Genomic DNA, 114,837 nt, shown 5'->3' with positions numbered 1-114,837 from the left:
ACAGATCGAAGAAATCGTCGCAAAGGTGCGCTCATGATCCCGCGCATCTACATTCCCGGCGACTCCGGCGCGCTGGCGCTCGGTGCCGAAAGGGTCGCCAAGGCAGTTCGCGCTGAACTCGCCGAGCGCGGCGTTGAGGCCAAGATCGTCCGCAACGGGTCGCGCGGCGCCTATTTCCTAGAGCCTATGGTCGAGGTCGCCACAGCAAACGGCCGCGTCGCCTACGGGCCGGTGAAGCCGTCCGACGTCAAGAGCCTGTTCGACAATGGCTTTCTCACAGGCGGCCACCACAAGCGCTGGCTGGGCGCGCCGGACAAGATCCCGTTCCTGGCCAAGCAGACCCGTCTGACCTTCGCGCGCTGCGGCATCAACGACCCGCTGTCACTCGACGCCTATAAGTCGCTTGGCGGACTGAAGGGCCTGCAGAACGCGGTGGCCATGGCCCCGGCCGACATCGTCAAGCAGGTCACTGACTCGGGGCTGCGCGGCCGCGGCGGCGCCGGCTTCCCGACCGGCATCAAATGGAAGACGGTGCTCGATACGACATCCGAGCGCAAATACATCGTCTGCAACGCCGACGAGGGCGACAGCGCCACCTTCGCCGACCGCATGATCATCGAGGGCGATCCCTTCGTGCTGATCGAAGGCATGGCGATCGCCGGCATCGCCACCGGCGCGACCAAGGGCTTCGTCTACATCCGCTCGGAATATCCGCATGCGGTGGCGGTCATGAACAAGGCCGTCGAGGTCGCCCGCAAGGCCGGGGTGCTCGGCGTCAACGTGCTCGGTTCGCCCAACGCCTTCGACATGGAGATCCGCGTCGGCGCCGGCGCCTATGTCTGCGGCGAGGAGACCTCGCTTCTGAACAGTCTGGAAGGCAAACGCGGCGTGGTGCGCGCCAAGCCGCCGCTGCCGGCAATCCAGGGCCTTTTTGGCAAGCCGACGGTGATCAACAACGTCATCTCGCTGGCTTCGGTGCCTGTCATCATGGACAAGGGCGCCGCCTACTACAAGAATTTCGGCATGGGCCGCTCGCGCGGCACGATCCCGATCCAGATCGCCGGCAACGTCAAGCGCGGTGGCCTGTTCGAGGCGGCTTTCGGCATGACGCTGGGCGAAATCATCGACGATATCGGCGGCGGCACGGCCACCGGCCGGCCAGTGAAGGCGGTGCAGGTCGGCGGCCCACTCGGCGCCTATTTTCCGCGCGCGCTGTTCGACACACCGTTCGACTATGAGGAATTCGCCAAGCGCGATGGACTGATCGGCCATGCCGGCATCACCGTATTCGACGACACCGCCGACATGCTGAAGCAGGCGCGCTTCGCCATGGAGTTCTGCGCCATCGAAAGCTGCGGCAAGTGCACGCCCTGCCGCATCGGCTCGACGCGCGGGGTGGAGACCATCGACAGGCTCGCCGCCGGCATCGAGCCGGAGAAGAACCTCGCCCTGGTTACCGATCTCTGCAACACGATGAAGTTCGGATCGCTCTGCGCGCTGGGCGGCTTCACGCCCTACCCGGTGATGAGCTCGATCACGCATTTCCCCGAGGATTTCAAGCCCGCGCCGGCGCGCATGGCTGCTGAATAGGAGCTGGCAGATGAACATCAAAGCCGACTTCCCGACGCTTATCGAAGAGATCGATTACGGAACTCCGCAATCGAAGGCTGAGAAGCGGATCACGCTGACCGTCGACGGCCGCAGCATCAGCGTGCCGGAAGGCACGTCGATCATGCGCGCCGCGATGGAAAGCGGGGTCGAGATCCCGAAGCTATGCGCCACGGACATGCTGGACTCGTTCGGTTCCTGCCGCGTTTGCCTGGTCGAGATCGAAGGGCGCGGCGGCACGCCGGCGTCCTGCACGACGCCTGTCGGCGAAGGCATGGTGGTGCGCACGCGGTCGGAACGGCTCGACGCCATTCGCCGCGGCGTCATGGAGCTCTATGTCTCCGACCATCCGGTGGGCTGGAACGAGAAGGCCGGCACCGGCGCCAGTGAGTTCGACGCGGTGGCGAAGTCGGTTGGCCTGACCGAGAACCGCTACGGCGTCGAAGGCCGCAATCACGTCAAGGAGGATGGCGTCGCGCCCGGCCACGGCTCGCTGGCCGTCGACTACGTCGCGCGTGACGAATCCAATCCGTATTTCACCTATGATCCGGCGCAATGCATCGTCTGTTCGCGTTGCGTGCGGGCCTGCGAAGAGGTGCAGGGCACCTTCGCGCTGACGATCGAGGGCCGCGGCTTCGAATCGCGCATGGTCGCCGGCATGCACGAGGATTTCATCGCTTCCGAATGCGTGTCCTGCGGCGCCTGCGTGCAGGCCTGCCCGACCGATGCGCTGCGCGAGAAGACAGTGCTCGCCAAGGGCCTGCCGGAACGCTCGGCCGTCACCACCTGCGCCTATTGCGGCGTCGGCTGCTCGTTCAAGGCCGAAGTGAAGGACGACGAGGTCATCCGCATGATGCCCTACAAGGAGGGCAAGGCCAATCACGGCCATTCCTGCGTGAAGGGCCGCTTCGCCTATGGCTATGCCACTCACAAGGACCGCATCCTGTCGCCGATGATCCGCGAGAAGGTCAGCGATCCCTGGCGCGAAGTGAGTTGGGAGGAGGCGATCGCCCACACGGCCAAGGAGTTCCGCCGCATCCAGTACCAGTACGGACGTACGGCGATCGGCGGCATCACCTCGTCGCGTTGCACCAATGAGGAGACCTATCTGGTCCAGAAGCTGGTGCGCCAGGGCTTCCGCAACAACAATGTCGATACCTGCGCGCGCGTCTGCCATTCGCCGACCGGCTACGGGCTCGGCCAGACCTACGGCACCTCGGCCGGCACGCAGGATTTCGATTCCGTCGAATTCACCGACGTCGCCGTCATCATCGGCGCCAATCCGGCTTCCGCACACCCGGTGTTCGCCTCGCGGCTGAAGAAGCGGCTGCGCCAGGGCGCCAAGCTGATCGTGCTCGACCCGCGCCGCACCGAGATGGTCAAGTCGGCGCATATCGAAGCCGACTACCACCTGCCGCTGAAGCCCGGCACCAATGTCGCCGTGCTGACGGCGCTCGCACATGTCATCGTCACCGAAGGCCTGTTCGACGAGGCCTTCGTCCGCGAGCGCTGCGACTGGACGGAATTCCAGGACTGGGCGTCCTTCGTCGCCCTGCCGGAGAACAGCCCCGAAACCGTCGGCAAGCTGTCCGGCGTCGATCCCGAACTGATCCGCGGTGCGGCACGTCTCTACGCCAAGGGCGGCAACGGGGCGATCTACTACGGCCTCGGCGTCACCGAGCACAGCCAGGGCTCGACCACGGTGATGGCGATTGCCAATCTCGCTATGGCCACCGGCAATATCGGTCGCCCGGGCGTCGGCGTGAACCCGCTGCGCGGCCAGAACAACGTGCAGGGCTCGTGCGACATGGGCTCCTTCCCGCACGAACTGCCAGGCTATCGCCATGTCTCGGGCGACGCGGTGCGCGACATCTATGAAAGCCTGTGGGGCGTGAAGCTGGACGACGAACCCGGCCTGCGTATCCCCAACATGCTGGATGCCGCCGTCGACGGCTCCTTCAAGGGCATCTACATCCAGGGCGAGGACATCCTGCAGTCCGATCCCGACACCAAGCATGTCGCCGCCGGACTGGCCGCGATGGAATGCGTGGTCGTGCACGACCTTTTCCTCAACGAGACGGCGAACTACGCGCATGTGTTCCTGCCGGGCTCGACCTTCCTTGAGAAGGACGGCACCTTCACCAATGCCGAGCGCCGCATCAACATGGTGCGCAAGGTGCTGGAACCGAAGGCGCGTTACGCCGATTGGGAAGCGACGCAGGAGCTTGCCCGTTCCGTCGGGCTGGACTGGAACTATGCGCATCCGTCCGAGATCATGGACGAAATCGCCAAGACGACGCCGAGCTTCGCCGGCGTCTCGTTCGAGTTGCTCGACCGCGTCGGGTCGGTGCAGTGGCCCTGCAATGAGAAGGCGCCACTCGGCACCCCCATCATGCATGTCGACGGCTTCGTGCGCGGCAAGGGCAAGTTCATCCGCACCGAATATGTGGCGACGGACGAGCGAACCGGGCCGCGCTTCCCGCTGCTTTTGACCACCGGCCGGATCCTGTCGCAGTACAATGTCGGCGCGCAAACGCGGCGCACCGACAATATCATGTGGCACTCCGAGGACCGGCTGGAGATCCATCCGCACGACGCCGAGAACCGTGGCCTGCGCGACGGCGACTGGGTGCGGCTGACCAGCCGCTCCGGCGAGACGACGCTGCGCGCGCAGATCACCGACAGGGTGTCACCGGGCGTGGTCTATACGACCTTCCACCATCCCGACACGCAGGCCAACGTCATCACCACGGACTTTTCGGACTGGGCGACCAACTGTCCGGAATATAAGGTGACGGCGGTGCAGGTCGGTGCCTCCAACGGACCATCGGAATGGCAACGCGACTATGACGAGCAAGCGCGCAACAGCCGCCGCATCGCCCCGCTGGAAGCGGCGGAGTAGACTTGGACGAGACATTCGACAATAAGAGCTTCAATCTTGATGGTTGATCGACCACCATTGCGTCGAGCTTCACTCGATACCCCTTCCCCGATCGACCGGGATGAGGAAAGGCTTGAGGGGTGCGTCTCGTGACCCGCAAACGCCCCGCCATCACCGAAATGTCCCGTCTCGCTCGCCGCGCCAGCGGCACGGCAGCGGCCCGCCGCATGGTGCCGGAAGAAACGCCGGTGGCGTTCTCCTTTGCCGGCACGGCGCACGCGGTGATGATGGCGAGCCCGGCCGATTTGAAGGATTTCGCGCTCGGTTTCTCGCTGACCGAAGGCATCATCGCTTCACCCGAAGAGATCGAGGCGATCGAGGTCGAGGATCTCGGCGCCGGCATCGACATCCAGATTCGACTGAAGGACCAGGCCAACACGCGGTTCGAGACGCGGCGGCGCAGGCTCGCCGGACCGGTTGGCTGCGGGCTCTGCGGCATCGAATCCATCGAGGAAGCGATGCGCTCGGTCGATGCGGTTGGTGCGTCTAAACTTACGCTTGATGCCGGCGACATCGTCCGTTCCGTCAAGCTTCTCTCCAGGATGCAGCCGCTGCACAGCGAGACGGGCGCGGTGCACGCCGCCGGCTTCTATATCCCCGGCAAGGGCACCGTCATTGCGCGCGAGGATGTCGGCCGTCACAACGCACTGGACAAGCTGGCCGGTGCATTGGCCAAGGCCGGCATCGACGGCGCGACCGGCGCGGTAGTGGTGACGTCGCGCGTCTCCGTCGAGATGGTGCAGAAGACGGCGACGATCGGCTCGCCCTTCATCATTGCCGTCTCTGCGCCGACCGCGCTCGCCGTCCGCACCGCCGAACAGGCCGGCATGACGCTGGTGGCCTTGGTTCGCGGCGACGATTTCGATATTTTCACCCATCCGGACCGGGTGGTTCGCGGAGTTGCCAAACATGTCGCATGACGAAGACCACATCATGAGCACCAGCGAGAAGCTGGTGCGGATGGCCAACCAGATCGCGGCCTTTTTCCACTCCAGGCCGCGCGAAGAAGGCGTGGCCGGGGTGGCCGAGCATATCAACAAATTCTGGGAGCCGAGGATGCGGCGTCAGTTCTTCGAGATGCTGGACAGCGGCGGCGACGGCTTCGATGAACTCGTCGTGGCTGCCTCGACCAGGATCAAGCGGCCGGTCTCGCCCGCCGAGGCCGATCTGAAGCTCGGGCTCAAGCTTCCCCCAGGCGACGTAGCCGTCTCGCAAAAATAGCCATTGGTTCGCGTCCGCTTATATTTCCTTCCGCTAAAGTTTAAGCTGCCGCACGCGACGCAGCTCTGCTATGGTCAGCGATCCGAAATCGCCAGGCCGGGCGGAACAACTCGTGAGGCCGATCGAGACCCGATACGCCCGTAGCGGCGATGTGCGGATCGCCTATCAGGTGGTCGGCCAAGGCGCGTTCGATCTCGTCTTCGTGCCGGGCTTCATCTCCAATCTCGACCTGCATTGGGAGGATGAAGGCTATAGCAGGCTGCTGAAACGGCTTTCCGCCTTCTCAAGGCTGATCCTGTTCGACAAGCGCGGCACCGGCCTGTCCGACCGCGTCGATGCCAACCATCTCCCCAGCCTCGAAACGCGCATGGACGACGTGCGTGCGGTGATGGACGCGGCCGGCAGCGGCCGCGCGGCCCTGCTCGGCGCCTCGGAAGGCGCTCCGATGGCCATGCTGTTCGCCGCCACGTATCCGGAGCGGACGCGCGCCCTGGCGCTCTATGGCGGCTATGCCCATTTCCACCGATGGGTGATGCCGCCGGAACGGCTGGAGGCATTCATCGCGACGACGGAAACCGCCTGGGGCACAGGCGCCACCTTGCCGCATTTTGCGCCCGGCCGCGTCGAAGACAGTCACTTTGCCGCCTGGTGGTCGCGGTTCGAGCGGCTGTCGGCAAGTCCAACGGCGGCGGCGGCGCTGGCGCGCATGAATGCCGGCATAGACGTGCGCGGCATACTCTCGGCGATCAGCGCGCCGACGCTGCTGATCCACCGCCGCAACGACGCGCGCGTCGATCCCGATGCCAGCCGCTTTCTCGCCCGGAAGATCCCGAACGCCCGGCTTGTCGAAATCCCCGGGCGCGACCACCCGGTGTGGACCGGTGATGTCGACCGGGTCGCCGACCTGATCGAGGAATTCCTGACCGGCGAGCCGGCCGTGGCCGACAGCGAGCGCGTGCTCGCCGCATTGCTGGTGACGCGTATCTACGATACGGCGCGCCTCGGCGACCGCATGTGGAGCGAGCGCAGCCAGCGATTCCAGGAGACCTGGCGATTGCTGGTGGGGCGCCATGGCGGACGTGTCGCAGGCACGCATGGCGAGCTGATGATCTCGCGCTTCGATGGTCCGGCGCGCGCCATACGCTGCGCGGCGGCATTGCGCGAAGCGGCGCAGGAGATCGGTGTGGCCAGTGCACAGGGCGTACATGTCGGCGAGATCGAGATGCGCGGACCGCCGGTCGGCTTGACTGCACGCGTGACCATACAACTTGCGGCCCATGCCAGCCGCGGCGAGATCCTGGCGTCGCGGCTGGTTTCCGACCTGGCGACCGGCTCCGGCCTACACTTCATCGAAGGCGGACGCATTGCGCTCGACGAGTTGGACGAGCCGTTGGCGTTTGTTCTTGCGACGTCCGAGCAGCATCTGGAACCCGCCTGCCGATCCAAGCCCAGGCCTGCCGAACCGGCCGCGCTGACGGCGCGCGAAAGCGAGGTGGTGAGCCTGATCGCCGACGGCAAAAGCAATGCCGCGATCGCCGCCGAGCTCAACCTCAGCGAGCATACGGTCAAGCGTCACGTCGCCAACATATTGCTCAAGCTCGACCTGCCGTCGCGGGCGGCGGCGGCCGCGTTTTCGGCACGGAACCCTGGCCCGCACGGGCCATAAAGGCCATGGCGCTTTCGGGCGAAGCGGCCGATGGCGTCGGGGATTATCAATTCTTCCCATGCAGGCCAGGCGATATCGCCGTGACGGTACTGCGAAGGGAGGATGAAATGGTGAAATCAAGTCGCAAGACCAGATTGCTCGTCATCGCGGCCGGCGTCGGCGCCTTGCTGGCCCTGGCTCCGGCGCGGGCCGAGGATGCCTCGGCGACGGCAGCATACAAGGACATAGAGGCCACGCTCGGCTCCGTACCGGACATGTTCAGGACTTTGCCTGACGTGGCGGTCGCCGGCGCCTGGGCCGAGATAAAGTCGATGCAGCTCAACCCCAAGACCGCACTCGACGGCAAGACCAAGGAACTCATGGGGCTTGCCGTCGCCTCGCAGATCCCTTGCCAGTACTGCGTCTACTTCCACACCGAGGCCGCCAAGCTCAACGGCGCGACCGACGAGGAGATCAAGGAAGCGGTGGCAATGGCGGCGATCGTTCGCCACTGGTCGACGATGCTCAACGGCAGCCAGGTCGACCTCACAGCCTTCAAGAAGCAGACCGACGACGTGTTCGCGGCCGTGAAGGCCAAGTCGCAGTGACACTATCGCTGCACGGCGATGACCGCCGGGCAGCACTTTGCTCATCAACCGCCCGATCGGGAAGACGGGCCCATGGAGGATGAAATGCTGACCAAGACACAGACCGTTGACGGCGCGGCAATCAAGAAAGCCATCGAAGGGCGCGACGGACAGATGCTGTCGAGCTTTTACGCCGACGATGCGGTGTTGCGGGTCGTCGACCGCAATAATCCGCCGAGCAAGCCGCGCGAGATCCGCGGCCGAGCGGCGATCAGCACATTCTGGGACGACATCTGCAGCCGGGCAATGACCCACAAGGTCGATACCACCATTGCCGATGGCGACAATCTCGCCTTCACCCAAGCCTGCGCCTACCCGGACGGGACCAAGGTGTTCTGTGCGGCGATGCTGGAACTCAAGGGCGGGCGGATTGCACGGCAGACCGTCGTGCAGGCCTGGGACGAGTAAGCGGCATCAGCCGCATCTTCGGAGGAGGAAAACATGTTCAGCGCCAGATGGCAGATCGACGCCAGGTTCGGACACAAGCAGACCGTGCTCGACCTCTTGCGGAAATGGGAATCCGAGATCGGTTCGCAGGTCGGCGTCGCCGACCTGAAGTTCCAGATCATGACGGGTTCGATCGGCGCGCGGGAGGCGACGGTCGAATCTCACCACCAGGTCGAAAGCCTGGCCCAGTTGGAAGAGTTCTTCGCCAGGATCGGCAAGATCGACGCGCATGCCAAATGGGGCAAGGAGATCGAGCCTTACGTCGTGTCGGGCACCAGCCTCTGGCAGATTTTCCGCATCGTCGAATAATGCATGTCGCCCAAAGGTGCCCATAGAACAACGATCTGAAGCGCGCCGCATCGGTCCCTTTCGACGCGACGCGCTTTCGCTACCATGACGGCTTCCGCCTGCCCGCTATGGCTCTCCCGGGCCATTTCCCCACTGGCCCTTTCGGGCGAAGCAGCGAGGAGCCGGATCGGTGCAATGTGCTCTCCTGCACCATCCTGCGCACCCGACGGATGGACGGCACAAGCAAAGCAACAAGATAAATCGTCGCGTCGAAACCATATGGCGCGGGCGCGATCAGGGAGGAAACCGATGACCGACGAAACCTATGCAAAACTGCGTGAAGGCTTGCGCGGAGAGCTGATCCTGCGCGGCGAAGCCGGCTATGAGGAGGCCCGCAAGGTCTACAACGGCATGATCGACAAGAGTCCGGCGCTGATTGCACGCTGCGTCGATGTCGCCGACGTGATCGCCGCTGTAAGGTTCGCGCGCATAAACGACCTCCTCATCGCCGTGCGCAGCGGCGGCCACAACGGCGCGGGATTGGGGATTTGCGACAACGGTCTCGTCATCGACCTGTCGATGATGAAAGGCGTCCATGTCGACCCGAAAACCCGCACCGTGAGGGTCGCGCCCGGCTGCACTTCGGGCGACGTGGACCACGCCACCCATCCTTTCGCGCTCGCTGTTCCGTTCGGCATCGTTTCGACCACGGGCGTCGCCGGCCTTACCCTCGGTGGAGGAACCGGCTATCTCACGCGCAAATACGGCCTCACCATCGATAATCTGATCGAGGCCGATCTGGTGCTGGCCGATGGCAGCATGGCGAAGGCCAGCAAAAGCGAGAATCCCGACCTGTTCTGGGCGCTCCGGGGCGGCGGCGGCAATTTTGGCGTGGTAACCAGCTTCCTGTTCCAGGCTCATCCGGTGAACATGATCTTCGGCGGTCCGGTGTTCTGGGACGCCAGGCACGCGTCGGCGGTCATGCGTACCTATCGCGACTACCTGCCGGAAGCGCCGGAAGACCTCGGCGCTTTCGTCGGCCTCAAATCCGTCCCTTCGAGCGATCCTTTCCCGCGCGAGCATTGGGGCAACCGCGCCTGTGCCATCATCTCGTGCTACAACGGCACGGAGGAGGACGGGCGCAAGGCCATGGCGCCGCTGCTGGACACCTTGCCGCCGCCAATGTTCAACTGGATGGGCGTAATGCCGTTCCCGGCGATGCAGTCGCTATTCGACCCGCTCCTTCCGAAAGGCCTGCAATGGTACTGGAAGGGCGATTTCGTCAAGTCGCTTCCCGACGAAGCGATCGCGACCCATATCGCACAGGCCGCCCAGGCGCCCAGCGAATTGTCGCTCATGCATCTATACCCGATTGACGGCGCCGTCCGCCGCGTCGGCAAGGACGAGACCGCCTGGAACGCGCGTGACGCAAGCTGGTCGATGGTCATCGCCGCCATCGACCCCGATCCGGGCAAAGCCGCCGACCTGACCGCGTGGGCACGGAATTACTGGGCGAGCGTCCATCCCCATAATGGCGAGGGCGGCTACGTGAACTTCATGATGGACGATGAAGGAGACGCGCGCTTGCAGGCGAGCTATGGCGGAAATTACGAGCGGCTGAGCCAGGTTAAGCGAACCTACGACCCATCCAATGTCTTCCGGGTCAACCTGAACATCAAGCCTGCGACATCGGCGATGCCGGGCCGGACGGCCGCGTAGTGCCGGGGTCTCGCCGCTGATGCCGTTCGGCGGCCGTGCCTGTCAAATGCAGCGCAATCGCGAAGTGGAATGGCGCTGACGACCCTCTCAAGCGGGGTCGCCGGCGCCGGCCACAGCCATATAAGATCTGCCTTTGCCGGAAGGAGACAGATTACCCGTGCGCCACCATCACATGGCGCACGGCGGTATAATCCTCCAGCGCGTAGAGCGACATGTCCTTGCCGTAACCGGACTGCTTCAGCCCGCCATGCGGCATCTCGTTGGTCAGCATGAAGTGGGTGTTGATCCAGGTGCAGCCATATTGCAGGCGAGCGGCCGTCGCCATGGCGCGCGAGACGTCCCTGGTCCACACCGATGACGCCAAGCCATAATCGCTGTCGTTGGCCCAGTTCACCGCCTCGTCGACTTCCGTGAAACGGGTGACCGAGACCACCGGGCCGAAGACTTCGCGGCGCACGATCTCGTCCTCCTGCAAGGCGCCGGCGACGACGGTCGGCTGGTAGTAGAAGCCGGTGCCCTCGCCCGGCTTGCCGCCGGTGGTGATCTCGATGTGCTTCAATTCCGAGGCGCGCTCGACGAAGCTCGAGACACGATCGCGTTGGCGGCGCGAGATCAGCGGGCCGATCTCGTTCTCGGCATCGTCCGGCAGATTGTACTTGATGGTCGACACGGCCGAGGAGAGATCGGCGACTAGCTTGTCGTAGACCTTCTTGCCGGCATAGATGCGGCAGGCGGCGGTGCAGTCCTGGCCGGCATTGTAGTAGCCGAAGGCGCGCAGGCCGTTGACCACGGCGCCGAGGTCGGCATCATCGAAGACGATGACCGGGGCCTTGCCGCCGAGTTCCAGATGCGTGCGCTTGACCGACTTGGCGGCCGCCTGCAGCACCTTCTTGCCGGTGGCGACATCGCCGGTGATCGAGATCATGTTGACCTTGGGATGGTTGATCAGCGTATTGCCGACGCTGTCGCCGCGTCCGAGCACGACATTGACGACCCCTTCGGGCAGGATTTCGGCCAGGATCTTCGCCAGTTTCAGCGCCGTCAGCGGCGTCTGTTCCGACGGTTTGAAGACGACCGTATTGCCGCCGCCGATCGCCGGCGCCAGCTTCCAGGCCATCATCATCAACGGGTAATTCCACGGCGCGATGGAAGCGACGATGCCGATCGGATCGCGCCGGACCATCGAGGTGTGGCCCGGCAGGTATTCGCCGGCTACCTGGCCTGGCATGGAGCGGACGGCGCCGGCGAAGAAACGGTAGCAGTCGACGATCGCCGGGATTTCATCATTGAGCACGGCATTGATCGGCTTGCCGCAGTTCAGCGCCTCGAGCACCGCGAATTCCCTGGCTTCGGCCTCTATGCGGTCGGCGATCTTAAGGAGATAGCCCGAGCGCTGCGCGGGCGTGGTACGCGACCAAGCCGTGAACGCCTTCCCGGCAGCCGTCACCGCCGCCTCGATCTGCGCCGGGCTCGCCTCGGGGAGATTGAGAATGGTCGCCCCGGTCTTCGGATTGAGGACCGGCTCCTCGGTCTCGGTGCCTTTCTCGAACTTCGAGCCGATCAGCATCTGGGTGTCCATTGGGTTCTCCTTGAAGAGGAGCGAGTGGCGAATAGTGAGTAGCGAATAGGGTTTGGCTAACGATTTCCCTCTTCGCTACTCGCTATTTCCTATTCGCTGTTTTCATTTCCCGCTGCCGGCGATCTGGTCGCCGTCGCGGGTCAGGTAATAGGCGGCGAGGATCGGCAGCAGCGTCACCAGCACCACCACCATCGCCACGACATTGGTGACCGGGCGCTGGCGCGGGCGGATCAGTTCTTCAAGCATCCAGATCGGCAGCGTCTGCTGCTGGCCGGCGGTGAAGGTGGTGACGATGACCTCGTCGAACGACAGCGCGAAGGCCAGCATGCCGCCGGCAAGCAGCGCCGTGGCGATGTTGGGCAACACGATATGCCGGAAGGTCTGGAAACCATCCGCGCCGAGATCCATCGAGGCCTCGATCATCGAGCCCGAGGTGCGGCGGAAGCGGGCAACGGCATTGTTGTAGACGACAACCACGCAGAAGGTGGCGTGGCCGAGCACGATCGTCCAGAACGAGAACGGAATGTCGGCCAGCGCGAAAGCCGAACGCAGCGCAATGCCGGTGATGATGCCGGGCAGCGCGATCGGCAGGATGACCAGCAGCGAAATGGTTTCACGGCCGAAGAATTTCGTCCGTGACACCGCGGCGGCGCACAGCGTGCCGAGAACCAGCGCGATGGCCGTCGAGATGGCGGCGACGCGCACCGAGAGCGACAGCGCTTGCCACACGTCCGGCCGGTTCCAGGTGACGGCGAACCACTGCGTGGTGAGCCCCGGCGGCGGCCAGACGAAGCTCTTCTCTTCGGTCGTGAAGGCATAGACGAAGATCAGCAGGATCGGCAGATGCAGGAACAGCAACCCGCAAGCGGCGGCGATTTTGAGGCCAAGCGGAGCCGATTGGGCACGGTCAGAGCGCATCGAAGGCCCCCATGCGCTTGGCGCCCCAGAGATAGAAGCCCATGATGACGATCGGCACCACCGTGAAGGCGGCGGCGAGCGGGATGTTGCCGGCCGTGCCTTGCTGCGAATAGACGGCCTGGCCGATGAACAGGCGCGACGTGCCGATGATCTGCGGGATGATGTAGTCGCCCAATGTCAGCGAAAAGGTGAAGATCGAGCCGGCGACGATGCCGGGCAGCGCCAGCGGGAACAGCACATTGCGAAAAGTCTGGCCGGGCGACGCGCCAAGGTCGGAAGAGGCTTCGACCAGATTGCCGGGCACGCGCTCGAGGGCTGCCTGCACCGGCAGGATCATGAAGGGCAGCCAGACATAGACGAAAACGATGAAGGTGCCGGTGAACGACACCGACAGCGAGTTGCCGCCGACGACCGGCAGCGACAGCCAGGCGTCAAGCAGCCACAACAGGTTCAGCTTGGCGAGCAGCCAAGTGAGAATGCCTTCCTTGGCCAGGATCAGTTTCCAGGCGTAGATCTTGACCAGGTAGCTCGACCACAGCGGCAGCATGACGCCGAGATAGAACAGCGCCTTCCAGCGGCCGCGCGCATAGCGCGCCGCGTAGTAGGCGATGGGGAAAGCGACGGCGGCCGAGGCCAGGGTCACCAGGGCTGCCATCGTCACCGTGCGCAGGATGATGTCGAGATTGGCGGCCTGCAACAGGTCGCCATAGGTCTTCAACGTGAACTCACGATTGATGAGGCCGGAGAACTCGTCGATCGAGAAAAAGCTCTGCGCCAAAAGAGCGAACAACGAGCCGATGTAGACGATGCCGAGCCACAGGACCGGCGGCAGCAGCATAAGCAGAAGGAGCAGTTGCGGCCTGCGCCAGAAGAGGTCGGAGAGCGCGCCGCGTATGCCGCCGCTGCCGGGCAGGATGGCAGGGGCTGGGCTGGGGGTGAGCGCGGCAATGGTCATAGGGCCGCCGTGTGCTGAAGAGAATTATGTGAGAGGCCGCGTTCTGCGTCGCCCCCCTCTGTCCTGCCGGACATCTCCCCCTCACGGGGGGAGATTGGCAATTTCTCGGCCTCGCCAATTCTGCGACGTTGGAAATTGGCGAAACCCGAAAGGGCAGCCAATCTCCCCCTTGCGGGGGAGATGTCCGGCAGGACAGAGGGGGTGCTTCGCGCAAGCCTTCATCACACCGCCTCGTCCATCAAATGCAGGCTCTCCCGGTTGAAGGTGAGCACCACCGCCTCGCCTTCCCCAGGCAAGGCCGTGCCGGCAGGCACGATGGCGTGCAGCTTCAGACCGTCGGCATCGAGCGCCAGCCTGGTGGTGGCGCCGAGATAGTTGGTCGCGACCAGGCGCGCGGCCACGCCGTCGCCTTTCGCGGCGCGGCCGACGCGGATCGATTCAGGTCGCAGGCTGCCCCAGCGGCGCTGGCCGCAATAGCGCTGGACGAAATCCGGCGGCAGCACGTTGGAGGAACCGACGAAATCGGCGACGAAGCGGGTGCTCGGCCGCTGGTAGATATCTTCCGGCGTGCCGATCTGCATGATCCTGCCGTCGTTGAAGACGGCGACGCGATCGGCCATCGACAGCGCCTCGCCCTGATCGTGGGTGACGAAGACGAAGGTTATGCCGAGCGCCTTTTGCAGCGACTTCAGCTCTTCCTGCATGTTCTCGCGCAATTTGAGGTCGAGCGCGCCGAGCGGCTCGTCGAGCAGCAGCACCTTGGGCTGGTTGACCAGTGCGCGGGCCAGCGCGACGCGCTGGCGCTGACCGCCGGAAAGCTGGCCAGGGCGGCGGGCGCCGTAGCCGGGCAGCCTGACCAGCGACAGCGCCTCTTCCGCTGCCTTGTGCCGCCCGGCCTTGCCGACGCCCTTGACCATCAATCCGTAGGCGACGTTGTCGAGCACATTGAGATGCGGGAACAGCGCATAGTCCTGGAAGACAGTGTTGACGTTGCGGCGATAAGGCGGAACGCCCTCGGCGCGCTCGCCGAAGATCGAGATCGAACCCGCCGTCGGCTGCTCGAAACCGGCAATGAGGCGCAGGCAGGTCGTCTTGCCGGAACCGGACGGCCCGAGCATGGCGAAGAACTCGCCAGGCACGATTTCGAGGTCGACCGTGTCGACGGCGCGCACGCTGCCGAAATGGCGCGAGACTTTCTGGAAGGAAACGGCTGAGGTCATGGGGTGTCAGTCTCTTGCCGATTGGGTTCTCTTCGGTCGCCCGCAATCATGGCTGGACGGCGAACGCGCGCGCCACTTACCTCCCCTCGATGGGGGAGGTCGCGGCGAAGTCGCGGGTGGGGTGCTCTGGCACGGACCTCCGCGCCGCCCCACCCCGACGCTGCGCGTCGACCCTCCCCACAGGGGGAGGGTGAAGAAAATCACCGCCCGCCGATGACGCCGATATAATCCGACACCCAGCGGTAATAGGGCACGCACTGGTCGTTCTGGGTGGCGCATTTGGTCACCGGCGTCTTCCAGAATTTGATCTTGTCGAAATTTTCGTAGCCGTTGGTCTTGCAGCCTTCGTCGGTCAGCAGCTCGTTGCCCTTGCAGGCGGCGGGGACGACCGGCAGCGAGCCGAACCAGGCCGAGACATCGCCCTGCACCTTGGCCGAGAGCGAGTGTTCGAGCCACATATAGGCGCAGTTCGGGTGTGCGGCGTCGGCTTCCATCATGGTGGTGTCGGCCCAGCCGGTGACGCCTTCCTCCGGCACGGTCGAGGCTATGGGCTTCTTGGCCGCGACCAGCGTGTTGACCTGGTAGGGCCACGAGCCGGAGGCAACCACGCCTTCGTTCTGGAAATCGTCGACCTGGATGGCGGCGTCGTGCCAGTAGCGGCCGACCAGCGTGCGCTGGACGCGCAGCAACTCAAGCGCGGCCTTGTACTGGTCCTCGTTCAACTCATAGGGGTCCTTGATGCCGAGCTCCGGCTTGTGGAACATCAGGTAGTTGGCGGCATCGGCAATGTGGATCGGGCCGTCATAGGCCTGGACGCGGCCCTTGTTGGACTTGCCGTCCGGCAGCTTCATCTCCTCGAAGACGATGTTCCAGCTCTTGGGCGCTTCCTTGAAGACATCGGTATTGTACATCAGGACGTTCGGCCCCCACTGGTAGGGGACCCCATAATGAACCTTGTCGACGGTGAACCAGGGGGCGTCCTTGATGCGGTCGTCGACCGTCTTCCAACTCGGGATGAGATCGGTATTGATCGGCTGCACGCGCTTGCCGGCAACGAGGCGCAGCGATGCATCGCCCGAAGCGGTGACGAGGTCGAAGCCGCCCTCGTTCATCAGCGAGACCATCTCGTCCGACGTGTTGGCGGTCTTGACGTTGACCTTGCAGCCGCTTTCCTTCTCGAAGGCGGTGACCCAGTCATAGCCCTTGTCGGTTTCGCCACGCTCGATATAGCCCGGCCAGGCGACGATATTGACCTCGCCTTCACCCTTGCCGAGTTCCGTGACCTGAGCGATGGCCTGGCCGGAGACGGTCAGCGCGACCGTCAATGCAGTGCATGACTTCAGGAATGAATTCATCGTCGATCTCCCATTGATAGGGCCCGCGTTTCGGCGGCGGCTTTGTTCCCTGAAGCGAAGGTGCTGTGAAAATCCCGGTTTCGCAAATTCATTTATCAGAAGGAGGATATCGGTTTTTCCGATAGATCAGCGGCCGTTCTTGTCGGGGCGCTGGCGAACCATGCGCTGCGACTGCGCCAGACCGATGAAATCGCGCGCAGCCTGCGGCAGGCCGGAGCCACGGCGCCAGACCATCCCGACCTGGACGACGGGCAGGGCACCGGAGACGTCGCGCGACTCGATGCGGTCGCCTTCCAGCGACCACGGCCGGTAGACGAGGTCGGGCAGCAGCGCCACGCCCGCGCCGGTGGCGACCAGGCTACGCACCGCTTCGACCGAACGGGTGCGGAAGGCGACATGCGGCTTGGCGCCGATTGCCGTCAGCAACTTGCCGGTGTTCTCCTCGATCTCGTCGACGGTCAGCATGATCAGCGGCTCCGAAGCGATGTCGCCGATGCCGATGATGTCGGCGCCGGCGAGCGGATGCCCGAGCGGCAGCCACAGGCGGTAAGCCGAGACTTCAAGGATTTCCGATTGCAGCGCGGTTCGGTCGCGCAGATTGGACGTGACCATCACGGCGATGTCCAGCTTGCCGCCGATCAGCAGATGCTCGAGATAGTCGCCATTGTCCTCGATGGCGGAGACCTCGACGCCGGGATAGGCACGGCGGTAGCGGGAAAGTAGGTCCGACAGCACATAGCCGGCGACCAGCGAGGTGACGCCGAGCTGCAGCCGGCCGCCCGCTGTCGCCTGCTCGCCGAGGAAGGCGCGGCGCGCATCGGACACATCGGCCAGGATCTTGGTGGCGTGACGCAGGAACTGGTGGCCCTTGTGGGTGATGTTGAGGCCGCGCGGATGGCGGTCGAACAATTCGACGCCGAGATCGCCTTCGAGTTCCTTGATCGCTTCGGTGACCGAGGATTGCGAAATGGAGAGGTTCTGCGCGGCACCCGACACCGTGCCCTGCTCGGCGACGGCGATGAAGAACTGCAACTGGCGGATGGTGAAAGCCATGGCCGGACTAAACACGGCGGAGACGACACTGGGAAGTGGAAACGGATCGGCAACTTGACGGCCCTCAGTATCGTAACTACTTAAGTTACATGAAACGCAACAGCCGGCTGTCTTCCACCTTGCACATTCTGGTCCACATGGCCGAGAAGCCCGAGCGGGCGCTGACCTCGGAGCAGCTTGCCACCTTCATCCATACCAATCCGGTCGTGGTGCGCCGCACCATCGCCGGATTGCGGGATGCCGGCATCGTCACCTCGTCACGCGGACATGGCGGCGGCTGGCTGCTCGGGCGCCCGCCCGACGAGATCTCGCTGGCCGAAATCAGCGCCGCGCTTGGCGAGACGCTGCTGCCGTTCGGCACCGAGCCGGAGAGCCCCGGCTGCCTTGTCGAGCAGGCCGTGATCGCCGTCCTCGACGATTTTCGCATCGCGGCGGAGAAGCTGCTGGCGGAAAAGCTCAGCCGCATCACGCTGGCCGACCTGACCGCCGACTTCCGCCGCCGTTACGACCTCATCGGAGTCTCCAGCCATGCAGTATGATCTTGCCGTCGTCGGCGGCAGCTTTGCCGGCCTGTCCGCTGCCATCCAGGCGGCCCGGGCCCGGCGCAACGTCCTGGTGATCGACGCCGGCCAGCCCCGAAATCGGTTCGCCGCGCATTCGCACGGCTTCCTCGGCCAGGACGGGCGCACGCCAGGCGCCATCCTGGAGGAGGCAAGACGGCAGTTGCTAGCCTATCCGACGGCTCGCCTTGTCAAGGGACGTGCGGACAAGGCGGTCGCCAATAGCAGCAGCGACTTCGAAATCAGCACAGAGGGCGGCGAGACCTTTGGCGCCGCGCGGCTGGTTCTGGCCACCGGCGTGCGCGACATCCTGCCGGAAGTTCCCGGGCTTGCCGAGCAGTGGGGCAAGACCGTGCTGCACTGCCCCTATTGCCACGGCTACGAGGTTTCCGGCGGGCCGCTTGGCGTGCTGGCGACCGGGCCCATGTCCCTGCATCAGGCGCAGTTGATCGCCGACTGGGGCGACGTCACGCTGTTCGGCAATCGCCTGATCGAGCCCGATGCCGAACAGATGTCTGTCCTGGAAGGCAAGAATGTGAGGTTCGAACCCGCTGCGGTCGCCGAACTGCGGGAGCATGGCGCGGGCGGCTTGACGGTGATCCTCGACGGCGGCCGAAAGGCGGGGGTTCGCGCGATATTCACCGCGCCGCGCAATACAATGGCGAGCCCGGTGGCCGAACAGCTCGGTTGCGGCTTCACGGACGGTCCCCTTGGCCCGGTGATATCAATCGATGACAGGCAGCAGACGACGGTTCCCGGCGTCTACGCCGCCGGGGACGCGTCACGCGCGATGCACAACATCGCCTTCGCCGTATCGGGCGGCGCCTTCGCCGGCATATGCGCCCACCAGTCGCTGGTATTCGGTTAGCTCAGGCTGCGTCGCCCGCGACGCTGAGCCGCGCGCCGGCCTGCGCCAGGCCAGCAGCGATGTCGCGCGGCGGCGGCCGGTCGGTGGCGAGCTCGGAAAAGCCATCGAAGCCGCAGACCTGGACCAGGCCCTGGCGCCCGAACTTGGAATGATCGGTGACGACGAGCGAACGCTGGCCGCGCGACAGCACCATGCGGGCGAACTCGGCCTCGTCGAGATCGTAATCCATGACACCCGTCACCGCATCGACGGCACCCGTCGAGATCACCGCATGGCTGACCGAGAAGCGGCTGACGAAGTCGATGGCCGAGGCGCCGAACGCGGCGCCGGAATCGCTGCGCAGCTCACCGCCGGCCATGTAGACCTTGTTGCCGTTGACGGTGGCCAGCGTGCGGGCGATGTCGGATGAGTTGGTGACGACCGTCAGCCGCCGATGGCCGAGCAGTTCACGCGCCAGGAACGAGGTGGTCGTTCCCGTGTCGAGCATGATCGATTCGCCGTCGCGGATGGTGGCGGCGACCATGCGGGCGATGAGGCGCTTGGCCTCGGCGTTCTCTCGCATGCGCCGTTCGAACGGCGCTTCGCCGATCGTCGACGGCAGGCCGACGGCGCCATGCATCTTCAGGAGCGAGCCGTCGCTGGTGAGGGGCTTGACGTCGCGGCGCACGGTCTCCAGCGAAACGCCCAGCCGGTCGGCCAGGCTGGCGATGGTGACGGTGCCTTCCTCCTGCAGAAACCGCAGGATTTCGCCGTGCCGCTTGGAATGGCTCATCGGGTCATTTCCAGTCGCGCCATGATGCAGTGACCGCTTCTATGGCAAATCTGCCGCATATTACAAGGAATCTCGAAAGAATACGGGCAGGAAAGCAGAAAAAGCCACAGAATCTCGTTGACAACGTGGCTTACCCGGCGTGACACTGATGCCGTGTCAGGCTCGCACTGCCACGGAAAAGCGATAGCGGAGCCTGATCCGAATTTGTGTGCCCCAAGGTCTGGAAACTGCCTGACGCGAGGGCGACTGGAAGAATTTTCTCATCCGCGGGGGCGGATGCCGGCCTCGAAGAGCCCGGCACGTGGGGCTCGTCGGTGCGGCGCGGGATACCGATCCCGAATGCCGCGCCGGCGAGGTCTTTGCCAGAACGAGCGTCCGGACAAACGGCGGGTCGCCACGGCGGCGCCGCCCCGTCGGCGCCTTGCCGTACGAAGGGCGAATTCATGACGGCCGAGGACCGCATCCGCGCCCTGCCTTGCTGGACAGGCAGCGTCGAGATCGAGCCGCTGCCCGGCGGGCTGAGCAATGCCAATTATCGGGTCAAGGACGCGGCCGGGAGGCATGTCGTGCGTTTCGGCAGGGACTATCCCTTCCACCACGTCTTTCGCGAGCGTGAGGTGATGACCGCACGCGCCGCGCATGCCGCCGGTTTCGCGCCGGCGGTCCGCCATGCCGAACCCGGCATTCTCGTGACGGAGTATCTCGGCGCCAAGACCTGTCTGGCTGAGGACGTGCGCGCCAATCTCGGCCGTGTCGCCGCCCTGATGCGCGGCTTCCACCGCGAGATGCCCAACCACGTCTCCGGTGCCGGCTTCATGTTCTGGGTGTTCCACGTCATCCGCGACTATGCGCGCACGCTGGAGGACGCCGGCAGCCGCAAGGCGAGCGACCTGCCGCGTCTGCTGATGCTGGCCGACGAGCTCGAACGCGCCCAGAAACTGCTGCCGATCGTGTTCGGCCACAATGATCTTTTTGCCGGCGAATATTCTCGACGACGGCAGCAGGCTATGGCTGATCGACTTCGAATATGCCGGCTTCAATACCGCGATGTTCGACCTTGCCGGCGTCGCCTCGAACGCCGGCATGAGCGACGAGGAATCCTTCGCCTTCCTGACCGCTTATTTCATGAAGGAGCCGGACGAGGCGATCCGCCGCTCGCATGCAGCCATGCAATGCGCCTCGCTGCTGCGCGAGGCGATGTGGAGCATGGTTTCGGAACTCTACCTCGACGTGCCCGGCATCGACTACGTCGCCTACACGGAAGAGAACCTGACGCGGCTCGATGCCGCGCTGGAAAACTACCGGACAAAATACGGGACCTGAATTCATGACCTTGCCAACCCAGGCAGCGATCGTCGTCATCGGCGGCGGCATTATCGGCTGCTCGACGGCCTACCATCTGGCCCGCGACCACAAGGCAGATGTGGTGCTGCTCGAACAGGGCAAGCTGACTTCGGGCTCGACCTGGCACGCCGCCGGCCTGGTCGGGCAGCTGCGCTCGTCGGCCTCGATCACCCGCGTGCTCAAATATTCGGTCAACCTCTACAAGGGGCTGGAGGCCGAGACCGGCCTTGCCACCGGCTGGAAGATGAGCGGGTGCCTGCGCCTTGCCACCAATGCCGACCGCTGGACCGAGTACGAGAGGCTGGCGACGACAGCGAAGAGCTTTGGCATGGACATGCAGTTGCTGTCGCCGGCGGAGGTCAAGAAAATGTGGCCGCTGATGGAAACCGGCGATCTCGTCGGCGCTTCCTGGCTGCCGACCGACGGTCAGGCGAGCCCATCCGACGTCACCCAGTCGCTGGCCAAGGGCGCGCGCATGCATGGCGCAAGGCTTTACGAGGAAGTGCGCGTCACCGGCTTCGAGATCAAAGGCGGCCGCATCATTGCGGTGAAGACCAACATGGGCGACATCGCCTGCGACAAGGTGGTGAACTGCGCAGGACAATGGGCACGGCAGGTTGGCGCCATGGCCGGCATCAACGTGCCGCTGCAGCCGGTGAAGCACCAGTTTATCGTCACCGAGAAGATCGACGGGCTAGCGACCGATGTCCCGACCATCCGCGACCCGGACCGGCGCACCTATTTCAAGGAAGAGGTCGGCGGGCTGGTGATGGGCGGCTATGAGCCAAACCCGCAGGCCTGGACGACAGATCTCCCCGGAGGCGACGTGCCCAATGACTGGGAGTTCCGGCTGTTCGACGACGACTATGATCATTTCGAACAGCATATGAGCCAGGCGATCGCGCGCGTGCCGGCGCTGGAAACCGTCGGCGTCAAGCAGATGATCAACGGGGCCGAGAGTTTCACGCCGGACGGCAATTTCATCCTCGGCGTGGCGCCCGAATGCGCCAACATGTTCGTCGGCGCCGGCTTCAACGCCTTCGGCATCGCTTCGGGCGGCGGCGCCGGCTGGGTGCTGGCGCAATGGGTGGTCGATGGCGAGGCGCCGTTCGATCTGTGGGTCGTCGACATCAGGCGCTTTTCCAGCCTGCACCGCGACCGGCACTGGGTCCGCGAGCGCACGCTGGAAGCCTATGGCAAGCACTACACGATCGGCTTTCCGCATGAGGAGTATCTTTCCGGCAGGCCGCGCATCGTTTCGCCGCTGTACAACAGGCTGAAACAGCATCGCGCCGTGTTCGGTTCGAAGCTCGGCTGGGAGCGGCCGAACTGGTTCGCCCCCGAAGGCGTCGACCCGCGTGACGTCTATTCCATGGGCCGGCAGAATTGGTTTTCAGCCGTCGGCGACGAACATCGCCATGTGCGCGAGAAGGTCGGCATCTTCGACCAGTCGTCCTTCGCCAAATACGAGCTGACCGGGCCCGACGCGCCGAAGGCGCTGGACTGGATCTGCGCCAACGACGTCAACAAGCCGGCCGACCGGCTGACCTATACGCAGCTTCTCAACACGCGCGGCGGCATAGAGGCCGATCTCACCGTGTCGCGGTTCGGCGAGGACAGGTTCTATATCGTCACCGGCACGGGCTTCCGCACCCATGACCTGTCCTGGATCAGCGACCATGTCGAAAAGGAGCTCGACATCACGCTCACCGACGTCACCGAGGATTTCGGCACGCTGTCGCTGATGGGACCGCGCGCCCGCGAAGTGCTGGCCGGCGTGACCGATGCCGACGTTTCCAACAGCGGTTTCCCATTCGGCCATGCCCGCGAGATTGTCGTTGCCGGCCACACCGTGCGGGCGTTGCGCGTCACCTATGTCGGGGAACTCGGCTGGGAGCTGCACGTGCCGATCTCCGCAACCGGCGAGATCTTCGACGCGTTGATGGCGGCAGGCAAGCAACATGATATCCGCCCGGTCGGCTACCGGGCCCTGGAATCCCTGCGACTGGAAAAGGGCTATCGCGCCTGGGGCTCCGACATCACCCCCAACGACACGCCGCTGGAAGCCGGCCTCGGCTGGGCGGTGAAGCTTCGCAAGAATACGGATTTCGTCGGGCGGCGCGCCTTGGAGAAAATCACCGGCGGTGCACTGAAGAAGCGTTTCGCCGGCTTCACGGTCGACGATCCTGAAATCGTGCTCGTCGGGCGCGAGACGATCCTGCGCAATGCCGAGCCGGTCGGCTATCTCAGCAGCGGCGGCTATGGCTACACCGTGGGGAAGAACATCGGCTACGGATATGTGCGCAATGCCGACGGCGTGAGCGACGATTTTCTCGCCTCGGGCCGCTATGAGCTGGTCGTGGCGATGCAGCGCACGCCGGCAAAGATCCATCTCGAGCCGATGTATGATCCGGCCGGGAACAGGATCAAAGCCTGATCAGTTCACACGCAAGGCGAGGCAGCGGCTGGGCACCGTGTCGGCCTCGCCCGGCATCGAGACGTACGGGCGCGTTTCCTCGATGCGGGTGACCAGCCCCTGAGCCTCCAGCTCCGCGACTCGCGCGTTAAAGCCCAGATCCCAGATCGTGTTCTTGACCGTCAGCACGATCACGCCGCCCGGCCGGCAGATGCGGATCAGTTCGTCCAGCCCTTCGGCACCGACATGGCCCGAGGTAAAGACGCCGGCCGAGATCACCCCGGCATAGGTATTGTCGGCAAAGGGCAGCGGCCCGCCAAGCGCTAGGCAATGCAGGGCCGAATAGACGCCCTTGCGCTCTGCCTGATCCAGCATGCCTTGCGAGATGTCGAGCGCCTCGACGTCGGGATAGCCGGCAATGTCGAGCCATTCGCCGATGAGCCCGGTGCCGGCCCCGGCATCGAGCAGCGGGGCCGAGCCACGCGGCAGATGCCTTGCCAGCAAGGCCAGGCAGATGGTGGGATGGCGATAGCCGGCGGCCGACATGTCGCTGTCGTAGGTCTGCGACCAACGGTCATAGAGCGCCGCCACGTCTTCCGGGCGCTTGGCCGCGTAGGCAGCGCCAAGCGCACCCTTATGCTTGCTGTCGGTCACTTTTGTCCTGTCCGCCATGCCTAAATTGGTCTCGCACGGATGATAGCCAAAGCACGAATTTTGTGGAACCGTCGCTGCGACAAATAACAGCGGGGGAGCGGGCATGGCAATGGACGAGGCACGGACAGAACTTGCCGCTATTCCCATGCTGGCCGGCTATAGCGGGCCGCTGGAGCGGCTTGGCGGCCTCACCAACCTGGTTTTCAAGGCCGGGGACTTCTGCCTGCGCATTCCAGGCAAAGGGACCGAGGAATACATCAACCGCGCGAATGAGGCGGTGGCTGCGCGCGAGGCGGCTAAGGCAGGCGTCAGCCCCGAGGTGCTGCATGTCGATCCGGGTACCGGGGTGATGGTGACGCGCTTCATCGCCGGCGCCGTAACCATGTCGCCGGAAAGATTCAAGGTTCGGCCGGGCAGCCCGGCGCGTGCGGGAGAGGCCTTCCGCAAGCTGCATTCGTCCGGTGCGGCGTTTCCGTTCCGTTTCGAACTGTTCGCGATGATCGATGACTATCTCAAGGTGCTGTCGACCAAGGAGGTCGCCCTGCCCGCCGGCTATCACGACGTGGTGCGCGAGGCCGGGGGCGTGCGCGCGGCGCTGTCGGCCCACCCGCTGCCCGTCGTCCCCTGTCATTGCGACCCGCTGTGCGAGAATTTTCTCGATGCGGGTGACAGGATGTGGATCGTCGACTGGGAATATTCAGGTATGAACGATCCGCTCTGGGATCTTGGCGACCTCTCCGTCGAAGGCAAGTTCGATGCCGCACAGGACGAGGAGATGATGCGCGCCTATTTTGGCGGCGAGGCGAAACCGGCGGAGCGCGGGCGCATCGTCATCTACAAGGGGATGTGCGACCTGTTGTGGACGCTGTGGGGACTGATCCAGCTCGCCAACCACAATCCCGTCGACGATTTTCGGGCCTATGCCGACGGCCGCTTCGCGCGCTGCAAGGCGCTGATGGAGACGCCGGAATTTTCACGGCACCTGGCGGCGATCCGCGAGGGCTAATTCACGCCCTTCGGCACGTTTTCAGGCGGCACCGTCGTGTCGACCACCTTCTGGCGATGGAAGATGAACAAGCCGGCCAGCACGACGATGACCGAGCCGATGAGGATGCGCGGGCCGGGAACGTCGCCGAAGAACGCCAGCCCGAAGACCACCGCCCATAGAAGCAGCGTGTAGTGCAGCGGCGCCAGCGTCGAGGCCGGGGCCAGCTTGAGCGCCCGCGTGATCATCAGATGGGCACCGCAGGAGACGATGCCGAGCAGCAGCATGGCGCCGAAATCGAGCGCCGACGGCGTGTGCCAGGCGCCGATGGTCAGGGCGCCGCCGACCAGCAGCGTGCCGATGGTCTGCCATGTCACCAGATTGGTGTCGCTGGTGCCGCGCAAGCGCCGGTTGAGGATGATGGCGAAAGCGAAGGCAATGCTGCCCGCCAGCGCGAAGCCCGACGACAGCGAGAAAGCCGCCGAGGAGGGCTTGAGCATGATCAGCACGCCGCAGAAGCCGAGCAGGATCGCCATCCAGCGGCGCCAGCCGACCTTCTCGCCAAGCAGGAGATGCGAGAGTGCCGCGACATAGATCGGCCCGGCCATATAGAAGCTCATCACATCCGCAAGCGGCAGATAGACGACGGCGGCATAGAAGAGCCCGGTATCGAGCGTGGTCATGATGACGCGCAGGACCTGCAATTCGGGCCTTTCCATGCGGAACAGCTTGGCGGCGCCCTGGTGGGCGATCATCGGACCGAGCACGAAAAACGCGCCGATCGACCTGATCAGAACCACCTGGCCGACGGAAAAGCTGGCGACCAGCCATTTGCCCATGGCGTCGTTGAGCGCAAACAGGAAGTCGCCGGCCAGCATCAGCAGAATGCCGGCCAGAAGCACGTTCCTGATTGTGGTATTCTGCGCCACGGGTTGCGTCATGCCGATCCCTTGCCTGTCCAAGCCGCGTCGTAGACGGAAGCGGCCGCTTTGACGAGGAGAAATCCGGGAATCGGCAAGGCCAGCGCCGGAAATCGGCTGGGTCTAGGACGATACGTGCCGCCGGTTCACCAATGCCGGCCTGCCAGGAATGGCAAGCCTGGTGTCCTGCCTGGTTCGTTCCGCCACAACCTTGCCCCTGGCGATGACGCAAATGCGTTCGGGGCGCAGGCGAATAGCCTCGACCGGATTGCCGGCGTCGACGACGACCAGGCTTGCGCGCTTGCCGACGGCGAGGCCCAGATGATCGAGCCCCATGATGGCGGCATTGACGTTGGTGACCATGTCGAAACAGCGCGCCATGTCGGCCGGGCTTGACATCTGGGCGACGTGAAGCCCCATGAAGGCGACGTCGAGCATGTCGGCGGTGCCCAGCGAATACCAGGGATCGAGCACGCAATCCTGGCCCCAGCCGACGCGGATGCCCAGCGCCAGCATCTCCTTGACCCGGGTCATGCCGCGGCGCTTGGGAAACGTGTCGTGGCGCCCCTGCAGCATGATGTTGATCAGAGGATTGGGGATGGCGGAGACGCCCGCCTCGGCGATCAGCGGCAGGAGTTTCGAGACGTAGTAATTGTCCATCGAATGCATCGAGGTGAGATGCGAGCCGGCCACCTTGCCCTGAAGGCCGAGACGCTGCGTCTCATAGGCCAGTTGCTCGATGTGGCGCGACAGCGGGTCGTCGGTCTCGTCGCAATGCAGGTCGACCATCAGACCGCGTTTTGCCGCGATCTCGCAAAGCTCGGTCACCGAGCGGGTGCCGTCGGCCATGGTGCGCTCGAAATGCGGAATGCCGCCGACGGCATCGACGCCCAGATCCAGCGCGCGGATGGTGTTTTCCCGTGCGCCGGGCGAGCGGTAGAGCCCATCCTGCGGAAAGGCGACCAATTGCAGGTCGATATAGGGCGCCACCGTCTTCTTGACGTCGAGCAGGGCTTCGACCGCCAGCAGCCTGTCGTCACAGACATCGACATGGGTGCGGATGGCGAGCAATCCCATCGACACCGCCCAGTCGCAATAGGCGAGCGCGCGATCGCGCACCGCCTCATGCGTCAGGAGCGGCTTCAGTTCGCCCCACAGAGCAATGCCTTCGAGCAGCGTGCCCGAGGCGTTTATCCGCGGAATGCCGTAGGAGAGCGTCGCATCCATATGGAAGTGCGGGTCGACGAACGGTGCAGAGACCAGATTGCCCCGCGCGTCGATCGTCGTGCCGGCGTTGCCATCGAGCTTCGGCTCGATCGTCGCGATCGTCTCGCCGACGATGCCGATGTCGGCAACCCTGCCGTCAGGCAATGTGCCGCCGCGCACAATGAGGTCGAAGTCCATCTGTGTCATCCCCTTGAAGGAAGCATCCGGCGCCGGCTCGCCTTTCTCCCCTTGTGGGAGAAGGTGGCCGAGCGAAGCTCGGTCGGATGAGGGTAGTTCCAGCTCGGCAAGACGGCACCAGCACCCCTCAACCGTCTTGGCGCTACGCGCCAATCCACCTTCTCCCAAAGGGGAGAAGGAAAGGCGGCCCCCTACTCCGGAACGTGCCTCACCGCACCCTTGTCGGCGCTGGTGGCGAAGGCGGCGTAGGCGCGCAACGCGGTCGTCACCTTGCGCTTGCGTTTTTCTTCGGGCTTCCAGGCCAGGGCGCCCTTGGCCGCCATCGCCGCCCGGCGGCTGGCGAGCTCCTCATCGCTCACGGCGAGGCGGATCGAGCGGTTGGGGATGTCGATCTCAATCGTGTCGCCTTCCCGCACCAGCCCGATCGTGCCGCCTTCGGCGGCTTCCGGCGAGACATGGCCGATCGAGAGCCCCGATGTGCCGCCGGAGAAGCGCCCGTCGGTGATCAGCGCGCAAGCCTTGCCCAAGCCCTTCGATTTCAAATAGCTGGTCGGATAGAGCATTTCCTGCATGCCGGGGCCACCGCGCGGTCCTTCATAGCGAATGACGACGACATCGCCCGCCTTGATCTCGTTCGACAGGATCGCCTTGACCGAGGCGTCCTGGCTTTCGAACACCCGCGCCGGGCCGGTGAACTTCAGGATCGACTCGTCGACGCCGGCCGTCTTCACGATGCAGCCGTCGAGCGCCAGGTTGCCCTTGAGCACGGCAAGGCCGCCGTCTTTGGAAAAAGGCGTCTTCGCCGAGCGGATAACGCCCGTCTCGCGGTCCAGATCGAGCTCGTCCCAGCGACGATCCTGGCTGAAGGCGACCTGCGTCGGCACGCCGCCGGGCGCGGCGAGGAAGAAATCTCGCACGTTCTGGCTTGAGGTGCGCGAAATATCCCAATGATCGAGCGCCTCGCCGAGGCTTGATGTGTGCACGGTCGGCAGGTCGCGGTTGATCAGTCCGGCTTGGTCGAGTTGGCCGAGGATCGCCATGATGCCGCCGGCGCGGTGGACGTCCTCCATGTGCACGTCGGACTTGGCCGGCGCCACCTTGCACAGCACGGGCACCCGCCGCGACAGCCGGTCGATATCCTCCATGGTGAAGTCGACCTCACCCTCATGCGCCGCGGCCAGGATGTGCAGCACGGTGTTGGTCGAGCCACCCATCGCGATGTCGAGCGTCATGGCGTTCTCGAACGCGCCCTTTGAAGCGATGCTGCGCGGCAGCGCCGTCTCGTCGTCCTGCTCGTAATAGCGTTGGGCGAGATCGACGATCAAGTGTCCGGCCTCGACGAACAGCCGCTTGCGGTCGGCGTGCGTCGCCAGTGTCGAGCCGTTGCCGGGCAGCGACAGGCCAAGCGCCTCGGTCAGGCAGTTCATCGAATTGGCGGTGAACATGCCCGAGCAGGAACCGCAGGTCGGGCAGGCGGAGCGCTCGATGACCTTGACGTCCTCGTCGGAGATCTTGTCGTCGGCGGCGGCGACCATGGCGTCGACCAGGTCGAGCGCCTGCGCCTTTCCGGCGAGCACCACCTTGCCCGCTTCCATCGGCCCGCCGGAGACGAAGACGGTCGGGATGTTGAGGCGCAGCGAGGCCATCAGCATGCCGGGCGTGATCTTGTCGCAATTGGAGATACAGACCATGGCGTCGGCGCAGTGGGCGTTGACCATGTACTCGACGGAATCGGCGATCAGCTCGCGCGACGGCAGCGAATAGAGCATGCCGTCATGGCCCATCGCGATGCCGTCATCGACGGCGATGGTGTTGAATTCCTTGGCGACGCCGCCGGCCTTCTCGATCTCGCGCGCGACCAGCTGGCCGAGATCCTTCAGGTGGACGTGGCCCGGCACGAACTGGGTAAAGGAGTTGACCACGGCGATGATCGGCTTGCCGAAATCGCTGTCCTTCATGCCGGTGGCGCGCCAGAGGCCGCGGGCGCCGGCCATGTTGCGGCCATGGGTGGTGGTGCGGGAGCGATAGGCAGGCATGAACTTTCCTTAGCTGGCTGGCTGCGCCCGATGCGGAGCGTCGCGGCCCTGAATATGGATCGCAGGCGTTATAGACCGGCAATTATTGTCTGGCCACATTTTTGCAATGCGCCAGATTCTCCAGAAAAAATTCAGAGTTTGCGAAAAAAGGATGGCCTCCCGTGTCGGATCGCCTACCGGGCGCCCGTCCTTGGATCAACGGCAAGGGAGTGGGACCATTTTCTCAGACAGCCGTTCCATTGTAGCAGCAAGAAGCAACCGAGGAGCACGACATGCAAAAGATCACCACCTGCCTGTGGTTCGATGGACAGGCCGAAGAGGCGATGAACCACTATGTCTCCATCTTCAAGAATTCGAAGGTGCTGAGCGTCATGCGTTGGCCCAAGGGCCACGCCGATGAAGGCAAAGTGCTGCTGACCACGTTCGAGCTCGACGGCGTGCCGTTCCAGGCACTCAACGGCGGACCGCAATTCAAGTTCAATGAGGCGATGTCGCAGTCGATCGACTGCAAGACGCAGGAAGAAGTCGACTATTTCTGGGAGAGGCTCACCGAGGGCGGCGAGCCCGGCCCGTGCAGCTGGCTAAAGGACAAGTTCGGCGTCTCCTGGCAAGTCGTGCCGGAACAGCTGCCGCGCCTGCTCCAGGATCCGGACCGGGAAAAGGCCGGCCGGGTGATGAGTGCGATGATGAAGATGGGCAAGATCGACATCGCCAAGATCGAAGAGGCGGCGAAGGGGTGAGAAGTGGTCCGCGTAAGCGGACGGAAAGCCAATTGATTGGCTTTTCCGAGCTTCGAACGCCCTGAGCCTGCGAAGGGCAGGGCTGTCCATTGATTTTTGAGGCCGGCGCTGCCCCTCATCCGCCCTTCGGGCACCTTCTCCCGTGAACGGGGAGAAGGGAAGACCGCCCCTCAAGCCGCCTTGTCGCGGACCTGATAGTCCTTGATCGTGGCGAAGCGGATCGCTTTCCAGCGCTCGGCTTCGTAGTTCAGCGAGAAGGCGTGCTGGGCGAGGAACACCGGGTCGTTGTCGAGGTCGCGAGCGATGTCGCCGCGATGGGCTTCGATGAAGCGCTGCACTTCCGTCTTGTCGTCGGCCGATATCCAGCGGCAGACCGAAAAACGCGACATCTCGAATTCGACCGGCAGTGTGTATTCGAAGTTCAGCCGCTCCTTCAGCACGTCGAGCTGCAGCGCACCGACGACGCCGACGATGGCCGGCGAGCCGTCTTCCGGCGAAAACAGCTGCACGACGCCCTCCTCCGCCATCTGGTGCAGCGCCTCCTTCAGCTTCTTGGCCTTCATCGCATCACCGAGCCGCACACGACGCAGGATTTCCGGGGCGAAGTTCGGCACGCCGCGGAAGAGGATTTCCTCACCCTCGGTCAGCGTGTCGCCGATGCGCAACGTGCCGTGGTTGGGGATGCCGACAACGTCGCCGGCAAAGGCCTCGTCGGCGGTGACGCGGGTACGGGCGAAGAAGAATTGCGGTGCCGACAGGCTCATCGGCTTGCCGGTGCGCACCAGCTTGGCCTTCATGCCGCGCTCCAGCTTGCCCGAGCAGACGCGCACGAAGGCGATGCGGTCGCGGTGGTTGGGATCCATGTTGGCCTGGATCTTGAAAACGAAGGAGGTCATCTTGTCCTCGGTCGCCTCCACCATCCGGGTGTCGGCATCCTGCGCGCGCGGCGGCGGCCCGAAAGCGCCGAGCGCCTCGATCAGGTCGCGCACGCCGTAATTGCGCAGCGCCGAGCCGAAATAGACCGGCGTTAGATGGCCCTCACGGAAAGCGTCGATATCAAGGGGCCTGCAGGCTTCTCGCGCGAGTTCCAGCTCTTCGATGAAGGCCTCACGCTCGTTTTCCGGCAACAGGCCGGCGACGCGATTGGAATCGGGGCCGTTGACCGGCGTGCGTTCCTTCTCGTCGTCGCCCTTGCGCACGGCGTTCAGCGCCAGGTGGTAAGTGCCCGAAAACGTCCTGCCGCGGCCGATCGGCCAGGTGATGGGCGCGGTATCGAGCGCCAGCTTCTGCTCGATTTCGTCCAGTATCTCGAAGGGATCGCGGCTCTCGCGGTCCATCTTGTTGACGAAGGTGATGATCGGGATGTCGCGCAGCCGGCAGACCTCGAACAGCTTCAGCGTGCGCGGCTCGATGCCCTTGGCGGCGTCGATGACCATGACCGCTGAGTCGACCGCCGACAGCGTGCGGTAGGTGTCGTCGGCGAAATCCTCGTGGCCGGGCGTGTCGAGCAGATTGAAGACATTGTCCTCATACTCGAACGTCATCACCGAGGTGACGACCGAAATGCCGCGTTCGCGCTCGATCTTCATCCAGTCCGATCGGGTCTGGATGCGGTCCTTCTTGGCCTTGACCTCGCCGGCAAGCTGGATGGCGCCACCGAACAGCAGCAGCTTTTCGGTGAGCGTCGTCTTGCCGGCGTCCGGGTGGGCGATGATCGCGAAAGTACGGCGGCGCGATACCGCCTGTTCGATGTCTTCAGCCAATTATGGAATCCTGTCTGTGGCGCGGGCTTCTAGCAGCGCTTTCCCCGCCTGTCGACGTTTTTGGACCGACGGCGACTGGCGTCCCTGTCGCCGAACCAGGTGATCGACTGGATTTCGGAGCGGTTGATGCCGATGTCGCGCAGCAGGTAATCCGGCAATTCGCAAAGCCGTGCACGGTCGCGCCGAATTCGGATGACGCGGGCGATGGCGCGCAGAACGGAAAGACACAATCCGGTGGCGGCTGTGACGAGCCGCGGGCTGACGGAACGATTGACGATGAGATTCGGTTCTGTATGTCCGATTGTCATGGCTGTATTTCCTCTTGTTCAGTGATGGGAGAGCGCACGCCGCGTTGGCGCGGCGACGGGTCGCTGTAGGCATGAGCTGTTTGCAAGGACCGCGAGCGGTGGTCGCATGGCGTTTGTTGGCGAATGGCCGCTGCTCAGGCCGACTTGCGCCAGGGGATGAGCATCGAGACACGCTCGCGGTAACGCCGATACTCGTCGCCAAACATTTCGATCAGGTCGCGCTCTTCGAGAAAGATGCCGACCAAGATGTAGGTCGTGGTCACGGCGGCAAAGAAGAGGTGGCCGAAAGTCATGATCGGCGCCATCCAGAACGCGATGATAAAACCCAGATAGATCGGATGGCGGACAAATTTGTAGAGCACCGGCGTCCTGAAACGCACCGAGGGCATGTCGCGACCGACGAGGTTGTTAGCGACCTGATGGAGGCCGAACAGCTCGAAATGGTTGATCAGGAAGGTGCTGGTGAAGAGCAGCACCCAACCGACGAATGACATGCCGAGGATCACCGTGGCGACGGTCGGGTCGGTGACCTGCCACGCCACGGCCGGTATCGGGCGCCACTGCCAGAACAACAGGTCGAGCGCGAGGCTCGCGAACAGTACGTAGGTGCTGCGCTCGACCGGCTTCGGAACCCAGCGCCCCCACCAGTTCTTGAACGGCTTGCGGGCCATGACGCTGTGCTGGACGGCGAAGAGAACCATCAACAGGAGGTTGACGGTGAGAGCCTCGGCAAGCGGAGCAACCGCTCCGGTGTCGATGGCTTTGGGAACGACCAGGCCGCTTACGAAGCCGATGGCGTAGACAATCGTACCGAAGAAGACGAGATATGCGGCCAAGCCGTAGATGAATGCGAAAATGCGACCCATGGTCGATCTCCCTCCAAGTTGATGGTTGTTGGCCGGGTCGGCGGACGACGAGGCCCTCGACGAGAGCAACGAACCCTCCGGCGACCATCCAGATCGCCGCGAGATACCTGGGAGGGCCACGCAATGCCCTCCCAGGCGCTGCCTGATGTCCCTCAAGACATGTCGTGTTTGCAGCTCACATAGGGGTTCCAGTCGGCGAACATGCCGGCCGGATTGTGCCGCCAATGCCAGACGTGAAGCTCGTAGTAGGGGTCCACCGGGTGAACACCCACCGTGGTCTTGCGCTGGAGGGTACGGCCGAGGAACTCGGGAACGCCCTTCCCCTTCCAGTCCTTCTCGAAAACGATGTATTCCATGCCGACAAGCTGCATGGATCCATCCTGTTCCGGCTCGTAGGTCAGCACGTCCGGCTCGCCCAGCACCAGCTTGCCGTCTCCGGCCCGCGCGGGGTTGATGAAATGAACGCCCATCGTGCCGTGCTCGTCATGCGTGGTGCATTCGAACAGTTGCTGGTAACCGTCGGCCTTGGCGACCTCGATATTGACGTACCTGGATGCCATTTCGCGGGACCGGTTAAGCGCCGGATCTGACGTATCGTGGGCATCCGCGGTGCCGCAGGCGAGCGCGGACGCCCATACGCCTGCGGACAAGGCCGTGCCGAGGATCAGATGTGCGAGGAGTTTCACGACGGCGCCCTCCCCGTCAGGCGCCGGCATGTGCCGTCGTCGGATCGAACAGGCGCTTGACCTGCGTGATCTTCGTGGCCGGGAAGCCGCTCATCTTGGCGTGGCGCTGGATGATCTCTTCATCCTTGGCGAGATAGACGCAGAACGTCTTGTCCTCGGCGACGAAGGATTCGACCCACTGAATTTCCGGGCCGAGTTCTGCGAGAACGGTGTTCGAGGCCCTGGATGCTTCGCGAAGCTGCTCGCGCTCGAAAGTACCGACCTTGGGAATTTCGCGTTCGATGATATACTTTTGCATGTTCGTAGTTCTCCTTGTCTGGGGTTCAAATGCCGCCGGACGGGCGATCGTGTCGCTACCGGTGACATTCCTGGGATCACTGCGCTAAAGTGCAGCTTGGCTCGCCAGGCACACGGAGAATTACGGGAGGGGCGGCCAACAGTCCTTATGGCGCCCTTACCTTGTTCTGATCCTTTGCCTATTGTCGCAGGAGGAAATGCTGTCGATGGGGGTCTATAGTTTCGGCGATTTCGAGCTGAACGAGGAATCGCGCGCCCTTCGTCTCACAGGCAGAGAGATCGAGGTGCAGCCGCTGGTGTTCGATTTCCTGGCTGTTCTGCTGCGGTATCAGGACCGTGCTTTGAGCAAGGACGAATTGCTCGAAACGCTGTGGCCGGGAGTCACGGTAACCGAAGCCTCGTTGCAGCGCGTTGCCAGCCTCGCTCGCACCATCCTGCGCCAAGGCGGCATGGAAACGGCGATGCGCAACCTGCCACGGTTCGGCTACCGGATTTGCCTCGACAGACCGGCCTCTTCCAATCCAAACTCGAGCCCGATGGACCCAGGTGCCGCGATCGCCGGATCGCAGATCTTGCGTGCACGCGCGGCAGCCACGGCCAGGAAATGGCAAGAGGCCGTGGCCTGTTTCGTCGAAGCGGATGCCCAACAGCAGGTTCTCACCGCCGATCTTGAGGAATGGGCGCTGGCCCTGGAGTGCATGGGGCGGCCATCCGAAGCCATTCCGCAGTTGACGCGTGCGGTGGCGGCCCATAGGGCCGCCGGAGACCGATTGCGGGCGGCTTCCCCGGCGATCACGCTTGCGCGGATACACCTTGAAAGAGGCGAACTCCCAGTGGCGAAGGGCTGGCACAAGCGCGCTGCACAGTTGATCGATGCGGCCACCGACAGCCGGGAGCATGGCCTGTGGTGCTGGATGGGCGCGCGCATCATGGGCGCGGAAGCCCAGCCTGAACAGGCGCTGGCATTGGCCGAACAGGCGTTCGAAGTCGGCAAGCATCTCGAAGATCCGGTCGTGGAATCGCTCGGGCTGATCTATCGCGGCTTCTTCAAGCTCTGCCTTGGGGAAACCAAGGCCGGAGAGGAAGACCAGGACTTCGCGGCTGCTCTTGGTCTGTCGAGCGACATTGATCCCATCGTCGGCGGCATTCTCTATTGCAACATACTGTGGGCCTGCCGGAGTTTCGGCGACTGGACGAGAGCAAATCAATGGACGCTCGGCTACGAAAGCTGGTGCAAGGGACACGGGCTCGACGACCTGTCGGGCTCGTGCCGGCTGCACCGCGCAGAAGTGCTCGGAGTGCACGGAACGCTGAAGGAGGCCGAGGCGCTGGTGCGCGCGGCTATCGACCAGCTTGCGCTTGACGCGCCTTGGGCAACGGGCGATGCATTGCGTGTTCTCGGCGATATTCATCTGGCTGCCGGTGATCTCACCGAGGCGGAGGTAGCCTATCGTGCGTCCCATGCCGCAGGCTGGGATCCGCAGCCGGGCCTTGCCCTGTTGCAACTGGAACTGGGACAGGCCGAGGCCGCTTTCGCCGCTCTCGAGCGTTCCCTTGTCGGCAGCAGCTGGCCGACCCTGCAGCGCAAGGGGCTGGTTCTCGCCACGCTTGCCAAGGTGGCGGCAAGGACAGACCGGCCGGAGCGCGCGAAGGAAGTCATCGCCGAACTGGAGAGTCAGCCACAGCGCTGGCCCATGGCATCGATCCGGGCGCTGACGGCGGAAGCAAAGGCCGAGCTGTTTTCACGCGAAAACCGTTTGGCCGATGCAGCCCGCGAACTGCAGATCGCTTGCTCGCGCTGGAGCGAGATCGGTTCGCCGATCGGTGCCGCCGATGCCCGTCTGTCGCTGGCGGCGCTGCTTATCCAGCTTGGCGATCGCACCGGCGCCGAGCTGGAACTCGGCACCGCGCTGGCCGCTGCAAGGAAAGTCGACTCCTCACGGCTCGTGCGGCGTCATGACGAGCTGAAGCGACAGCTCGCCGACGTGCAGAAAGAACCGCTGGACAGCGCGTAGCTCTCGCAAAGCGGATCGTCATACCCGCAACCGGTGCCGGTCCTGAACTTACCCTTGAGATCGAACCGATGCGATGGCATGACGGGAGAACTCCCATCAAGAGCCAGAGCATGAGCAGCGCGAAGGAAGTCACAGTCATTGGCGCCGGTATCATCGGCGCTTCCATCGCCCGGCACCTGGCCAAGGCCGGGGCACGGGTCACCGTCGTTTCCGAGAGCGGCGCCGGCGGGATCGCCACGCCGAATTCCTTCGCCTGGATCAATGCTAGCTGGGGCAATCCGGAAGTCTATTTCCGGCTGCGCACCCGCGCCATGGCGGAGTGGAAACGGCTGGCAAACGAGCTGCCCGGACTTCCGGTCGCCTGGTGCGGCGGGCTGTGCTGGGACTTGCCGGCGGACAAATTGGAGGCCTATGCGGCGGAGCATTCCTCCTGGGGTTATGGCATCAGGCGCGTCGACCGCGCCGGCGCGGCTGGCATCGAGCCCAATCTCGCCGAGCTTCCCGACTTTGCCTTGCATGTCGCCGAGGAGGGTGTCGCCGAGCCGGTCGCGGCAACGAAAGCGCTGCTGGCCGACGCTGAACAGCGCGGTGCGCGTATCGTCTCCAGCACGGTTACAGCGCTTGTTCAGACCGGGGGCAGGACGACGGGCGTGGACACCGCCCATGGCCTGCTCGCCGCCGACGAGGTGGTGATCGCGGCGGGCGTCGGCTCGCCGGAGATTGCCGCCACGGCCGGCATAAGGCTACCGATCGAAATGCCGCCCGGCCTGATCGTTCATTCGCGGCCTTACAAAAAATTACTCAACGGGCTGGTGCTGGCCGAGCGGCTGCACATGCGCCAGACGGCGCAAGGCCGCATCATCGCCGGATCGGATTTCGGCGGTGCCGATCCGGGGATGGATGCGGCGGCGACGGCGCGCGAGCTGTTTGCGGCGGTGCAAGCCATGCTGCGCGGCGGCGATGGCCTGGAACTCGATTTCCATACGGTCGGTTACCGACCGACGCCGATCGACGGCTTCCCGATCATCGGCCGCGCCGAGGGCATGGACGGCCTCTATATCGCGGTCACGCATTCCGGCATCACGCTGGCGCCGGCGGTCGGCTTGTTCGCCGCGCGCGAAATCCTCGACGGCGAGCGTGATCCATTGCTGGCGCCCTATGGGTTGAATCGATTCGCTCAATAGCTTGGTGGACGGCTGAAGCCGCCGGTCGACGGCGCCATAGCCCTGGCAATGGCGAGCAGCCGTGATTCCGACCAGCGTTTGCCGACCAGTTGCAGACCGATCGGCAGGCGGTCTCCGTCCTGTCCGCACGGCATCGAAAGTGCCGGATGGCCACTGTAATTGAACACTGCGCCATAGGCCGGCAGCATCCAGTAGTTTTGGTCCTTGCCATCGACCTTGATCGGTGCGCCGGGCTCGCAATGAGGAAACGCGGTGGTCATGGCCGCCGGGCAGAGCAACGCGTCACAACTGTCGAAGAAGGTGTCCCAGGCGAGAATGGATTTGTCGCGACGGGCGAGCGCTTCGAACCAGCGCGAGACGGGTGTCGGCTGCTCCTGCGACCCGGGTTGCGCAGCCTCCATCATCATGCCGATCAGAGCTCCGCCGTGCCTTAGATCATCATGGAGATCAAGCTTGGGCAGCTTCGCTTCCTCGACAATGGCACCAGCCGATTGCAACTGCCTTGCAAGATTGTCGACCGCTGCACTGATGTCGCCGGCCACGGGGAAGCCGGGAAACGACGACGCGAAGGCGATGCGTAGTGTCTTGAGGTCGAGCTTCGGCATATCTTCGACCGGCACCGGGGCGACATCGGTGTCGCGCCCGTCCGGTCCGGCGATGATTTGATAGATCAAGGACAAATCGTCCACGCTGCGCGCCAGCGGCCCGAGACAGGACATCAGCCGGACGCTGCGCAGGGCATCGCCCGGGTCCGGAAAAGCGCCGGCCAGCGAGACGCGATGCTCCGTTGGTTTCAAGCCATAAACACCGCAAAAGGCCGCAGGGAGACGGATCGAATCCTGCATATCGGTGCCGACATCGAACGGTGTCATCCCGGTGCAAACCGCGGCCGCAGCGCCGCCGCTGGAACCGCCTGCGGTGCGCTCAAGATTCCAGGGATTGTTGGTACGGCCGAACAGCGGATTTTTTGATTGCCAGTCGGACAGCATGCTGGCGACATTGGTCTTGGCCATCAGCACGCCGCCGGCCGCCTTCACCCTGGCGACGACCGAACTGTCTTCTTTCGCCGCATAATCGGCGAAAGGCGGGAAGCCGACCGTGGTCTTCATGCCTGACGTCTGGTGCATGTCCTTAAGGGTGAACGGGATACCGTGCAGCGGTCCGAGCGCGGCGCCGCGTGCGAGCGTCGCATCGGCTTGAGTGGCGCGTTCGTGCGCACCTTCCCTGTCGAGCGAGACGACAGCGTTGACCGCCCCGTTGTGACTGTCGATCTGCGCCAGATGGGCGTCGAGTGCTTCAACGGCGGAGATTTCGCGCGCGGCGATGGCGGTGGCGAGGTCGACGGTTGAGGAGAAGACCAGTTCCATGGTGAATGCTCCGGCTTGGCCGCGCTTGTCCATCAAGATGGCGGACAGCGGCACGGTTTCAAGCGGAGTTGAGCGTTCGAGGATCGGCTGTGCCTGATCGGAATTTTGCAGGCTGCAACTGTCGAGGTCAGCGCTCTACATCGTCCCCCTTGTCAGGCGACGTTGCAGTTTGACGAAGGCTACCCGGCCAACGCCAGTTTCGCGGGGGCCAGCGCAAACGGCTGAATATTCATGCCATCCCTGGTCATGGTGACGAAGCTCGATGGCGGGATCGCCTGCCAGTCGCCGCCTTCACGGTCGAAGGGTTCGGAGACGATGCAGCGGCCGCCGCCCTTGGCGGCGGTATAGAGGGTGGGCGCGTGGTCGTCCGTGGCGTAGCGGACCGCGTGGAGCGCCTGCCCGTCGGAAAGGGCGGCCGTCAGCTTCAGCGCCGGCTCGATGCCGGCACGCCGCGAAGCCTCCAGCACGCGGCTGGTGGCACGGGCGACGGCGCCTTGCGGATCGGCGGCCAACCCTTCGTCGATCATCAGGAGAAAAAACAGCTCGGAATCGGTAGTACCCTCGCGCTGGTCGAAGACGGCGTCGGACAGCGAATTTTCCAGCGCGCGGCGGATCTTCTCGAAGCCGCCGATCTGGCCGTTGTGCATGAACGACCAAGGGCTCGAGATGAAGGGATGGCAGTTCATGCGGCTGGTAGCGCCGCCGGTCGAGGCGCGCACATGGGCGAGGAACAATCCGGACTTGATCTGCCGGCACAGGCTCTTCAGGTTGGGATCGGACCAGGCCGGCAGGATGTCGCGGTAGAGGCCGGGCTCAGACCGGTCGCCATACCAGGCAAGACCGAAACCATCGCCATTGGTCGGCGACTTGGCTTCCTCGGCGCAATGGCTCTGGGCGATCAGCGAGTGGCAGGGCGCCGTGAGGATGTCTTCGAGGAAGACCGCTTCACCGAGATAGGCCGCCCACCGGCACATCGCTTCTTCCGTTCCTAGGCGTGGTCCGGAAGGGCCTTGGGCTCCTTGACCGCGTGCGAACCTCTGTTGTGCGTCCGCTCGTAAAGTTCGCGGACGATTCGGCTGGCGGTAGTCTCGAACAGAAATGGCAAGAAAGCGTGAACGAGGGCGGCCCCGGCGGCCGTCAGCAGGCGCGAGGAAAACCAGGCGGCAAAGGCCATGTGACCGAAATAGGTTTCGCCGACCTTGGCCGGATGGGAGGTGAAAATCCTTGCGACCGACATGCTGCTTCCCCTTCAGCGCTTAAAATTCCTGATATGGGGTATCCTGACACGGTTCGTCGGTTCATCGGTCTCAAAATGTCCTTGTATTTTGCTTGTTTGTGGGACAATCATCCCACATGACCATCGAAATCGACGAAATCGACCGGAAATTGCTCGCCGAATTGCAACGCGACGGCACGTTGTCGGTCGACCAGCTGTCGGAACGGGTGGCGTTGTCGCGCAACGCCTGCTGGCGGCGCGTCAAGCGGCTGGAGGAGGATGGCGTTATCACCGGCCGGGTGGCGTTGGTCGATGCCGAGAAGCTCGGGCTCGGCCTCTCCGTGTTCATCCTGGTCCGGACCTCAAATCATGATCCCGAGTGGTTGCAGAAATTCCGGGCGGCGGTGACCGGATTTTCCGAGATCACCGGAGTCTACCGCATGTCCGGCGACCTCGACTATGTCTTGCGGGCCCGCGTCGCCGACGTGAAGGCCTATGACCGGCTCTACCAGCGGCTGATCGCCAAGGTGGCGCTGTCGGACGTTTCGGCGTCCTTCGTGATGGAGGAGATCAAGGAGACCACGGTGGTGCCGATGGAAATGCGCTAAGGATTGGCTCCGGCCATAGTGATGCCCGAAAGAAAGCCGTTGATAGGATTGCGGGCGAATTGACCGAATCGGCAATCGCGCCGATAGGATCGATTTTATGCGCGCAGCCATCCAAAATTCCTCCGTCATCGGTCCGACCGTCGGCTTCGTAAGGTTACCGCATGCGGAAGGACTCCCCCTCCCTGCCTATGAAAGCCCCGGCGCCGCCGGCATGGACCTGCGCGCGGCGGTGCCCGACGATCGGCCGCTGCTGATCCTGCCGGGAAAACGTGCGCTGGTGCCGACCGGACTGATTCTGGAAATTCCTGAAGGCATGGAAGGCCAGGTGCGGCCGCGCTCCGGCCTTGCCTTCAAACACGGGCTGACCGTCCTCAACACGCCGGGCACGATCGACAGCGACTATCGCGGCGAGGTGAAGGTGCTGCTGGTCAATCTCGGCGACGAGGATTTTGCGGTGACGCGCGGCATGCGCATCGCCCAGATGGTGTTCGCCGCGGTGACGCAGGCGGGCGTCGAAGAGCGCGCCCTGGCCGGCGGCACGGCGCGCGGTTCGGGCGGGTTCGGCTCGACCGGCACGGCCTGATGAACATACCGAAACTTGTCATCTTCGACTGCGACGGGATTCTGGTCGATACCGAGAACCTGGCCAACCGGCGTCTCGCCGAATGGCTGAGCGAAGCCGGGTATCCCACCAGCTTTGAATATTGCCGCAAGAACTTCTCCGGCCGCAGCATGGTCTCAGTGCAGAAGCAGATCGAAGAAGAGACCAGCGTCAGGCTCGGCGCAGACTTCGTCGAGCGCTGGAATGCAGGGCTGCCGGACCTGTTCGCCCATGGGGTCGAGGCGATTCCCTATGTCCGGGAGTTCGTCGAGGCTGTGCGCGCGGCCGGCATCGCCTATTGCGTCGCCACCTCGGCCAGGGTGTCGAAAATGCACATCACGCTTGGCCAGACCGGCCTGCTGCCGCTGTTCGAACATGCGATGTTTTCCTCGACCATGGTCGCGCGCGGCAAGCCGTTTCCGGACCTGTTCCTGCATGCGGCCAAGACGATGGGCTTTGCGCCTGCCGACTGCATTGTAATCGAGGACAGCGTCGCCGGCACGCAGGCCGGCATCGCCGCCGGCATGCGGGTATTTTCCTATCATGGCGATCCCTACAGCGACCGTGACGGCTTGATGCGAGCCGGCGGCATCCTGTTCGACGACATGCGCACACTGGCCGGACTGGTGCCGATCCACTGATCGGCGCCGTTCTGACGGGGTTGCATGGACGCGCCGGACGAATTGTCAGCAGAGAACGCGAAACGCTTCTGAGCCAACCGCATTCGTTTGCCCGGGCAAGGCGGGCAAGCTAAAATCCGCGCCATCGCACTCAACACGATGGGGGAACTTCCATGGACAAGGGCAAGATCTTTCGCGACCTGCATGCCTCGACCTTCGTCATGCCCAACCCTTGGGACGTCGGCACGACGAAGCTGCTTGGATCCTTCGGTTTCAAGGCGCTGGCGACGACCAGCGCCGGTTTCGCCTTCTCGCGCGGCCTGCCGGACGGCGCGGTGACCTTCGACCAGATGATCCATCATTGCCGCGAGGTGACGGCGGCAACCGAGCTGCCGGTTTCGGCCGACCTGGAACGCGGCAAGGGCGACAGCGCCGAGCAGGCCGCCGAAACCATCTTCGCGGCTGAAGCCGCCGGCCTTGCCGGCTGCTCGATCGAGGACCACACCGGCGACCCGAACAAGCCGATCTATGATTTTTCGCACGCGGTGGAGCGCGTCGCGGCGGCGGCGGAAGCGGCTCGCGCGCTGAAGCGTGATTTCGTCTTCACCGCGCGGGCGGAGAACTTCCTCTGGGGCAAGTCCGACCTCGACGACACGATCAAGCGGCTCCAGGCATTTGAGAAGGCGGGCGCCGACGTGCTCTACGCGCCGGGCATCGGCGACGTCGAGATGGTGCGCACGGTCTGCTCGGCCGTGAGCAAGCCGGTCAACGTCATGGCAAGGCCCGACTTCACCATTGCCGATCTGACCGCAGCCGGGGCAAAGCGCGTTTCGCTTGGGCCGTGGCTCACCAACTTCGCCTATGGCATGCTGGAAACGGCGGCGCGCGAGATCCAGCAGGACGGCACGTTCGGCTTCGCCCGCGCCGCCATGCCCTTCGGCAAGTTGCAGGCGCTGTTTGGCAAATCGGGATAAGCGGGCCGAACACATGACGCTGACCGTCGTCGACATGCACACCGGCGGCGAGCCGCTGAGGATCGTCACCGGGGGTTACCCCGATATCCCGAAGGGCACGATCCTGGAAAAGCGCGCCCATGTGCGCGACCATCTCGATCATCTCCGGAAAATCCTGATGTTCGAGCCGCGCGGCCATTACGACATGTACGGCGCGCTGCTGGTCGAGCCCGATTTGCCGGGCGCCGACCTTGCCGTGCTGTTCATGCACAATGAGGGCTATTCCACCATGTGCGGCCACGCCATCGTCGCGCTCGGCCGCTATGCCGTCGACGAAGGGCTGGTGGCCAAGCAGGAACCGGTGACGATGGTCAACATCGAGGCGCCCTGCGGCATGGTCGTCGCCTCGGTCGAGGTGCGCGACGGCAAGGCGGGTGCTGTGTCGTTCGACAGCGTGCCGGCTTTCTTGTTCGCACGCGACCGCAGGATCGAGCTGCCCGGCTACGGCGCGATCGGCTTCGACATCGCCTATGGCGGCGCCTTCTACGCGCTGGCCGACTGCCACCAATTCGGATTGGAATTCGGCCGCGATCGGGTGCGCGATTTCGTCGATGCGGCGACGGCGCTGACCGAAAGGCTGAAGCAGGAATTCCCCCTGTCACACCCCGACCATGCCGACCTCGCCTTTCTCTACGGCACCATTTTGACGGACGGGCGGGACACGTTTTCGGGTGAGCCGACGAAAAACGTCTGCGTCTTCGCCGAAGCACAGGTCGACCGCTCGCCGACCGGTTCCGGCGTGACCGCCCGGCTGGCGGCGATGCATGCCAAAGGTGAGATCGCAACAGGCCAGACACGCACTTTCGAGAGCATCGCCGGCTCGCGCTTTTCCGGCGCGGTGGCGCGGACGGCGAAAGCCGGACCGCATGAAGCGATCATCGCCCGCGTCGGCGGTCGCGCCTACTATTGCGGCCGCGCGGAATTCATCGTCGAGCCCGACGACGAACTGGGGCGCGGCTTTCTGCTGCGGTAGGGACTGGCGCATCAACGGGACGGCTTGCTCCGCCGATCGGGCTGGGCCGAGATCGCCTTGTGCAAATGCACCATCATGGCTGCGGCAAAGAGCGGCGTCACCAGGTTGAGCAGCGGCACGGCAAGAAAGGCCGCGATGACCAGGCCGGCGAGAAAGACCGTCCCGGCATGGTGCCGGCGCAAGGCCCTGGCCTCTTCTTCCGGGCGGAAACGCATGGCGGCGAATTCGAAGAATTCGCGCCCGAGCAGGTAGCCGTTGACGATGAAAAAGGCGGCGATGTTGATGCCCGGCGCCAGCAGTAGCAGCAGGGCGACGATGTTGCCCAGAACGACGACGCCGAAGAACTTTATCGCCAGCACCAGCGAGCGCAGCGCCGGCATGGCGCGGCCGGGCGGATCGCCGGGATAGTCGGTACGCTCCACCACTTCGGCGACATCGTCGAGGAACAGACCGGCGACGACGGCCGTGGCCGGCGCGACGACCAGCGCCGTGCCGAAAGCAAGCGCGATGGCCGCGACGATGCCGCCCAGCCAACCGGCCCAGGACGGCAGGCCGGGAAACAGCGTGTGCAGCCACGGCAGCGCCAGCCACTCGACGAGGCTGGTCAGCCCGAACCACAAGGCGACCAGCGCAAGCACAGTCAGGCCTAGCGTCTTGAGGAAGACGGCGCGGAATTCGGGCGAGAACAACTGGCCGGCGGCGGCGCGGGCGGCGCTGGAGATCACGGTGCTTCCAACCTCACTTCGAACGCCGTGAGGATAGGCAGCAGGTCCACCCGTCACAAGCGTCTGTTGCCATGGCAATCGCTTGAGGCTCGAATTCTCCGCATCCACCCTCTTGCGAGCGTCGGCGCCCCCAACTTCGGCAATTGAAGGCGATTGCCCCGTTTGACTATTGTGCGAGCGCCGGCTTGCGGGCGGGAATGGTCATGGCCGCGACACCGGCGACGACGAAGGCCATGCCGAGCCAGGCCGTCGAACCCAGGCTTTCGCCGAGGAAGACGGCGCCGATGCCGACGCCGATCGGCACGCGTAGATAGGCTTGCGACGTCGTGCCGACCGAGCCCAGCGTGTGGATCAGGCGGAAATAGATGACGAAGGCCAGCGCGGTCGAAAACACCGACAGGCCGAGCAAGGCCAGGATCGACGCCGTCGACGGCGCGAGCGTCCAGGGCTGGTCGACCGCAAGGCTGAGCGGCACCAGGATAACGGCGCCGCAAAGCATTGAGCCGGCGGCGGGCAGCATCGGATCGAGGCCCTTGAAGCCTCGGCCGAAGATCGCCGCCCCCGCATAGCAGACTGTTGCAAGGACGATGGCAAGCTGCGCCCAGAGTTCATGGCCGAGGCCGCCCAGCGCCTGTGTGCCCACGATGAGGCAGATGCCGGCAATGCCGGCGCCGACGCCGATCAGTTTGCGCAGCGTCACCGGTTCGTGGCGGGTGATGAGCGCCGTCAGAAGGAAGGTGAAGATAGGCGACGTCGCGTTGAGGATGGTGGCGAGGCCGGCATCCACCGAGCGCTCGGCGGCGGCGATCAGGGTGAACGGGATGACGCTGTTGAGGCACGCCTGGAAAGCAAAGCGGCGCCAGCTCGCCGCATCGGCCGGCATGTCGAGCCCGCGCCAGCGGATGATGGCGAACAGGATCGCGCCCGCGATCAAGGTGCGGGCGGCGATGAACGTCACCGGCGGGATCGTCTCGACGCCGATCTTGATGAAGGTGTAGGAGGCGCCCCAAAGCACCGCCAGGAGGGCGAGCAGCGCCAGATCGGTGTTCATGTCGTTTCTTTCAGGCATGGGCTTGCCGCCTTCGGGCCGGGATCGAACGGCCCTTCTTAGGCAAAGCCGCGGTGAAATGCTTCGGCCACGACCGAATTGTCGTAGCTCCTGGGCGTCACGCGATATGAACATGGCCTAGGCAAACCGGTTGCAAATCGCTAGACCCGCGCCCGGCCGGCATGGCAAGAAGCCGGCGCGGATTTTGGCGGAGACATTGATGCCGGACTATGACGTGCTTTGCATCGGCAATGCGATTGTCGACATCATCGCCCAGTGCGAAGAGGAATTCCTGGAGACCAATGGCATCATCAAGGGCGCGATGAACCTCATCGACACGCACCGCGCCGAGCTACTCTACAGCCGCATGGGCCCGGCGATCGAGGCGTCCGGTGGCAGCGCGGGCAACACGGCGGCCGGCGTTGCCTCCTTCGGCGGCCGCGCCGCCTTCTTCGGCAAGGTTTCCAACGATGCTTTGGGCGAAATCTATGCCCACGACATCCACGCCCAGGGCGTCGCCTTCGACACCAAGCCGCTTCAGGGCGAGCCGCCGACGGCGCGCTCGATGATCTTCGTCACCCCCGACGGCGAGCGCTCGATGAACACCTATCTCGGCGCCTGCGTCGAGCTCGGGCCGGAGGACGTCGAGGCCGACAAGGCGTCGGGCGCCAAGGTCACCTATTTCGAGGGTTATCTGTGGGATCCGCCCCGCGCCAAGGAGGCGATCCGGCAGACGGCCAAGCTGGCGCACGCGGCGGGCCGCGAAGTGTCGATGACCTTGTCGGATTCGTTCTGCGTCGACCGCTACCGCGACGAGTTCCTCGAGCTGATGCGCTCGGGCACGGTCGACATCGTCTTCGCCAACAGCCACGAGATCAAGTCGCTCTACCAGACCTCGTCCTTCGACGAGGCGCTGGCCCGGATCCGCAAGGACTGCAAGGTCGCCGCCGTGACGCGCTCGGAAAAAGGATCGGTCATCGCGCGCGGCGACGAGACCGTCGTCATCCAGGCGACCGCCATCAAGGAGCTGGTCGACACGACGGGCGCCGGCGATCTCTACGCTGCCGGTTTCCTGCATGGCTACACGCAAGGCCGCGACCTCAAGACCTGCGGCGATCTCGGCTCACTGGCGGCCGGCCTGGTGATCCAGCAGATCGGGCCGAGGCCAAGGCAGAATCTGCGTCGCGAGGCCGAACTGGCGGGGCTGCTGTAGGGGGGCGGTGAAGCTGCCGATCTCCCCCTCGTGGGGGAGATCGCCGGCAGGCCAGAGGGGGCGCTGTCCCGCTGGCATCGCCTCACGAATTGATGGCTTCACGGCGCGACTACGAAAGAGCGCGGGTCGAGGCGCAAGCATTGCTGCGTCGTGATCCTTCGCGCCCCCTCTGCCCTGCCGGGCATCTCCCCAACAGGGAGGAGATTGGCAGCTCCACCGTCACGTAGCTGTCACACATCGCACCTACACGCGTTCTGGGCGCCCGCGACTGACCTTTCGGTGCGCCTTCAGTCAGTTGGGGTGTCCAAAATGCAAGACAGCAAGCCGTCGGGCGGCCGCGTCCGTTGCCGCCGCGATTTCCGTTTTCCGCACTAGAAATTCAACAACCGGGTCGCGGCTTAGGGAGGAGCGCACGCGGCCAGAAGACAGATGCATGAACAGATTTCAGACAGCCAGTCTCGGGCAGGACGACTTCGCGGAGATGGTCGCGGAGGACGTCGAACGCGCGCTTGCCCACTATGACGAGGCTATCAACCAAACCACCGTGGTCTCGGTGGGCAAGATCGCCGGCAGTGTCGCTGCCGCCGTAACCTTGCTGTCGCCCAAGCACCAGCGGGCCATCGATGCGATCCATGCCGACCTGCCCGGCCTTGCCTCGAAATTCGTGCGCGCGCTGGCGGCGGAAGCCGCGCGCCGCAGCGAAGCCGGCGCCACAAATCCGCCGATGGCTTTGCTGGCCGATCAGACACCCTCCTCCCAGTCCGACGACCTCGAATCGATGCTGATCGAGAATTGGGCCGGCCGCGTCGCCGGTTCGACCTATCTCGAAGAAAACCTGCGCATCGCCCGCTCGACGCTGCATCGCTGGCAAAGGCGCGGCGACGTCATCGCCCTGCGCAAGGGCGGCCGCCGGCATGTCTTCCCCCTGGCGCAGTTCGTCGACGGCAGGCCGGTGGCGGGCATAAGCGACGTGCTCTCGCTGATCGGCAATCCAAGACTGGCGTGGCTCTGGCTGACGCGGCCTGCCGCGCAGCTCGACGGCCGCATTCCGATCGACCTCCTGCGGGCAGATCAGGTCGCGGAGGTCACCGAGGCGGCGCGTGTGTTCGCGCCGGGGTGAGTTTTCGCTGAAAAGCGCTCGCGGACTGACTGGTGCTTTTCGGCCTGCTGCGTGGATCGCCCTTCAAGTCCCCGCGGTATAGGCCGCGATCGCCGCCATGTTGACGATATCGCTGTCCTTGGCGTTCAGCGAGACGATCTGCACCGGCTTGTTCAGCCCGACCAGCAGCGGGCCGATGACCGTCGAGCCGCCGAGCTCCTGCAGCATCTTGGTGGAGATCGAGGCGGAGTGGAAGGCCGGCATGATCAGCACATTGGCCGGGCCGGTCAGCCTCATGAACGGGTATTGCGCCATGGCACGGGCGTTGAGCGCGACGTCGGCGGCCATCTCGCCGTCATACTCGAAATCGACGCGGCGCTTGTCGAGGATGCGCACGGCTTCCTGGATGCGCTCGGAGCGCTCGCCGTGGGGATGGCCGAAGCTGGAATAGGCGAGCATGGCGAGCCTCGGCTCATAGCCCATGCGGCGGGCAAAGCCTGCCGCTTCCTCCGCGATATCGGCGATCTGCTCGGCGTTCGGCATGTCGTGCACGGCGGTGTCGGCGACGATCACGGTGCGGCCACGTGCCAAAACGATCGACACGCCGATGACGCGGTGGCCCGGCTTGGCGTCGATGACGCGCCTGACATCGTCGAGCGCGGTGGAATAGTTGCGGGTGACGCCGGTGACGATGCCGTCGGCATCCCCCAGCGCCACCATGCAGGCGGCGAAATGGTTGCGGTCGTTGTTGATCAGGCGCTGGCAGTCGCGGAACAGGAAGCCTTTGCGCTGCATGCGCTCGTAGAGATAATCGGTATAGACCGAATTGCGGCGCGACAGGCGAGCATTGATGATCTCCAGCCCCTGCTTGTCGAGGTCGATGCCGGCGTGCCTGGCGTTCTCCTTGATGACGTCGTCGCGGCCGAGCAGGATGGCGGTGCCGAGCCGCTGGTTCACATAGGAGACGGCGGCGCGCATCACTTGCTCCTCCTCGCCCTCGGCGAAGACGATGCGCTTGGGCTGGCGGCGCACACGGTCGTAAATGCGCTGCAAGGTCGAGGCGATCGGATCACGGCGGGCCGACAGCTCCTGCGCGTAGCGGTCGAGATCGAGGATCGGCTTGCGGGCGACGCCAGAATCCATCGCCGCCCTGGCGACGGCCAGCGGAATGGCCGAGATCAGGCGCGGATCGAACGGCACCGGGATGATGTAGTTGGGGCCGAATTTCGGCCGGTTGCCCTGGTAGGCTGCGGCGACGTCGTCGGGCACGTCCTTGCGTGCCAGGTCGGCAAGCGCACGCGCGGCGGCGATCTTCATGTCGTCATTGATGGTGGTGGCCCGCACATCCAGCGCGCCGCGGAAAATATAGGGGAAGCCGAGCACGTTGTTGACCTGATTGGGATAATCCGAACGCCCGGTCGCCATGATGGCGTCGGTGCGGATCTCCGCCACTTCCTCGGGCGTGATCTCGGGATCGGGGTTGGCCATGGCGAAGATGATCGGGTTCTTGGCCATGGAACACACCATGGCGGTGGTCAGCGCGCCCTTGGCGGAAAGGCCGAGGAAGACGTCGGCGCCGTCCAGCGCCTCGGCCAGCGACCGCGCGTCGGTCTTGACCGCATGCGCCGACTTCCACTGGTTCATGCCTTCGGTGCGGCCCTGGAAGACCACGCCCTTGGTGTCGCACAGGATGATGTTTTCGGGCGCAAAGCCCATCGCCTTCATCAGCTCGATACAGGCGATGCCGGCCGCACCGGCGCCGTTGCAGACCATCCTGGTGGTCTTCATGTCGCGGCCGGTGATCTCCAGCGCGTTGATCAGGCCGGCGGCCGAGATGATGGCGGTGCCGTGCTGGTCGTCGTGGAAGACCGGGATGTCCATCAGCTCGCGCAACCGCTGCTCGATGATGAAGCATTCCGGCGCCTTGATGTCCTCCAGGTTGATGCCGCCGAAGGAGGGCCCAAGGAAGCGCACGCAGTTGATGAACTCGTCGGCGTCCTCGGTGTCGACCTCGAGGTCGATGGAATCGACGTCGGCGAAGCGCTTGAACAGCACCGCCTTTCCCTCCATGACCGGCTTGGAGGCCAGCGCGCCGAGATTGCCCAAGCCCAGGATCGCGGTGCCGTTGGAGATGACGGCGACCATGTTGCCGCGCGACGTGTAGTCGAAGGCGCGGCTGGGATCCTCCGCGATGGCCAGCACCGGCACGGCGACGCCAGGCGAATAGGCGAGGCTCAAATCGCGCTGCGTGGCCATCGGCTTGGTGGCGACGATCTCGAGCTTGCCGGGCCGCCCCATGGCGTGGAATTCGAGCGCTTCCTGCGCGCTGACGGACGGACCGCTGTTTTCGGTTTTCCTTGCCATAATGCTTTTGATTTCCTCGCCATGCGGCACCTCCTTGAGGCGGGTGCCTTGTGTGATTCCGAATTAAGACTACGCGCCGCCGCGTGTAAACCGCCAAGCGTTACCGAACTGGCGTCGGAAGGACGCATGGCGTTCAATGGTGGTTGATCTCCGTTCTTCCCCTGCTTTTCCAATGGCCGGCATTAAACCCCGCCGCCACATCTGCTAGCGTGAGCGCATGAACATGCACATTCAAAACGAACCGGACGCTCCCGAGGCGATCACGCCGGCAGCCGCTGGCGGCGTCACGCCGATGATGGAGCAGTTCATCGAGATCAAGGCGGCGAACCCGGATTCGCTGCTGTTCTACCGGATGGGCGATTTCTACGAGCTGTTCTTCGAGGATGCGGAGAAGGCGAGCCGGGCGCTCGGCATCGTGCTGACCAAGCGCGGCAAGCATCAGGGACACGACATCCCGATGTGCGGCGTGCCAGTGCATGCGGCGGACGACTATCTGCAGAAACTGATCGCGCAGGGTTTCCGCGTCGCCGTCTGCGAGCAGATCGAGGATCCGGCCGAAGCCAAGAAGCGCGGCTCCAAATCGGTGGTGCGCCGCGATGTGGTGCGGCTGGTGACGCCTGGCACCATCACCGAGGACAAATTGCTGGCGCCGTCGGAATCGAGCTTCCTGATGGCGCTGGGACGGGTGAAGGGCAGCAGCGATGCAAGAGGCGGGGAGCGCGGCGGCGCGACCGGGAACCAGGGGAGCTTTGCCCTGGCCTGGATCGACATTTCGACCGGCGTTTTCCGGGTCACAGACACCACCGCAGACCGGCTGCTCGCCGACATCTTCCGCGTCGATCCGCGCGAGCTGATCGTCGCCGATCCGGTGTTCCACGATCCCGAATTGCGACCGGTATTCGACATGCTCGGCCGCGTCGCCAACCCGCAGCCGCCGAGCCTGTTCGATTCGGCCTCGGCGGCCGCGCGCATCGCCCGCTTCTTCGAGGTGGCGACACCGGACAGCTTTGGTGCGTTTTCCCGTGCCGAGCTGTCGGCGATCTCGGGCGCCATCGCCTATGTCGAAAAAGACGCAGAAGGCCGAGCGGCCGCCGCTGTCGCGGCCCGAGCGCGAGGAGGCCGGCTCGACTTTGTTCATCGACCCGGCGACGCGCGGCAATCTGGAGCTCCTGCGCACGCTGTCGGGCACCCGAGAAGGTTCATTGTTCAAGGCGATCGACCGCACGGTGACCGGTGGCGGCGCCAGGCTGCTCGCCGATCGGCTGATGGCGCCGCTGACCGATCCGGCGGCAATTGCCGCGCGGCTGGATTCGGTGTCGTTCTTCCGTTCCGAGACGCGGCTTTGCCAGGCGGTGCGAGCGAGCCTGAAGAGCGTCGCCGACATGCCGCGCGCGCTGTCGCGGCTGGCGCTCAACCGCGGCGGCCCGCGCGACCTCGGCGCGCTGCGCGCCGGCTTCGAGACGGCCGGCGCGATCGCGGAGGTCTTTGCCGCGACCGCCCTGCCCCAGGAATTGGCGGCGGCGCTCGCCGCCATCCGGGCGCTGCCGCACGCGCTTGCCGGGCATCTGACGCAGGCACTTGGCGAGGAACTGCCGCTGCTGAAGCGCGACGGCGGCTTCATCCGAGGCGGCTACAACGCCGAGCTCGACGAGATGCGGGCGCTGCGCGACGAGTCGCGAAAAGTGATCGCCGGGCTGGAGCGTTCGCTGATCGAGGAGACCGGCATTCGGTCTCTGAAGATCCGGCACAACAATGTGCTCGGCTACTACATCGAGGTGACCGCCAACCATCACGCGGTGATGACCGGCAGCGATGGCGCCAAGGCGCGCTTCATCCACCGCCAGACCATGGCCAACGCCATGCGCTTCACCACGACGGAGCTGGCGGAGCTGGAAACAAAGATCGCCAATGCCGCCGACCGGGCGCTGAGCATCGAGCTTGCGGCCTTCGACGCGCTGACGGCGGAAGCGGTCGGCGAAGCGGAGAAGATCCGCGCCGCGGCCGATGCGCTCGCGGTGCTGGACGTGTCGGCGGCGCTCGCGCTTTTGTCGGAAAGCGAGGCCTGGTGCCGGCCGCTGGTCGATGCCAGCCTTGCCTTCGAGATTTCGGGTGGGCGCCATCCCGTGGTCGAACAGGCGCTGCGGCGCTCGGGCGAAGGGCCGTTCGTGGCCAATGACTGCGACCTGTCGCCGGAGGGCAGCGCCAAGAACGGCGCGATCTGGCTGCTGACCGGTCCCAATATGGGCGGTAAATCAACATTCCTGCGGCAGAACGCGCTGATCGCCATCCTGGCCCAGACCGGCTCTTTCGTCCCGGCGACATCGGCCCATATCGGCGTCGTCGACCGCCTCTTTTCCCGCGTCGGCGCCTCGGACGATCTGGCGCGCGGCCGATCGACCTTCATGGTCGAGATGGTCGAGACGGCGGCGATCCTCAACCAGGCCGGCGAACGGGCGCTGGTAATCCTCGACGAGATCGGCCGCGGCACCGCCACGTTCGACGGCCTGTCGATCGCCTGGGCCGCGGTGGAATATCTGCACGAGAAGAACCGCTGCCGGGCGATCTTCGCCACGCATTTCCACGAAATGACCTCGCTTGCCGGCAAGCTGGCGCGGCTCCACAACGTCACCATGCGGGTCAAGGAATGGGAGAACGACGTCGTCTTCCTGCACGAGGTCGGCAAGGGCGCAGCCGACCGCTCCTACGGCGTCCAGGTGGCGCGGCTGGCCGGCCTGCCGGAGGCGGTGGTGGACCGCGCCAAGGAAGTGCTGCACCAGCTCGAGGAAGGCGAGGTTTCGGGCAAGACCAACCGGCTGGTCGACGACCTGCCGCTGTTTTCCGTGGCGGTGAAGCGGGAAGCGCAGAAGCCGGTCAAGAGCGATGCGCTGGGCGTCGCACTCAGTGACATCAATCCCGATGAGATGACGCCGAGGGAAGCGCTGGAAGCGCTTTATCGGTTGAAGGGGTTGGCGGGAATGTAAATTGAACCTGCTGGCATGGCGGTATCGCCGAAACCGCCAATCTCCCCCTTGAGGGGGAGATGTCCGGCAGGACAGAGGGGGGCCTCGTAGAGTGCCGGCCTTGATTAACTTGCCCTCTGGCTATGCTCGCCGGAGTATGCCAGCGCGGAAGCCGTCGTTGTAAAAATTGATGTGTTGGCGGGACAGCGCCCCCTCTGCCCTGCCGGGCATCTCCCCCTCGAGGGGGGAGATTGGCAGCTTCACCGACAACGCTCAGATCATCTCCAGCCCGCGTTTGCGGCTCGGCGGCGGGAAGGCGCGGTCGAGGTCGGCGAGGTCTTCGCGCGTAAGCTCGATGTCGAGTGTCGCGACATTCTGGCGGACATGGTCCTGGCTGCTGGCCTTGGGAATGGCGATGACGCCATCCTGGTGCATCACCCAGGCCAGTGCGATTTGCGCCGGTGTCACGCCATGGCGGGCTGCGACCGCGTCTAAACTGGCGTTGCGCGCCAAGGCGCCCTGCTCGACCGGCGAATAGGCCATCAGAGGAATTCCGCGTTTCCGGCTCCAGGGCGCCAGATCGAACTCAAGGCCGCGCCGGACCAGATTGTAGAGCACCTGGTTGGTCTGGACGTTGCCGCCGTCGGGCAGGCCGACCAGCTCTTCCATCTCCCCGGTGTCGAAATTGCTGACGCCCCAGTGGCGGATCTTGCCGGCTTTCTTCAGCGCCTCGAAGGCTTCGACCGTTTCCGCCAGTGGCACGCTGCCCGGCCAATGCAGCAGATAAAGATCGATGCGGTCGGTGGCGAGGCGCTTCAGGCTGTTCTCGCAGGCGCGCTGCGCACCGGCGCGCGAGGCGTTGGACGGCAGCACCTTCGAGACCAGGAAGACCTCGGCACGCTGCCCGGCAATGGCTTCGGCCACCACCTCCTCGGCGCCGCCGCTGGCGTACATTTCGGCGGTGTCGATCAGCTTGACGCCGAGATCGAGACCAAGCTTGAGGGCATTCACCTCCTCCGCGCGGCGGCGCGAATCCTCGCCCATTTTCCAGGTGCCCTGGCCGAGAACGGGGATGGCTTCGCCGCAGGGCAGCGTGGTGGTTCTGATGCTCGATGGCATGGCAGGCTCCAGTTGAGACGGGATCGCATCACAGGCCGGACGAGAAATTCAGAGGTGTTCTCGCCGAGCCGCGAAAGCTTACTTCACCGGATGGGCGGCGAGCCAGTCCTGCATCTGCTTGATCTCGGCTTCCTGCGCCGCGATGACCGCCTCGGCCAGCTTGCGGATCTCGGGGTCCTTGCCGTTGGCGAGTTCGACCCTGGCCATGTCGATGGCGCCCTGGTGGTGAGGGATCATGCCGCGGACGAAATCGACGTCGGCATCGCCGGTGTATTTGGAGGCCATCATGTCGGCGTGCATCTTGTCCATCGCCGCCTTGTAGCCTGCGGTCGACGGGCCTTCCGCCCCCGTCGCCATGCCGGCCATGTCGTGCTTCATCTCCTCGCTTTGTGCGGGAACGCTTTCGAGAAAGACGGCAACCAGCATTCCAGCCGCCATCAGCAGCAGCACGACTTTCTTGGCCAAGGTCATTGATGGTCTCCTGTTGATCGGGTTTCGTATTTGGGGGATCGGCTCAAAGTTTCAATGTCCTCAGCCGCAACGCATTGGCGATGACCGAGACCGACGACAAGCTCATCGCCGCCGCCGCCAGCATCGGCGACAACAGCGTGCCGGTCAGCGGATAGAGCACGCCGGCCGCGACCGGCACGCCAAGTACATTGTAGAGGAAGGCGAAGAACAGGTTCTGCCTGATATTGCGGATGGTCGCCTGCGCCAGTGTGCGGGCACGCACGATGCCGTTGAGGTCGCCCTTAACCAAAGTGATGCCGGCGCTTTCGACGGCGACATCGGCGCCGGTGCCCATGGCGATACCGACATCGGCGGCGGCCAAGGCCGGTGCGTCGTTGACGCCGTCGCCGGCCATGGCGACGCCGGCGCCCTTGCCGCGCAATTCCTCGACCAGCGCGCCCTTCTGTTCCGGCAACAGGCCGGCGCGGACTTCGTCGATGCCGAGACTCCTGGCGATCACGTTTGCCGTGCGCTCATTGTCGCCGGTCGCCATGATGATCCTCAAGCCGCTGTCGTGCAGGGCCTTGATCGCCTCGGCGGTGGTCGCCTTGACCGGATCGGCGACGGCGACGATGCCGGCCAATTTCCTGTCCACGACGACGAACATCGCCGTCTTGCCATCGCCTTGCAGCGCTTCGGCCGCGGCCGAAACGGTGGACACGTCGACACCGAGATCACGCATCATCGCGGCGTTGCCGAGCGCTACATTCCTGCCCGAAACGGCACCGGAAACACCCTTGCCGGTGACCGCCTCGAAGCCATTGGCTTCGGCGACCCTACACCGCGGGTCGCGGCGCCTTCGACAATAGCCTCGGCCAGGGGATGCTCCGAGCCCTTCTCCAGGCTCGCGGCGAGGCCCAGCAATTCCTCCTCCGAAAACCCATCGGCCGCCACGACATCCGTCAGTTTCGGCCGGCCTTCGGTCAGTGTCCCCGTCTTGTCGACGATCAGCGTATCGACGGAAGCGAAGCGTTCGAGCGCGGCGGCCTCCTTGATCAGCACGCCGGCGTGGGCGCCACGTCCGGTGGCGGTCATGATCGACATCGGCGTGGCGAGGCCCAGAGCACAGGGACAGGCGATGATCAACACCGAGACCGCCGAGACGATGGCGAAGATCAGGCTGGGCTCGGGGCCGAAGACCGCCCAGGCGACGAACGCGGCGATGGCGACCAGAACGACAGCCGGGACGAAGTAGAAGGAAACGCGGTCGGCCAACCCTTGTATCGGGGCGCGCGAACGCTGCGCCTTGGCGACCAGCTCGACGATGCGCGAGAGCGTGGTCTCGGCGCCGATCCGGTCGGCGCGCATGATCAGCGAGCCGTTCTTGTTGAGCGTGCCGCCAGTGAGGACATCACCTTCGGCCTTCTCGACCGGCAACGGTTCGCCGGTGATCATCGATTCGTCGATGGAAGAGCGGCCTTCAAGTACGGTACCGTCGACCGGCACGGCATCGCCGGGCCGGATGCGCAGGCGCTCGCCGGCCTTGACGCTGTCCAGCGGCACATCGCTCTCGGAACCGTCCTCTCCTATGCGGCGGGCGGTCTTGGGCGCGAGATCAAGCAAGGCGCGGATCGCCGAGCCGGTCTTTTCGCGGGCGCGCAGTTCCAGCACCTGGCCGAGAAAGACCAGCGCGACGATGACGGCTGCGGCCTCGAAATAGACCGGCACCGCCCCGCCATGGCCGCGGAACTGATGCGGAAAAATGTCCGGGAACAGCGTCGCGACGACGCTGTAGAGATAGGCCGCACCGACGCCGAGCGAAATCAGCGTCCACATGTTCGGGCTGCGGTTGCGGATCGAGTCCCAGCCGCGATGAAAGAACGGAAATGCGGCCCAAAGCACGACCGGGCTCGCGAGCGCCAGCTCGATCCAGACCTTTGTCCGGTCATCTATCAGGTTCTCGAGCGACAGACCGATCATCGGCGCCATGGCGACGATGAGAAGGGGCACCGAGAGCACCGCACTGACCCAGAACCGCCTGGTGAAATCGACCAGTTCGGGATTTGGCCCCTCATCGCCTGTCGGCACGCCCATCGGCTCGAGAGCCATGCCGCAGATCGGGCAGGAGCCGGGCTTGTCGCGGATGATCTCGGGATGCATCGGGCAAGTGTATTGCGTGCCCTTCGGCATCGCTTCCGGCGCCGGTCTGTCGCCGAGATAGGTTTGCGGCGCCGCCTCGAATTTCGACTTGCAGCCGGCGGAGCAGAAATAGAAGCCCTGGCCGTCATGGCGCAGAAAATGCTTTGCCGTGGCGCGGTCCACGCTCATGCCGCAGACGGGGTCGGTGGCGGTCAGGTATGTTTCCGGCTTGGCCCGGAATTTCGAACGGCAGCTTTCGCTGCAGAAATGATAGAGACGGCCAGCATGCTGCGATGTCGGCTTGCCGGCGGCTGGATCGACGGTCATGCCGCAGACCGGATCGCGTGTGACGGCGCCCGCATCCACGGCCGCACCTTTTGCCGCGCAGCAACCACCATGCGCGTGATGATCGTGATCTGAATGCGTCATTTCGAATGCCTCTATCAAACTGCTTCGAGCCGGAGGTAGTCCTTCCAGTAACTGGAAGGTCAAGGACTGGCTTGAATTTTATTGTCGCGGGTGTCCCGCGCCATGGAAACGCGTCAACCCGCCCCCATACCCAGCGCCGCGGAAACGCGCTATAGACGCCGCCCAAAAGGCAAGGCCAACCGGTACCATGGCGAAAATCTCCCTGAAGCTCGATGAACTGATCGACGGCGACGCCTTGCGCCGCGAGATGACCGCGCTGACGGCGGCCACGGGCGGGGACGGCTCCGGATCGGCCGCCCGCGCCGGGGTTCTCCAGCTTCTCAAGGGCCGGCTCGCCGCGGGCCGCAAAACAGCCGAGGCCATGCTGAAGCAGGATGGCGGCGGCAATGCCTGCGCCGAGCGGCTGTCACATCTGATGGATGAGCTGATCCGGGCGCTCTACGATTTTGTCGCGACCCATGTCTACCGGGTAAAGAACCGGTCGGTCGCCGAACGCATGGCCGTCGTCGCGGTCGGCGGCTATGGGCGCGGCACGCTGGCGCCGGGATCCGACATCGACCTTCTGTTCCTGCTGCCCTACAAGCAGACGCCGTGGGGCGAACAGACAGTCGAATACATGCTTTACATGCTGTGGGACCTGGGGCTGAAGGTCGGCCACGCGACCCGCAACATCGAGGAATGCCTGCGGCTGTCGCGCACCGACATCACCATCCGCACCTCGATCCTGGAAGCGCGCTTCCTGTGGGGTGAGCAGAAGCTCTACGACGAACTGATGCTGCGCTTCGACCATGAGGTGGTGCGCACCACCGGACCGGAATATGTGCAGGCCAAGCTCGCCGAACGCGACGAGCGCCATGCCAAGGCGGGCGAAAGCCGCTATCTGGTCGAGCCCAACGTCAAGGACGGCAAGGGCGGCCTGCGCGACCTGCAGACGCTGTTCTGGATCGGCAAATATTTCTACCGGGTGCGCACCGGCGAGGAGCTGGTCGAGAAGGGCGTCTTCACGCAGGCCGAGTACCGGGAATTCCAGAAGGCCGAGGATTTCCTGTGGGCCGTGCGCTGCCACATGCATTTCCTCACCGGCAAGGCCGAGGAGCGGCTGCATTTCGACATCCAGCGCGAGATTGCTGAGCGGCTGGGCTACACGACGCATCCCGGCCTGTCGGCGGTCGAGCGCTTCATGAAACACTATTTCCTCGTCGCCAAGGATGTCGGCGACCTGACCCGCATCTTCTGCGCCGCGCTTGAAGAGGAGCAGGCCAAGCATGTGCCGGGCTTCAACCGCATCTTCCTCACCTTCCAGCGCCGCAAGCGCAAGCTTGCCGGCACGTCGGATTTCATCGTCGACAACCACCGCATCAACATCGCCGACGACCAGGTGTTCGAGCGCGATCCGGTCAATCTGCTCAGGCTGTTCTGGTTCGCCGACAAGCACGGGCTGGAGTTTCACCCCGACGCGCTGAAGCTGCTCACCCGCTCGCTCGGCCTGGTCAACAAATCGCTCCGACGCGACGAGGAGGCCAACCGGCTGTTCCTCGACATCCTGACCTCGGACCGCAACGCCGAGCTCAATCTGCGCCGCATGAACGAGGCGGGGCTGCTCGGCCGGCTGATCCCCGATTTCGGCAAGATCGTCGCCATGATGCAGTTCTCGATGTACCACCACTACACGGTCGACGAGCATCTGATCCGCTGCATCGGCGTGCTGGCCGAGATCGAGCGCGGCGACGGCGAGAAGGTGCATCCGCTGTCGCATTCGCTGATGCCGGGACTGAGAAAGAGCCGCGAGGCGCTCTACGTCGCCGTGCTGCTGCACGACATCGCCAAGGGCAGGCCGGAGGACCATTCGGAAGCCGGCGCGCGGATCGCCCGGCGCATCTGCCCGCATATGGGACTTTCGACCGCCGACACCGAAACGGTGGCCTGGCTGGTCGAGAACCATCTGGTCATGTCGATGACGGCGCAGACGCGCGATCTCAACGATCGCAAGACGATCGAGGACTTCGCCTCGATCGTGCAGTCCGTCGAGCGGCTGAAGCTGCTTCTCATCCTCACCGTCTGCGACATCAGGGGCGTCGGACCGGGCGTCTGGAACGGTTGGAAGGGCCAGTTGCTGCGCACGCTGTACTACGAGACCGAGCTGCTGCTCACCGGCGGCTTCTCGGAAGTGTCGCGCGCCCAGCGCACGGCGGCGGCGCGCGAGTGCCTGGCCGAAGCGCTCGCCGGCTGGCCCGACAAGATCCGCAAACGCTATGTCGGCCTGCACTATGAGAATTACCTGCTGACCGTCGACCTGCCGGACCAGCTTCGCCACGCCGAATTCATCCGCGAGACGGATGCGTCCGGCAACAAGCTTGCCACCATGGTCAAGACGCACCAGTTCGAGGCGGTGACCGAGATCACCGTTTTGGCGCAGGACCATCCGCGCCTGCTGTCGGTGATCGCCGGCGCCTGTGCGGCGGCCGGCGGCAACATCGTCGACGCGCAGATCTTCACCACCTCGGATGGCCGCGCACTGGACACGATCCTGATCTCGAGGGAGTTCGATCGCGACGAGGACGAGCGCCGGCGTGCCGAGCGCGTCGGGCGGCTGATCGAGGACGTGCTGTCGGGCAAGAGCTGGCTGCCGGAGATGATCGAGAAGCGCACCAAGCCCAAGCGCGGCGCCAAGGTCTTCCGGATCGCGCCGCGCGCCGAAATCCGCAACACGCTGTCGAACCGATTTTCGGTGATCGAGGTCGAGGGGCTGGACCGGCCGGGCCTGTTGTCGGAGATCACCGGAACGCTGTCCGACCTGTCGCTCGACATCGCGTCGGCCCACATCACCACCTTCGGCGAAAAGGTGATCGATACGTTCTATGTCACCGACCTCACCGGCCAGAAGATCGACAGCCCGTCACGCACCACCACCATCCGCAACCGGCTGACGGCGACGCTCGAGGGCACGGCCTCCGAACGCGGCAGCAGGACCAGGGCCGCCGCCGAGTGAGCGCCACCATCACTTTGTCCCAATCGCGCAGGCAGTCTCCAAACGCATGAGCCTCGTCAAGAAATTCGCTACGGTCGCTTCCGGCACGCTGATGAGCCGCGCGCTCGGTTTCGGCCGCGAGATGCTGATGGCGGCAGCACTGGGCACCGGACCGGTGGCCGACGCCTTCAACGCCGCCTTCCAATTTCCCAACACCTTTCGCCGGCTGTTCGCCGAAGGCGCCTTCAACGCCGCCTTCGTGCCGCTGTTCGCCAAGGAGATCGAGACGCACGGCACCGACGGCGCCAAGCGCTTTTCAGAGGAAGTGTTCGGGGTGCTGTTCACGGCGCTGCTGGCGCTGACCATCGCCATGGAACTGGCGATGCCGCTGATCGTGCGCTACCTGGTGGCGCCGGGTTTCGCCGACACGCCGGGCAAGTTCGAGACGACCGTCACTCTGGCGACGATCATGTTCCCCTATCTCATCTGCATGTCGCTGGCCGCCATGATGGCGGGCATGCTGAATTCGCTACGCCGCTATTTCGCCGCGGCGATCGCGCCTGCCTTTCTCAACATCATCCTGATCAGCGTGCTTGGCTATGCCTGGTATCATGGGCTGGATGCGCATGCCGTCGGCTTCAGCCTGTCCTGGGGCGTTCTGGCGGCGGGCCTCGTGCAACTCGCCATCGTCTGGGTGGCGGTTCGCAACGCCGGCATCTCGATCGGTTTCCGCCGGCCGAAGATGACGCCGAACGTGAAGCGGCTCCTGATCCTGGCGCTGCCGGCGGCGATCACCGGCGGCATCACCCAGATCAACCAGCTGATAGGCACCGCCATCGCGTCGGCGCAGGACAGCGCCGTCTCCTCGCTCGCCTATGCCGACCGCGTCTACCAGCTGCCACTTGGCGTGGTCGGCGTCGCCGTTGCGATCGTGCTGTTGCCGGAACTGTCGCGGGCGCTGAAGTCGGGCAATCTGATCGAGGCGGCCAATCTGCAAAACCGCTCGGTCGAATTCACCTTGTTCATGACCTTGCCGGCTGCGGTGGCGCTCTGGGTCATGTCTGAGCCGATCGTGCGGCTGGTCTATGAGCGCGGCGCGTTCGCCGCCAACCATTCGACGCCTGTCGTGGCGGCGATCCTGGCGATCTTCGGGCTTGGCCTGCCGGCCTTCGTGCTGATCAAGGCGTTCACCCCGGGCTATTTCGCCCGCGAGGACACACGCACGCCGATGATCTTCGCCGCCATCTCGGTGGCGGTGAACGTCGCCACCGCGCTGACGCTGTTTCCGAGGATGGGCGCGCCCGGCATCGCCGTGGCCTCGGCGGTGGCCGGCTGGGTCAACGCGCTGATGCTGCTCGGGGTGCTGATCCGGCGCGGCCATTGGGGCCGCGACGTGCCGCTTCTGAAGCGCATTCCGCGTCTGGTGCTCTCGGCGGGGGTGATGGGCGTCGCCCTCTATTTCGCCGAACACTGGCTGAGCGCCAGCCTCGGCTCCGGCTCGCCGCTGGTCGTCAAGGCGACGACGCTGCTGGGGCTGGTGGCCGGCGGGGCGCTGCTCTACTTCGTCACGGCCTTTGCCAGCGGCGGCGCCGATTTCGGCATGATCCGCCGCAATGTGAAGCGCGGCTCAGGCAAAGCGACACCACCGGCCGTAAACGCCGAGCTGGACGAGTAGGCCGGGCAGCCCGACTGCAATAGCAGTCTTGATCGCAGCGTCATGTTCGTCCATAAGCGCGCCGTCGCAAGACTTTCGCCGCACGCGGTTTCCAGCCGCGTGATTGGCTCCGAAAAGTCTGCAACTTTTCGGAATCACGCTTATACGGCCCTCCACAAGCCACGAGGAAACCATGTCCGCCTTCAAGCCACTCGTCTTCTCCGGCGTCCAGCCGACCGGCAATCTGCATCTTGGCAACTATCTCGGTGCCATCAAGAAATTCGTCGCCCTGCAAGAGACGTCCGACTGCATCTACTGCGTCGTCGACCTGCATTCGCTGACGGCCCAGCTGGTTTATGACGACCTCAAGGACCAGACGCGCTCCATCACCGCGGCATTCCTGGCCTCCGGCATCGATCCGAAGAAGCACATCGTGTTCAACCAGTCGCGGGTGATGCAGCACGCCGAGCTCGCCTGGATTTTCAACTGCGTGGCGCGCATCGGCTGGATGAACAAGATGACGCAGTTCAAGGACAAGGCCGGCAAGGACCGCGAGAACGCCTCGCTCGGCCTGCTTGCCTATCCCTCGCTGATGGCAGCCGACATCCTGCTCTACCGCGCCACCCATGTGCCGGTCGGCGAGGACCAGAAGCAGCATCTGGAACTGACGCGCGACATCGCCCAGAAATTCAACAACGACTTTTCGGACCGCATCGCCGGTCTTGGCGTCGGCGTCGAGATGCAGGTCGGAGAGGAAATTGTGAACGGCTACTTTCCGATCACCGAGCCGGTCATCGGCGGGCCGGCGGCGCGCATCATGAGCCTGCGCGACGGCTCCAAGAAGATGTCGAAGTCGGACCCGTCGGATCTGTCGCGCATCAATCTGACCGACGATGCCGACGCCATCTCCAAGAAGATCCGCAAGGCCAAGACCGATCCGGAAGCCTTGCCGAGCGAAGTGGACGGCCTCGCCACCCGGCCGGAAGCGGAAAACCTGGTCGGCATTTATGCCGGCCTTGCGGACATATCGAAAGAGGCGGTGCTGAAGGAGTTCGGCGGCCAGCAGTTTTCGGTGTTCAAGCCGGCACTGGCCGACCTGGCAGTCGAAAAACTGGCTCCCGTCGCCGCCGAAATGCGCCGCATTTCCGATGACCGCGCCTATGTCGACGCGGTACTGCGGGACGGCGGCGAGCGCGCCGGCGTGCTGGCCGAAGCGACGATGAAGACGGTGCGCGACATCATCGGGCTGCTGCAGGACTGATCCGCATCCTTATGCCCCGCACCATACCGGCCAAAGACCGGCGGCTTGCCGCCGGTCAGCCGCAGTGGCAGATTGCGGCCGAAATGACATCGAGTAAATAGACATGGTCTCCAAACGCCTCAGCCGCGAAGCCGGACATCGCCGGAAGTTCCTGGCGATCATCGACGATACGCCCGAATGCGAGCGCGCCGTCGCCTACGCCTCGAAGCGGGCGCTGAGCACCAGCGGCGTGCTGGTGCTGCTCTATGTCATCGAACCGGACGATTTCCAGCACTGGCTGGGCGTCGAGAAGATCATGCGCGAGGAGGCGACCGCCACCGCACGCACCGCGCTCGACAGCTATGCCAACAAGGTGCGCCAGAAGCTCGGCATCGAACCCGAGATGGTGGTGCGCGAGGGCAAGCCCACCGAAGAGATCCACAAGCTGATCGAGGAAGACCAGGATATCGCCATCCTGGTGCTGGCGGCCGGCGCCGGCAAGGAAGGGCCCGGGCCGCTGGTCGGCGCGGTGGCCGGCAAGGGCGCCGCCTTCCCTATCCCGGTGACCGTGGTGCCGCAAAACCTGTCGGACGAGGAGATCGACAGCCTCGCCTGAAGTGTATCGATATTCGGGTGATGCCGGCCTACAAATGCCGGGTTCCTGCGCTTCCGGTGCTCACGTACTTCAAGTACGCTCCGCTCCGGTTCTCGGAAACCACCATTTTCGACTCGGCCTGACCCGAATCTCGACACACTTCATAGTGCTTGGCAGGAGTCGCAAAAACATTCCGCCAGCCAGCCATTCGGGCGATGCGTTTCGCTTGAATGTCCAGCCGATAGAGCTTATTTAGAATTATTCCAAACTATCTGCCCGAGACGGGCACGGAGACGGCCATGTTCATCCAGACCGAATCGACGCCAAACCCGGCGACGCTGAAATTCCTGCCCGGCAAGGAAGTGCTTTTGGATGGCACCGCCGATTTCCGTGATGCCGATAGTGCGGCGACGGCCTCGCCGCTGGCCGGCCGGCTGTTCGAAATACCGGGCGTCACCGGCGTCTTCTTCGGCTACGACTTCATCACCGTGACCAAGGACGGCCCCGACTGGCAGCATCTGAAGCCGGCGATCCTGGGCGCCATCATGGAGCATTTCATGTCCGGCGCCCCTGTCATGGCCAACGCCGGCCCGGCCGCGGAGACCAGCCAGACCGGCGAGTTCTATGACAAGGCCGACGAGGAACTCGTCATCACCATCAAGGAGCTGCTCGACACGCGGGTGCGCCCGGCAGTGGCCCAGGATGGCGGCGACATCACCTTCCGCGGCTTCGAGAACGGCACTGTGTTCCTGCACATGAAGGGCGCCTGCGCCGGCTGCCCGTCATCGACGGCAACGCTGAAGCACGGCATCCAGAACCTGCTCCGCCACTTCGTTCCCGAGGTCCAGCAGGTCGAACAGGTCGCCTGACCGTTCGCCTTCGCCGAGCGCGGCGACGATTCTCAAATGCAAGCAACAAAAAACCGGGCCGAATTGCCCGGTTTTTTGTTGGGGACGTCCGTTGTTGCCTAGACGGTCCGCGTACGAACGGTTTTGACCATGAACCTCGCGGTCACGGTCAGAGAACGATGACCTTGGCGCCGACCTCGGCGCGATCGTAAAGGTCGATGATGTCCTGGTTCATCAGCCGGATGCAGCCCGACGACATCGCCTTGCCGATCGAGTTCCATTCCGGGCTGCCATGCAGGCGGTAGCCCATGTCACCGCCCTTGTTGAACAGGTACAGCGCGCGCGCGCCGAGCGGGTTCTTCAGGCCCGGCTCCATGCCGCCGGCGAACTTGGCGAGTTCCGGCTGGCGCTTGATCATCTGCGACGGCGGCGTCCAGGTCGGCCATTCGCGCTTGATGGCGACATGGGCGGTGCCATGCCACTCGAAGCCCTCGCGGCCGACGCCGATGCCGTAGCGAATTGCCCGGCCGTCACCCTCGACGAAGTAGAGGAACTTGTTCTGCGTATCGACGATGATGGTGCCCGGCTTTTCCTTGGTGTCGTAGTTCACCTCCTGCCGGTGATACTTCGCGGGCACCTTTTCGATCGGGATGCGCGGCAGCTGGTAGCCGGCGTCGGTCACCGCGCCATAGTCGTTGGAGAATATCTGCCCGCCAATGGTGCTGCAACCGGCGAGTGCGGTCGACAGCGCCAGTGCGGCAATTACTGCAAGCGACTTCATGCGCATGAGGTGATCCGTGCCCCGCCAAACGTCCGCGGCACGAGTCGGCCGCTTCTTGCCATCATTCATGCTGGCATTTGCTTTGCTTGCCAAGTACGCGATGCCTATATGCAAGACCTCACCTGCCGGTAAGCCAGCAACTGCGGCATTTCGGCAACAGGCCTTACCGGATTGTGAAGGAAATTCAATGGCCATGACTCTCGGGCCAGCAAGAATCGAGGAACAGCCATGAATGTCGGCGACGCCGCCCAGCGCTCCGGTCTGCCAGCCAAGACCATCCGTTACTATGAGGAAATCGGCCTGATCGCGCCTGCGCGCGCCGGCAATGGCTATCGCGACTATTCGGGCGACGACGTTCATCGGCTGACCTTCCTGCGCCGCGCGCGCAACCTGGGCTTTTCCATCGACGATTGCCGCCAGCTGATGGCGCTTTACCAGGACCGCAGCCGCGCCAGCCACGACGTGCGCGAGATCGCCACCGCCCATGTCAGGGCGATCGAGGAGAAGGTGCGCGAGCTGCAGTCGATGCGATCGACCCTGCAGAAGCTCGTCCAGGCCTGCCATGGCGACGACCGGCCGGACTGCCCGATCATCGATGACATTGCGGGAACCGCTCCGCTCGGCGATAAAGCCGTCACGGTCGCATAGATCCGTGCTGGTCGAAGGCACCGAAGCCTCTCGACTACGGGGGGATGCCGATGGTCTCGATGACTGTCGAACTGCACAATGTCGAAGGCACCGAAGCCGCCATGGGCTGGGCCGGCGGCCACACGATCGTCGTCGACCGACCCGAGGGCAAGGCCGGCGGCATGGGCCTGGGCTTCAATGGCGGCCAGCTGCTGGCGCTGGCGATTGGCGGCTGCTTCTGCAACGACCTTCGCTATGTCGCCGACGAGATCGGCGTGAAACTCGGCAGGATCGCCGTCTCGGTGAGGCTTGATCTCGACGGCAAGCCCCTGCTGGCGACCGCAGCAAGGATGACGGTTTCCTGCGAGACCTTGGATGGGTCCGATCCCCAAAGGATCATTGACCGTGCCAGCGCGGTTTCGACGGTCAGCAACTCGTTGCGCCAGGGCGTGCCGATTACGATCGAAACGACGGGGCCTTCTCCCGCGCCGTAGGTCGTTCCGCCACGTTCACCCATCACGGAAAGTGAAGGTGGCCATACGGTTCTCCGTGCCTGCTCATGCCATCGAGCACCCATTGATTTGGGTGGCCACCAAATGAGCGGTACGGGTTCAAATCGTGAACAAAATCTGGCATGGTCCCGTCATGCCAATCATCTCACCGATTCCCCTGAACCCGCTCATCGATGGCCGCCAGTCCGAACGCGCCATGCTGGTGCGGCGCGGGGTGCAGCGGCTGCTCCGCGAAATGGGCGCGCATGTGCTGCCCGAACTGTCGCTGGCGACCGGCCGCCGCGCCGACCTCGTGGCGCTAACCCGCCAGGGCGACATCTGGATCATCGAGATCAAGTCCTCGGTCGAGGATTTTCGCGTCGACCGCAAATGGCCCGACTACCGGCTGCACTCGGATCGCTTCTTCTTCGCCACCCATCCCGGCGTGCCGGCGGAGATTTTTCCCGAAGAATGCGGCTTCATCCTCTCCGACGGCTATGGCGCCGAGATTTTGCGCGAGGCGCCCGAGCACCGCATGGCGGCGGCGACGCGCAAGGCACTGATGCTGCGGATCGCGCGGGCCGGCGCCGCGCGGCTGCTGGCGGCGGAACTCGCCGGAGTGGCCGTGCCGGCGCTGGAGGGGGAGAGCGAGTAGGCTGCCTCATAGAACCTGCGCTTGTGGACCCCTACTCCTCGCCCTCATCCGCCCCGCTCGCCGCCGGCGCCATCAGCAGGACGGCCGCGCCGAGCAGTGCTGCGACCAGGGAGCCGGAGAGAATGCCGACCTTGACCGCGTCCTGCAGCGCGACGTCGCTGGCAAAGGCGAGCAGGCCGATGAACAGGCTCATGGTGAAGCCGATGCCGCACAGCAGCGAGATGCCGATCATATGCAGCCAGCCGGCATGGGCCGGCAGGTCGGCGAGACCGAAGCGGATGGCAAGCGCGGAGGAGCCGAACACGCCGACCAGCTTGCCGACGACGAGGCCGGCGGCGACGCCGAGCGTCAGCGGCTCGAACAGCGCGCCGACGCTGAGGCCCGCCAGCGAAACGCCGGCGTTGGCAAAGCCGAAGATGGGGATGACGACGAAGGGCACTATTGCGTGCAGGCCGTGCTCGAGCCGGTGCAGCGGCGAATGGTCGAGATCGTATTCGATGCCGGCGGTGCGTTCGAGCGGAATGGTCAGCGCCAGCGCCACGCCGGCAAGCGTGGCGTGCACGCCCGACTTCAGCACCAGCACCCACAGGATCGCACCGAGCACGAGGTAAGGCACGAGGCTCATCACCCGCATGCGGTTGAGCACGACAAGCGCGGCGATCACCGCGAAGGCGGCGCCCAAATAGGCAAGCGACAGGCCGCTCGTATAGAAGATCGCGATGATGATGACCGCGCCGAGATCGTCGATGATGGCAAGGGCGGTGAGGAAGATCTTCAGCGAGGCCGGCACGCGGCTGCCGAGCAGCGACAGCACGCCGAGGGCGAAGGCGATGTCGGTGGCGGTCGGGATCGCCCAGCCGGACAGCGCGCCCGCATTGTCACGGTTGATGGCGACATAGGCCAGCGCCGGCACCACCATGCCGCCGGCCGCCGCGATGCCGGGCAGCACCCTGCGCGGCCAGGTCGAGAGCTGGCCGTCCAGCATCTCGCGCTTGATCTCAAGGCCGACGAGCAGGAAGAATACCGCCATCAGCCCGTCATTGACCCAATGCGACACGCTGAGCGGGCCGAGATAGGCGTGGAGGACGGCAAAATAGGTTCCGGAGAGCGGTGAGTTGGCGACGATCAAGGCCAATGCCGCCGCTACCATCAGCATGATGCCGCCGGCCGCCTCGCTGTCGAGAAATTCGCGCAAGACGGAACCCGGCCGCTGTTTCAAGTCCCGCATGTCACCCTCCGTTGCCTTTCCAAACGCTGGCGCCGCCCCTCACCTGCCTGCCGGCATCCTCTCCCCGTATAGTGACGGGGAGAGGGACGCTGTCATCGCCGGTTTCGCCAATCGCCAGCGTTGCGGAATGGGCGCCAGCGTTGCGGCCAGCCTCTTTCTCCCCGTCACTATACGGGGAGAAATGCCCGGCAGGGCAATGAGGGGCGGGGCCGAGTTCGACAATTGGATGCTTCCCCGTAAGCAGAAACCGGTCCGAAGGAATGCTCAGCGCATCGCGCTCCTAGCGCGGCGCGCGCTTGGCCAGGATGCGCTGCAGGGTGCGGCGATGCATGTTGAGGCGGCGCGCGGTCTCGGAGACGTTGCGCTCGCACATTTCGTAGACACGCTGGATGTGCTCCCAGCGCACGCGGTCGGCCGACATCGGATTTTCCGGGGGCGCGGCGCGCTCGCCGGCCGTGCGGGTTAGCGCGGCAAAGACGTCGTCGGCGTCGGCCGGCTTCGACAGATAGTCGACGGCGCCGAGCTTCACCGCCGTCACCGCGGTGGCGATGTTGCCGTAGCCGGTCAGGATGATCGCGCGGGAATCCTCGCGCTTCTCACGGATGGCGGCCACGACGTCGAGGCCGTTGCCGTCGCCAAGCCGCATATCGACCACCGCGTAGGCGGGCGGATTGGCGCGTGCCTTGCCGACCGCCTCCTCGACGCTCTCGGCCGTTTCGACCACGAACCCCCTGGTTTCCATGGCGCGGGCCAGACGGGTCAGGAACGGTTTGTCGTCATCGACGATCAGAAGCGAGGTGTCCTCGCCCTCAACCATTGCGCCACTGTTTTCATCGCCTGTCATCGTCTTGAAATTCCTGCTGCCTTAATTTTACGCAGATATAGTTTTGCGTCGCGATTGTCCAATTTACGCGGTGTCAAACATCGTCGCGGGCGCCGATTCCGGGTTCAGGAAAACATTTCTGGGCCATGAAATCCGCACCATGGCGCCCTCGCCCAGTCCGCTCGAATTGCGAAAGTCGAGCGTGGCGCCCGATCGCTCGAGCAATGTCTTGGCGATGAACAGGCCCAGCCCCAGCCCGCCGCCGGCTTCCGTGCCCTGGCGGGTCGACATATAGGGCTCGCCGATGCGGTCGATGATCTCGGGTGGAAAGCCGGGACCGTCATCGATGATCGAGAAGGAGACGGTGGCCTCGTCCCAGCTCCAGCGCACGGTGACGCTCTCGCGGGCGAAATCGACGGCGTTCTCCACCAAATTGCCAAGGCCGTAGATGACGCCGGGATTGCGGCGCCCGACAGGCTCGGGGCCACTGCGCTCGCCGGGCCTGAGCTTGATCGAGATGCCGAAGTCGCGGTGCGGCGCGGTGACCTCCTCGACCAGCGAGGTCAGCGGCAGGCGGGACAAATGCGCCTCTCCCTCGGACGACAGGCTGGTCAGGCGCTTGAGTATCTCGCGGCACCGCTCGCTCTGGGAGCGCAGCAGCGTCACATCCTCCCCGTATTTCGCGTCCTTGCCGAGCGCCTTTTCCATCTCCTTGGCGACAAGCGTGATGGTGGCGAGCGGTGTGCCCAGCTCATGCGCGGCGGCGGCGGCCAGCCCGTCGAGTGCCGACAGATGCTGCTCGCGCTGGAGCACCAGTTCGGTGGCGGCGAGCGCATTGGCCAGGAGGCGGGCTTCCGCGGCCACGCGGAAGGCGTAAATGGCGGTGAAGGCGATCGAAGACAGCACCGCCATCCACATGCCAGCAACATAGATGAAGGGCATCGCCAGCGGCGCGCCTTCATGCCAGGGCAATGGCAAGTGGAAAAAGACCAGCAAGGTCGCCGTCGTCATCACCAGCCCCCCAAGCACCGCGGTCAGGCGCAAGGGCAGCGACGTCGCCGAAATGACCACGGGCACCGTCATCAGCAGCGAGAACGGATTGGTAAGGCCGCCGGTCATGTAGAGCAGGCCGGCAAGCTGGAGGCTGTCGAAGATCAGGATGCCGAAGGCGGCGAACGGCGTGAGCCGGTGCGCGGCCGGGAACCGAAAGGCAAGGAGCAGGTTCATCCAGGCCGAACAGGCGATCAGGGCAAAGCACAGGCTGACCGGCAGTGGGAATTTCAGGCCGTAGGCGACGAAAAGCACCGTCACGCTCTGGCCGACAATGGCAAGCCAGCGCAGCCGGATCAGCGTGTTGAGGCGCAGTCGCTGGCTCTGCTGGAAGTCGGGAGAACGCAATACGTTGATCATGGCCATGAAATACAGCCGCGAAGCGGCGAGCGCTAGGTGGATGACGAAGCGATGGCGTTTGCGCCAATCGCCAAGCAACTACGTCCCGCGCGGCTTGGCGCGGCTGGTGGCGGCGGCGAGCAGCGGATTTTCCGGCCATACGTGTTTGGGGTAGCGGCCGCGCATGTCGGCGCGCACATCGGCCCAGGAGCCGCGCCAGAAACCGGGCAGGTCGCGCGTCGTCTGGATCGGCCGGTGCGCGGGCGACAGCAGTTCGAGCGTCAGCGGCACGGTGCCGCCTGCGATTGCAGGGTGCCGGTCGAGGCCGAACAGTTCCTGGACACGAACCGCCAAAACGGGCCATTCGCCGTCATAGCGGATCGGCACGCGACTGCCGGACGGCACGTCGAAATGGGTCGGCGCAAGCGCGTCGATCCGGCGCTGCAAATCGTGCGGCACAAGCGCCGTCAGCCCGGCCGGGACGACACCCGGATCGATGGCCGAGAAGGATGCGGCACCCGACAGGAACGGCAGCAGCCAGTCGTCGAGGCGATCGATAAGTGCCGTGTCGGACATATCGGGCCACGGCGCCCCAAGGCCGCGATGCAGCCAGGACAGGCGCTGGCGCAGCGTCTCGGCCTCCTTGCTCCAGCTCAGCAGCGAAAGTCCATGTTCGCGCAAGGCGTCAAGCATGGCGCGGTCGGCCTCATTGCCGGTTGGCGGAGGCAGCATGCGCTCGGCCAGCGTGATAGCGCCGAGGCGTACGGTTTCGCGCACGCGCACGGCGCGGCGCTCGCGATCGAAGCTCGTTTGCCTGCGGGTTTCGATCCTTTCCGCCAGTGCTGAACGAATATCGTCCTCGCTGATCGCCGCCGCCGCCGTGATGCGCGCATTCTGCGCCTTGCCCTGCAGGTCGGCGACAACCAGAAACGCCTCGCCGGCAAGCGGATCGGCAGCATCGAGCATGGCACCGGAGCCGTTGGCCAGCACGAAACGCCCGCGCTCGCCGCGCGCCTTGGCGACGCGGTCGGGCCAGGCATGGATGAGGAGAGGACCAGCGCTGCCACCCTCCCCCTTGTGGGGAGGGTCGGCGCGTAGCGCCGGGGTGGGGGTGCGGCGCCAAAGCCCCCGCCCCGCTCCGCTTCGCGGATCGACGTTCCGGGGCGAGCCACGGGTCTCGCCCGTCCTTCGGACCCCCACAAGGGGAGGGTGAAGAGGCCTGCCTCGCCAGGCGTTCGGCGAGTTGCCGCGCGGCGGTGGCGCGCGGCGATCTTTCCTGGCGAAAGCGCATCAGCCGGCGTTCGAGATCGGCGCCGTCACCGCCCAACCCGCGCTCGGTCAGCAGCACCGCGAGCATGGCCGCCTCGCCGGCATGGCCGCCGCGGGCCGCCTCGGCGACCATATGCGCCAGCCGCACCGGCAGAGCGAGCTTGCGCATCGCGGCGCCCGCTTCCGTCAGCCGCCCCGCCTCGTCGATGGCATCAAGCGCGCGCAGCAGCGCCCTTGCCTCGTTGAGCGCCGGGGCCGGCGGCGGATCGAGGAAGGCGAGGCTCGTCGGATCGGCGACGCCGAAGGCGGCGCAGTCAAGCAGCAGGCCGGAAAGGTCGGCCTCGAGGATTTCCGGCGGGGTGAAGGCTGGAAGCGACGCCGTCTGTTCGGCGCGCCACAGTCGGATGGCGACGCCGGCCTGCGTGCGTCCGGCACGGCCGGCGCGCTGGTCGGCGGAGGCCTTGCTGGCGCGCACCGTCTCCAGCCGCGTCAGGCCGCTGGCCGGCTCGTAGCGCGGCAGCCGCGACAGGCCGGAATCGATGACGACCCGCACGCCGTCGATGGTGATGGAGGTCTCGGCGATCGACGTAGCCAGCACCACCTTGCGGCGGCCCGCCGGCGCCGGCCTGATCGCCGCGTCCTGCGCCTTGCCATCGAGCATGCCGTAGAGCGGCACGATATCGGTGTCGGCGCCGACCTTGCCGGCAAGCCGCTCGGCGGTGCGCTCGATCTCGCGCTGGCCGGGCAGGAAGGCAAGCACGCTGCCGCTCTCGTCGGCAAGAGCGGAGCGGATCGCCTTGGCCATGGCATCTTCGATTGCGATGCCGGCCGGCCGTTCGTCGTAGCGGATGTCGACGGGAAAGGCACGGCCTTCGCTTTCGATCACCGGCGCGCCCGACAACAGCTTCGCGACACGGGCGCCGTCCAGCGTCGCCGACATCACCAAGACGCGCAGGTCCGGCCGCAGCGCGCCTTGCACGTCGAGCGCCAAAGCGAGGCCGAAATCGCCGTCGAGCGAGCGCTCGTGGAATTCGTCGAAGATCACGGCCGAGATTCCGGGCAGTTCGGGATCGTCAAGGATCATCCGCGCCAGCACACCTTCTGTGACGACCAGTATTTTTGTCCGGGCCGAAGTGCGGTTCTCCATGCGCATGGCATAGCCGACGGTGGCGCCGGGCTCCTCATCAAGCAATTCGGCCATGCGGCGGGCGGCGGCGCGGGCGGCGAGCCGGCGCGGCTCCAGCAGCACGATCTTGCCCGTGCCCAGCCATGGCGCATCGAGCAGCGCCAGCGGCACCAGCGTCGTCTTGCCGGCGCCGGGCGGCGCCACAAGCACGGCGCCGTTGCCGGAGCCGAGTGCATGGCCCAGCGCCGGCAGCACGGCGGATACCGGAAGCTCCGGCAAGACTTTTGTCGTCATCGCGCCCGCATATCAGCGCTCGTGGTCGCCATGCAACCGGCGCCAGATCAAAGCCGGGTGCGCGAAAACGGGTTCCAGCGCACCGTGCCCAACCGTACTTCCTCGCGCACCATGGTGAGCAGGCCGGACCCACCGACGACCGCGAGGCCGACCAGCGACAGCCAGTCGGGATATTCCCGGAAGAACAGCGCACCGAGGATGACCGCCCAGACCATCTGCGAGTAATGCGTCGGCGCGATCCGGTTGGCGGGCGCGTATTTGACGGCCAGCAGCTGCAGCAATTGTCCGCATGCGGTGAAGGCGCCGGCCATTGTCAGCCATGCAAGCTGCCTTGCGTCGGGAAGCGTGAACGAGGTAGCGGCGATGCCGATGCCGTTGAACAACAGGCCGTAGCCGATCAGCACGCCGAGCATGGTCGTGCGCTTTTCCTGCTTTGCCAGCGAGCGCATCAGAATGACGCTGGCGGCAGCGAGGAAGGCCACGCCAAAGGCGGCGAGGTGCCCAAGATTGAGTTCGCGAAAACCCGGTCGCACCACCAACATGACGCCGGCAAAGCCGGCGACCACCGCAAGCCAGCGCCATGGACCCACCTTTTTCCTTAAGGACGACCGTGGAGAGGATAGTGACGCAGAGCGGCGCCAGAAAGACGAGCGCGTAGACTTCGGCCAGCGGAATGGTGGTGAAGGCATAGACGCTAAGCACGCCCGAGGCGATGCCGGCCCAGGCGCGCGCCTGCACCGCCCAAGGCCGTTTGGTGCGCCAGAAATCACGCCAACGCTCGTCCGCCGGCCGGGTGAAGAAGAGAAAGCAGCCGGCAAACAATATCGAGAAGAAACCGATCTCGAACACCGTGAACTGCCCACCCAGGCTTTTGACAACGGCATCGCTGCCCGAATAGCTTGCATAGGCGATCAGGGCGAGCAGGATTCCGTTCGTCACGTTTTTCCATTTCCGGGGAGAGAAGCGTTGAAAATACTGGCGCTCGGCGCGCATCCTGACGACATCGAGATATTCATGTTCGGTACGATGGCGGCCTATGCGGCGCAAGGCGCAGAATTGACTTTTGCCATAGCCACGGATGGTGCCAGAGGCGGCAAGAGCGATCCCACGGTTCTCGCCCGTGTCCGTCGCGAGGAGGCAACGGCCGCGGCCGCGCTGCTCGGGGCGGCGCCGCGCTTCCTCGACTTTCCCGACGGCGGACTGGTGGCGGATGCCGCGCTGATCGGCGCGCTGAAGACGCTGATTGGCGAGAGCGGACCGGATCTGGTGATTACCCATGCGCCCAACGACTATCACGCCGACCACCGCGCGCTATCGGACGCCGTGCGCATCGCGGCCTCGTTCGCCGTGCCGGTGCTGCATGCCGACACGATGGGCGGTACCGGATTCTCCCCGACCCACTATGTCGACGTCTCGGCCCACGCCGACATCAAGGCCAAGGCGATCCGCCTACACCAGTCGCAGGATCCGGAGCGCTTCGTCGACATCGCCCGCACGCAGAATTTTTTTCGCGCCGGCCAGTGCAACGGCGCGCCGGGATCACAGGCCGAAGCCTTCCGCTTCGAGCCGATGTTTCCGTTTGCAGACATTCGCGACCTGCTGCCGCCGGCGCCGCCGATCCGACCGGTCATCGTGAGCACCAAAAGGGTCGACTGAGCCGGGAGACGGCTGCTCCATCGCGGTGACCGTGCCCGACGACGAGACCACCGGCTGACGCGCCGGTGCACACGGCCACATGGGCACGCCCGGGCCGGACCGTTGCTTTTCTTCCGGAGGCCACGATGTCGCACCTTTTGCGGCCAGGACCGGGCCGGATCAGACGAATTGAGGGAAGACATCGCCGGAAAAAACAGCATAGGCTATCGCCGGAGCGGCAAATCTTCCCGGGGAGGAAACGGATGGCTTCACGCTATCACGAGGTCTATGACGGCTGGAAACGCGACCCGGAAAAGTTCTGGGCGGATGCGGCGAACGCCATCGATTGGTACACGCCTTACGACAGGGTGTTCGATGCGGAAGCCGGCGTTTATGGCCGCTGGTTTACCGGCGCCACCTGCAACACCTGCTACAATGCCCTCGACCGGCATGTCGCCGGCGGGCGTGCCGACCAGATCGCGCTGATCCATGACAGCGCCATCACCGGCACCGTGAAGACATTCACCTATGCCGAGCTCAAACGCGAAGTGGTGGCGCTGACCTCGGTGCTGAAGAACCGCGGCGTCGGCAAGGGCGACCGCGTCATCATCTACATGCCGATGGTGGCGGAAGCGGCCATCGCCATGCTTGCCTGCGCCCGCATCGGCGCCGTGCATTCGGTCGTCTTCGGCGGTTTTGCCTCGCATGAGCTCGCCACCCGCATCGACGACGCCAGGCCGAAGGTGATCATTTCGGCCTCCTGCGGCCTGGAGCCCGGCCGCGTCGTCGCCTACAAGCCGCTGCTCGACAAGGCGATCGAGATATCCCGCCACAAGCCGGACGCCTGCCTGATCCTGCAGCGCGACCAATTGCGCTGCGATCTCAGGGACAATTACGACATCGACTATGCGGACGCGGTCGCGCGCGAGCGGGCGGCCGGCGCCAATGTCGACTGCGTTCCGGTGCTTGCCACCGACCCGCTCTACATCATCTATACGTCAGGCACGACCGGCCAGCCCAAGGGCATCGTTCGCGACAATGGCGGCCACATGGTGGCGCTCGAATGGACGATGGAAAACGAGTTCGGCGTCAAGCCCGGCGAAGTGTTCTGGGCGGCGTCCGACGTCGGCTGGGTGGTCGGCCATTCCTACATCGTCTACGGGCCGCTGCTGCATGGCTGCACAAGCATCCTGTTCGAAGGCAAGCCGGTCGGCACGCCGGACGCAGGCACCTACTGGCGGGTGATCGCGCAGCATGGCGTGGTCGCCCTGTTCACCGCGCCGACGGCGTTCCGCGCCATCAAGGGGCAGGATCCCAGGGGCGAATTCGTCGCCAGATACGACCTGTCGAAATTCCGCACGCTGTTCCTCGCCGGCGAGCGCGCCGATCCCGAAACCATCAAATGGGCGGAGCAGAAACTGAACGTGCCGGTCATCGACCATTGGTGGCAGACCGAGACCGGCTCGCCAATGACCATCAACCCCGCAGGCCTCGGCCTGCTGCCGGTAAAATACGGCTCACCCGGCGTGCCGATGCCCGGCTACGACATCCGCGTGCTCGACGATGCCGGCCACGAGGTGCCGCGCGGCACGCTCGGCAATGTCGTGGTCAAGCTGCCGCTGCCGGCGGGCTGCCTGCCGACGCTGTGGAACGCCGACGCCCGTTTCCGCCAGGCCTATCTCGACGAGTTCCCCGGCTTCTACAAGACCGCCGATGCCGGCATGATCGACGAGGACGGCTACCTCTACGTGATGGCCCGCACCGACGACATCATCAATGTCGCCGGCCATCGGCTGTCGACCGGCGCCATGGAAGAGGTGCTGGCAACGCATCCCGATGTCGCGGAATGCGCCGTTGTCGGCATCGCCGATGCGATGAAGGGCCACGTTCCGCTCGGCTTCGTCGTGCTCAACGCTGGTGTCTCGCGCGAGATCGGCCTCATCGAGAGCGAAGTGGTGGGGCTGGTGCGCGAGCGCATCGGCCCGGTCGCCGCCTTCAGGACGGTGGTGACGATCAAGCGGCTGCCGAAGACGCGGTCGGGAAAGATCCTGCGCGGGACCATGCAGAAGATCGCAGACAAGGAAGATTGGACCATGCCGGCGACGATCGACGACCCGGCCATACTCGACGAGATCACGGCCGTGCTGAAGGAGCGCGGCATCGGGGTCTAGATGATCGGGCGCAGCAGACACGATCCTTCCGTTTATTGAGCGGTCGGCGCCGCCCCCCATCCGCCTGCCCGCACCTTCTCCCCATGAAGGACGGTAGCGACGTACTCCAGTGCCGACTTCCCCCACTCCCCGTCGTTCGCGGGTGAAGGTCGGCGCCAACTGTCACATTTGGCCAATCTTTTGTTGTGCAATGCAACAACAGACTCTAGGGTTTGGCTTGGGGGGCCATTCCAAAGGCACGGCATGGCTCAGCACAAGGCGACATTCGGCGGCGTCGACATATTGCGTTTCCTGGCCGCCGTCATGGTGATGTTCTATCACTATGGCTTCTGGGTATGGGCATTCCCTGACGGGGTTTCGGCGCGCGCGACCGGCGGCATCCCGCCCCATCCCGAAATGGCCTTGGTCGGCTCCGGCTGGGTCGGCGTGCAGATATTCTTCGTCATCAGCGGTTTCGTCATCGCCTTCAGCGCCGAGAATTCGACGCCGCTGCGGTTTTTCGAGGCAAGGGTGAAAAAGGCTGGCGCCGGCGGTCTGGATCTGCGCGCCGGTGACCGCGGCGGTGCTGCTGCTCACCGGTCTGAGCTGGCCAACCGATGCCGTGATCAGGCTCGTTCGCACCGGCCTTTTCGCGCCCTACGGCCCTTGGGTGGACAGCGTCTACTGGACGCTCGGCATCGAGATCGCCTTCTACGCTGTCGTCTGGATCCTGTTGCGGCTTGGCCGCTTCCACCTGATGGAGACGGTGGCAGTCGTGATCGGCCTCGTCAGCACGCTGTTCTGGTGCCTCTATTATCCGCTCGGCTGGTCCGACCTCGCCGAGACACGCTGGCTTGCAGCTCGTCCTGGTGCACCATGGCTCTTTTTTCGCCGTCGGCGTGCTCATCTGGCTGATGCGGTTCAAGGCGGTGACGGCCTCGCGCCTGGCCTTCTGCCTGCTGTTCCTGGGCGGGGGCGTGCTGCAAATCGCCAGTTCGGTCGATGTCCACAGCGCCAAGGTCGGCGCCGCGATGCCCTATGCGCCGTCGATCCTTGTCTTCCTGGTCGCCATCGCCCTGATGGCATGGTCGCTGCGGCTCGACCTCAGCTGGAGCGGCTGGCGCCGGATCGGCCTGATGACCTACCCGCTCTATCTGATCCACGACGTCATCGGCGCGGCGATGCTCGGCGCGATGGTCCGCGCGGGGCTGCCTTATCTGTTGTCCATGGCAACGGTCGGCGCGACCATGATCGCGGCAAGCTGGCTGGTGGCGACCGAAGCCGAACCGCGCATCCGGCTGCTGCTCGACCACACGGTGTTCCGCTACCGGCTCAGGGCCGCGTAGTCGCGATCTTGTTGACCAATGAGGATTGACCAACGGGCACCTCGGTGCCTTCCTCGCAGGAGTGCACTGTCCAGCCGCAGGGTTCGGAGGCCTGGATAGTGAGACGCGGCCCTGTACAAAGTTAGGGACCAATCGATGCGGATCGTCAGGATAGCCGAACTGGAAATCGATCCTGACCAGATCGACAGCTACAAGGCCCTGATTGCCGAAGAGATCGAGGCCTCCGTGCGAATCGAGCCGGGCGTGCTTTTCCTTCATGCCGTGTCGGAAAAAGATGCGCCTGAAAAGGTGCGCGTGATCGAATGCTACGCCGATCAGACGGCGTACGAAGCCCATCTGACCACACCGCATTTTCTCAAGTACAAGACGCAAACGGCGAACATGGTGCGGTCGCTTCGGCTTATCGAAACCGACCCGATCGCGCTGTCTGCGAAACCCGGTCAGAACTCAAACTGACCAGGGCTTGGATCGACACCGCCGTCCATCCAGAGCGGACGACCGACCTGCCGTCGAAATCGCTGGCAAGCGAAATAGACTGATCTGCTCTGGGGCCGACCTGCTTCCAATCCATGTCGCCAACCTCAAAGCGCGTCGATTCTGCGCAATATAATATTGCTCCGGATGTCATTTCATAGACATCGCCAATCAGCCAAAGAAACCGGGCGTCACGGGCTAGCATGAGTTGTGTGCGTCAAGTTCTGCAAAAATGGCGTGGCATTCAGCGGTGACGTTGGCGTGTCCGCCGCGCAGCCCCCGTGTTTAGCGGAGCGGCGGACATGGCGGGCGCGTCTCAGGCGGCCAGTGCCCTAAGGTTCTCCTTCTTGTGCTCGCGCAGATGGTCCATGTTGAGGTAGCGGGTCGCCTCGAGCCAGTTCTCGTGGATCTCCACCGCCAATGCCCGAACCAGCCGCAAACAGCTCTGCGGGTTGGGGAAGATGCGAACGACCAGGGTGCGCCGCTTGATCTCCTGGTTCAGCCGCTCCAGCATGTTCGTCGACTTCATGTGCTTGTGATGCGGCAGCGGCAGCCGATAGAAGCTCAGCGTCTCCTCGATGTTGTTCTCCACCCAATCCACCAGCTTCGGGTATTTGGCCTGCCATTTGGCGATCCACTGCGCCAGGTCGCGCTTGACCTCGGCTAGGTCGCGCCGGTCATAGAACCATCTGAGCTCCATCAGGCAATCGTCATCGACCTTGCGCGGCACATAATCGAGCGCGTTTCTGAGGAAGTGCACGTAACAGCGCTGCCAGACTGCCTCAGGCAGGACTTCCCGGATCGCTGCCCTGAGCCCCGGATGGTCGTCGGAGACGACGAACTCCACGCCGGCAAGCCCGCGCTGCTTGAGCCCTGCCACGAACGCGCGCCAGCTCGAATGGCTTTCCCGGTTGGCCAGTTCGACACCGAGCACCTGGCGCCGGCCCTCCCAGTCGACCCCGATCGCCACCAGCACCGCCTGGCTGGCGATCACGCCGGCTTCGCGCGCCCGCTCATAGCGCGCGTCCAGAATGAGGTACGGGTAAGGTTCGGCAAGCCGCTGCTCAAAGAACGCCTTCAGGGCTTCATCCAGCCGCGCCGTCGCCTGGCTTACCGTCGAAGCCGAGAAGGAATGGCCGCACAGCTCCTCGGTGATCGCCTTCACCTTGCGCGTCGACACGCCTTGCACGTACATCTCGACCAGCGCCGACACCAATGCCTTCTCCGAGCGCTGATAACGCTCGAACAATTCCGTCGAGAACCGGCCGGCCCGATCTTGCGGAACCCGAAGCTCCAGCACGCCAACCCGCGTCACAAGCTTGCGTTCGTAATAGCCGGACCGGTAACCAACCCGCTCCGTCGTCCGCTCGCCTTTCTCGGCCCCGATCGCCTCCGTCATCTCGGCTTCCAAAGCCTCCTGCACCACAGTCTGCAAAACTCTGCGAAAGCCGTCCTCATCCGACAACAGCAACGCTTTCAACTCACCTCTGCTCAGTCTAACGTCTCGCTTGGTCATGGCACTTACCCTTCCACGGGAATCGGTGATCGCAACGTCACCAGCGTGCCATGGCCGCCCCTCGCCTCAGAGTAAGGGCTGCTCTCTCTCCAGAGCTTTTTGCAGAACCTTCAGGACACTATCCTAGCATGGGTCTTTGGATCGGGCGCGGCTGCTTGAATCCGCCAAGCAGTACGGAAGCTACCTCGTTATAAATTCGACCCTTGAAGATGCCCGTACTTGTTTCGCCGGCTTGTTCGCTTTACGAACGGCAATGACCCTCATCTCTCGCATTGCCGCCCTTGCTTTGCTCGCCATCATTGTGTTCGCGACGCTGTCGCCAATCCAGATGCGGCCCCACCTGGGTGACCCAGATTTCGAACGCGCCCTCGCCTACGTTCTGTTCGGCGTGGCAATGGGGCTCGGCTTTCCAAACCGCTTGGCTGGAACTGTCACTATAGTTGTCGTCGTAGCCACTGTGCTGGAGCTGATGCAGCTCCTCGAACCCGGTCGGCATGCGCGCCTTTCGGACGGCTCACTGAAGGCTTTGGCAGGCATCCTCGGAATAGTTGTCGTCCATCTCAGTCTTTTGGTGGCGAGCCGCTATTGGCCGCGTAAGCTGACATTGCCTGCCGAATGATGCCCGGGTTTAGACTCCCACTGTAGCCCGCCGCAGCCACATAGGCGATGACCTGCCTCGTCACTCAGGCACGGAAATCGCCACGGTTGAACTCAGACCGTTGTCTTGCTGCGCACTTCGGTCTTGTCGAGATAATAGCTCGAGTACTGGCCGAAGAATTTTTCGGACGCTCCGAACGAGCCGTATTTGGCGAGCTTCTTGAGATCGACCTTGTTCAGCACCGCGCCGACGATCTTGTTGGCGACATAGGGTTCGGATTCGAGCATCGACCTCACCATCGCGCGCGGCGTGCGGCCCCATTCGGTGACCAGCACGAAGCCGTCGACAAGCGGCGCGAAGGCCTTGGCGTCGACCACCGGCCCCAGCGGCGGCAGATCGACGACGATGTATTCGAAGGTCTCCTTGGCGTTGTCGATGAAGCGCCGCATGCCGGCCGAGGAGAGAAGCTCGCTGGTATGCGAGAAATTGCCGCGCAGCACGGCCGGAATGATCGCCAGCTTCGTCTGCCGGTCGATCTTGCCGACCGACTGCCAGGTCTGGCCGCTCACCACCGCTTCCATCAGTCCCTGCTCGGCCTCCATGCCGAGGCTGCGGCTCAAGCCCGGATTGCGCAGGTCGCCGTCGATCAGCAGCGTCCTGGCGCCGTTGGCGGCGAGCAGTCCGGCCAGATTGGCCGCGACCGTCGACTTGCCTTCGCCGGGAAGGACCGAGATGACGCCGATGACGCGGCTGCCTTGCCCTTCCATGACGACGTCGAAGGCGATCTTTGCGCTGCGCAGCGTCTCGGAGAACATCGACGCCGGAGCATCGACGCTGACGCGCATGCGCGCGCGCTTTTCGGCGGCGGCCGGCGATTTGGCGGTTTTGAGATCCAGGTCGGCCGGCTTTTCCTCCCTGGCGGTCTTGCCGCCGATGACAGGCAGATAACCGAGGAATTTGAGGCCGACGCGGTCGCGGACATCCTCGCCGGTCCTGAAGAAACGCTCGTTGAATTCGTTCAGGCCGCCGAGCCCGGCACCCATCAACGTGCCCAGCACAAGCGAGAGCGCCAGCACAACCACCGTGCGCGGGCTGGAGGCGCTGAGCGGCGTCGATGCATCCGAGATGATGCGGATCTTCCCGACCGGGAAGGATTGCTGCTGGGCGGCTTCCTCGTAGCGGCCGAGGAATGTCTGGTAGAGCGTGGAGAGCGCCGTCGCCTTCTGGTCGAGTTCACGCAGCTTGACCTGCGACTGGTTGTCGATTGCGCTCTTGCCTTGCGCCGCGGCGACATTGGCCCTGAGCGCGGTCTCGCGCGCCAGCGCCACTTCATATTCGTTGCGATAGCTTTCGGTCAGCTGCTTCAACTCGCCGAATATCTGCGCCGATATGTCGGCCTTCTCCTTGGCGAGCGCCACCGCCTGCGGATGCTGCGGCCCGAAATTGGCCTCGACATCCTGCTGCCGCTTGGCGACGGCGAGATAGCGCGTCTTGAGCGCCGCGATGACCGAGCTGCTCGGCTGGTCGCTCGATATGGCGGCATCCTTGAAGGCGTTCTCCGAGCCGCTTTCGACGATGGACTTGTATTGCTGGTAGCGGGCGCTGGCCCGGGCGGTATCGGCCTGCGCCACGATAAGCTGGGCGTTGAGGTCGGCAAGCTGCTTGGCGCTCATCAGCTGGCCGTCGCTGTTGGCGGACAGGCCGTGCTCGGCCCTGAATTTCTCGACCGCGAGCGATGCCGCCTGCGAGCTTTCGCGCAGTTCCGTCAGCCGGCCCTGCAGCCAGACCGCTGCGCGCTCGGTGGCATCGAAGGAGGCGTCGAGCTGGTCGGCGAGATAGGCATCGGCATAGGCTTTGGTGATCGCGGTCGCCAGTGCCGGGTCCGTCGCCTGGTAGCCGAGCGCGATGACATAGCTTCGCCCGACGCGCTCCGCCTGCACCTCGTTCTGCAATTTGAGGATAGCGTAGTCGCGACGAGAGGTCGCGATCAGCGCATCGCGGGTGGCGGGGTCGAGCTTGGTGACGTCGCCGACGCCCGGCATGGGAGGACTGGGGCGAACATACTGGATCAGGCCGCGGATCAGGCCGATGCCCTGGGCGAGCGCCGACTGGGGCGGGTTCATGAACGCATCGTTGCGGTCGAGCTTCAGCTTGTCGACGACCACGGCGGCAAGCCTCGTCGAGGTCAGGATTTCGATCTGGCTCAGGATGGCCGAATCGGTCTGCATGGTCGTCGACGCCGCCGAAATGTCGTCGACGATCTTGTTCAGCCCCTCATCGATCAGCACGCTCGAGACCGATTGGTATTTGGGCGGCGTGGTCTGCAGATAGAGCAGGCCCAGGACAAGACCAATGACCGCGCCCAGGACAACCACCTTGGCCTGCCGCGCTGCCATGCCAAGCAGCCGCTCGACATCGATGAAGTCTTCGCCGTCTCCTGCTTCCGAATTCGGCAATGGCATCCTCTTGTCGAGAGGAAAGTTGGCATAGTTCATCTTCGGTCCAATTCCAGAGCCCGTCCATCCCAATCATCGGGATGGGCTCTATCTCACTGTTTGAACATGATCTTTTCCGAAAACCGCCTTGCGCTTTCCGGGATCATGCCTTGGCTCCCAGGCACGTCGAAGATCGGGAGCATTGCCAAAAAGCAACGCAAGTTCCATGCCGGACGCCACAGGGCCTTCCGCGCATCGCACCGTCAGCCGTCCGACAATGCTCCCGAAACATGGGCATTATGCGGCTTCTTCCTGTCGTTCATGCGACCGGACGAACTCCTGGAGCATCTCGAAAACCGGACCCTTCATGTCGTCGCGCGCCAAGGCGAAGGCGATGTTGGCCTGGATAAAGCCCTCCTTCGAGCCGCAGTCGAACATGCGGCCCTTGAAAGGCTGGGCAAAGAAGGACTGCTCCTGCGCCAGGCGGACCATGGCGTCGGTCAACTGGATCTCATTGCCCGCGCCGCGCTGCTGGTTGCCGAGCAGGGCGAAGATCTCGGGCTGCAGGATATAGCGGCCGTTGATGTAGAAGTTCGACGGCGCATTGGCCGGCGCCGGCTTCTCGACCATCGCCGTCACCTCGAAACCGCCGCCAATGTCGGCGCCGCGGCCGACAATGCCATATTTGTTGGTCTCGGTCGGGTCACAGCGCTCGACCGCAATGACGTTGCCGCCGGTTTCGGCATAGAGGTCGGTGACCTCGGCCAGGCAGCCGCGGCCGCCGAACGAGACCATGTCAGGCAAAAGCAGGGCGAAGGGCTCGTTGCCGATGACCTCGCGCGCGCACCAGACGGCGTGGCCAAGGCCTTGCGGGGATTGCTGGCGGATGAAGCTGGTGGCACCGGCCACCGGCAGCAGGCTTTCCAACGACTGCAATTGCGCCTTCTTGCCGCTCTGCTCCAGTGTTCCGATCAATTCCGGATGCAGGTCGAAATAATCCTCGATGACCGCCTTGTTGCGGCCGGTCACGAACACGATGTGCTCGATGCCGGCCTCGAAGGCCTCATCGACGGCGTATTGCACGACCGGCCTGTCGACGACGGGAAGCATTTCCTTGGGCATCGACTTGGTCGCCGGCAGGAACCGCGTTCCAAGCCCCGCCACCGGTATCACGGCCTTCCTGATCTTCTTCATCGCAAATTCCTTCTGAGGAGATCGACTTCAGTCCATTCGCAGGCCAGGAAAAACCCCTCCATGTGCCTGCATCTTCACCTCCCCGCCCCCACGGCAAATTGTGCCGCTACTCGTCGCAACCGCACGGCGATCGGCATGCCCATATGGCTGACCGCCGCCGGGTCGCTGAGCGCCGTCCGGATCGCCTTGAGCGGGGACCGCGCCTTGATGTGCTGGACCATCGACAGGAACGAAGCCGCCTTGCGCAGGCTGCGGCTGCGCCGGGCGAAGGCCGCTTGCGCGGCCGCGTCCATCTGATGGCTTTGAGCGAAAATCGCATCGGCCTTGCGCATCGCCTCGACGTGATGAGGCTCGAGCACGCGCGAAATGGAGCCGCTGCGGATGTGATAGACATAGCCGATGTCAGGCTCGACCACGCACCTGCCGCCCTTGGCCAGGGCGTTGGCCAGGAAAATGTAATCCTCGCCGATGATCAGGTCCTCGTCGTAGCGAAGTCCGTTTTCTTCCAGGAAGCGGCGCTCGAAGATCGGCTTGAGATAGCCGAGATTGAACTTCGATTCGAAGACGACGTTGCCGGCGATATAGCTGGCCAGCGAGATCTCGCCCAATTCCTCCAGATAGCGCGTCGGGAACATCGCATCCTCGATCACGCCGTCCTCGCGGACGACCTGGAGGTTGTCGACGGCGATTTGCGCGCCCGCCCTTTCGGCCCGGGCGGTCATGGCGGCGATGCGGCCGGGATAGACCGCGTCGTCGGAATCCAGGACCGCGACCCAGCGACCTCGGGCAGCCTCGAGGCCGGCATTCCTGGCGCCGCCGGGGCCCCTGTTCTGCGCGAGCGCCACGACGCGCACGATGTCCTGCGGATAGGCCCTTGCCACGTCGAGCGTGGCGTCGCGCGACTTGTCGTCGACGACGATGACCTCGACGCTGACACCCTTTTGCGCGATGGCGCTGGCGATCGCCCGGTCGAGGGTCGCTTCGGCGTTGTAGGCTGCAATGACGAAGGAAACGTCCGGGACGAAGCTGACGTCAGGCTGCACGCTTGCCTCCTTCCTGTGGCGAGGGCTGGCCGTAGAGACGAATCTCGCGGATGCCGACAAGGCCGCTGACGACGCCGACATGCATAATGCCGCGCAGCACGCTGCGGTTCCGCCGCACGGGGCTGGCAAGGAAGGGAAACGCCGCGGCGAAGCAATAGGCTGCCTTTGCCGAGGCAATGCCGACCTGTTTGACCAGGCCAATGCCGCTCGCATTGCGCCCCAGGAGGTGGCCATGCGTCTGCCCGACGCGGAAGCGGCGGCGGCCAAGCCAGTCGAACGCGGCCCTGGTCCGCGGCACGACCTCGTCCACCCAAGCCTCCGGAGAAAAGGCGATCGTGCCTCCGGTCTTGTGCATCTGGTCGAAGAACTCGGTGTCCTCGCCGCCGGTCTGGCCACGCGCCAAGCTGAAGCGGCGCCCGCGCAGGCTGTCCGACCCCATGTCGAGCAGCACGTTGCAGGTGTAGCCGGTGCGGATCTCGCCGCGCACCCAGACCGGCAAGGTCGAATGGAAGTCGCCACGCCGCATCCAGTCCGGCGCATCGGCCCCATAGCGCGCCTTGACCGGGCCCAGCACGGCGGCGGCGCGACTTGCCTGGGCTGTTGCGACGAGCTCGGCAAGCCAGCGCGGCGAAGCCGTCTCGTCGTCGTCGATGAAGGCGACGAAATCCGACGTGCTGGCGTCAAGGCAGGCGTTGCGGGCGATCGAGATGTTGCGCGCCGGGCAGTGGTGATAGCTGATCGGCAGCGTCAGTTCGCGCGCCAGGGCCGTCACCAGATCCCTGGCGCTCGGCGTGTCGTCATTATCGGCGACGATGACCCGGACATCGAAACCGGCCGGCCTGTCCATGGCATCGAGTGAGCGCAGCGTGTCGGCCAATTCCGGCCGACGGAACGTGCACACGCCGATGTCGATGCGGCGGTTCTTGCCTGTAACCGCCATCACGCGACCCCGCGCTGTTTGCCAAGGCCGAGAAGCTGCAGCCAGAAACCGACGGACCAGCCGAAATGCATGACCATCGCCGAGACGCCGGCAAGCGCGACGTCGGCATTGCGCTGGCTTACCGCCGTCCACAGGCCATAGCCGAGGCACACCGTCGCCCAGATCAAAAGCGGCACCGCCGCCAGCCAGTGCATGAAGGAAAAGGCCGCGAGCACCACCACCGGGAACACCAGCAGCGGCACCATCTGCCGGACCTTCGGGATGACGCGGTGCTTCAGGACGTTCTTGGCGCGACCGCGGCCGTAGCCGAGATACTGGAAATAGAGGCCGCTGAGCGACGCGCGCGGATAGTAGACCATCTGGGTCCTGCCGCTCATCCAGATCCTGTAGCCGGCCTGTCTCAGCCGGTAGTCGAGCTCGGCGTCCTCATTATGGCTGAACGTCTCGTCATAGCCGCCGACGGCCTGGAAGGCAGAAATCCGCATCAGCGCGTGATGGCCGTGATCGACCCATTCTCCGGCGGACAGATGCCTGTGCTTGGAACCGCCGGTGCCGAGCTTTGAATTCTGTGCCGCCGCGGCCGCCTTCTGCACGGTGCCGCTGCCGCTGGTCAGCATCGAGACCACGACCGAATCGGCGCCCGTTGCCAGCGCTTCCTCGACCAGTCGCTCGCAATAGTCGGCGGGATAGCCGCCATGGGCATCGATGCGGATCAGATATTCGGCACCATCGCCGAATCTGGCGACGGCAAGATTGATCGCCGCGCTCTGGATGCGCTTTTCATTGTGGAGCAGGACGATGCGGGGATCTTCCTTCGCACGCTCGCCGACAATGGCCGGGGTACCATCGGTGCTGCCGCCATCGGCAACGACGATCCTGGCGCCGAGCCTCGCGGCCGCGGGGCTGAGCTGGTCGAGCAGCACACCGATATGGGCTGCCTCGTTGAGGCAGGGAATCACGATCAGACTGGAGGGGAGCGCTTGCATCATCGGGCGATCTCCATTCTAGGCCAAGGCCTCGGCCACGAAGGGTTGGCGCATGGCGGCCAGGCTGCGAAGCTTGTCGACCAGCGCCTGGCAATCGCTGCGATCATAGCTCCATATCCTGGGGTTGCGCGACAGAACGCGCTCCTTCAACGTGCTGAAGCGGCGCTCCTCCATCTTGCCGATGGCGGCTTCGAGCGCGTCGGGTGAGGCTTCGGGCAACAGAATGCCGATGCCTTGCCGGCCGAGGAACCGCCCGGTTTCCGTGTTGGCCATCGAGATCGGCACCGCGCCGAAACGACAGCCTTCATAGAGTCGGTTGGGCAGCAGCCATTCGGAATTCTGGCCCGCCTCGAAGAAATCGATCGCCCAGGAGAAATGCACGTCCCGGTAGATCGCCGCCATGTCCTCCGGGTTGCGGTAGGGTCCGCGAAACGAAAGCCAGGGCTCGGCCTCGACGAAGGCGTGGAAATCCGGGAATTCGGTCAATGCCGGGCGGCCGCGCAGCACGATCTCGAACCGGCCGTCGGCGCGGCGCGAGAAATCGGCCAGGAGTTCGAGCGAGCGGCGGCAGCGCAATGCCCCGAACCAGCCGATGCGCCAGGGTGGCGCGACAGGCGCCTCGGCCATCTCATGCTCGGCCGGCAGGATCGCCGCTGCCTCGAAATATTTGTTTTCGACCAGTTCGACCGGCGCCGTCACCTGGCCGTACGGCTCGAAATAATTGGCGGTGAACGCGGGCGAGCTGGTCACCAGCAGCTTTACGTCCCTGGCAAGGTAACGTTCCGTGGCCCGCAGCGCCTTGCCGACCGCATCGCTGCGAAGCATCAGGCGATGGATGTCGAGGCATTCATAGACGATCGGCACCGCGGCGCCGAATGCCGTGGTGGCGCGGCGGGCGAGCGCCAGCATTTCCAGGTTGCGCGCGATGATGAGATCGGGCCTCGGCATGCCGCGGAGCCTGGTGCCGATCGAAACCGCCGCCTTGGCGACTGCCGTCAGACGCTGGGCGAATCGCCCGTCACGCGTCGCGCCGAGATCCAGCGGCCGCAATCTCTCGACGTCGGCAATGGGATTTGCCGTGCGGCGGAAGCCTGCGAGCGTGACCTGGGCGCCACCTGCCCTGAGCATGGTAATCCGCCGGCGCACTGCCGGGTCGGAAACGTCATGCACAAGGTACAAGACATTCAGCATGAAAACTCGACCGCTGTTGGCCCACCCGCAGCGAACCTAGTACAGGTCTTGCTGCATCGCAACATTTTTGGTGCAGCGTAGCAAAATCCACGTTTTTTGTTGCACTGCAAAATAAATGCCGTAATTTGGCCGCGGCGGCGGTTGCAGGGTTCCTGGTCGGAACCTGCACAAGAATCAGGAATCCTGAATTTGGAAGCCAATCCATTCGATCCGCCAGAAGGCTCGCTGCGCAAATCGGTCGGGCGTGGCGCGGTCGTGACGGCCTTGTCGCAGTCCGTGCGGGTCGCCACGCAGATCATTTCCGTCATCGTGCTGTCGCGTCTCCTGTTGCCGCAGGATTTCGGCGTCGTGGCGATGTGCGCGCCGGTGCTGGCCTTCATCGCGCTGTTCCAGGATTTCGGCCTCACCCAGGCGACCATCCAGAAATCGGGCATACGGCACGACGAGGTGAACTACCTGTTCTGGATCAACGTCGCCGTCAGCGCCATCCTGGCCTGCGTGCTTGCCGGCGCGGCACCGCTGGTCGCCGCCTTCTACGGCGAACCGCGTGTGGCTGGCCTGGTGGCGGCGCTGGGCCTGCAGATCATGGCCTACGGCCTCGGTGCGCAGCATCTGGCGCTCCTGACGCGCCGCATGCAGTTCGGCCGCCTGGCCATCATCGATGTCGCAGGCGCCGTGGCTGGTCTTGCCGTGTCGATCGCCTGGACATTCGTCGACCGCTCCTACTGGGCACTTTTCGCCGGCACCTTGACCGGAGCCGTGCTGCCGACGCTGTGCTACTGGGCCAGTTCGCGCTGGCGGCCCAGCCTGCCGCGCAAGGTCGCCGGGATCAGCGAGCTGATCAATTTCGGCGCCGGCATAACCGGCTTCAACTTCGCCAATTTCTTCGCCCGCAATCTCGACAACGTGCTGATCGGAAAATACTGGGGCGAGGCGCAGCTCGGCCTCTATGACCGTGCCTACAAGCTGCTCCTGTTCCCGCTGAGCCAGATCACGAACCCGCTGTCGAAGGTGATGGTGCCGGCTCTTTCCAGGCTGAAGGACGAGCCCGACCGCTACCGCAGCGCCTATCTTCGCGTCATGCCGCTGATCCTGCTGGTGGCGCTTCCCGGCGTCGCTTTCGCCACCGCCATGTCGGACATACTCATCCCCTTCGTGCTCGGCGAGCAATGGCGCGCGAGCGCCTCGATTTTCCTGGCGCTTGGCTTCGCCGGGCTGCTGCAGCCGCTCAACAATCCGGCCGGATGGCTGTTCGTCAGCCAGGGCCGTTCCGGCGACTTCATGCGCTGGGGCATCATCACGGCGGTGACGTCGGTGCTCGCTTTCGTGCTGGGCCTGCCTTATGGCGCGCTCGGCGTGGCGATCGCCTATGCCGTCAGCGAATATCTGCGCACGCCTTTCCTGTGGCTCTATGTCGGCAGGAGCGGGCCGCTGCGGGCAAGCCACGTGCTTCGCGCGGCGACGCCGTTCGTGCTCGGCGCGCATGTGGCGCTGGCGGTGGTCTGGTTGGTCAAGCCGCTGCTACCGCAGCAGCATGTCATTGCCTTGGCCAGCGGCGCGATCCTTGCCTATCTCATCACCATCGTCATCGCGCTGGCCTTCGCGGCCGGCCGTGAAGCCTTGCGCGAGGCCTTGAAAATGCTGCCGGCAAGGCCGCCGGCGGCAGCACCGCGCGAGGCGCAATAATTTTGGCGCTTTCGACCCTTACCGTTCACCCGAGCATCAGGCCTGATCCATGCATTACCGATCGATCTCAGACATGAATGACGCGATCGTCAGCAATCTTCACCGGTTGCCGCGCGACATCGAGCTGGTGGTCGGCGTCCCCAGAAGCGGCGTGCTGGCAGCGACGCTGGTCAGTCTCGCGGCGAACATACCTATGACCGACCTGGACTCCTTCCTCGAGGGTCGCGTCTACACATCGGGCATCACCAAGCGCCGTGCGGTGCTCGACCGCAAGGTCGCGGAAATGCGCAAGGTGCTGGTGATCGACGACAGCGTCTCCGGCGGCAACGCCATGCGCGACGCCCGCGCCCGCATAGAGGGTGCCGGCATCGAGGCCGACTACACCTTTGCCGCCGTGTTCGGGCTTGAGCCGCAGCATGCCGAGACCGATGTCGTCTTCGAGGTCGTGCCGCATCCGCGCATGTTCCAGTGGAACTTCATGCATCACAAATTCCTGGCGCAATGCTGCGTCGACATAGACGGGGTGCTGTGCCTCGATCCGACCGAAGCGGAAAACGACGATGGTCCGGCCTACGAGAAATTCCTTAGCGAAGCGCGGCCGCTCCACACCGCGACCCGCAAGATCGGCTGGCTGGTGACCAGCCGGCTGGAGAAATACCGCGCACTGACCGAGGCATGGCTGGCCAAGCACGAGATCAAGTACGATCATCTGATCATGCTCGACCTGCCGAGTAAGGCGGAGCGTCAGCGGCTTGGCGCGCATGGCAGTTTCAAGGCCGAATTCTACCGCAAATCCGATGCCATCCTGTTCATCGAGAGCGAGCACGAGCAGGCGCTGAGGATCACCGAGCTGTCGGGCAAACCGGTGCTGTGCGTCGAAACGCACATGGTCAGCTTTCCCAACGCTCTGTCGCTCCCGGCGCTCGGCCAGGCGGCGCGCAACCTGCCGGCCAGGTTGCGACAGGCCAAGTCACAGGAAGGCCGCAAGGGCGCCGCCAAGGCCCTTGCCCGCGCCCTGCTCGGCGCCCGCGGCTACGAGACGCTGAAAAGCCGGGTCAAGCGCCTGGCCTGATCCGCCAAGGCTGCGAATCCAGATTAACGGGTTCCTTCGGAGTGTTCGCAGGCGCGCCGGTCGAGAAGCATCAAACGAAAAACCCGCCTGTGCGGCGGGTTTCCGGCGCAACTCAGCACCATAACCAAAAAACTACCATAGTTGCCTTCACCCTGTCAAGAAAAAATTCCTATTACAGGGCTGCCGAGGTCGGTTCCAGCCTAAGCCTCGGCTACGCCGCCTGTCGCGAACGCTGCTGTGTGGCCTTGTCCAGTATGGAAAAGAAGGTGACGAACTGGCGGTCCGGATCGAGCTCCGGACGCTCGGAGAAGCTGCGCGCCGTGGCCGAGAGCCGGTCATATTCCTGGCGGTCGTTCCACAGCAGCCTGACAGCCGCGATCCAGTCGGCGAGCGGCGCATCGTAATCCAACACCACGCCGCCCGGGCCGATCGCTTCGGGCAGGCCGCCGCGCCGCGAGCCGATGGCGGGAATGCCGCTGCAATGGGCTTCCGAGGCCACACGGCCCCAGGCCTCTTCCCATTTGCTGGGCGCCAGCAGGATCCTGGTGCGGCCATAGACGGTCTTCATGTCGCCGGTGCGGTTCTCCAGCCTGATGTTGGAGAACGGGGCGATGGTCTGCTCGATGCGGGCGCGATGATCATCGGCGAGTTTCCAGCTCTCCACGAACAGGAACGGAATCTCGGGGCAGGCGCCGGCGATGCGCACGGCGAGCTCGAAGCCTTTCTCCTCGTACGGATTGATCAAGGTGACGAACTGGCCCGTGGTCGGCGTGCTGTAGAGGGCGGCATTGATGGTCGGCGGCAGCACCGCCGCATCGATGCCGAACTTCTGTTTGTAGGCGCGCGCGGTGAATTGCGAATTGGCGATGTAGAGCGCCGAATGCAGCTCGCGCAGATCGCCGCCCAGCTCATGGAACTCGACATTCCTGAGATAGACGACCAGCGGCACGCCTTCGGCCTGCAGCGCCTTGCCCACCGGAACCGACTTATGGCACTGGACGACGGCCACGTCCGGCTTCAATCTGCGGACGGCAAAGTCGGCCGCCTTCCAGGGAAACCAGGCCCGCACCACCGGATAGCCGGGAAAACTGTCGATGACCGCCGGCTGACGCAGCAGCTTCATCTTGGCGCGCGCCTTGAAGCCGAAGACACCGTCGCCGAACAGGGCGGCCAGTACGGCCGCCTCATGGCCGTGCTCGATCAACTGCTCGGCCAGATGATGGGTGCTCGACTGGACGCCGCCGCTGAATTCGGGCGTGTATCCGTTGCCGCCTGCAAAAAGAACTTTCATGGTCATGGCTCCTGGTTCTTTCGCGTTTCGTTCAATGTGGCCGGAGAGCTTGCTCCGGCACCGCCTCAGGCACTCTGTTGCTCGAGATTGGCGAACGGATTGGTGCATGGCTGCCATCCGGTGAACCGGATCGGATCGCCAGGCGAACTGCGCCAGGCGTAGTCGGTCAGCATGTGGAATTCGGCGATCAGCCAGCGGTCGAAATGTAGGAGGTCCTGCTTCTTCTGCTCCGGCAGCAGAGCGCGGGCTTTGCCCAGCCTTGTCTCCTCGAGCAAGGTGACGGCGTCGCTGAGTTTCTTGCTCGGGAATATCCACGGGTTCCTGTCGCGGAACGCCAGGACGAACTGCTGCAAATGCTCGATGCGCATGTTGAGCTTGCCGAAATATTTCTCGAGCGTGACGCGCACCAGATCCTCATCCGAAAACGAGGACACTGCCGCGTAGGCAATGCCGGTCGATACCACCCCGCCCGCCATGACGGCCAGTGCGGAGCGTCGCGAGATCTCTATCATCTGGTTTGCTCCTCTCACGCCATCCGGCTCGCCGCCCGCAGGGACAGCGCTGCCGCGGTCAGGCTCGGATTGGCGCATGAACAGCTCGGATATGTGCTGGTGCCGACCACGACCAGGTTCCTGAGCTGGTGATGAATCATGCCGCTGTCGACCACCGAATCGGCCGGGCCCGTTCCCATCCGGAGCGTACCCTGGACATGCGATTCGGTTGGCCGGATGCCGCGATCGAAAAGCTGTTCGACCGGTAGCGGGGCGAGCAGCCCGGGCAGTTTCTCCAGTGCCCGCGCCATGCCCTTGACCGCGTAGTCCGACGGCGCCTTGAAGCTGACGAAGGCGTTGTCGTCCTCGTCGAGCGTGACGAAATTTTCATGGTCGAGCAGGTTCTCGGTCACCACGACAAGGGGCAGCGCCTGGCGCAGCCGCCCCTTCTCGGCGCGCATGCCGTGTTGCCAGCGGTTCTCGAAATAGACCAGCGCCGCGGCGTGCTCGGACCGGTGCGGACCGTCATAGAGACCGAAATTCAAGCCGGTGGTGATGGTGCTGCCGTCGAAATTGTCGACACCGTCGAGATAGACCTCGAAATTCCAGCCATAGGATTCATGCAGGCCGCGGCCGACGAATTCGCCTCCCAGGCCGGACCGCAGCATGATCGCCGCGCTCTGGATGGCATTGGCGCCGAGAATGAAGAGGTCGCCGCTGACCTGATATTCCTTGCCGCCATGGACGAAGGTGACCGAGCGGACCGTCCCGCCGACATGATCGAGCCTGCGCACTTCCGAACCGAGGCAGACCGACACGTCGGGATGCTCGAAGACATGCATCAGGCCATTGTTGGCGGTGAACTTGGCGTCGACCGGGCATAGCCAGCATCTGAGGTTGGCGCAGCACGAGGTGCGCTGCGCGGTCGGCACGCGGGCGCGCGCGGTGGGCATAACGAAATGCTGGCCTGGCTGCGCCGCCTTCATCATCCGGTCGGGCGTCGACATGCGGTGCGGCGGCTGCGGAAAGGGCTTCGAGCGCGGCAGCATCGCCGCCATGTCGGGATCGCCCGAGATCGACATGATGTCTTCGGCGTCGCAATAGAACGGCTCGACGTCGTCATAGCTGATCGGCCAGTCATTGCCGATGCCGTAGGTGCTTTTCAGCCTGAAATCGTTGGGATGGAACCTCGGCGTCTGCGCGAACCAGCAATTGGTGCCGCCGCCCAGCCCAATCGTGTAGTTCCAGGGCTTGTCGGAATTGGTCTTGTAGGTCGACTCGTCCTCGATGTCGGTGTTGACGTTCTGCTTGAGCTGCCATTCATGCGTGTTGTGCCGGCCCCATTCCAGGAGCAGGATGCGCGCCTTACGCCGCTTCGTGAATTCGTGCAGGAAGAAGGCCGAACCGAAACCGGAACCGATCGCGACAACGTCAAAGTGGTCCTTGGTGATCTGCTCCGGCTTTACGTCCAGCACCATCAGCCGCAACTCCTTTCCGGGTCTTGTGCGTTCGTCATGGCAAGCGCACCGGCCGGCCGCGGCGATCCCACATTGGATTGCCCAAACCCGGTCTCATGCCGCCATCCTGCCGATCGAGTGATATTCGATGCCGTGGCGGGCGATGACCTTGGGATCATAGAGGTTGCGGCCGTCGAAGATGATCGGCGTGGTCAGCGCGTCCTTCAGCGCGTCGAAGGACGGCGCGCGAAAACTCTTCCACTCGGTGGCGATCAGCAGCGCATCGGCGCCGCGCAGCGCCGCTTCCTTGGTGCCGCACAGAAGCAGGTCGTCGCGCAGCCCATAGATGGCCTGGCATTCCTGCATCGCCTCGGGATCATAGGCCTGCACGGTCGCGCCGACGTTCCAGAGTGCCTCCATCAGCGTGCGGGCGGGCGCCTCGCGCATGTCGTCGGTGTTGGGCTTGAAAGCCAGGCCCCAGAGCGCAAAGGTCTTGCCCTTGAGGTTGCCCTTGAAATAGCGGTTCACCTTGTCGAACAGCACGGATTTCTGCTCGTTGTTGCGCTCCTCGACGGCGCGCAGCAGCTTGGCGTCGAACTTGACGCCTTCGGCGGTCTTGATGAGGGCGCGCACGTCCTTGGGAAAGCACGAGCCGCCATAGCCGAGGCCCGGATAGATGAAGTGGTAGCCGATGCGCGGATCGCTGCCGATGCCCTTGCGCACCTCCTCGATGTCGGCGCCAAGCTGTTCGGCAAGGTTCGCCATTTCGTTCATGAAGCTGATCTTGGTGGCGAGCATGCAATTGGCCGCGTATTTGGTGAATTCGGCGCTGCGCACGTCCATCACGATCATCTTCTCGTGGTTGCGGTTGAAGGGCGCATAGAGCTCGCGCATCACCGCCTCGGTGGCCTCGCTCGATGTGCCGACGATGATGCGGTCCGGCCTCATGCAATCGGCGACGGCGGACCCTTCCTTGAGGAATTCCGGATTGGAAGCGACGTCGAAGGTCAGGTCCTCGCGGCCTCTTTTCTTCAGCGTTTCGGCGATCCTGGCCTTGATCTTCTCGCAGGTGCCGACCGGCACGGTCGACTTGCCGACGACGATCTTGGGCGCATCCATTTCCCGGCCGATCGCCTCGGCGACCGCCAGCACGTATTTGAGATCGGCCGAGCCATCCTCGCCGGGAGGCGTGCCGACCGCGATCATCTGGATTTCACCATGCCTGACGGCGGCGGCCGCGTCGGTGGTGAACTTGATGCGGCCGGCGGCATGGTTCTCCCTGACGATGCTTTCCAGGCCCGGCTCGAAAATCGGGACGAGACCTTGATTGAGCCGCTCGACCTTGTTCGCGTCGATGTCGACGCAAACGACCTGATGGCCGACTTCGGCAAGCACAGCAGCCTGCACGAGACCGACATAGCCGATACCAAACACCGTCAAATTCATTCTGTTTTGTTCCTGTCCAGGGCAGCGGACCTTGGTCGGCCCGGCCGGTTCAAATCGACTTTCCCAATAGGTTCTACTTTACGCTGCATGCCAGCGATTCTGGAAACTGGCAGGGTTCGCCCTGCGCAGTGAAGGCGACGCGCTCGATCTGCAGCGAAACCTTGCGTCCGGGATCGGCGAATGCGCCCAACCATCCGGTCATCGTATCGCTGCCCCAGAGGCTGAAGAAGATCTTCTGAGCATGGCTGGGCAGCTTTGCCGGATCGGTGATGGTGTTCACCAGCTGGCCGTTGACGTACCAGCGCAAACTGTCCTTCTGCCAGACGAAGGCGTAGTCGTTGAAGGCCTTTTCCGTGCCGCCCGGCACGTCGACCAGCTTCTCGTTCTTGCCCTTGCCGGCGATGTAGGCATTGACCTGCACCTTGGACGTGTCCTTGGTCAGGATCTCGAAGTCGATCTCGTCCCAGGGCTGCTTGTCCGACGGTCCGATATAGGAGAAGAAAGCCGCGTTGAGGCCGGGACCGGTGTCGGTCTTCATGCGCGCCTCGTAGGTGCCGTAGCCGAAGCGCTGCTTGGTCTGGATTTCGCCGCAAGCGTAGTCGCGGTCCTTCGTCTTCTGCTTCTCGAAACCCAATGACAGCACGCCGTCCGCCAGGCTGACCTGTCCCTTCGCCCAGGTGCAATTCTGATGGCCGCCATTCGTCCAGCCATCGGAGACATACCAGCGCTGGCGGTTGAAGCTGGTGAAATCATCGACGAATGAGGGCGCCGACTTCAGATCTTGCGACCAGGATGGCGCCGGCCCGGCGAACAGGCTAGCGAGAGCCAGCGCGACCAGGGCAGCCCTGCGTCCGGTGGAATCGCCTGGGCGGGCTTGCCTGGCCTGGCGTGTTGAAGATATGCCGCGAACTGCGACGGTGGACGTGGTTCTCGGATCCGCATTCATACGAAACTCAACCTTTGCGCTGTGCATCCCCAACCCAAAGTAGCCATTCGAGCCGTTGCCAAACGGCGCTTTCTTTCTCTCGTCAGCCCCTCCCCAAGCTGCCTTCCCGCCTCGCGCCAAATCCACCCTTCAGCCTTCACCCTCTGCCGGCGCCTGCCGGTTTGGCGAGCCCCTGGCTGGCCGTCATATCGGACGACCCGTCCTCATCGAAAACCATATCTAGCGAATGACGAAGCTCCCGGACCATGCCGTTCTGGCGCGACAGCGCCGCGATGCGGCGCTCGCAATTCAGGATCGACGTCGTCAATTCATCGACCTCGGCGGAACGGCGCGCAGACGCCGAGCCGTTCTCCATGGCCTCGACCAGAAAGGCGGCGTTGGTGGCCGTCGCCTTGTAGCGATTCTCCAGCCCGTTTCGCTCGGCCTCGATCTCGGCCGCGATCTGCTCGAACAGCTTCGCCAGGCGGTCGAGGCGCGAGATGTCGGTCTGGCGGTCGCGGGCCGGATTCCTTGATCTGAAGCCGAATATCGAGGCCATGCGTTCAAAGTCCTGTGGTGGTCCGACCGTCGGCCGAGCCCCTTACCGGTTCAATATCGGGCAGTCCGATCGGAGGCCGGTTCATTGGCCATCCTAATTGCTGCACCGCAACATAGACTGCCATCCCCGGGCCGCGTAGGCAACCACCCAATTCGTAAACTCATAAATCCGCCGGAAATGGTTTGCGCGACGGGCTGGCAAGAGCGCGGCCGGATACCCGCATTCAAGGCTGCTTGCCCGTGCTGGTGCCGGCCATGAGAAAACGCATTGGCGGCACATGTTGACGACGGGAGGCAAACCCGACGCGGCGAAACAGCGCCTCGAGCTTGTCCGACGCCACGCCCTGAACGATGGGAACCAGGTTGGATTGGCTTGCGAAGGCATAGGCCGCAGCCGACGCCAGGCCCCGCTCGGCCTTGACGTCGAGGAAATTGCGCAGCCGGTATTTGTCGCGCACGTGGCGCTCGTGGCGGCGCAGCACCGCTTTGGAACCCTCAGGCAGGCTGTCGATCGCCAGCAGCGCCAGGTCGGCGTCGGCAAGACGCTTCAGGTCCTGGGTCTTGTGGCGGCCGCTCAGCGAATCGGCCCGCACGATGGCGCCGTAACCGCAGGAGCGGATGACCTTGAAGCGCGCACCGCAGGCGACCGCGCGCGCGTAGAGCTCGTAATCCTCGCCCAGACGCAAGCTCTCGTCATAGCGCAAGCCGTGCCTGTCGAGAAAAGCGCGGCTGATCACCGGCTTGAGGAAACCGAGTTCGCCTCTGCGCACGTTGCGCCTGGAGATGTTGCCTTCGACGAAGCGCTCAAGGTCGAGGAATTCCGGCTCGGCCGCGAATTGCGGTGCGACGATCTGGGTGACATCGCTCAAGGCGTCGTCCCTGATGAGCATGATGTTGTCGGCCGCGAAATCCCAGTCCGCGCCGGCAAACAGATTGTGAAATCTGCCCGCGAGAAAGAAGTCGTCGGCGTCCAGAATGGCGATGAACGGCGATTGCGAGGCCGCGATAGCGGCGTTGCGGGCGAAGGAGGGGCCGCGATTGACGTCGAGCCGGATCACCGCGAGCCGGCCGCTGCCGTCATCGGCGGCGCGGGCGACTTGGGCCGTGTCATCGCTGGAGGCGTCGTCGACGACGACGACTTCCGCCACTTCCGGTTCGCGTAGCGCGGACGCGATGGCGACCGCGATTGTTCGCGCCGCGTTTCGGGCCGCGATGATCACGCAGACCTTTGATTCCGTCATCGACATGAATTTGCCTCTTGCACAGGTTCCATTCTGCCCTCGCCCTGTACGTGTTCGATGCCCGACAGGCTTCCCGTCACGGGCTGCCCTGCCGTTCGAAGATGCGGCGGCTGATGTCGGCCGATGCCGCCCAGCCGGCTTCCGCCAGATAGCGGACCGGCGCACGACCGCACAACTCCCACAGCACGGTGCGCCGCTGCGGCCATCGCAGGGATGACAGCCATGGCGCGACGACCATGTTGAGCAGATCCTCATTGCCGATGCGCGACAGCATCCGCGCGGCGCGCTGCGACAAGAGCGTGTCGGCGCCGCCGAGGAGCACGTCGGCGGCGCGCAGGCCAAGCAGCAGCGTGTCGTCCAGCCCCTGCGCCGCGGCGGCGTCGAGCAGGCGCTGCTGCTCGGCTTCGTCCAAGCGGTCGGCGCTGGCGCGCACGTCGCAGACGTAACCGGCGCAGGGTTCCCGGTTAAAAAGCGCCTTGGCGACGCTGATGCAGGACAACAGCAGAGTGTCGGCCACCGATGTGAACGGCACCTCGACGCCGGTGATCTCGACCTGCCGTTTGCGCCGCAGGAAGCCATCCGCGTCGCGCGGGCTGGGCGAGCCGGGTTGCTGGAGCCGATAATGCAGATCGACGGTGGACTGCGTCGGCCCCTCGCCGCGGATCATGTGCTGTTCGCCGAGGAAACGGATCCACCAGACGGAGCGCGACTTGCCGGCGATCTCGTATCCGATCGAGCGGAGAGCCTCGCGCGCCCTGAAAAACCCGGACGGCGCCACCAATATGTCGACATCGCCCGAAGGCTTCATGAAATGATCGTCGTAAAGCAGATGCTGCTGGAAGGGACCTTTCAGGAAAACGAAATCGATCTGCCTGTCGCGCAGCGCCGCCTGGATCGCCATCGAATCCATGATGCAGGACGCGTTCATCGAAACGGTCTTCCGGCGGTAGGCGTCGAGCCATTGGGAGAGCTGGGCCGGCGGCCCGTTCGCGGGTGCGCTCGACAGCACCTTGAGGATAAAGGTCGCGACCTTGTTCAATCTGGCTATGTCGGTGACATTGGTTACGGAGAGGCCGGAGGCATCGCCGGGCGCGGCGCCGGATCGCGCCGCGAAGAACAGCCGCAGACAGGCCTGCACATAGGCGATCTCGCCGGCGCAATCGGCGGCGCGCAGTCGCTCATATGAACGTTCGGTCAGGGCCATCGGGCGCACGGTTCTCCAGAAGCGATCGGCGCGACGCCTATGCTGCAGGTGCGAAGCAAAGCATCGCCAAAAACCTTGGCGCCGTCCAGTTTTTCCTTTTGCAGCGCAAAAATCCAGCCCCGACGTTTATCGAAACCGGCTCGGGCGAACGGTGAGGAGAACCACTGGACCACAAGGGACGAGTGGCCTTTTCGGCGTTCCGTAGCAAACCTACCGGGAGACCCGATGCTAGGGCATTATTGTCGCCATGCCTTGAAGTGACAGGGCTTATAAAGTTTATATATGCAAATCAATTTCTTATGCTGACCTAGTGCATTAGGCCCATATGCAGGGATCTCGAGGCGATGAAGGCCAAAGCTTGAGATCGTTACTCACGACTGTGTCTGGGCGCGCAGTCCATAATTGATTAATGCGCGGTAAATCAGGCTTGACTCATAAATGCTGCCATGCAGCTATTGCATCGCAGCATGAAAGTGCCGCCGGCAATCGACAGGCCGTTTCCAGTCCTTGATGGAGTGTAAAATGGAACAGAATGTTGAAAAGCAGGAGTACGAAACGCCCAGCCTGACGGTTCATGGTTCGATTGAAACCATCACTCAGGGCGGTGGCGGCAACACGGCGCTCGACGCAGCATTTCCTGCGCACACGCCGATTGGCGACCTGACGTTCTCCTGAACCTGTCCTGATTCTGGAGGGACACGTTGGGCCTCTGGAATCCAAGAACCATAAAGGGAGTCGGGGTGAAAATCCCGGCTTCTCTTCATTGCCTGACCCGGCTTTTCTTCATCGCCAGAATTGTCGGCACGCATTGCGGACAGTGTGTAGCAAACGAGGTTTTCGGATGAACTGGAACCCATCTGACAACGATCGCGTAAGTGCGACCAAGGAAGCGGTTGCCTGCGAATTCGGGGATGGCCTGGCGCTTCTCAACCTGAAGTCCAACATCTACTACAGCCTCAACGGGGTAGGTACGTTCATCTGGGAGCTGATCCAGGAGCCGAAACCAATTGCCGAAATCCGCCGTGCCGTGCTCGCGCGCTACGATGTCGACGCCGAGCGCTGCAAGGCCGATGTCGACGCGCTGTTGAAAGGTCTGGCCGATAGCGGACTTGCGAGGCTGCATCATGAGGAACCTGTCTAGGCAGGTTCCGCAAAAGCGGGTCACGGTTTTGCGGCAAGAACCTGCGACGGAGAAAAGTCCCGGCCAGACGAAGCACCGGCGGCGCCTGCTTCGAGCTCTCTCCCTGAGAGGCCCGGAAATGCTGTTCCTCTGCCGCTGCCTGCTGGTGGTCGCGGCCGTTCGGCTGGGGCTGACCCTGTTCTCCTACAACCGCCTTCGCGGCATCGTCAACCGGCTGGAGGCGCGTGAATGCGCCAGCACGGGAGAGCTGCGCCGTGTCGCCTGGGGCGTTGCCGCCGCGGCCCGCCTGGTGCCGCGCGCAAGCTGCCTCACCCAGGCGCTCGCCGGCCAGTACATTCTCGCCCGCCAGGGCAATGCCTCGAAGATCCGCATCGGCATCGAGCGCGACACCGGCCGGCAGCTGAAGGCGCATGCCTGGCTGATCAGCGGCAACCACGTCGTCCTTGGCGGCTCCATAGACAGGTTCGTCCCTCTCGTCGACTATGGCCAGTAACCGATGAGCGGCGTGGCCGGAATCCTGCACGGGCACGAGGCACCGGAGGCCGCCGCCGACATCCGGCGCATGCTGGCCCGCATGCGTCATCGCGCCCGCGACGGCAGTTCATGGTGGACCGACAAGACTGTCGCCCTAGGCCACGCCTGGCTCAACACGACCGATGAAGCCGGACCCGGCCCGCTGACGATGGCGGGCGGCAAACTGGCCGTCACCGCGGATTGCCGGCTGGACAATCGCGACGAGCTGACGGCACGGCTCGGCGTCCGCGACGCATCGGTTGCCGACGCCGTGCTCCTGATGTGGGCCTATCTGCGCTGGGGCGAAGCCTGTCCCGTGCACCTGCAAGGCGATTTCGCCTTCGCCATCTGGGATGCCGAGCGGCAGGTGCTGTTTTGCGCGCGCGATCATTTCGGCGTCAAACCGTTCTACTATCACGCGGACGGGCAGCGCTTTGTCTTTGCCTCCGAAATCGGCCCGATCCTTGGCGTCACCAGCGCCGGCGCCCGCCTCAGCGAACATCAGATCTCGGGTTTCCTGGCCGGGCTGCCAGACGATCCGCAAGCGACGCCTTACACCGATATTTTCCGCCTGCCGGCGCGCCACAGCCTCACTGTGACGGGGCAGCGCGTGACGCTGCAGCGATACTGGCAGATCGAGCCGTCGTCGCGGCCTATGCGCCCGGACGCCGCCGAGGAATTCGCCCACCTCTTCTCGCAGTCCGTGCGCAACCGCATGCGCGGAAGCGCGGCGGTCGGGGCCATGCTGAGCGGCGGCCTGGACTCCTCTTCGATCGCCTGCGTGGCGGGCCGGCAAAACCTGTCCGAGGGAAAGCCGAGGCTGCCCACCTTTTCGCTGGTTTTCGAACGCGGTTCGGCGATGGACGAAACCCCCTTCATAGACGCGGTGCTGGAACAAGGGCGCGTCGACGGCACGCTGATCCCGGTCGGCAACTACGCGCCGTTCGCGGAATTCGAACGGGTGCTGGAAGAGCAGGAAGGAACGTTCCTGGCGCCGGGCCTTACGCTCACCCGGGAGGTCTACAGGACGGCGGGCGCCAAAGGCGTCAAGGTGCTTCTCGACGGCCATGGCGGGGACGAAGTCGTATCGCAGGGGCACGGCCATCTGCACGAGCTTGCCAATGCAGGCAAGTGGCTGGAGCTGTGGCGCGAGATCCGCAGCGCTTCCAACACCTATGGCGACGGCATGCTCGGCATGTACTTCCAGTTCCTGACCATCTACGGACCCGCCTGGCGCGTGGCCAGGCTCAGGCACACCGCGAACCGGCTCCTGAACAGGCTGCGGAAACCAGCCCAGGCTTCGCAAGGCGGAAGCTGGCGCGACCTGATCAATGCCGATCTTGCCGGCCGCACCGAGCTTATCGAGCGGGTTCACCGAGCCGGCTACAAGCCGGCCGACGTCAGCGCCAGCGAAGCGCTTACCCACCGCTGGATTCTTTCCAACGGCTATGTGCCGCATGCTTTCGAAGTGCTCGACAAGGCGGCCGCCAATTTCGGCGTCGAACCTCGTTATCCCTTCTGGGACAAGCCGCTGGTCGAGTTCTGCCTGGCGTTGCCGGGCAAGGAGAAGCTAAGCCGCGGTTTTGGCCGCTACGTGCTGCGCCGCGCCATGCAAGGCGTGCTGCCGGCGGCGGTTCAGTGGCGGCGCGACAAGATCGATTTCACCGGCAATCTCGTCAACGGCATGCTGCGCAACCACCGCGAGCTCCTGGAACAGGTGCTCGGCCCGGACGCCGGCCGCATCGAGCCCTATATAAACCTGCCGGCCGTGAATGCTGCCTATGCTCGGCTGCTCAGTCGGCCCGACCGGCCGGCGCCGCTCGACGTCCAGTATGTCTGGCGCTCGGCGTCGCTGTCGCTGTGGCTGCGGCAGGTGCAGCGTGCCGGGAGTGCCGCATGACGCCGTTGAACGAGCCGCTGGCCCTCCGCCCGCGCGCGCAAGGCTGGCCGCGCGGACAGCGCCGTTTTTATCGGGCCTACGGCCTGACCATCGCTTCCGAGGTGGCATTGCCAGAGCTGGAGCCGGCCGAGCCGGCAGCGGCGGATATTCTGATCAGTGTCGGCGCGATCGATATGCCGAAGCCTTCGCCCGAGGCCGCGACCATTTTCCGCTTCGAACCGGATCGGCAATATCTGGCATGGCACGCCGTAGGTGCGTTCCTGATCAGCGACGCCTGCCGCATCGAGGTCGAGCCGGCGCCCGGCATCGACGACGCACTGATCGCGTTCCCGCTGCTGGGACCGGTGATGGCGCTCATCCTGCACCAGCGGGGCCTGCTCGTGCTGCATGCCAGCGCCGTCGCGATTGCCGGCAAAAGCGCCATCTTCATGGGCGACAAGGGCGCCGGAAAATCGACGACGGCAAGCGCCATGATCCGTGCCGGACACGAACTGCTTACCGATGACGTCGTGGCGCTCGATCTCAGCCATCCGGACGAGCCGATGATCGTGCCGGGTTTTCCCCAGATCAAGCTGGCGGCCGACGCGGCTGCCGCGATTTCGCTTGAAGGGGCACAAGTGCGGCCGCAGGTGCATCCGGCCATCAACAAGGCCCAGCACCGCTTGCAGAGTGCCTTTTCGCGCGACAGGGTTCCGGCGACCCGCATCTACATTCTCGAGCGCGGCCGAAAGGCTGAGATCTCGCCCATGCCTGGCATCGCCGCTTTGCCGGCCGTGATCAGATTTTCATATGTCACGCGCTTCGGCCGCGCCGCCCTGGTCGGCGATTTCGCGGCGGCGCATCTCGGGCATTGCGCGCGGCTCGCCGATCGCGTCGGCGTGTGCAGGCTCGAAGTGCCGACGGGCCTCGACAGAATCGGCGAGGTCGTGAGCCTCGTCGAGCATGACTTGATGGCAGGACAGGGGTAGCAGGAGATGTCGAAATCATCGCTCCTTCGCCCGTCATTGTTTCGGGAAATCGCCGGGTTCGGCGCCGTTATCGCCCAGATAGGCGGGCGGCGGACCTGGACGGCACTGCTCTTCCTGATCATGGGCAGCCTGACCGAAGGCATCTCCATCCTGTTGCTGGTTCCGTTGTTGCAGCTGGTCGGACGCTCCGGCCAGGATTTCGCGATCAGGCTGCCCGACAATGATTTCATGCGCTGGCTGGTGCCGGACGGCACGCTGAAGCTGACCACGGTGCTGTGCATGCTGGTCGCGTTGGTCGCGCTGCAGGCCGCCTTCAACCGCTTCAAGTCGGTCTACATGGCCAGGCTCCTCTTCGATTTCATCAACCGCTTGCGCATGAACCTGTTCGAAAGCATCGGCAAGGCACGGTGGGGCGTCTTCACGCGCATGCGCGGCTCCGACCTCGACCATGCGCTGACCGGGGACATAGACCGCGTCCAGGGCGCGGCCTTCTCGCTGCTGATGCTGGTGCAGATCGCCGTGCTTCTGGCCGGCTATCTCGTGATCTCCATGTTCATTTCGCCGGTCATGACGCTGTTCGCCGTGGTCATTGGCATCCTGATGTTCCTCGCGCTGCGGCCATTCCGGTCGCGGGCGACCGCCTTTGGCCAGGTCCTGACCACCAACCGGCAGGATCAATACCGGACGGTCTCGGAATTCCTCGGCGGCATCAAGATGGCCAAGAGCCTGAACATCGAGGCGACCTATTTCGCGCAGTTGCAGGCGACACTCGAAAGGATGAAGGCCGACAACATCGCCTATGTGCGCAACAGCTCGACCGGCACCGCCCTGTTCCAGGTGGCGAGCGTGATCGGCTTGAGCCTGTTCATCTATGTTGCGCTGGTTCGCTTCGACCTCTCACTGGCCGAGATCGTGGTGCTGCTACTGGTCTTCATGCGCATCGCGCCGCGCTTCATGGACATGCAGACGCAGGCGCAGCAGGTCCTGATCAACCTGCCCGCCTATGCCGCGATGCGTAGCCTGCAGATGCGTTTCGACGCCGAGCGGGAACCTGGCCATGCCGGGATCGAGGACGCTCGAAAGCTGTCGCTCGATTTCGGACTGAATGTTCGCGGCGTCTCCTTCGCATACGAGGACGGCGCCGCCAAGACGGTGGTGAGCGACATCACCTTCGGCCTTCCGGCCGGCAAGGTCACCGCCCTTATCGGCCCTTCGGGATCAGGCAAGAGCACGATCGCCGACATGCTGCTCGGCCTGCTCGAGCCGACAGCCGGCACGATCCTCGTCGATGGCGTCGAGATCGACGCCGCCAATCGCCGGGGCTGGCGCGACCAGGTCGCCTACGTGCCGCAGGACGTGTTTCTCCTGCACGACACGATCGCGGCGAACCTACGCCTGGCCGCACAGCAAGCAAGCGACGATGAATTATGGGCCGCATTGCGATCGGCCCATGCGACCGAATTCGTCGAACGGCTCGACCTCAAGCTCGAAACGGTGGTCGGCGACCGCGGCGTGCGGCTGTCGGGCGGCGAACGCCAGCGGATCGCGCTGGCGCGCGCCTTGCTGCGCAAGCCGTCGCTGCTCATCCTGGATGAGGCGACCAGCGCGCTCGACTGGCAAAACCAGGCGCTGATCGCGCAATCGATCGACGGGCTGCGCGGCTCGATGACGATCCTGACCATCGCGCACCGGCCATCGATGATCGCGTTCGCCGACTGGGTGGTCGCGATGGAAAACGGCCGTGTCGTCGAGGTCGGGCAATATCGGCGGCTGAAGGCGAAAGCAGGAAGCCGGTTGTCCCGGATGCTTTCGGGCGAACAATCTGAGTCCGAACCCGCCGACGTGGCCTGAGGCCAGCCTGGTCTGGGTCAGTGAAGGCTTCGCCCGGCGCCGCCCAGCTTTTCACCCTCGGCCACCTCGGCCGAACTCAGCTTTCTTTCGGCCTCGCGTGTCCTGTCGGCCGGCGTCGGCGCGCTTTTGACGATCATGGCATAGACGAGCACGAAGTAGCCCGCCTGGATGACCACGGCACAGATGATGACGCGCAGCAGCGTCGTGCCTATTGAAGCGCCGCCCAGCCATGACCAGCCAACGACGATCGCAAGAGCGAAAATCATCCCAACGATGAATTTTGGAAGCGACATACCCAACAGCCCACAAACCGGCCCGGGTATATTCCAATCGTTGCCCCACCCGAGCGTCGTCCCTTGTCATGCGGGCTTGTTAAGTCGCCCGCTCCCGGCCGGTTGCTTCCGGCCTTTCAACCTGTCGCCACTTTGACAGGTATAATTTGCAATTCTATTAAGGCGAGCAAAAGGCCGCAAGGGCAACTGCATTTATTTTTAGGTGAGCTTTTGCGCTCGACTCACTCATGCTGCAACGCACACGGCGGGATTACGTGCAACTTCGGCTCTTTGGTGTTTTTCAGTAAAATCTACAATATCGAATAGTATTTTATTAGAATACCCTTGAATATCGCGCTGCGCTAAAGCACCAACGAGCTCCGCTCAGGGGCATAAAGAACGCCTCGCCTAGAAGTTGCCCCAAAAGCGCCTCTATTTTTCCGGCGATGCCCATTTATTGTCATAAATGTGCTAAATATTTCGAAATTTGTGCAGGGCGCGCTTATTATTTAGTCAATTCATGACGTGACTATTTCAAAGGTATGGGAAATTGTGTGTTGCGCTGCAACATTTTTTTGATATCGTGCCGTAAACCATCCGGTCAACGCATGGAGTTTTGGCATGAGGGACGTTGCCAAGTCGGCCACAGCGGAGTTTTCGCAGGCTGGCGTCGATTTTCCACCGCCGATCGGCGGCCTTATCAAGCGCAGTTTCGATATTGCCGGTTCACTGGCCGCCCTGATCGCTCTCAGCCCGCTGTTCGTGATGATAGCGCTGCTCGTCAAATTCTCCGATGGCGGATCGATTTTTTACGGTCACCGGCGAATCGGGCGTGGCGGACGGGTTTTCCCTTGTCTCAAGTTCCGCACCATGGTGCCGGACGGCGAAAGGGTGCTGGCTGCCTATCTGGCGGCCAATCCGGAAGCCAAGGCGGAATGGATAGCCACCCGCAAGCTGAAGAACGATCCGCGCGTCACCCGGGTCGGCGCGGTCCTGAGGAAACTCAGTCTCGATGAGTTGCCGCAGGTCATCAACATCCTTCAGGGCGACATGAGCCTTGTCGGACCTCGCCCGGTCGTGCGCGACGAACTGGAGATCTATGGCAGCGCCGCCGTGTATTACCTGAAGTCCCGCCCCGGCCTGACCGGCCTGTGGCAGGTCAGCGGCCGCAACGACGTCTCCTATGACAGCCGCGTCGCGTTCGATCGCCACTATGTCGAGAATTGGTCACTTTTTGAGGATATTCGCATCATCATCAAGACAGTTCCGGCTGTCTGGATGTCGCGCGGCTGCTACTGAGCAGCCGCGAACCGGATCGCACCGGGGGATCTCTCCCGGCAGGCATCGGGCGCAGGCTCATCGGGCTGGTGGGGCCAAAGCGGATCGGAACGTTCAGTTGAAGATAGACATGTTCGAAGTTTTTGCAGCGGCCCGCATTCGGGCCGCTCGCGGCGTTTGCGGCTCGTGGCCAGCTGCCTGGCCCTGTCGCTCGCCCTGCCGCGGATCGCAGTTGCCGACGAGTACCATCTCGGATCGCAAGACAAGCTCACCATCCGTATCGCGGAGTGGCAGACCGTCGAAGGCACGTTCCGCGACTGGTCGGCGGTGAATGGCGTATACACGGTCGGGCCGGCCGGAATGTTGTCGGTGCCTTTCGTCGGCGAGCTGCCGGCATCCGGCAAGACAACGGCCGAAGTCGCGGCGGCGATCGGCGAGGCGCTGCAGCACAAGCTCGCTTTGTCGGACCGGCCCGAGGCATCGGTGGAAATGGCGCAGTTCCGGCCGTTCTATATTTCGGGCGAGGTGCAGAACCCCGGGCAATTCCCCTATGTGCCCGATCTTACGGTGCTGAAGGCGGTCAGCATCGCCGGCGGCATCCGGCGAAGCGCCGACTACGGCCCGCAGCTCGGCAAGGACCTGGTCACCGCCAAAGGCAATTTCGACATATATGACGATCAGCGCGTTCGACTGATCGTCAAGCGCGCGCGCATCGATGCCGACCTTGCGGGCAAGTCGAGCTTCGACGTGCCGAAGGAGGTCGAGGGCGACCCGAGACTGCAGGCCATCGTCGCGGACGAGATGACGATCCTCACGGCTGACCAGAAGGCGCTGAAGCTGAAGCTAGAGGCGCTCAGCGACCTGAAAGGGGTTCTGCAGGCCGAGATCGAATCGCTGCAGAAGAAGATCGTCAACCAGCAGAAGCAGGTCGACCTGGCGCAGCAGCAACTCACCAGCATCGGTCCGCTGGCCCAGAAAGGTCTGGTCGCCAACGCAAGACTGCTGGATTCGCAGCAGTCCGTCACCGACCTTCAGGGCAAGATCCTGGACTACGAAACGGCCATCCTCACCGCCAAGCAAGCGATCAGCAAGGCAACGCAGGATGCCATCGATGCCCAGAACACGCTGAGCTCGAGCCTCGCCGCCGACCGGCAGCAGACCGAAGCCGACCTGAACGAGGCCGCGCTGAGGGTCAACATGCAGAAAGGATTGATGGCCCAGGCCACCGATCCCGCCACCGTGGCCGCCAGCGCAACCAACGAAGAGCCCACCCTGATCTATTCACTGCTGCGCGCTGCCGACGGCAAGACGAGCGAGATTGCGGTCAAGGAAGACACGCCGGTGCTGCCGGGCGATGTGATCAAGGTCAAGCTGGCGCCAATGCCCAGCCAGTAGGCGATCGAACCGCCTAAGATAAGAGCAGTTCACCGTTCACGAAAAACCGCAAGCTGCTCTATCCCTTTGTTTTTGCGCAATTCCGGACGGAAAGCGCTGCGCGCGTTTCCCGGGGAAGCCGTACACACTTTCCTGAAATTGCTGGAGCGGGGCGGCGTTTGAGGGAATCGCCAGCCGCTCTATCGCCTTGCTTTGACGCAATCCCAAACGGGAAACCGATCGGTATTCATCGAGCGGCGTCCGTGCCAGGCTCGGGGCCGCTCCAGCCTCTGGCGGCATTTGCCTCTTCGATCCTTGCCGCAGACAGGCGAGGACGGGCAACGGGCAGTCGCGCCAGCTTGAAGAAGCTGAAATACATCAGGAAGGAACCCATGATGTAGGGGTTGAGGATCTCGACCTCGACGAAGGAGCGGATCAGGAGCAGCACCATGACGCCGGCCAGAACGACCGAATCCGCCCGCCATGTTCCGAACGCGACCGCCGAGACATGGCCGTAAAGCGTGCGCAGGATGACCAGCGAAACCAGCGTCGCCCCGACGAAGCCGAGTTCGACAAGGGCTTCGATGTAGGTGTTGTGGAAGTGGAAGCCGGTGCGGGTGGTGATGTAGAACTCGTTCCACAGGCGCTCGGCCTCGGCAAAACCCTGGACCCAGTATGCGGCATAGCCGACGCCGAGCATGGGCGCCCTCTGCGCGGCGTTCCAGCCCTGCTCCCACAGATAGGTGCGCCCGGTGAGCGTCGAATCCTTGCCGAACAGGCCGAGGACGAAGTCCATGAGGCCGAGATTCAGCGCCACAAGGATAGCGACGACCAGCATGCCTGTGCCGACCAGGAAGATCACCCGGCGGTAGCGTCGCGACAGCACCTTGCTCATGGCAAGCAGCATCACCAGCGCCAGCACCGCCGGTGTCGAGGCCATCGAGGTGGCCGAATGCGAGATGACCAGCAGATAGGCCGACAAAAGCACCACCGGCACGGTCAGGAACAGGCTCAGCCGGCCGTGCCTGAGGAAGGCGATGAAGACGACGCTGAAATAGATACCGAGCGAGGCGACGAAGCCGATCTGGTTCTTGGAGGCGAAGGCGCCGACGAAATTATAAGTGCCGTCGAGGACGTCCTCGGAATAGGCCCCGACCTTGAGAGAGTAGAGCAGGACGACGAATATGCCGACCAGGGCGCCTATTGTCAGGGTCCGCACACTGACGGCTCGCGCCGCGACATAGGCGCAGGCGATGTGGGAGAAGTACTGGACGGCCGTTCTCGCGGTGATGCCGGGAGCGTCCGACCAGAAGACGGAGAAGCATACATAGGCCGCGAACGACAATGGCAGCCAGGCGCTGGACAGGTGCCGCAGGAACCGCCTGTAGTCGACCATGATGAGGGGCAGCCACACCGCATAATAGGCCAGGATCAGCACCTGGCCGAATATGACGGAGTAGGAGAATGCCCAGACCGAAACGGCAACGGCAAAACTGCCGTAGACCGAGTTCCTCTCGGGATCGACCAGCAAGGACTTTGGAATCTTCATCTCAGGTTCTCGCCGAGCCTACCCCGGACCGCCGCGTAATCGGCAGGCATCTCCGTAAGAAGGGTGCAATCGACGGCATCTCCATTGTGCAGTGCAATATAACCTATCGCGCCGCGCGCTCAATGGCAAATGCGGTCACCTTGTCTTACAGCCAGGCGAGCGCCGAGAGATCAGGTCCGGGACAGCCGCCCGGACGGGATCGGATTTCTCTTTCCATTGCCGGCCTCTCCATCGAGGCCCGCAACCAGCCGTGCGTGCTACCAAAGAGCTCCGCCGGTGACCTGTATGTTTTCCATGGTGATGCCCTTGGCCATATCCGAGCAGAGGAACACGGCCAGCGCCGCGATCTCCTGTGGCTGGAGGATGCGCTGCTGCGGGTTGCCCCTGGCGATCTCGGCCATCGCGTCCTCGGCCGTGCGGCCCTTGCCCTCGCGCTCGACGACCTGCGCCACGTTGCGGCGCATCAGTTCGGTCTCGACCCAGCTCGGGCTGATCATGACACAGGTCACGCCATGCGCCGCCCCTTCGAGCGCCACGCAACGGGTGAGGCCGAGGAGACCGGCCTTGGAGGCGCAGTAAGCGGGATTGTCCTTCCAGCCGACCGAGGCGGCGGTCGAGCCGATGTTGACGATGCGGCCCCAGCCGCGCTCGATCATGCCGGGCAGCACGGCGCGGGTGGCGCGGAAGGCGCCGGTGAGATTGGTGTCGACGATCTTGTCCCACAGCGCGTCGGAATGGCCGCAGACCGGCTGCTCGGCCGTGGTGCCCGCGGCGTTGACCAGGATGTCGACAGGGCCGACCGCCGCTTCGGCGTCGGCCGCGAAACGGTTCGTCACGTCGCTGTCGCGCACGTCGAGATGCGCGGCGTAAATCCTCGTTCCATGCGCGCCGAGAGCCGAACGCACGCGCTCTATCTCGTCGGCGCCGGGATAGTAGGCGGCGTCGGATCTCTCCACGCCGCCAGGTGCGACATAGGAACCGACGGCGACATTAGCGCCGGCCTGCGCCAATGCCGTGGCAATCGCCAGGCCCATTCCGGAGAAGCCGCCGGTGACGATCGCGCCGCGGCCGGAAAGGTTTGTCATCGGGCATGGCCTCCGCGCGGCATGGGACGGTCCATCAGTCCCGAGAGTATCCGAACTTCATAGGCCAACATAACCTCAATCGCCCGTTTCGGAGCCGGTGACGAAACTTGCGTCCTTGGCATCAGCTTCCCTTGTCCATCGGCTCGAGCGGCTTGCCCAGCCAGTCGCGGTAGAAACCTTCCAGGTCGGGTTCGAAATCATGGACGATGGGATAACCCGGCGCCGCGGCCTCGACCTCGTGCAGCGTGCCGCATTGCGGGCAGATGAACTCGCGGATTTCCATCCATTCGGGATCCGGCAGGTCGCTGTTGGGATAGATCTCGCGCAGCGCCTCCTCGCTGTCGCGCACGATGATCGAAGCCTTCAGCTTCCAGTTCTTGCGGTAGTCGCCGAAGGAATGGCCGCATTCGCAACGGGTTACCCGCCCATCGCCGCTCTGGCAGATGAAGAGGTGGTCGCCCACGGGGAGCAGTATCGGATCGCTCCAGCCGACGCGGTCCTGCAGCACCGCGACATATTTGAAGAACCGGTCGTCGTCCTTGTAGGCGCTCATGACGCGGCGCGTCTGCGGCCAAGGCAGGGTGCCCGCGACCAGATCGGCGATGACTTCCTTGCTGTATGAGGTCATGGTCCCTACTCCACGCCGAAGGTCGATTTGGCGTCGACATCCCAGAAGGTTGAAAAATCCCTGGTGAAGCGCGGCGAAAGCTTGAAGGCGCTGGCATACATCTTCTTCACCTCGGGCGCGAAATCGGCCGCCTTCACCCGCTCGCGCTCCTTGGCCATCCACTCCGAGACCGGCCTGGCCCGAGCGAGCCGGCGCGACCGCATCTCGGCACGGTGGCGCTTGGTGGCTTCGAGATCGGCGACGGGATAGCCGTCCTCGTCCTCGTCAAGCACGATCCCGAAGACATTTTCGGCAGCTTCCCTGGTGAGATAGCCGTTCTCGACGTCCGATGCCGTCTTGAGCGGATCGCGCTCCAGCACGTCGCCATAGCCGCCACCGCCATTGTAGGAATGGGTGAACACGTCGCCGGTCTTGTGGGGCGCGGTGATATAGGGCCCTTCCATCGTCACGTGCTGGCCTTCGAGCCGGACCTCGAGTTCGGAACGATAAGGATTGGTGCCGGTATGGTGCGCCAGCGGCGCGCCCTTTTGTGCGAGCTCGAAGATGTTGCTGTCGCGCACCGCACGGTGTTTTTGGCAGGTCGGCGCCGGATACCCGCCGCAGAGCCCGCCATTGTCGAAGACGCGCGACGAGTGTTCCGAGGTGACCAGCCGGAGATGGTCGGTCTTGCTGACCAGCCAGGTCGACAGGAAGGCGCAGCCGCCGCGATATTTGCCGGCGCCGCCGGAATTGGCAACGATCGAGCGGCCGATATAGACCATCGGCATGTTCTGTTCCCAGATCTCGATGTTGCCCATGTCGGATTCAGGATTCCAGCCGACATAGGCGGTGTCCAGCCCATCCTTGATGGCAAGCGCGCCGGAACCGGCGGCCGCGCATTCGAAATGCGCCATGCCGAACAGCGTGCCGTACTGGCTGGTTCCCCCCATCTCGATCATCGGGCTGTTGACCTGGCCGACGAAGGCCTCCTCGACGAAGCCGCGGGCGATGAATGATCTCGACAGGAGCCGCTGGAAGACGCCATAAGCCGGCAAGAGCAGCGCCCAGGACGTGGCGGTGGCCACCATCTCATTGTCGGGATTGGTCCAGGTGCCATGCGGCAGCTTCAGCTCCGTCGCCATCCAGGCGCCGTCATTGACCAGGCCTTCGAAATTCATGTGCTGGGTCAGCGTCACGAACATGCCGCCATCCATGCCGGCCGGCGTGCAGTTCATGGAATGGTAGCCCCAGGGCTGCGTGCCCTCGAAATCCATGATGATCTTGCCGCCCGTGGTGATCTCCATTTCGATCGGAATGTTGTAGAGCCAGTCGGGGTCGCCGAGCGGCTGGTAGCCCGGCTTGCCCTTGGTGACGTGACCGTAAAAAGTATGCCCCCGATAGATGCCGGGAACGGTCAGTTGCCGCGTGCGGGCGAGTTGCGCGCGGCGGCCCTCCTCGATGAATTCCTTGGACACCTTCATCCAGTAGTCGAGGCCGATCTCGTCGATCAGCGCCTTGACGCTTTCGCGCATGTCGATGCAGGAGGCGACCTTGGCCTTCTCGTCCAGCACCCAGTAGATGGGCATGCGCAGATTGCGCTCGCAGCGGATCACGTAGTCGCGCCGCAGTTCGTCGTTCTGGCCGACTTTTTCGGCACAGACGAACAGGCCTTCGGTGAAGCGCTCCTGGGCCAGCGCCACGTCGCCGCCCGGCGTGATGCCGCCGGCCTCCAGCTCATGGCAGACGGCGCCGGCCCAGCCGACGAGCTTGCCCGAGTGGAAGATCGGCACCACGTCCATCACGTCGGGCACCTGCACCGTGCCGATGAAGGCGTCGTTGTTGGCGAAGATGTCGCCGTCGACGATGCGGGGATTTTCCTCGTAGCCTTGTCTGATCATCCATTTGATGAAGCGGCTCATCGTGTGCACATGCACCATGATGCCGTTGGAGAGCGCGATCGCGTCGCCCTCGGGCGTGTAGATGGCGACGACCATCTCGCCGACCTCGCGCACGCCGGGCGAAGCCGAGATGCGACGCGCCATCTCGCGCGCCGAGACGCAGTAGGCGCGCAGCT

Annotated in this window: 96 protein-coding genes and 5 pseudogenes (2 of these 101 running past the window's edge); 50 read left to right on the top strand and 51 right to left on the bottom strand. The window is 64.3% G+C overall.

The features are described 5' to 3' along the window. The 10 genes from ACIU1A_RS31055 to ACIU1A_RS31010 all read left to right on the top strand — a co-directional run. On the top strand, positions 1–37 hold the 3' end of the coding sequence (locus ACIU1A_RS31055) for a formate dehydrogenase subunit gamma (RefSeq protein WP_404926077.1). It extends 443 nt beyond the left edge of the window; the window shows 37 of its 480 coding nt (coding positions 444–480); its start codon lies beyond the left edge, outside the window; the stop codon is at positions 35–37. Continuing rightward, positions 34–1,590 carry a formate dehydrogenase beta subunit gene (locus tag ACIU1A_RS31050; RefSeq protein WP_404926076.1) on the top strand — a complete coding sequence of 519 codons (1,557 nt, stop codon included), beginning with the start codon at positions 34–36 and terminating at the stop codon, positions 1,588–1,590. Before ACIU1A_RS31055 ends, ACIU1A_RS31050 begins: the two co-directional genes overlap by 4 nt. A gap of 10 nt (positions 1,591–1,600) precedes the next feature. Further along, on the top strand, positions 1,601–4,510 hold the full coding sequence (fdhF, locus tag ACIU1A_RS31045; RefSeq protein WP_404926075.1) for a formate dehydrogenase subunit alpha: 2,910 nt from the start codon (positions 1,601–1,603) through the stop codon (positions 4,508–4,510). A 158-nt stretch (positions 4,511–4,668) separates the two neighbouring features. Then, a complete protein-coding gene (gene fdhD, locus ACIU1A_RS31040; RefSeq protein ID WP_404928040.1) occupies positions 4,669–5,469 on the top strand; it encodes a formate dehydrogenase accessory sulfurtransferase FdhD in 801 nt (266 codons plus the stop codon). Next, positions 5,459–5,770 (top strand): formate dehydrogenase subunit delta, encoded by a 312-nt coding sequence (locus ACIU1A_RS31035; RefSeq protein WP_140559723.1) that lies wholly within the window; start codon positions 5,459–5,461, stop codon positions 5,768–5,770. The genes fdhD and ACIU1A_RS31035 overlap by 11 nt, the downstream gene beginning before the upstream one ends. A 112-nt stretch (positions 5,771–5,882) precedes the next feature. After that, entirely contained in the window at positions 5,883–7,436 is a 1,554-nt protein-coding gene (locus tag ACIU1A_RS31030; protein ID WP_140674135.1) for an alpha/beta fold hydrolase, read from the top strand. 107 nt (positions 7,437–7,543) lie between these two features. Continuing rightward, on the top strand, positions 7,544–8,023 hold the full coding sequence (locus tag ACIU1A_RS31025; RefSeq protein ID WP_140657857.1) for a carboxymuconolactone decarboxylase family protein: 480 nt from the start codon (positions 7,544–7,546) through the stop codon (positions 8,021–8,023). Positions 8,024–8,041: 18 nt separating this feature from the next. Beyond that, positions 8,042–8,470, top strand: coding sequence for a nuclear transport factor 2 family protein (locus ACIU1A_RS31020; protein ID WP_224518980.1), 429 nt, complete (start codon positions 8,042–8,044; stop codon positions 8,468–8,470). Positions 8,471–8,503: 33 nt separating this feature from the next. Continuing rightward, positions 8,504–8,818 (top strand): hypothetical protein, encoded by a 315-nt coding sequence (locus ACIU1A_RS31015; RefSeq protein WP_140497050.1) that lies wholly within the window; start codon positions 8,504–8,506, stop codon positions 8,816–8,818. A 288-nt stretch (positions 8,819–9,106) separates the two neighbouring features. Further along, positions 9,107–10,516, top strand: coding sequence for an FAD-binding oxidoreductase (locus ACIU1A_RS31010; protein ID WP_140630031.1), 1,410 nt, complete (start codon positions 9,107–9,109; stop codon positions 10,514–10,516). A gap of 151 nt (positions 10,517–10,667) precedes the next feature. Here ACIU1A_RS31010 and ACIU1A_RS31005 read toward each other — a convergent pair whose 3' ends face one another. The 6 genes from ACIU1A_RS31005 to ACIU1A_RS30980 form a co-directional block, all read right to left on the bottom strand. Continuing rightward, a complete protein-coding gene (locus ACIU1A_RS31005; protein ID WP_140674137.1) occupies positions 10,668–12,095 on the bottom strand; it encodes a gamma-aminobutyraldehyde dehydrogenase in 1,428 nt (475 codons plus the stop codon). 102 nt (positions 12,096–12,197) lie between these two features. Continuing rightward, positions 12,198–13,013 carry an ABC transporter permease gene (locus ACIU1A_RS31000; RefSeq protein WP_140523673.1) on the bottom strand — a complete coding sequence of 272 codons (816 nt, stop codon included), beginning with the start codon at positions 13,011–13,013 and terminating at the stop codon, positions 12,198–12,200. Next, positions 13,003–13,968 carry an ABC transporter permease gene (locus ACIU1A_RS30995; RefSeq protein ID WP_404926074.1) on the bottom strand — a complete coding sequence of 322 codons (966 nt, stop codon included), beginning with the start codon at positions 13,966–13,968 and terminating at the stop codon, positions 13,003–13,005. The genes ACIU1A_RS31000 and ACIU1A_RS30995 overlap by 11 nt, the downstream gene beginning before the upstream one ends. Before the next feature lie 221 nt (positions 13,969–14,189). Then, positions 14,190–15,188: an ABC transporter ATP-binding protein gene (locus tag ACIU1A_RS30990; protein ID WP_140896760.1), complete on the bottom strand. Its 999-nt coding sequence runs from the start codon at positions 15,186–15,188 to the stop codon at positions 14,190–14,192. A gap of 200 nt (positions 15,189–15,388) precedes the next feature. Next, entirely contained in the window at positions 15,389–16,543 is a 1,155-nt protein-coding gene (locus ACIU1A_RS30985) for an ABC transporter substrate-binding protein (RefSeq protein ID WP_404926073.1), read from the bottom strand. Positions 16,544–16,669: 126 nt separating this feature from the next. Next, positions 16,670–17,596: a LysR substrate-binding domain-containing protein gene (locus ACIU1A_RS30980; protein WP_140513010.1), complete on the bottom strand. Its 927-nt coding sequence runs from the start codon at positions 17,594–17,596 to the stop codon at positions 16,670–16,672. Positions 17,597–17,685: 89 nt separating this feature from the next. Here ACIU1A_RS30980 and ACIU1A_RS30975 point away from each other — a divergent pair, with 89 nt between their 5' ends. Continuing rightward, positions 17,686–18,135 (top strand): Rrf2 family transcriptional regulator, encoded by a 450-nt coding sequence (locus ACIU1A_RS30975; RefSeq protein WP_140513008.1) that lies wholly within the window; start codon positions 17,686–17,688, stop codon positions 18,133–18,135. After that, a complete protein-coding gene (locus ACIU1A_RS30970; protein WP_404926072.1) occupies positions 18,125–19,024 on the top strand; it encodes an NAD(P)/FAD-dependent oxidoreductase in 900 nt (299 codons plus the stop codon). The genes ACIU1A_RS30975 and ACIU1A_RS30970 overlap by 11 nt, the downstream gene beginning before the upstream one ends. Before the next feature lies 1 nt (position 19,025). Here ACIU1A_RS30970 and ACIU1A_RS30965 read toward each other — a convergent pair whose 3' ends face one another. Then, entirely contained in the window at positions 19,026–19,796 is a 771-nt protein-coding gene (locus ACIU1A_RS30965) for a DeoR/GlpR family DNA-binding transcription regulator (RefSeq protein ID WP_404926071.1), read from the bottom strand. Between the two features lie 443 nt (positions 19,797–20,239). Here ACIU1A_RS30965 and ACIU1A_RS30960 point away from each other — a divergent pair. Together ACIU1A_RS30960 and ACIU1A_RS30955 are read left to right on the top strand one after the other, a co-directional pair. Beyond that, positions 20,240–21,119: pseudogene (locus tag ACIU1A_RS30960) on the top strand (phosphotransferase). A 4-nt stretch (positions 21,120–21,123) separates the two neighbouring features. Beyond that, positions 21,124–23,577: an FAD-dependent oxidoreductase gene (locus ACIU1A_RS30955; RefSeq protein WP_404926070.1), complete on the top strand. Its 2,454-nt coding sequence runs from the start codon at positions 21,124–21,126 to the stop codon at positions 23,575–23,577. Here ACIU1A_RS30955 and ACIU1A_RS30950 read toward each other — a convergent pair whose 3' ends face one another. Continuing rightward, on the bottom strand, positions 23,578–24,210 hold the full coding sequence (locus ACIU1A_RS30950; protein ID WP_404926069.1) for a class I SAM-dependent DNA methyltransferase: 633 nt from the start codon (positions 24,208–24,210) through the stop codon (positions 23,578–23,580). A 103-nt stretch (positions 24,211–24,313) separates the two neighbouring features. On the opposite strand from ACIU1A_RS30950, the gene ACIU1A_RS30945 reads away from it, so the two are divergent. Then, complete coding sequence (locus ACIU1A_RS30945; protein ID WP_404926068.1) at positions 24,314–25,216, top strand: phosphotransferase; 903 nt, start codon at positions 24,314–24,316, stop codon at positions 25,214–25,216. Here the strand turns inward: ACIU1A_RS30945 and ACIU1A_RS30940 are convergent. From ACIU1A_RS30940 to ilvD, 3 genes are all read right to left on the bottom strand, one after another. After that, the gene (locus tag ACIU1A_RS30940; protein ID WP_140497079.1) at positions 25,213–26,136 is read right to left on the bottom strand and encodes a DMT family transporter; all 924 of its coding nucleotides are present in this window, start codon (positions 26,134–26,136) and stop codon (positions 25,213–25,215) included. The genes ACIU1A_RS30945 and ACIU1A_RS30940 overlap by 4 nt on opposite strands. 102 nt (positions 26,137–26,238) lie before the next feature. Next, a complete protein-coding gene (locus ACIU1A_RS30935) occupies positions 26,239–27,519 on the bottom strand; it encodes an amidohydrolase family protein (RefSeq protein WP_404926067.1) in 1,281 nt (426 codons plus the stop codon). 191 nt (positions 27,520–27,710) lie between these two features. Continuing rightward, positions 27,711–29,555, bottom strand: coding sequence for a dihydroxy-acid dehydratase (gene ilvD / locus ACIU1A_RS30930; RefSeq protein WP_140559734.1), 1,845 nt, complete (start codon positions 29,553–29,555; stop codon positions 27,711–27,713). 272 nt (positions 29,556–29,827) lie between these two features. Between ilvD and ACIU1A_RS30925 the strand changes: the two genes are divergently transcribed. Continuing rightward, positions 29,828–30,295 carry a VOC family protein gene (locus tag ACIU1A_RS30925; RefSeq protein ID WP_140497085.1) on the top strand — a complete coding sequence of 156 codons (468 nt, stop codon included), beginning with the start codon at positions 29,828–29,830 and terminating at the stop codon, positions 30,293–30,295. A 170-nt stretch (positions 30,296–30,465) separates the two neighbouring features. Here the strand turns inward: ACIU1A_RS30925 and ACIU1A_RS30920 are convergent, their stop codons facing one another. The 5 genes from ACIU1A_RS30920 to ACIU1A_RS30900 all read right to left on the bottom strand — a co-directional run bounded on the left by ACIU1A_RS30920 (position 30,466) and on the right by ACIU1A_RS30900 (position 34,216). Continuing rightward, on the bottom strand, positions 30,466–32,058 hold the full coding sequence (locus ACIU1A_RS30920; RefSeq protein ID WP_140497087.1) for a peptide chain release factor 3: 1,593 nt from the start codon (positions 32,056–32,058) through the stop codon (positions 30,466–30,468). 29 nt (positions 32,059–32,087) lie between these two features. Then, the gene (locus ACIU1A_RS30915; RefSeq protein ID WP_404926066.1) at positions 32,088–32,366 is read right to left on the bottom strand and encodes a DUF1127 domain-containing protein; all 279 of its coding nucleotides are present in this window, start codon (positions 32,364–32,366) and stop codon (positions 32,088–32,090) included. Between the two features lie 134 nt (positions 32,367–32,500). Continuing rightward, positions 32,501–33,232, bottom strand: coding sequence for a methanethiol S-methyltransferase (mddA, locus tag ACIU1A_RS30910; RefSeq protein ID WP_404926065.1), 732 nt, complete (start codon positions 33,230–33,232; stop codon positions 32,501–32,503). Positions 33,233–33,384: 152 nt separating this feature from the next. Continuing rightward, on the bottom strand, positions 33,385–33,918 hold the full coding sequence (locus ACIU1A_RS30905; RefSeq protein ID WP_404926064.1) for a hypothetical protein: 534 nt from the start codon (positions 33,916–33,918) through the stop codon (positions 33,385–33,387). Between the two features lie 16 nt (positions 33,919–33,934). Continuing rightward, positions 33,935–34,216 carry a DUF4242 domain-containing protein gene (locus ACIU1A_RS30900; RefSeq protein WP_224624833.1) on the bottom strand — a complete coding sequence of 94 codons (282 nt, stop codon included), beginning with the start codon at positions 34,214–34,216 and terminating at the stop codon, positions 33,935–33,937. Positions 34,217–34,421: 205 nt separating this feature from the next. Between ACIU1A_RS30900 and ACIU1A_RS30895 the strand changes: the two genes are divergently transcribed. Together ACIU1A_RS30895 and ACIU1A_RS30890 are read left to right on the top strand one after the other, a co-directional pair. After that, on the top strand, positions 34,422–36,230 hold the full coding sequence (locus ACIU1A_RS30895) for a hypothetical protein (protein WP_404926063.1): 1,809 nt from the start codon (positions 34,422–34,424) through the stop codon (positions 36,228–36,230). Between the two features lie 110 nt (positions 36,231–36,340). Next, positions 36,341–37,414 carry an NAD(P)/FAD-dependent oxidoreductase gene (locus tag ACIU1A_RS30890; RefSeq protein ID WP_404926062.1) on the top strand — a complete coding sequence of 358 codons (1,074 nt, stop codon included), beginning with the start codon at positions 36,341–36,343 and terminating at the stop codon, positions 37,412–37,414. Here ACIU1A_RS30890 and ACIU1A_RS30885 read toward each other — a convergent pair. The 3 genes from ACIU1A_RS30885 to ACIU1A_RS30875 all read right to left on the bottom strand — a co-directional run bounded on the left by ACIU1A_RS30885 (position 37,408) and on the right by ACIU1A_RS30875 (position 40,018). Then, positions 37,408–38,781 (bottom strand): amidase, encoded by a 1,374-nt coding sequence (locus ACIU1A_RS30885; protein WP_404926061.1) that lies wholly within the window; start codon positions 38,779–38,781, stop codon positions 37,408–37,410. The two genes, ACIU1A_RS30890 and ACIU1A_RS30885, sit on opposite strands and share 7 nt — an antisense overlap. Positions 38,782–38,960: 179 nt before the next feature. Further along, positions 38,961–39,755 carry a class II glutamine amidotransferase gene (locus ACIU1A_RS30880; RefSeq protein ID WP_404926060.1) on the bottom strand — a complete coding sequence of 265 codons (795 nt, stop codon included), beginning with the start codon at positions 39,753–39,755 and terminating at the stop codon, positions 38,961–38,963. Between the two features lie 14 nt (positions 39,756–39,769). Beyond that, positions 39,770–40,018, bottom strand: coding sequence for a DUF6356 family protein (locus tag ACIU1A_RS30875; protein WP_140523640.1), 249 nt, complete (start codon positions 40,016–40,018; stop codon positions 39,770–39,772). A 116-nt stretch (positions 40,019–40,134) separates the two neighbouring features. Between ACIU1A_RS30875 and ACIU1A_RS30870 the strand changes: the two genes are divergently transcribed. The 5 genes from ACIU1A_RS30870 (at position 40,135) to ACIU1A_RS30850 (ending at position 43,812) form a co-directional block, all read left to right on the top strand. After that, entirely contained in the window at positions 40,135–40,605 is a 471-nt protein-coding gene (locus ACIU1A_RS30870) for an Lrp/AsnC family transcriptional regulator (RefSeq protein WP_404926059.1), read from the top strand. Positions 40,606–40,702: 97 nt separating this feature from the next. Continuing rightward, a complete protein-coding gene (gene dut / locus ACIU1A_RS30865) occupies positions 40,703–41,188 on the top strand; it encodes a dUTP diphosphatase (RefSeq protein WP_140559736.1) in 486 nt (161 codons plus the stop codon). Next, positions 41,188–41,847 carry an HAD family phosphatase gene (locus ACIU1A_RS30860; RefSeq protein ID WP_181167621.1) on the top strand — a complete coding sequence of 220 codons (660 nt, stop codon included), beginning with the start codon at positions 41,188–41,190 and terminating at the stop codon, positions 41,845–41,847. Before dut ends, ACIU1A_RS30860 begins: the two co-directional genes overlap by 1 nt. A gap of 152 nt (positions 41,848–41,999) precedes the next feature. Further along, positions 42,000–42,800, top strand: a complete 801-nt coding sequence (locus tag ACIU1A_RS30855) for an oxaloacetate decarboxylase (protein ID WP_140523629.1) — start codon at positions 42,000–42,002, stop codon at positions 42,798–42,800. A gap of 13 nt (positions 42,801–42,813) precedes the next feature. After that, positions 42,814–43,812, top strand: coding sequence for a proline racemase family protein (locus ACIU1A_RS30850; RefSeq protein ID WP_404926058.1), 999 nt, complete (start codon positions 42,814–42,816; stop codon positions 43,810–43,812). 11 nt (positions 43,813–43,823) lie between these two features. Here ACIU1A_RS30850 and ACIU1A_RS30845 read toward each other — a convergent pair whose 3' ends face one another. Next, positions 43,824–44,537 (bottom strand): sulfate transporter family protein, encoded by a 714-nt coding sequence (locus ACIU1A_RS30845; protein ID WP_404926057.1) that lies wholly within the window; start codon positions 44,535–44,537, stop codon positions 43,824–43,826. A gap of 166 nt (positions 44,538–44,703) precedes the next feature. Next, complete coding sequence (locus ACIU1A_RS30840; RefSeq protein ID WP_404926056.1) at positions 44,704–45,606, bottom strand: DMT family transporter; 903 nt, start codon at positions 45,604–45,606, stop codon at positions 44,704–44,706. A gap of 199 nt (positions 45,607–45,805) precedes the next feature. Between ACIU1A_RS30840 and ACIU1A_RS30835 the strand changes: the two genes are divergently transcribed. Continuing rightward, positions 45,806–46,798 (top strand): adenosine kinase, encoded by a 993-nt coding sequence (locus tag ACIU1A_RS30835; protein WP_140523618.1) that lies wholly within the window; start codon positions 45,806–45,808, stop codon positions 46,796–46,798. Between the two features lie 433 nt (positions 46,799–47,231). Further along, positions 47,232–47,918: a hypothetical protein gene (locus ACIU1A_RS30830; protein WP_404926055.1), complete on the top strand. Its 687-nt coding sequence runs from the start codon at positions 47,232–47,234 to the stop codon at positions 47,916–47,918. Between the two features lie 63 nt (positions 47,919–47,981). Here the strand turns inward: ACIU1A_RS30830 and ACIU1A_RS30825 are convergent, their stop codons facing one another. Continuing rightward, entirely contained in the window at positions 47,982–50,261 is a 2,280-nt protein-coding gene (locus ACIU1A_RS30825; RefSeq protein WP_404926054.1) for an NADP-dependent malic enzyme, read from the bottom strand. 217 nt (positions 50,262–50,478) lie between these two features. On the opposite strand from ACIU1A_RS30825, the pseudogene mutS reads away from it, so the two are divergent. Then, positions 50,479–53,242, top strand: a pseudogene (gene mutS / locus ACIU1A_RS30820) (DNA mismatch repair protein MutS). A gap of 252 nt (positions 53,243–53,494) precedes the next feature. On the opposite strand, the gene ACIU1A_RS30815 reads toward mutS, so the two are convergent. The 3 genes and pseudogenes from ACIU1A_RS30815 to ACIU1A_RS30805 form a co-directional block, all read right to left on the bottom strand. Then, positions 53,495–54,340 carry an aldo/keto reductase gene (locus ACIU1A_RS30815; protein WP_404926053.1) on the bottom strand — a complete coding sequence of 282 codons (846 nt, stop codon included), beginning with the start codon at positions 54,338–54,340 and terminating at the stop codon, positions 53,495–53,497. Between the two features lie 78 nt (positions 54,341–54,418). Beyond that, on the bottom strand, positions 54,419–54,811 hold the full coding sequence (locus ACIU1A_RS30810) for a DUF305 domain-containing protein (RefSeq protein WP_404926052.1): 393 nt from the start codon (positions 54,809–54,811) through the stop codon (positions 54,419–54,421). Between the two features lie 43 nt (positions 54,812–54,854). Then, positions 54,855–57,358, bottom strand: a pseudogene (locus tag ACIU1A_RS30805) (heavy metal translocating P-type ATPase). A gap of 187 nt (positions 57,359–57,545) precedes the next feature. Here ACIU1A_RS30805 and ACIU1A_RS30800 point away from each other — a divergent pair. The 5 genes from ACIU1A_RS30800 to ACIU1A_RS30780 all read left to right on the top strand — a co-directional run bounded on the left by ACIU1A_RS30800 (position 57,546) and on the right by ACIU1A_RS30780 (position 64,684). Then, on the top strand, positions 57,546–60,347 hold the full coding sequence (locus ACIU1A_RS30800; protein ID WP_404926051.1) for a [protein-PII] uridylyltransferase: 2,802 nt from the start codon (positions 57,546–57,548) through the stop codon (positions 60,345–60,347). 46 nt (positions 60,348–60,393) lie between these two features. Continuing rightward, on the top strand, positions 60,394–62,001 hold the full coding sequence (gene murJ, locus ACIU1A_RS30795; RefSeq protein WP_140497127.1) for a murein biosynthesis integral membrane protein MurJ: 1,608 nt from the start codon (positions 60,394–60,396) through the stop codon (positions 61,999–62,001). A 172-nt stretch (positions 62,002–62,173) separates the two neighbouring features. Beyond that, the gene (gene trpS, locus ACIU1A_RS30790) at positions 62,174–63,241 is read left to right on the top strand and encodes a tryptophan--tRNA ligase (protein ID WP_140497129.1); all 1,068 of its coding nucleotides are present in this window, start codon (positions 62,174–62,176) and stop codon (positions 63,239–63,241) included. Positions 63,242–63,344: 103 nt separating this feature from the next. Beyond that, on the top strand, positions 63,345–63,836 hold the full coding sequence (locus ACIU1A_RS30785; RefSeq protein WP_140497131.1) for a universal stress protein: 492 nt from the start codon (positions 63,345–63,347) through the stop codon (positions 63,834–63,836). 278 nt (positions 63,837–64,114) lie between these two features. Then, the gene (locus tag ACIU1A_RS30780) at positions 64,115–64,684 is read left to right on the top strand and encodes a NifU family protein (protein WP_140728835.1); all 570 of its coding nucleotides are present in this window, start codon (positions 64,115–64,117) and stop codon (positions 64,682–64,684) included. A gap of 148 nt (positions 64,685–64,832) precedes the next feature. Here ACIU1A_RS30780 and ACIU1A_RS30775 read toward each other — a convergent pair whose 3' ends face one another. Continuing rightward, positions 64,833–65,450, bottom strand: a complete 618-nt coding sequence (locus ACIU1A_RS30775; RefSeq protein WP_140497135.1) for a L,D-transpeptidase — start codon at positions 65,448–65,450, stop codon at positions 64,833–64,835. A gap of 222 nt (positions 65,451–65,672) precedes the next feature. Here ACIU1A_RS30775 and cueR point away from each other — a divergent pair, with 222 nt between their 5' ends. The 3 genes from cueR (at position 65,673) to ACIU1A_RS30760 (ending at position 67,217) form a co-directional block, all read left to right on the top strand. After that, complete coding sequence (gene cueR / locus ACIU1A_RS30770; RefSeq protein WP_404926050.1) at positions 65,673–66,092, top strand: Cu(I)-responsive transcriptional regulator; 420 nt, start codon at positions 65,673–65,675, stop codon at positions 66,090–66,092. Positions 66,093–66,142: 50 nt separating this feature from the next. Then, entirely contained in the window at positions 66,143–66,565 is a 423-nt protein-coding gene (locus ACIU1A_RS30765) for an OsmC family protein (RefSeq protein WP_404926049.1), read from the top strand. A gap of 151 nt (positions 66,566–66,716) precedes the next feature. Beyond that, entirely contained in the window at positions 66,717–67,217 is a 501-nt protein-coding gene (locus ACIU1A_RS30760; protein ID WP_140513550.1) for an MmcB family DNA repair protein, read from the top strand. Positions 67,218–67,248: 31 nt separating this feature from the next. Here ACIU1A_RS30760 and nhaA read toward each other — a convergent pair whose 3' ends face one another. From nhaA to ACIU1A_RS30735, 5 genes and pseudogenes are all read right to left on the bottom strand, one after another. Then, complete coding sequence (gene nhaA / locus ACIU1A_RS30755) at positions 67,249–68,445, bottom strand: Na+/H+ antiporter NhaA (RefSeq protein ID WP_404926048.1); 1,197 nt, start codon at positions 68,443–68,445, stop codon at positions 67,249–67,251. 280 nt (positions 68,446–68,725) lie between these two features. After that, a complete protein-coding gene (locus ACIU1A_RS30750) occupies positions 68,726–69,289 on the bottom strand; it encodes an ActR/PrrA/RegA family redox response regulator transcription factor (protein ID WP_140497143.1) in 564 nt (187 codons plus the stop codon). 63 nt (positions 69,290–69,352) lie between these two features. Next, complete coding sequence (locus ACIU1A_RS30745; RefSeq protein ID WP_140559744.1) at positions 69,353–70,684, bottom strand: ActS/PrrB/RegB family redox-sensitive histidine kinase; 1,332 nt, start codon at positions 70,682–70,684, stop codon at positions 69,353–69,355. 72 nt (positions 70,685–70,756) lie between these two features. Next, positions 70,757–73,346, bottom strand: a pseudogene (gene hrpB, locus ACIU1A_RS30740) (ATP-dependent helicase HrpB). Positions 73,347–73,393: 47 nt separating this feature from the next. Beyond that, a pseudogene (locus ACIU1A_RS30735) lies at positions 73,394–74,285 on the bottom strand (DMT family transporter). Positions 74,286–74,312: 27 nt separating this feature from the next. Here ACIU1A_RS30735 and ACIU1A_RS30730 point away from each other — a divergent pair. The 5 genes from ACIU1A_RS30730 (at position 74,313) to ACIU1A_RS30710 (ending at position 78,933) form a co-directional block, all read left to right on the top strand. Beyond that, the gene (locus ACIU1A_RS30730; RefSeq protein WP_404926047.1) at positions 74,313–75,002 is read left to right on the top strand and encodes a PIG-L deacetylase family protein; all 690 of its coding nucleotides are present in this window, start codon (positions 74,313–74,315) and stop codon (positions 75,000–75,002) included. Positions 75,003–75,244: 242 nt separating this feature from the next. Then, positions 75,245–77,152 carry a propionyl-CoA synthetase gene (locus ACIU1A_RS30725; RefSeq protein WP_404926046.1) on the top strand — a complete coding sequence of 636 codons (1,908 nt, stop codon included), beginning with the start codon at positions 75,245–75,247 and terminating at the stop codon, positions 77,150–77,152. 243 nt (positions 77,153–77,395) lie between these two features. After that, positions 77,396–78,046, top strand: a complete 651-nt coding sequence (locus ACIU1A_RS30720; RefSeq protein WP_404926045.1) for an acyltransferase family protein — start codon at positions 77,396–77,398, stop codon at positions 78,044–78,046. Then, on the top strand, positions 77,986–78,477 hold the full coding sequence (locus tag ACIU1A_RS30715; protein WP_404926044.1) for a hypothetical protein: 492 nt from the start codon (positions 77,986–77,988) through the stop codon (positions 78,475–78,477). Before ACIU1A_RS30720 ends, ACIU1A_RS30715 begins: the two co-directional genes overlap by 61 nt. A 135-nt stretch (positions 78,478–78,612) precedes the next feature. Further along, positions 78,613–78,933 (top strand): putative quinol monooxygenase, encoded by a 321-nt coding sequence (locus ACIU1A_RS30710; RefSeq protein WP_140685083.1) that lies wholly within the window; start codon positions 78,613–78,615, stop codon positions 78,931–78,933. 334 nt (positions 78,934–79,267) lie between these two features. On the opposite strand, the gene ACIU1A_RS30705 is transcribed toward ACIU1A_RS30710, so the two are convergent. Beyond that, on the bottom strand, positions 79,268–80,467 hold the full coding sequence (locus ACIU1A_RS30705) for an IS256 family transposase (RefSeq protein WP_404924655.1): 1,200 nt from the start codon (positions 80,465–80,467) through the stop codon (positions 79,268–79,270). A gap of 253 nt (positions 80,468–80,720) precedes the next feature. Here ACIU1A_RS30705 and ACIU1A_RS30700 point away from each other — a divergent pair, with 253 nt between their 5' ends. Beyond that, on the top strand, positions 80,721–81,086 hold the full coding sequence (locus tag ACIU1A_RS30700) for a hypothetical protein (protein ID WP_181169869.1): 366 nt from the start codon (positions 80,721–80,723) through the stop codon (positions 81,084–81,086). A gap of 92 nt (positions 81,087–81,178) precedes the next feature. On the opposite strand, the gene ACIU1A_RS30695 is transcribed toward ACIU1A_RS30700, so the two are convergent. The 6 genes from ACIU1A_RS30695 to ACIU1A_RS30670 all read right to left on the bottom strand — a co-directional run bounded on the left by ACIU1A_RS30695 (position 81,179) and on the right by ACIU1A_RS30670 (position 88,854). Further along, on the bottom strand, positions 81,179–83,560 hold the full coding sequence (locus tag ACIU1A_RS30695) for a polysaccharide biosynthesis tyrosine autokinase (protein WP_404926043.1): 2,382 nt from the start codon (positions 83,558–83,560) through the stop codon (positions 81,179–81,181). Between the two features lie 237 nt (positions 83,561–83,797). Beyond that, positions 83,798–84,694 (bottom strand): UTP--glucose-1-phosphate uridylyltransferase, encoded by an 897-nt coding sequence (locus ACIU1A_RS30690; protein WP_140643675.1) that lies wholly within the window; start codon positions 84,692–84,694, stop codon positions 83,798–83,800. Positions 84,695–84,768: 74 nt separating this feature from the next. Continuing rightward, complete coding sequence (locus tag ACIU1A_RS30685) at positions 84,769–85,737, bottom strand: glycosyltransferase family 2 protein (RefSeq protein ID WP_404926042.1); 969 nt, start codon at positions 85,735–85,737, stop codon at positions 84,769–84,771. Further along, positions 85,727–86,677 carry a glycosyltransferase gene (locus ACIU1A_RS30680; RefSeq protein WP_404926041.1) on the bottom strand — a complete coding sequence of 317 codons (951 nt, stop codon included), beginning with the start codon at positions 86,675–86,677 and terminating at the stop codon, positions 85,727–85,729. The genes ACIU1A_RS30685 and ACIU1A_RS30680 overlap by 11 nt, the downstream gene beginning before the upstream one ends. Then, positions 86,677–87,666, bottom strand: a complete 990-nt coding sequence (locus ACIU1A_RS30675; RefSeq protein ID WP_404926040.1) for a glycosyltransferase family 2 protein — start codon at positions 87,664–87,666, stop codon at positions 86,677–86,679. Before ACIU1A_RS30675 ends, ACIU1A_RS30680 begins: the two co-directional genes overlap by 1 nt. A gap of 15 nt (positions 87,667–87,681) precedes the next feature. Next, a complete protein-coding gene (locus tag ACIU1A_RS30670) occupies positions 87,682–88,854 on the bottom strand; it encodes a glycosyl transferase family 1 (protein WP_404926039.1) in 1,173 nt (390 codons plus the stop codon). Between the two features lie 189 nt (positions 88,855–89,043). Here ACIU1A_RS30670 and ACIU1A_RS30665 point away from each other — a divergent pair, with 189 nt between their 5' ends. Both ACIU1A_RS30665 and ACIU1A_RS30660 read left to right on the top strand, forming a co-directional pair. Continuing rightward, positions 89,044–90,540, top strand: a complete 1,497-nt coding sequence (locus tag ACIU1A_RS30665) for a lipopolysaccharide biosynthesis protein (RefSeq protein WP_140630093.1) — start codon at positions 89,044–89,046, stop codon at positions 90,538–90,540. Between the two features lie 49 nt (positions 90,541–90,589). Then, on the top strand, positions 90,590–91,612 hold the full coding sequence (locus ACIU1A_RS30660; protein ID WP_404926038.1) for a phosphoribosyltransferase: 1,023 nt from the start codon (positions 90,590–90,592) through the stop codon (positions 91,610–91,612). Between the two features lie 211 nt (positions 91,613–91,823). Here ACIU1A_RS30660 and ACIU1A_RS30655 read toward each other — a convergent pair whose 3' ends face one another. From ACIU1A_RS30655 to ACIU1A_RS30620, 8 genes are all read right to left on the bottom strand, one after another. After that, positions 91,824–92,903, bottom strand: coding sequence for a glycosyltransferase (locus tag ACIU1A_RS30655; RefSeq protein ID WP_404926037.1), 1,080 nt, complete (start codon positions 92,901–92,903; stop codon positions 91,824–91,826). A gap of 65 nt (positions 92,904–92,968) precedes the next feature. Further along, positions 92,969–93,415 carry a hypothetical protein gene (locus ACIU1A_RS30650; protein ID WP_140497175.1) on the bottom strand — a complete coding sequence of 149 codons (447 nt, stop codon included), beginning with the start codon at positions 93,413–93,415 and terminating at the stop codon, positions 92,969–92,971. Between the two features lie 14 nt (positions 93,416–93,429). Then, positions 93,430–94,872: a GMC oxidoreductase gene (locus tag ACIU1A_RS30645; RefSeq protein WP_140512929.1), complete on the bottom strand. Its 1,443-nt coding sequence runs from the start codon at positions 94,870–94,872 to the stop codon at positions 93,430–93,432. 93 nt (positions 94,873–94,965) lie between these two features. After that, positions 94,966–96,297, bottom strand: coding sequence for a UDP-glucose/GDP-mannose dehydrogenase family protein (locus ACIU1A_RS30640; RefSeq protein ID WP_140556874.1), 1,332 nt, complete (start codon positions 96,295–96,297; stop codon positions 94,966–94,968). A 73-nt stretch (positions 96,298–96,370) separates the two neighbouring features. Further along, the gene (locus ACIU1A_RS30635; RefSeq protein WP_404926036.1) at positions 96,371–97,243 is read right to left on the bottom strand and encodes a family 16 glycosylhydrolase; all 873 of its coding nucleotides are present in this window, start codon (positions 97,241–97,243) and stop codon (positions 96,371–96,373) included. A gap of 136 nt (positions 97,244–97,379) precedes the next feature. Next, positions 97,380–97,781, bottom strand: coding sequence for a hypothetical protein (locus ACIU1A_RS30630; protein WP_140630102.1), 402 nt, complete (start codon positions 97,779–97,781; stop codon positions 97,380–97,382). A gap of 223 nt (positions 97,782–98,004) precedes the next feature. Next, positions 98,005–99,027 carry a glycosyltransferase family 2 protein gene (locus tag ACIU1A_RS30625; RefSeq protein ID WP_404926035.1) on the bottom strand — a complete coding sequence of 341 codons (1,023 nt, stop codon included), beginning with the start codon at positions 99,025–99,027 and terminating at the stop codon, positions 98,005–98,007. A 70-nt stretch (positions 99,028–99,097) separates the two neighbouring features. Further along, complete coding sequence (locus ACIU1A_RS30620) at positions 99,098–100,225, bottom strand: nucleotidyltransferase family protein (protein WP_404926034.1); 1,128 nt, start codon at positions 100,223–100,225, stop codon at positions 99,098–99,100. Between the two features lie 522 nt (positions 100,226–100,747). Here ACIU1A_RS30620 and ACIU1A_RS30615 point away from each other — a divergent pair. The 6 genes from ACIU1A_RS30615 (at position 100,748) to ACIU1A_RS30590 (ending at position 106,598) form a co-directional block, all read left to right on the top strand. Next, entirely contained in the window at positions 100,748–100,900 is a 153-nt protein-coding gene (locus ACIU1A_RS30615) for a lasso peptide (protein ID WP_140497189.1), read from the top strand. Positions 100,901–101,066: 166 nt separating this feature from the next. Continuing rightward, complete coding sequence (locus ACIU1A_RS30610; RefSeq protein ID WP_404926033.1) at positions 101,067–101,366, top strand: PqqD family protein; 300 nt, start codon at positions 101,067–101,069, stop codon at positions 101,364–101,366. Positions 101,367–101,484: 118 nt separating this feature from the next. Beyond that, positions 101,485–101,859: a lasso peptide biosynthesis B2 protein gene (locus ACIU1A_RS30605; RefSeq protein WP_404926032.1), complete on the top strand. Its 375-nt coding sequence runs from the start codon at positions 101,485–101,487 to the stop codon at positions 101,857–101,859. A 3-nt stretch (positions 101,860–101,862) separates the two neighbouring features. Beyond that, positions 101,863–103,779 carry a lasso peptide isopeptide bond-forming cyclase gene (locus ACIU1A_RS30600; RefSeq protein WP_404926031.1) on the top strand — a complete coding sequence of 639 codons (1,917 nt, stop codon included), beginning with the start codon at positions 101,863–101,865 and terminating at the stop codon, positions 103,777–103,779. Beyond that, a complete protein-coding gene (locus tag ACIU1A_RS30595) occupies positions 103,776–104,747 on the top strand; it encodes a serine kinase (protein WP_404926030.1) in 972 nt (323 codons plus the stop codon). Before ACIU1A_RS30600 ends, ACIU1A_RS30595 begins: the two co-directional genes overlap by 4 nt. Positions 104,748–104,753: 6 nt before the next feature. Next, the gene (locus ACIU1A_RS30590) at positions 104,754–106,598 is read left to right on the top strand and encodes an ABC transporter ATP-binding protein (protein WP_404926029.1); all 1,845 of its coding nucleotides are present in this window, start codon (positions 104,754–104,756) and stop codon (positions 106,596–106,598) included. A 17-nt stretch (positions 106,599–106,615) separates the two neighbouring features. On the opposite strand, the gene ACIU1A_RS30585 is transcribed toward ACIU1A_RS30590, so the two are convergent. Then, positions 106,616–106,891 (bottom strand): exopolysaccharide production repressor exox, encoded by a 276-nt coding sequence (locus ACIU1A_RS30585; RefSeq protein ID WP_140512914.1) that lies wholly within the window; start codon positions 106,889–106,891, stop codon positions 106,616–106,618. A gap of 600 nt (positions 106,892–107,491) precedes the next feature. Between ACIU1A_RS30585 and ACIU1A_RS30580 the strand changes: the two genes are divergently transcribed. After that, on the top strand, positions 107,492–108,169 hold the full coding sequence (locus ACIU1A_RS30580; protein WP_140497203.1) for a sugar transferase: 678 nt from the start codon (positions 107,492–107,494) through the stop codon (positions 108,167–108,169). Between the two features lie 165 nt (positions 108,170–108,334). Continuing rightward, positions 108,335–109,543, top strand: coding sequence for a polysaccharide biosynthesis/export family protein (locus ACIU1A_RS30575; RefSeq protein WP_404926028.1), 1,209 nt, complete (start codon positions 108,335–108,337; stop codon positions 109,541–109,543). 226 nt (positions 109,544–109,769) lie between these two features. Here ACIU1A_RS30575 and ACIU1A_RS30570 read toward each other — a convergent pair whose 3' ends face one another. From ACIU1A_RS30570 to ACIU1A_RS30555, 4 genes are all read right to left on the bottom strand, one after another. Continuing rightward, the gene (locus tag ACIU1A_RS30570) at positions 109,770–111,071 is read right to left on the bottom strand and encodes an O-antigen ligase (protein ID WP_140512908.1); all 1,302 of its coding nucleotides are present in this window, start codon (positions 111,069–111,071) and stop codon (positions 109,770–109,772) included. A gap of 257 nt (positions 111,072–111,328) precedes the next feature. Continuing rightward, positions 111,329–112,156 (bottom strand): SDR family NAD(P)-dependent oxidoreductase, encoded by an 828-nt coding sequence (locus ACIU1A_RS30565; protein ID WP_404926027.1) that lies wholly within the window; start codon positions 112,154–112,156, stop codon positions 111,329–111,331. 121 nt (positions 112,157–112,277) lie between these two features. Then, a complete protein-coding gene (locus ACIU1A_RS30560; RefSeq protein ID WP_404926026.1) occupies positions 112,278–112,784 on the bottom strand; it encodes an acetone carboxylase subunit gamma in 507 nt (168 codons plus the stop codon). A gap of 5 nt (positions 112,785–112,789) precedes the next feature. Continuing rightward, positions 112,790–114,837 carry the 3' portion of a hydantoinase B/oxoprolinase family protein gene (locus ACIU1A_RS30555; RefSeq protein WP_404926025.1) on the bottom strand. 148 nt of this gene lie beyond the right edge of the window, so only the last 2,048 of its 2,196 coding nucleotides appear in the window; its start codon lies beyond the right edge, outside the window; its stop codon occupies positions 112,790–112,792.

The sequence above is a fragment of the Mesorhizobium maamorense genome (assembly GCF_044998965.1).
Taxonomy (GTDB): domain Bacteria; phylum Pseudomonadota; class Alphaproteobacteria; order Rhizobiales; family Rhizobiaceae; genus Mesorhizobium.
The sequence above is the reverse complement of the archived record's forward strand: the minus strand, read 5'-3'. Positions and strand labels throughout refer to the sequence as shown.

Excerpts from the sequence above, each read along its gene's own strand:
- ACIU1A_RS30695 (WP_404926043.1), bottom strand. The coding sequence starts at position 83,560 with ATGAACTATGCCAACTTTCCTCTCGACAAGAGGATGCCATTGCCGAAT.
- mddA (WP_404926065.1), bottom strand. The coding sequence starts at position 33,232 with ATGGGTCGCATTTTCGCATTCATCTACGGCTTGGCCGCATATCTCGTC.
- ACIU1A_RS30705 (WP_404924655.1), bottom strand. The coding sequence starts at position 80,467 with ATGACCAAGCGAGACGTTAGACTGAGCAGAGGTGAGTTGAAAGCGTTG.
- ACIU1A_RS30970 (WP_404926072.1), top strand. The coding sequence starts at position 18,125 with ATGCAGTATGATCTTGCCGTCGTCGGCGGCAGCTTTGCCGGCCTGTCC.
- nhaA (WP_404926048.1), bottom strand. The coding sequence starts at position 68,445 with ATGCGGGACTTGAAACAGCGGCCGGGTTCCGTCTTGCGCGAATTTCTC.
- ACIU1A_RS30785 (WP_140497131.1), top strand. The coding sequence starts at position 63,345 with ATGGTCTCCAAACGCCTCAGCCGCGAAGCCGGACATCGCCGGAAGTTC.
- ACIU1A_RS30900 (WP_224624833.1), bottom strand. The coding sequence starts at position 34,216 with ATGCAAAAGTATATCATCGAACGCGAAATTCCCAAGGTCGGTACTTTC.
- ACIU1A_RS31005 (WP_140674137.1), bottom strand. The coding sequence starts at position 12,095 with ATGGACACCCAGATGCTGATCGGCTCGAAGTTCGAGAAAGGCACCGAG.
- ACIU1A_RS30955 (WP_404926070.1), top strand. The coding sequence starts at position 21,124 with ATGACCTTGCCAACCCAGGCAGCGATCGTCGTCATCGGCGGCGGCATT.
- ilvD (WP_140559734.1), bottom strand. The coding sequence starts at position 29,555 with ATGCCTGCCTATCGCTCCCGCACCACCACCCATGGCCGCAACATGGCC.
- ACIU1A_RS30800 (WP_404926051.1), top strand. The coding sequence starts at position 57,546 with ATGGCGAAAATCTCCCTGAAGCTCGATGAACTGATCGACGGCGACGCC.
- ACIU1A_RS30650 (WP_140497175.1), bottom strand. The coding sequence starts at position 93,415 with ATGATAGAGATCTCGCGACGCTCCGCACTGGCCGTCATGGCGGGCGGG.
- ACIU1A_RS30940 (WP_140497079.1), bottom strand. The coding sequence starts at position 26,136 with ATGACGCAACCCGTGGCGCAGAATACCACAATCAGGAACGTGCTTCTG.
- ACIU1A_RS30945 (WP_404926068.1), top strand. The coding sequence starts at position 24,314 with ATGGCAATGGACGAGGCACGGACAGAACTTGCCGCTATTCCCATGCTG.
- ACIU1A_RS30935 (WP_404926067.1), bottom strand. The coding sequence starts at position 27,519 with ATGGACTTCGACCTCATTGTGCGCGGCGGCACATTGCCTGACGGCAGG.
- ACIU1A_RS31020 (WP_224518980.1), top strand. The coding sequence starts at position 8,042 with ATGACCGCCGGGCAGCACTTTGCTCATCAACCGCCCGATCGGGAAGAC.
- ACIU1A_RS30580 (WP_140497203.1), top strand. The coding sequence starts at position 107,492 with ATGAGGGACGTTGCCAAGTCGGCCACAGCGGAGTTTTCGCAGGCTGGC.
- ACIU1A_RS30870 (WP_404926059.1), top strand. The coding sequence starts at position 40,135 with ATGACCATCGAAATCGACGAAATCGACCGGAAATTGCTCGCCGAATTG.
- ACIU1A_RS30880 (WP_404926060.1), bottom strand. The coding sequence starts at position 39,755 with ATGTGCCGGTGGGCGGCCTATCTCGGTGAAGCGGTCTTCCTCGAAGAC.
- ACIU1A_RS31015 (WP_140497050.1), top strand. The coding sequence starts at position 8,504 with ATGTTCAGCGCCAGATGGCAGATCGACGCCAGGTTCGGACACAAGCAG.
- ACIU1A_RS30720 (WP_404926045.1), top strand. The coding sequence starts at position 77,396 with ATGGCTCAGCACAAGGCGACATTCGGCGGCGTCGACATATTGCGTTTC.
- ACIU1A_RS30760 (WP_140513550.1), top strand. The coding sequence starts at position 66,717 with ATGCCAATCATCTCACCGATTCCCCTGAACCCGCTCATCGATGGCCGC.
- ACIU1A_RS30610 (WP_404926033.1), top strand. The coding sequence starts at position 101,067 with ATGAACTGGAACCCATCTGACAACGATCGCGTAAGTGCGACCAAGGAA.
- ACIU1A_RS30840 (WP_404926056.1), bottom strand. The coding sequence starts at position 45,606 with ATGCCTGAAAGAAACGACATGAACACCGATCTGGCGCTGCTCGCCCTC.
- ACIU1A_RS30680 (WP_404926041.1), bottom strand. The coding sequence starts at position 86,677 with ATGGCGGTTACAGGCAAGAACCGCCGCATCGACATCGGCGTGTGCACG.
- ACIU1A_RS30640 (WP_140556874.1), bottom strand. The coding sequence starts at position 96,297 with ATGAATTTGACGGTGTTTGGTATCGGCTATGTCGGTCTCGTGCAGGCT.
- ACIU1A_RS30655 (WP_404926037.1), bottom strand. The coding sequence starts at position 92,903 with ATGAAAGTTCTTTTTGCAGGCGGCAACGGATACACGCCCGAATTCAGC.
- ACIU1A_RS30895 (WP_404926063.1), top strand. The coding sequence starts at position 34,422 with ATGGGGGTCTATAGTTTCGGCGATTTCGAGCTGAACGAGGAATCGCGC.
- ACIU1A_RS30810 (WP_404926052.1), bottom strand. The coding sequence starts at position 54,811 with ATGACCTTGGCCAAGAAAGTCGTGCTGCTGCTGATGGCGGCTGGAATG.
- ACIU1A_RS30975 (WP_140513008.1), top strand. The coding sequence starts at position 17,686 with ATGAAACGCAACAGCCGGCTGTCTTCCACCTTGCACATTCTGGTCCAC.
- ACIU1A_RS30995 (WP_404926074.1), bottom strand. The coding sequence starts at position 13,968 with ATGACCATTGCCGCGCTCACCCCCAGCCCAGCCCCTGCCATCCTGCCC.
- ACIU1A_RS30630 (WP_140630102.1), bottom strand. The coding sequence starts at position 97,781 with ATGGCCTCGATATTCGGCTTCAGATCAAGGAATCCGGCCCGCGACCGC.
- ACIU1A_RS30645 (WP_140512929.1), bottom strand. The coding sequence starts at position 94,872 with ATGGTGCTGGACGTAAAGCCGGAGCAGATCACCAAGGACCACTTTGAC.
- ACIU1A_RS30780 (WP_140728835.1), top strand. The coding sequence starts at position 64,115 with ATGTTCATCCAGACCGAATCGACGCCAAACCCGGCGACGCTGAAATTC.
- ACIU1A_RS31010 (WP_140630031.1), top strand. The coding sequence starts at position 9,107 with ATGACCGACGAAACCTATGCAAAACTGCGTGAAGGCTTGCGCGGAGAG.
- ACIU1A_RS31025 (WP_140657857.1), top strand. The coding sequence starts at position 7,544 with ATGGTGAAATCAAGTCGCAAGACCAGATTGCTCGTCATCGCGGCCGGC.
- ACIU1A_RS30875 (WP_140523640.1), bottom strand. The coding sequence starts at position 40,018 with ATGTCGGTCGCAAGGATTTTCACCTCCCATCCGGCCAAGGTCGGCGAA.
- ACIU1A_RS30675 (WP_404926040.1), bottom strand. The coding sequence starts at position 87,666 with ATGATGCAAGCGCTCCCCTCCAGTCTGATCGTGATTCCCTGCCTCAAC.
- ACIU1A_RS30775 (WP_140497135.1), bottom strand. The coding sequence starts at position 65,450 with ATGCGCATGAAGTCGCTTGCAGTAATTGCCGCACTGGCGCTGTCGACC.
- ACIU1A_RS30815 (WP_404926053.1), bottom strand. The coding sequence starts at position 54,340 with ATGCCATCGAGCATCAGAACCACCACGCTGCCCTGCGGCGAAGCCATC.
- ACIU1A_RS30980 (WP_140513010.1), bottom strand. The coding sequence starts at position 17,596 with ATGGCTTTCACCATCCGCCAGTTGCAGTTCTTCATCGCCGTCGCCGAG.
- ACIU1A_RS30830 (WP_404926055.1), top strand. The coding sequence starts at position 47,232 with ATGAACAGATTTCAGACAGCCAGTCTCGGGCAGGACGACTTCGCGGAG.
- ACIU1A_RS30745 (WP_140559744.1), bottom strand. The coding sequence starts at position 70,684 with ATGGCCATGATCAACGTATTGCGTTCTCCCGACTTCCAGCAGAGCCAG.
- ACIU1A_RS30985 (WP_404926073.1), bottom strand. The coding sequence starts at position 16,543 with ATGAATTCATTCCTGAAGTCATGCACTGCATTGACGGTCGCGCTGACC.
- ACIU1A_RS30890 (WP_404926062.1), top strand. The coding sequence starts at position 36,341 with ATGAGCAGCGCGAAGGAAGTCACAGTCATTGGCGCCGGTATCATCGGC.
- ACIU1A_RS30725 (WP_404926046.1), top strand. The coding sequence starts at position 75,245 with ATGGCTTCACGCTATCACGAGGTCTATGACGGCTGGAAACGCGACCCG.
- ACIU1A_RS30600 (WP_404926031.1), top strand. The coding sequence starts at position 101,863 with ATGAGCGGCGTGGCCGGAATCCTGCACGGGCACGAGGCACCGGAGGCC.
- ACIU1A_RS30625 (WP_404926035.1), bottom strand. The coding sequence starts at position 99,027 with ATGTCGATGACGGAATCAAAGGTCTGCGTGATCATCGCGGCCCGAAAC.
- ACIU1A_RS30835 (WP_140523618.1), top strand. The coding sequence starts at position 45,806 with ATGCCGGACTATGACGTGCTTTGCATCGGCAATGCGATTGTCGACATC.
- dut (WP_140559736.1), top strand. The coding sequence starts at position 40,703 with ATGCGCGCAGCCATCCAAAATTCCTCCGTCATCGGTCCGACCGTCGGC.
- ACIU1A_RS30605 (WP_404926032.1), top strand. The coding sequence starts at position 101,485 with ATGCTGTTCCTCTGCCGCTGCCTGCTGGTGGTCGCGGCCGTTCGGCTG.
- ACIU1A_RS31035 (WP_140559723.1), top strand. The coding sequence starts at position 5,459 with ATGTCGCATGACGAAGACCACATCATGAGCACCAGCGAGAAGCTGGTG.
- ACIU1A_RS30565 (WP_404926027.1), bottom strand. The coding sequence starts at position 112,156 with ATGACAAACCTTTCCGGCCGCGGCGCGATCGTCACCGGCGGCTTCTCC.
- ACIU1A_RS30635 (WP_404926036.1), bottom strand. The coding sequence starts at position 97,243 with ATGAATGCGGATCCGAGAACCACGTCCACCGTCGCAGTTCGCGGCATA.
- ACIU1A_RS30590 (WP_404926029.1), top strand. The coding sequence starts at position 104,754 with ATGTCGAAATCATCGCTCCTTCGCCCGTCATTGTTTCGGGAAATCGCC.
- murJ (WP_140497127.1), top strand. The coding sequence starts at position 60,394 with ATGAGCCTCGTCAAGAAATTCGCTACGGTCGCTTCCGGCACGCTGATG.
- ACIU1A_RS30850 (WP_404926058.1), top strand. The coding sequence starts at position 42,814 with ATGACGCTGACCGTCGTCGACATGCACACCGGCGGCGAGCCGCTGAGG.
- ACIU1A_RS30925 (WP_140497085.1), top strand. The coding sequence starts at position 29,828 with ATGCAAAAGATCACCACCTGCCTGTGGTTCGATGGACAGGCCGAAGAG.
- ACIU1A_RS30965 (WP_404926071.1), bottom strand. The coding sequence starts at position 19,796 with ATGAGCCATTCCAAGCGGCACGGCGAAATCCTGCGGTTTCTGCAGGAG.
- ACIU1A_RS30860 (WP_181167621.1), top strand. The coding sequence starts at position 41,188 with ATGAACATACCGAAACTTGTCATCTTCGACTGCGACGGGATTCTGGTC.
- ACIU1A_RS30700 (WP_181169869.1), top strand. The coding sequence starts at position 80,721 with ATGACCCTCATCTCTCGCATTGCCGCCCTTGCTTTGCTCGCCATCATT.
- ACIU1A_RS30615 (WP_140497189.1), top strand. The coding sequence starts at position 100,748 with ATGGAACAGAATGTTGAAAAGCAGGAGTACGAAACGCCCAGCCTGACG.
- ACIU1A_RS31000 (WP_140523673.1), bottom strand. The coding sequence starts at position 13,013 with ATGCGCTCTGACCGTGCCCAATCGGCTCCGCTTGGCCTCAAAATCGCC.
- ACIU1A_RS30750 (WP_140497143.1), bottom strand. The coding sequence starts at position 69,289 with ATGACAGGCGATGAAAACAGTGGCGCAATGGTTGAGGGCGAGGACACC.
- cueR (WP_404926050.1), top strand. The coding sequence starts at position 65,673 with ATGAATGTCGGCGACGCCGCCCAGCGCTCCGGTCTGCCAGCCAAGACC.
- ACIU1A_RS30620 (WP_404926034.1), bottom strand. The coding sequence starts at position 100,225 with ATGGCCCTGACCGAACGTTCATATGAGCGACTGCGCGCCGCCGATTGC.
- ACIU1A_RS30915 (WP_404926066.1), bottom strand. The coding sequence starts at position 32,366 with ATGACAATCGGACATACAGAACCGAATCTCATCGTCAATCGTTCCGTC.
- ACIU1A_RS30690 (WP_140643675.1), bottom strand. The coding sequence starts at position 84,694 with ATGAAGAAGATCAGGAAGGCCGTGATACCGGTGGCGGGGCTTGGAACG.
- trpS (WP_140497129.1), top strand. The coding sequence starts at position 62,174 with ATGTCCGCCTTCAAGCCACTCGTCTTCTCCGGCGTCCAGCCGACCGGC.
- ACIU1A_RS30595 (WP_404926030.1), top strand. The coding sequence starts at position 103,776 with ATGACGCCGTTGAACGAGCCGCTGGCCCTCCGCCCGCGCGCGCAAGGC.
- ACIU1A_RS30560 (WP_404926026.1), bottom strand. The coding sequence starts at position 112,784 with ATGACCTCATACAGCAAGGAAGTCATCGCCGATCTGGTCGCGGGCACC.
- ACIU1A_RS30710 (WP_140685083.1), top strand. The coding sequence starts at position 78,613 with ATGCGGATCGTCAGGATAGCCGAACTGGAAATCGATCCTGACCAGATC.
- fdhF (WP_404926075.1), top strand. The coding sequence starts at position 1,601 with ATGAACATCAAAGCCGACTTCCCGACGCTTATCGAAGAGATCGATTAC.
- ACIU1A_RS30855 (WP_140523629.1), top strand. The coding sequence starts at position 42,000 with ATGGACAAGGGCAAGATCTTTCGCGACCTGCATGCCTCGACCTTCGTC.
- ACIU1A_RS30765 (WP_404926049.1), top strand. The coding sequence starts at position 66,143 with ATGGTCTCGATGACTGTCGAACTGCACAATGTCGAAGGCACCGAAGCC.
- fdhD (WP_404928040.1), top strand. The coding sequence starts at position 4,669 with ATGTCCCGTCTCGCTCGCCGCGCCAGCGGCACGGCAGCGGCCCGCCGC.
- ACIU1A_RS30670 (WP_404926039.1), bottom strand. The coding sequence starts at position 88,854 with ATGCTGAATGTCTTGTACCTTGTGCATGACGTTTCCGACCCGGCAGTG.
- ACIU1A_RS30585 (WP_140512914.1), bottom strand. The coding sequence starts at position 106,891 with ATGTCGCTTCCAAAATTCATCGTTGGGATGATTTTCGCTCTTGCGATC.
- ACIU1A_RS30885 (WP_404926061.1), bottom strand. The coding sequence starts at position 38,781 with ATGGAACTGGTCTTCTCCTCAACCGTCGACCTCGCCACCGCCATCGCC.
- ACIU1A_RS30660 (WP_404926038.1), top strand. The coding sequence starts at position 90,590 with ATGCATTACCGATCGATCTCAGACATGAATGACGCGATCGTCAGCAAT.
- ACIU1A_RS31050 (WP_404926076.1), top strand. The coding sequence starts at position 34 with ATGATCCCGCGCATCTACATTCCCGGCGACTCCGGCGCGCTGGCGCTC.
- ACIU1A_RS30825 (WP_404926054.1), bottom strand. The coding sequence starts at position 50,261 with ATGGCAAGGAAAACCGAAAACAGCGGTCCGTCCGTCAGCGCGCAGGAA.
- ACIU1A_RS30990 (WP_140896760.1), bottom strand. The coding sequence starts at position 15,188 with ATGACCTCAGCCGTTTCCTTCCAGAAAGTCTCGCGCCATTTCGGCAGC.
- ACIU1A_RS30570 (WP_140512908.1), bottom strand. The coding sequence starts at position 111,071 with ATGAAGATTCCAAAGTCCTTGCTGGTCGATCCCGAGAGGAACTCGGTC.